Here is a 115343-nt window from a genome sequence, read left to right as displayed (position 1 = left end):
GAAAGCAATATAAGGCAGTACTATGAGTTACATCATCGACCGTCGCCTGAATGGCAAAAAGAAAAGCACCGTCAATCGCCAACGCTTTTTGCGGCGCTACAAATCCCATATCAAGAAAGCCGTCGGCGAAGCCATGAACAGCCGCTCCATTACCGATATGGGCGCCGGCGAGAAGATCAGCATTCCCACCCGCGATCTCAACGAACCGATTTTTTCCAATGGTCGCGGCGGCCATATGGAACAGGTGCTGCCGGGCAACAAGGAATTTGTCACCGGCGACCGCATCCCTCGCCCCGGCCAGGGCCAGGGACAAGGCAGCGGCGGCAGTGGCGCCAGCGATAGCGGCGAAGGCATGGACGAGTTCGCCTTCCAGATCTCGCAGGACGAGTTCCTCGAATTTATGTTCGAAGGTCTTGAGCTGCCAAATATGGTCAAACGCAAGCTCGCCGGCAACGACACCTTCCATATGGTGCGCGCGGGCATCTGCAACGAGGGCTCGCCGGGCCGGCTGAATGTGGTGCGCTCCATGCGCTCGGCCAATGCGCGGCGCATTGCGCTCAGCGGCGGCAAGCGGCGCAACCTGAAACTGCTGGAACAGGAACTGGAACTTGAGGAAAACAAGGATCCGGCACTGCGGGACCAGCGCAAGGTAGATGAGCTGCGCCTCAAGATCGAAGATCTGCGCAGTCGCGTCAGTCGCATTCCATTTCTCGATGACTTCGACCTGAAATACAACCTGCTGGTGAAGCAGCCGCGCCCAAGCTCAAAGGCGGTGATGTTCTGCCTGATGGATGTGTCTGGCTCCATGAACCAGGCCACCAAGGATATGGCCAAGCGGTTTTTCCTGCTGCTGTATCTGTTCCTGCAACGCAGCTATGAATACACCGAGGTGGTGTTTATTCGCCATCACACCAGCGCCAAGGAAGTGGATGAACAGGAGTTCTTCTACTCCCGCGAGACCGGCGGCACCATCGTGTCCAGCGCACTGAAAATGATGCGCGACATCATGCGCGACCGCTACCCCGCCAGCGAGTGGAATATTTACGGTGCCCAGGCGTCCGATGGCGACAACTGGAACGACGACTCCAGCACCTGCCACAAAATCCTCATCGACGACATCATGCCCCACGTGCAGTACTACTCCTACGTGGAAATCACTCCGCGGGACCACCAGGCGCTGTGGGATGAATACCAAAGCGTGGCCCATGTGTTCCCGGACCACTTTGCCATGGAGCAGATTATTGATGTCGGGGATATCTATCCGGTATTCCGCCAGTTATTCACCCAGAAGGTTGCCGCCTGATGCTCGATACAGCACTCGATAACAAGCAGCCCATCTCCACCACTTCCGAGTGGACCTTCGAACTCATTCAGGAGTACGACCGGGAAATTGCGCTGCTGGCCAAGGAATTTGGCCTCGACACCTATCCCAACCAGATAGAAGTCATCAGTTCCGAACAGATGATGGATGCCTACTCGTCCGTGGGTATGCCGGTGGGTTACAACCACTGGTCCTTCGGCAAGCAGTTCATCAGTGTGGAAAACAATTACCAGCGCGGGCGCATGGGGCTGGCCTACGAGATTGTGATCAATTCCAATCCCTGTATCGCCTACCTGATGGAAGAGAACACCATGACCATGCAGGCGCTGGTGATTGCCCACGCCAGCTACGGTCACAACTCTTTCTTCAAAGGGAATTACCTGTTCCGCACCTGGACCGATGCCAGCAGTATTATCGATTATCTGCTGTTTGCGAAAAACTATATCGCCCGCTGCGAAGAACGCTACGGAGTGGACGAAGTGGAGTCGCTGCTGGACAGCTGCCACGCGCTGATGAATTACGGTGTGGATCGCTACAAGCGCCCCTATCCGATTTCTGCCCACGAGGAAGAGCGCCGCCAGAAAGAGCGCGAGGAATACCGTCAGCGCCAGCTGAACGACCTGTGGCGCACCATTCCCAATCTCGGTGCCGGTGAAGAGGCGGCGCCGGTACGGCGCTTCCCCGATGAGCCACAGGAAAACATTCTGTACTTCATCGAAAAAAATGCACCGCTACTGGAAAACTGGCAGCGCGAGCTGGTGCGCATCGTGCGCAAAATGGCGCAGTACTTTTATCCACAGCGTCAGACTCAGGTGATGAACGAGGGGTGGGCCACCTTCTGGCACTACACCCTGCTGAATGAGCTGCATGCCCGCGGCAAAGTCACCGACGGCTTTATGATGGAGTTTCTCACCAGTCACACCAGCGTGATTTACCAGCCGTCTTACGACAGTCCCTACTACAACGGCATCAATCCCTACGCCCTGGGCTTCAGCATTTTTACCGACCTTCGTCGCATCTGTGAAAACCCCACCGATGAAGACCGGGCCTGGTTCCCGGATATCGCCGGCAGTAACTGGAAAGAAACCCTGCAGTTCGCCATGCGCGACTTCAAGGACGAGAGTTTTATCCTGCAGTTCCTGTCACCGAAGGTGATGCGGGATATGAAACTGTTCTGTATTTCCGATGACGATCGGGAAAAAGAAATCGAGGTGGGCGCCATCCACAACGAGGATGGCTATCGTGAGTTGCGTGCAAAACTCGCGGGCCAGTACAACCTGGGCAACCGCGAGCCGAATATTCAGGTGTTTTCCGTGGATACGCGAGGGGATAGATCCATCACCCTGCACCATACCCAGCACCAGCGCCGGCCGCTGGGCAAGGACACCGGCGAAGTCCTGAAGCATCTGCACCGTCTATGGGGGTTTGACGTGCACCTGCACAGCCTCAACGGCGACGAGGTCACCGCGAGTTTTCACTGCCCGGAAATTGGCAGAGACCGTTCGGAAGAAGAAGAATCCATGCTGGTACCCAAGCCGATCTAATTCGGCTTGGGTTCGGCGCGAATAAAAAGCGCTCTTCTATCAGGCTTCCAGCAAAAGATTGATTCGCCCTACCAGCTCGTTGCGGTCACAACTGGCCGCAACCACCGCATCCGCACCAGCATCCAGCCAGCGCTGCTGATTGGCTTCCCCTTCCGGAGCAATCAACAGAACATTCAGAGACGAAAATTCACTGCGCGAGCGCAGCATATCCAGTACCTGAAAGCCGTTTACCCCTTCGAGGTTGCTATCCAGCACCAGCATCGCCGGCTTGCCCGTGGCGAGCATGGCACCAGCACTGAAAGAATCACTCGCCAGGTCCACCTCGCAGCCCGCTTGCTGCAACTGTTGGCGGCCGGCAATCATCTCCGGCGAATCAGACACCAGCAGCACTTTGCGAGTGGCGCTACCCAGCTCCGCGGGCACCGGCATGGCGTTGTCGCGCAGGAAGCCAACAAAGTCTTCCACACAGATACGGTGGTCACCGCGCCCCGGGAGCTTGTAAGCCTTCAGCTGGCCCCGCTCGATCCATCGGATAACGGTGCGAAAATTTACTCCGCAATACCGGGCCGCTTCCCCGGTAGTTAGAACATGCACTTCGCTCATTTTATTACTATCCCCCACGAATCGCGCATTTAGTTATTAATTATGCTGAATTAAACCAAATAAACAGGCGTTAATTCTATGCCTATATATATTTAACGAACCAACCGACATATCCCTCAATAAAAGTTTGATTGCCACGGTTGACAGTTATGACAGGTTAAATAGAATGGACAGCATGTTGTCGCAGGTCATTTAATCGGCGACAACAGGCGCCATCTACCTCGATCCTGTAGCCTTTTGTCACGAAGTGTCGGGCTACTCCGTTAAATCGAGATCTTGCGGCGCAAACGAGCTTGTTGGGATTCTCTCTTCACGAATACCCTAAGACCCTGGGCCCCCTTGTATTTTCGGGGCCTTTTTTTTATCTTCCCGCCCTTCCAATTTCCTAGTATTTACCTGTGTAACAGCCTTTTTTGGCGCGTTTTATCTCAGGTTTAGCGGCATATATGGCACTTTTCGCCTTTTCTCGTCCTTTCCCGCTCTCTGTGCCACGCACTGATGTATGCAGGCTCCAATCTCCGAGATTCCGGCGATGAAGGTGTACCTGGTCGGCGGTGCGGTCCGTGACAGACTCCTTCAGCGCCCGATTCACGAGCGCGACTGGGTCGTGGTCGGCGCCACCGAGACCGAAATGCGCGAGCGCGGTTTTCGCCCGGTAGGGAAGGACTTCCCGGTTTTCCTGCACCCGGACACCGATGAGGAATATGCCCTCGCCCGCACCGAGCGCAAAAGTGGCCACGGTTACGGCGGTTTTACCGTCTACGCCAGCCCCGAGGTAACCCTGGAGCAGGACCTGCAGCGCCGCGACCTCACCGTCAACGCCATGGCAGAGACCGAAGACGGCGAAATCATCGACCCCTACAACGGCCGCGCGGATATCGAAGCGCGCAAGTTGCGCCATGTATCCGAAGCCTTCAGCGAAGATCCCCTGCGAATCCTGCGCGTAGCCCGCTTTGCCGCCCGCTATGCACCACTGGGCTTTACCATTGCCGATGAAACCATGACGCTGATGCAGGCCATGGTAGATGCAGGGGAGGTGGAACACTTGGTGCCGGAGCGGGTATGGAAGGAAGTGAGCCGCGCCCTCACCGAGCCCCGCCCGGATATTTTCATTAGCACCCTGCGCGACTGCGGCGCGTTAAATGTCCTGCTGCCGGAAGTCGACTGCCTGTTCGGTGTGCCCCAGCCAGCACTGCACCACCCGGAAATCGATACCGGAGACCACGTTCTGCGCGCCCTGCGCCAGGCACCGGCGGACCTACCGGTGCGCTTTGCGGTGCTGGTACATGACCTGGGCAAGGGCGTTACCCCGCAAGACATACTGCCAAGCCACCGCGGCCATGAAGCCGCCGGATTGCCGCTGGTAAAAGATGTCTGCAAGCGGTTGCGCGTGCCAAATCCCGTTACCGCCCTCGCCCTGGGTGTGTGTGAGTACCATCTGCACTGTCACAAGGCGTTTGAGCTGCGCCCGCAGACTCTGCTCAAATTACTGCGCGCGCTCGATGCCCTGCGCAAGCCGGACCGGTTCGAACAGTTCCTGGAATGTTGTGAGGCAGACGCCCGCGGTCGGCTCGGACTGGAAGACCGGGAGTATCCGCAAGTGGACTACCTGCGCGCCGCCCGTGACGCCGCCGCCAACGTGGACCCGCAGGCACTGATCGCCCAGGGATTTGAAGGCGCCGAGCTCGGCAAAGCGCTGGATCGCGCGCGCCTGCAAGCGCTTACTCACCTGAAGAGCAGCTACGGCGCCCCCCAGGGTTAATCGCCTCTCTATCTAATTTCTGCCCACGGAATATTCATATGGCTACAGCCTTGATCACCGGCGCCGCCGCCCGCCTCGGCCGCGCCATAGCGGAAGAATTGCACCGGGACCACCAGATCATCGTCCACTATCGCCACTCCGCGCAGGCGGCACTGGAGTTTGTAGACACCCTGAATCAGCGCCGCGCGGGATCCGCTGTCGCCATTCAAAGCAACCTTTCCGGCGCAGAAGATTGCCAGCAACTGGCCGACGCCGCGCAGGCCTGCTTCGGCGAAGTCTCGGCACTGGTCAATAACGCCTCCGCCTTCTACCCCACCCCCATTGGCGGCGCCAATGAGCGGCAGTGGGAAGAGCTGATGGGCAGCAATCTGAAAGCCCCGTTTTTTTTAAGCCAGTCACTGGCACCACTGCTGGCAGAGCATAATGGCTGCATCGTCAATCTGGCGGATATCCACGCAGACAAGCCCATGCCCGGCCACACCATCTACAGCGCGGCAAAAGCCGGCCTGGTGATGATGACCAAAAGTCTGGCGCGGGAGCTGGCACCGCAGGTGCGCGTAAATGCGGTGGCACCGGGTGCAATTCTGTGGCCGGAACAGGAGAGCGAAGGCTATAACAAGGAACAGATACTGGCGCGTATCCCGATGCAGCGCAGCGGTGACCCGTCGGACATTGCCCGCACCGTGCGTTTTCTCGCCGCCGACGCCCCGTATATCACCGGCCAGGTGATCGCCGTGGATGGCGGCCGCAGCCTGAACATATGATTTATTTGGACCTTTAGAGCTCGAGGTACTGCAGTGAGCGAAAAACAGTTTATTACCGCCCAGTCCCTGCTGGACGACTCCTACTCCCTGGCCCTGAAAGTGGTCGAGAGCGGCTTTCGCCCCGACTATATCGTCGGCGTCTGGCGCGGTGGCGCGCCCATTGGCATTGCGGTACAGGAAATGTTCGACTTCCTCGGTTTCCACGCCGACCACATCGCCATTCGCACTTCTTCCTATTACGGCGTCAATCAGCGTCAAAAAGATGTGAAAGTGCACGGGCTTACTTATCTGATCAAACAGGTAGAGTCCCATGAAAAAATGCTGATTGTGGACGATGTCTACGATACGGGCCTGAGTATTCAGCAGGCCGTCAAAGATATGCAAAAGGCCTGTAAAAAGAACACGCCGGAAATCCGTATCGCCTGCCCCTACTTCAAACCCAGCCGCAATCAGACGGACATGGAACCGCATTACTACCTGCACGAGACCGACCAGTGGCTGGTGTTCCCCCACGAGCTGCAGGGTTTGAGCGAGGAAGAAATCCTCGAAAACAAACCGGAACTGCGCAAGCACGAGGCGCTGTTGCGCAAGCTGAAAAACGGCAATCAAGCGTGATTGTTTCCTGCCTGCTCGGAACCCCGAGCGGGCAGGAGGCCGAAAATATCAACGCTCTTTACGCCTAAGATAATCCCCTGACTTTCCAGTACGCGTTACAGTGCTCCGCTTGCAATGCATCAACCGGAGCCATCCATGAGCCATTCCCTCGACCGTCTGCTGCGCCCCTTCGAGCACAAATCTCTTACCCTGCGCAACCGCGTCGCCATGGCCCCCATGACACGCACCGCCTCCCCGGGCTACGTACCCAATGACCTGGTAGCCGGCTACTACCGCCGACGCGCCGAGGGCGAGGTGGGCCTGATCATTACCGAAGGCACTTTTGTCGGCCACCCCGCCGCAAACGGCTACGAAAATGTGCCGGCCATTTATGGCGAAGAGGCCATGGCCGGCTGGAAAAAAGTCGTGGATGAAGTCCACGCAGCGGGCGGCCAGATTATTCCGCAACTGTGGCATGTGGGCTCCGTGCGCAAGGAAGGCACTGGGCCGGATAAATCCCACCCCGCGCACTCCCCCTCCGGCCTGTTCAAGCCGGGCAAGCCCAACGGACAGGCGATGACCAGGCAGGACATCCAAAGCACCGTCAAAGCCTTCGCCGACTCCGCCCTTGCCGCCAAGCAGGCTGGCTTCGATGGCGTCGAGATTCACGGTGCCCACGGCTACCTGGTGGATCAGTTCTTCTGGGAAGGCACCAACCAACGGGAGGACGAATACGGCGGCTCACTGGAAAACCGCACCCGCTTCGCGGTGGAAATCGTGGAAGCCGTGCGCGATGCCGTGGGCGAGGACTTCGCCATCGTGCTGCGCTACTCCCAGTGGAAACAGCAGGATTACGAAGCGCGCCTGGCACAGACGCCGCAGGAGCTGGAGCGTTTCCTGAAGCCGCTGGTAAATGCCGGTGTGGACATTTTCCACGCGTCGACAAGACGCTTCTGGGTACCGGAATTTGAAGGTTCCAATATGAACCTGGCGGGCTGGACCAAGGAGCTCACCGGCAAGCCGGTCATCTCCGTGGGCAGTGTTGGTCTGGATGATGACTTTATCGGCGGCAACAACCAGGGCATGGGCGGCACCGCCAACCCCACCGGCCTGGATGAGCTGGTACGCCGTATGGAGAACAACGAGTTCGACATGATCGCCGTGGGCCGCGCGTTGCTGCAGGATCCGAACTGGTTGCAGAAGGTGAAGGAAGGGCGAGAGGAAGAGATAGTGCCGTTTACCAAGGAAGCATTGGCAAGCCTGAGCTAAAGGCTTTCCCAGCCCCGTAGTTATTGTTTCAGCAGCACCGCTGCCGGGTGGCTCTTTGTGAGACACGCCGTAAACCCATCCATGGGGGCTCGGCTGCGGCCGTCCTGGCCGCAGACGGTCTCACAAAGAACCACCCGGCATCGATGCTTTCGCATCTACGTTCTGCGTACTACCGGCCTAAATCAAACTGAAGGCCAGTTAAATTCCACCGGCCACAGATTTTGCGAAGCCTGATCGTAGGTATCCCACAATTGCTGAAAGGTTTTGCCTTCAACCGGATGCTCGGTATCCGGAGCCAGTTCGGATAACGGTAACAACACAAACGCATTTTTGAGAATCTCACCCCGCGGCAGATGAACACCATCCACTTCGCCGGTGAGATCATCAAACGTCAGGATATCGATATCCAGGGTACGCGCGCTGAACTTTGGCCCACTGCGCACTCGCCCGTTGTCATCTTCGATATTGCGCAGCTTCAGGGAAAGCTCGCCGACAGAAAGGTCGGTTTCGATGGCAGCGACCAAGTTGTAGAAGTTGTCGCCGTCGAAGCCAACCGCTTCGCTTTCGTACACCTGCGACATTTTCAGATCGCCAAATGCTTGCACCAGTGCGTCGAGACCGGCGCTCAGGTGTTTTTCACGATCGATATTACTGCCGAGACTCAGGTAGACGGTCGCCATGGTTCAGGCCTCCGCGCTTTGTTTGCTACCGCGCTCACTGGATCCCCCGCGCTCGCCGCGCTCTATTACCACGCCCACATCGCGGGCGCCGCGCACGGCGCCGGGCTTGGACAGGCGCAGTCGCAACCAGCTTACCTTGAACTCTTTACGCACAATGTCCGCGGCCTGTTCGGCCATGGTTTCCACCAGCAGAAATTCGCTACCCTCGATAAACGCAATCAGGCGTTTGGCCACGGCCTTGTAGTTGAGAGTGTGCTCGATATTGTCGGTGCGGGCAGCCTCGCGAATATCGAAGGCCATTTCCAGGTCCAGGCTGACGGTCTGGCGAACTTCCCGTTCCCAGTCGTAAATGCCGATAATGGTGTCGACCTTGAGATCGCGGATATAAACGATGTCCAAAAGCTGTCTCCTTTTATTCCGCTGCTATTTTTTTTGAGAAGAGTTGTTTTGCGCCGCGGTTGCATCGAGGGCGCCGGTCAATTCGGTCAGAGGCCAACGGGGGCGTACATCTATATCCAGTCCGGTGCGCTGTCCGGCCTTCAGCCGCAGGCAACCAGCGTAGGCAATCATGGCACCGTTGTCGGTGCAGAATTCCTGGCGCGGGTAGTACACGCTGCAGCCGTCCTCGGCGAGGCGCGCTTCCAGGCGCTGGCGCAGTAGTTTATTCGCCGACACGCCACCGGCGATTACCAGGGTTTTGCGCTTTGCTTGCTTGAGCGCACGGCGACATTTGATAACCAGTGTGTCCACCACCGCTTCCTGGAATGCCGCGGCGATATCCGCGCAGGTCTGCTCATCCGGCAAACCATCTTCCAGAGCGTGCTTCTGAACGGTGGTGAGGGTAAAGGTTTTCAGGCCCGAGAAGCTGAAATCGAGGCCGGGTCGGTCGGTCATCGGACGCGGGAAGGTAAACCGCAGCGGGTCACCCTTTTCCGCCAGTGCCGCAAGGCGCGGGCCGCCGGGGTAATCGAGATCCAGCATCTTGGCGGCCTTATCGAAGGCTTCGCCGGCCGCATCATCCAGGGATTCTCCCAGCAGCTCGTACTGGCCCAACCCCTGTACGTCCACCAGCTGGGTATGGCCACCGGAAACCAGCAGCGCCACGAATGGAAACTCTGGCGGATTGTCTTCCAGCATGGGCGCGAGCAGGTGACCTTCCATATGGTGAACGCCGATGGCCGGCACACCCCAGCCGTAGGCAATGGCGCGACCGGCACAGGCGCCTACCATCAGGGCACCGATCAGGCCGGGGCCGGCGGTATAGGCGACGCCATCGATCTGTTCCGGCTTGGTGTTGCTTTGCGCCATTACCTCGCGCACCAGCGGCAGCAGTTTGCGCACATGGTCGCGACTGGCCAGTTCCGGCACCACACCGCCGTAATCGGCGTGCAGTTTCACCTGACTATAAAGAGTGTGACCGAGCAGCCCCTGTTCACTGTCGTACAGGGCGACGCCGGTTTCATCACAGGATGTTTCTATGCCGAGTACTCGCACGGTGCCGGATACTTCCTCAAAAATTGCCTCAAAAACTGCCAATTAACCGGGTTGACCACAAAAACGGTCACATTGCCGATTCGGACCCGGTCGCGGGGGCGCTATCATACTCTCAGACGGACCAGAAATCCGCCGCACGGCCAGGCTGGCGGGGGAAATCAGGACTATATTTACCTGCCTTTCCACCGACCCCGCTGCCCTGTGGCCCGCATATTACTCACGTGATCTTCGGGGTCACAGTTGATTGACGGGTTTAGGTCCGCAAGGCTTGCGAAGGCCAAATCATCTGTATAGAATTTGCGCCCTCGCTGTGAACCGGCCTCCGGCCTGATCTGCGAGATCAACGTTAGCCGGATAGGCCCCGCCAGTTCCACACGAGCCATGCTCAATGGATTCTGGCCGAGAGAAACAATTTTACAGGTAATCTAATGCCATCAGTACGCATCAAAGACAACGAGCCATTTGACATCGCTCTGCGCCGCTTCAAGCGCTCCTGCGAGAAAGCCGGTGTACTCTCCGAAGTACGTCGTCGTGAGTTTTACGAGAAGCCCACTTCCGTTCGCAAGCGCAAGGCTGCTGCCGCTGTTAAGCGTCACGCCAAAAAACTGCAGCGCGAAAACCGCAAGTTCCAGCGTCTCTACTGAGTTTTACCGGGCTTAAGTCCGGTCTCTCGCTCACAGCACGCTGACGCGAACGCGGTTCGCAATCTGAAACGGCGCCCGAGGCTACCTCGCGCGCCGTTTTCTATTTCTGGGACCCTTTCAGCAACTCTCAGAAATTCTGCCACTTCAGCAGCACCCCTGCAGGCGCTATGCTTAGCCGCCTGAAACCGAATTCTTACTTCCGCAACCAGAACGGACGACACCCGATGAGCACACTCAAGGAAACCCTCTCCGCCGCCACCAAAGACGCCATGAAGAACCGCGACAAAGCGCGCCTGGCGACTCTGCGACTGATCAATGCGGAGGTTAAGCGGGTAGAGGTGGACGAGCGTATCGAGCTGGACGATGCGCGCATCCTGGCCCTGCTGGACAAGATGACCAAGCAGCGCCGCGACTCCATCACCCAGTACGAAAAGGCGGGCCGTCCGGAGCTGGCGGAAGTGGAGCAGCAGGAAATTGACGTGATTCAGGATTTCCTGCCGGAGCAGTTGTCCGAAGCCGAGATTCAGGAAATCGTCACCGCCGCGGTCAAAGAGACCGGCGCCAGCAGTATGGCGGATATGGGCAAGGTAATGGCACTGGTTAAACCCCAGGTTCAGGGCCGTGCCGATATGGGCGCGGTCAGCAAGTTTGTAAAAGCTTCTTTCTAACCGAGCTTTTATGGCAGGCAAGATCCCGCAGTATTTTATCGACGATCTGTTGGCCCGCGCCGACATAGTTCCGGTCGTCGATAGCCGGGTCAAACTGCGCAAGACAGGGAAAAACTATTCCGCCTGCTGCCCATTTCACGACGAAAAAACCCCCTCTTTCACCGTAAGCCCGGACAAGCAGTTCTATTACTGCTTCGGCTGCGGTGCCAGCGGCAATGCGGTCGGCTTCCTCATGGAATACGACCGCCTGCCCTTCCCGGAAGCGGTCGAAAAACTCGCCGCCAGCCTCAGCCTGGAAGTCCCGCGGGAAAAACTCGACGCAGGCCAGGTCAAGCGCCAGCAGGAGAGCCAGTCGCTCTACCAGCTGACCGAAAAGGCCGCCAACTTTTACCGGGAAAAACTCAGGGACCACAAGGTCTCCACCCCGGCCATCACCTACCTGAAAAACCGCGGCCTGTCCGGCGCCGTGTGCAAGGAATTTGGCATTGGCCTTGCCCCTCCCGGCTGGGACAACCTGCTTAACCAGCTGGGCACCAGCTCGGAAAAGGCAGAACATCTGGAGCTGGCAGGTCTCGCCATCCGCCGCCAGGACAGCGACGGCTCCGTCAATCAGAGAGAGGGGGGAAAGGTCGAACCGGGCAAGCGCCACCACTACGACCGCTTCCGCAACCGCATCATGTTCCCGATCCGCGATCAGCGCGGGCGCACCATCGCGTTCGGCGGCCGGGTGCTGGGGGACGACAAGCCCAAATATCTGAACTCCCCGGAAACCCCGATCTTCCACAAGGGCCGTGAGCTCTATGGACTGTGGGAAGCGCGCCAGGCCAACCGCGAGCTGAAACGGCTGATCGTGGTGGAAGGCTATATGGACGTGGTGGCCCTGGCCCAGTTCGATATCCGCTGCGCCGTCGCCACTCTAGGCACCGCCTGCGGTGAAGACCATATCCAGCTGGCCTTCCGCCACACCCAGGAACTGGTGTTCTGCTTCGACGGCGACAAGGCCGGCCGCACCGCCGCCCGCCGCGCCCTGGAAGCGGCACTGCCGCATATGCAGGACGGCCGCAGCCTGCGCTTTCTGCTGCTGCCGGAAGGGGAAGATCCGGACACCCTGGTGCGCCAGATTGGCGGCGAGCGCTTCGACAAACTGATCGACGAACAGGGCCGCCCGCTGGAGGACTTCCTGTTCGACCTGCTGGGCGAGGGCATCAATATCCAGACCATGGACGGCCGCGCGCGCCTGTCCAAGGCCGCCGCCCCGCTGCTCGACCTGCTGCCCAAAGGCGTCTACCGCCAGCTAATGTTCCAGCAACTGGCGCGGCGTACCGGTCTCGAGCAGGACATGCTGGAAGAAATCATCGCCGCGGAAAAAGCCCGCAGTGCCGAACTCGCCCGCCAGGCCCAGCCCGCGCCAAAACCGGCGCAGAAGCAGGCCCCCAAGCCGGCCGCTGCAACCGCACCAACTGGCGAATTGCCTCCGCCCCTTTTCGGCGACGAAGCGCCCCCCGCGGAAGCCTACGACGGCCCACCGCTCGATTACGAATACGACCAGGGCCCACCCGATTACCCGGACGATACGACCGCGAGCACGCTGCCGCGCCGCCGCAGCGGCCAGTACCGCCTGCCCGCCGAGCGCATGCTGATCGCCCTACTGCTCCACCACCCCCAGCTTGCGGAGTTGATCGACGACAGCAGCCGCTTCGGCGACAGCCACGACGCCGATCTGCAATTGTTCGGCGAGATCCTGCAGGTCCTGCACAAGAACCCCGGCCTCAATAGCAATCAGCTATTCGGCCGTCTAATGAACCTGGAAAGCAAGGAAGCCAGAGAGCTGCTGCCCCGCCTCGCCATGAGCCACCCGATCATCGGCGGCCAGGGCCAGGTGCTGGAATACGACCCGCACACCGAATTCAGCGACTGCCTGCGTACCCTCGATATCGCGGCGGAACGCCAGCGCAAGCGCGGCCTGCTGGACCAGCTCAAGACCAACGGCAACCAGCTGAGCGCCGAGCAACTGGCACTGCTGGCGCAGTTTCGCCCGAAGAAAGACTAAAGCCGAAGCGAAGGTGCCGATACCGGGTATACCTTTGTGAGACCTTCACCGCCATGGATGGCGGTGCAGAGCCCCCAGGGACGGGTTCACGGCGTGTCTCACAAAGGTATACCCGGTAGCGGCGCTGCCACAAAAGCAATTCAAAACTACCCCTTGAAATCCCATGCGCCATCACCATATAGACTGACCCGCCGCCCAAAGCGGCTGGAAGCCAAAGACAAGCGCGCCCGGACGCCCTGAACCACGCCTTCTGCCTTGACAGTCACAGTGGTTATTGCTATCGCAAATACGCTATAATCCCGCGTCTTTGTCCGACGAAAAGCCCAGACAAAAGTCCCGATTATCAATCCCCAGAATTCAGGGTTGTGCATGACCGACAAAACCCAGCAGCAAAAGACCACCTCCCGCATTCGCGAACTGATTGCCCGCGGCAAAGAGCAGGGCTATCTCACCTATGCGGAAGTGAATGACCACCTGCCGGAGGACATCTCCGATCCCGATCAGGTGGAAGACATCATCGGCATGATCAACGACATGGGCATCAAGGTGTTTGAACAAGCACCGGATGCCGAAGAACTGTTGATGGCCGAAGGCGACAGCTCCGCCGACGAAATCGCCGCCGCCGAAGCCGCCGCCGCGCTTGCCGCCGTAGAATCCGATGTGGGCCGCACCACCGACCCCGTGCGCATGTACATGCGCGAAATGGGTACCGTGGAACTGCTTACCCGCGAGGGCGAGATCGCTATCGCCAAGCGTATCGAAGAAGGCCTGCGTGAACTGATGGCCGCCCTCGCCTACTGGCCGGGCGCGGTGCAGCAGATCATCGACGAGTACGCACTGATCGAAAAAGAAGAGCGCCGTATCCCCGACGTGATCGCCGGCTGGCTCGACCCTGCCGACGAAGTGCCCCCGGGTGCCCAGGCCGGCCAGGCTGCCGAAGCCAAGAAAGCCGAAGAAAAAAAGGACAGTGACGAAGAGTCCGACGGCGACGATGACGATGACGACGATTCCTCTGAGGAAGAGGAAAACGTCGGCGGTATCGATCCGGAAGAACTGGCCGAGCGCATGAATGCACTGATCGCCGCGCAGAAGAAAGCCGATGCCGCGGTGAAGAAGCACGGCCGCGACTCCAAAGAGGCCGGCGAGGCCATGGAAGCCGTGGGCGACGTATTCCGCTTCTTCAAACTGGCTCCGCGCCAGTTCGATCCGCTGTACAACGCCGTTCGCAGCATCCTCGACGACGTGCGCGCGCAAGAACGCCTGGTGATGAACCTGTGCATCAAGCGTGCCCGTATGCCGCGCAAGACCTTCATCAAGGAGTTCCCCGGCAACGAAACCAATCTTGACTGGATCCCCGCGATCATCAAGAAAAAGCGCGATTACTCCGACGCCCTGCGCCAGGTCGTCGACGAGATCCAGCGCGCCCAGCGCAAACTGCAGCAGGCTCAGGACAAAGCCCAGTTGGACGTCGGCCAGATCAAAGAGATCAACCGCCGCATGTCCATCGGTGAGGCCCGCTCCCGTCGCGCCAAGAAAGAAATGGTCGAGGCCAACCTGCGTCTGGTTATTTCCATCGCCAAGAAGTACACCAACCGCGGCCTGCAGTTCCTGGACCTGATTCAGGAAGGCAACATCGGCCTGATGAAGGCGGTGGACAAGTTCGAATACCGTCGCGGTTACAAGTTCTCCACCTACGCCACCTGGTGGATTCGCCAGGCGATCACCCGCTCCATCGCAGACCAGGCGCGTACCATCCGTATTCCGGTGCATATGATTGAGACCATCAACAAGCTCAATCGGATCAGCCGCCAGATGCTGCAGGAGATGGGCCGCGAGCCGACCCCGGAAGAGCTGGGCGAGCGCATGGAAATGCCGGAAGACAAGGTGCGCAAGGTCCTGAAGATCGCCAAAGAGCCGATCTCCATGGAAACGCCGATCGGTGACGATGAAGACTCCCACCTGGGCGACTTTATCGAAGACCAGAACCAGTCTTCGCCGATCGACACCGCGACTTCCACCGGTCTGCACGATGCCACTCGCTCCGTGCTGTCCGGACTGACCGCACGGGAAGCCAAGGTACTGCGCATGCGTTTCGGTATCGACATGAACACCGACCACACCCTCGAGGAAGTGGGCAAACAGTTCGACGTTACCCGTGAGCGTATCCGTCAGATCGAAGCCAAGGCGTTACGCAAGCTGCGTCACCCCTCGCGCTCCGAACACCTGCGTAGCTTCCTCGACGAGTAAGCCTTGTTACTCGGTCTATAATGAAAAAGCCCGGCTCGCCGGGCTTTTTTGTGGATGTCGGAATTATTACAAACCGATGAAGCCACTTGAATCAACGCGCGCCTCACGCAAAACTCATGTAAACATTGGGAGATTTTCAGAGAGCAATGGAAGAGCAGTTTGTGAATAAGCCCGGCAAAACCGGTATTTCCCGCCTGATCGATGCCACCGAATATTCCCGCCAGGGTCTGATCGCCACCTGGCGCAACGAGGCCGCCTTCCGCCAGGAAGTCTCCCTCGCTATTTTCCTGATTCCCGCCGCCATCTGGCTCGGCGAAACTGGTGTCGAGCGCGCATTGCTGATTGGTGTCACCATGCTGGTGATGATTGTCGAGCTGTTGAACAGTGCCGTGGAAGCGGTGGTGGACCGCGTCGGCCCGGAAAAACATCCCCTGTCCAAAATCGCCAAAGATACCGGCTCCGCCGCGGTATCCATTTCCCTGCTGCTGTGGATAAGTACCTGGGCCTGTATTCTGCTTCCCCGCTGGCTCACCTGAATCCATCGCTGAGAATGAACAAATGCCTGTAACCACCACGCGGGTTACAGGCGGGTGACGAGGCAGGATTGCCCGTCAATATTCGCGACCAATTGCCGCGGCCCGCGGCAGACACTCCCCCTCCGGCCTAGACTTCTGGTACCCGAGTACCACCCGGGACATCCCCAATAGAGCGCAACGGATCTGCGCTTAGCAATAATATTCAGGGACGGAAGCATGTCGACTCTTCGACTGGCCCGCGGCGTCTTCGCCCGCGCCAAAACCCCATTGATTACCCCGCTGGCCCTCTTCAGTGCGCTCTTGTCACCTTTGCTCCACGGGCAGGTAGTGCTGGGGAGCGGTGACGATTCCTACACCCTTACCAGCAGCCACAACGCCAGCCGCATCGCCGGCGCGCTGATCGACGGCGGACAAGGGTTCGACACCCTGACGCTTCACAACGTCACCCTGCAAAACCCCTCGCGCCTGCAGCACTGGGAGTCGATACAGCTGCAAAGTAGTGCGCAACTGACACTGGACACCCCACTGGTGCTCGGTGACAGCGGCGGCCATCCGGGCCACCTGCAGGTTGACAGCAGCAGCACCCTGCTGCTCCCCTACTTCAGTGGCACTCTCGCACCGTACGATTCACAGTCGGTAACCCTGACCAACCACGGGTTTATCGACATGCGCGGCAACACCGCCAATCGTCTGACAATCCATGGGGACTACCGGGGTAGCGGCACCATCCATATGGATATGGTGGCGGAAGGAGATGACAGCCTCGCCGATCGACTGGTACTGCACGGCGGCCACGCCAGTGGACACACCCGGCTGATATTCAATCGTCTCGCCGGCCACGGCGCCGAAACCCAGGACGGCATCCTTGTGGTAGAAGCCCTGAGCGGTGCCACCACCAGCCACAACGCATTTTTCATGAACGGCTCGGTGTCCGCCGGCCCCTATGAATACTTCCTGTTCCGCGGCGCCAGCTCCCCGGAAGACGCTGACAACTGGTACCTGCGCTCCACCATACTCCCCGGCGATAACAACGCTGCCCCTCAAGGCATCGAAGAGTCCTACGACGTATTGGCCTTCACCAGTGCCGACCGTATTTCCATGGGCAGTGCGAGCCCGGCGCCAGCTTCCCAGGTCAGTGCCATCAACACGCTAGCGGCACAGCCGGGCGATGCACCGGTGCGTATCTACCGCCCGGAAATCCCGCTTTATGCTCAGGCAAAATCCCTGGCGCGCCTCACTTCCCTGCAGGAAATCGGCAGCTACCACAAACGACGCGGTGAGCAGCGCAGCTGGTTTGACGGGATCAACGACGACTGGATTCGCGTGCATCATATGCGCGCCGACTACCACTGGCGCGGCGATATCGACAACCGCTTTGACGGCGACATCAGCGGCTTCCAGCTCGGCACCAACCTCTGGTCCGCCCCTACCTGCACCGGCGGCGCCCGGGAAATGGGTGTGTTTGCGGGCTCCACCCGCGCCAGTGGTGACGTAACCGGCTTCGCCCGCGGATTCAACGATTACAGCGCCGGCCACAACCAGCTCACCAGCCACCATCTCGGCTACTACTTCAACGACTACCGCCCGGACATGGGCTACTTCGATTTCACCGCCAAAGTGGCCTACCTCAAGCTCGACAGCGAATCGTCCCGCGGCGTTGGCGATACCATTACCGGTCCACAGCTCACCCTGTCCGCGGAAAAAGGCTTCACCTGGCAGGCCACCGACGCCTTCAATCTTGAGCCGCAATTACAGGTTGTGGTCAATTACAGCAACCTGAGCGCCTTCGACGACGGTATCTCCCTGGTAGAGCCGGATATGACCCCGGAGGCCAACTTCCGCGCCGGTATTCGCGGTTACAACGTGGACAGCCAGTGGCTGGATGGCAACCTGCGCTTCTACCTGTTCGGCAACGTCTGGCACACCCTCGGTGGCAATGACCAACTGCTTTTTGATCTGGAGATACAGACCAACCTGGACCGGCAGGCCACCTGGGGAGAAATTGGCGGGGGCGTGGTGTTAATGGAGAGCGAGTACGGCAGCGCCTTCCTGAATGTGGGCTACCAGCGCTCCCTGGACGACCTGAACTGGTCCGGCAGCAACGCCAACCTGGGCTTCAACTGGGCCTGGTGAAGAATCTGGCGCAACGCAGGAGCCGCGCCAGAGCGTTGATTTCACGGAAAAAATCGAGTACTTTGCCATCCCGCTCGCAGGTCCCTGCGAGCACCTGTGGGGGCCTTTAGCTCAGTTGGTTAGAGCATCCGACTCATAATCGGCAGGTCCTGGGTTCAAGTCCCGGAAGGCCCACCATATTTACCCCGAGCTTTTCACTTCGAACCCGTCGGATGCCGACTCACCTCTCTACCCGAAAACGGGCAGGTCCTGGGTTCAAGTCCCGGAAGGACCATATTTACCCCAAGCTTTTCACTTCGAATCCGTCGGATGCCGACTCATCTCTCTACCCGAAAACCGGGCAGGCCCTGGGTTCAAGTCCCGGAAGGCCCACCATATTTACCCCAAGCTTTTCACTTCGAATCCGTCGGATGCCGACTCATCTCTCTACCCGAAATCCGGGCAGGCCCTGGGTTCAAGTCCCGGAAGGCCCACCATTTTTTCTTACTTTCCCCCTTCTCTCCTGCGCCCTTACCATCTATCTCGCTCACGCAAATTGAGATTACTATCTCTCGAAAGTATTCAAAGACACAGCGGGGCCAGCCCAATGACCGAGCATAAAATCTTTTCCATGCCCTTCGCCAAGGTCTACCCCATGTATATCCAGAAAGCCGAACGGAAAGGGCACACAAAAGCCGAGGTGGATGAGATTATCTGCTGGCTGACCGGTTACGACGCCGCTGGCTTGCAGCAACAGGTCGATCAGGAAAAGGACTTCAAAACCTTCTTCGCCGAGGCACCTGCAATGCATCCGAATATTGCGCTGATCAAGGGCGTGGTATGTGGCGTTCGGGTAGAGGAGGTGGAGGATCCACTGATGCGAAAAATCCGCTACCTGGACAAGCTGGTGGATGAGCTTGCCAAGGGCAAGGCGATGGAAAAAATCCTGCGCCGCTAGGCCGGCACAGGATTTTCAGGTTACCCGCTTACTGCTGCGGCAAGCGGTTTACAGCGGGCGCGCAACCAGCGCCAGTTCGGCATCCTGCTGCAGTACGGCCCACCACTGGTTTGGCGCCGCCGGGTCGATGCCCACCAGGGGCTGCTCTTCACAACCCGCGACACGCTCCGGTGCGCTGTCGAGGAAGCTGTCCTGCCACGAAGCCTCCACCACACACATGGGCTCGGCCAGGGGCAACCATTCGGTGCCAGCGCGCATGGACAGGATCAGACTTTCATCCGCGCTCTCCGGACCGGTAAAGTCCAGCACATAGCGGTCGGATACGGCAGTGCCGAGATCCCAGGACTGGCTGGCGGTTTCCGGCAGTACCACCGGAGGTTTCTCGCCGCCATCCGGGCGGCTCATGGGCAGTCCGCTGTCTGCCTGAATATCTTTCAACACGCCGTAGTCGTCCTGATAAACACCGGTCTGATTCTGCGTGCCGCTGACGATCAGGATGTCCGATGCGGTTTCATCCGTGGCGGCAAGCCAGCTCAGGGTGACATGCTCCTTCAGATCGATGGTGGTTTCCGGAATGATCAGCTCGTCATTTTCGTAGTCCGGCGCGGCACGCAGCGGGCTGTTCAGGTTCGGCGTCCAGTTTTCGTGATACTGGTACAACCACTGATAGGCAAGGCGCATCAGGTCGTTGAGAGATTCCGCGCGGGACAGTCCCGGGGTAAAGCCCATATCCCGGGTGCGGGTGTCGGTGCGATTGAAGGTCTGGTTGCGGCCGCCCATCAATTTCGCATAGCCACCCTGTGGTGCCAGACATTCGTTAGTGCGGTACTCCGGCTGCAACACCAGCGCGGAGCGAGTGCCTTCGGGAATCGCATCCGGATAGATCACTGTTTCGCAGCGATTGGTGGTGCGGGAGAAATGGTCTCCCAGTTTCCAGTCTGCATCGAAGGCATAGGACGCATCATTACCTTTGGCCGTGTGTGGGGCAAAGTAGGATACGTAATCCACACGCGGGCCCTGGAAAGTGAGGATGGACGAGTTTACGTCGTAGGCCTCGGAACCACTGGAGTAGGTGGCGTTTTTCTGGGACACGATCATCTGCACCAGATCGCGCTCGCCGTAGCGGAACTCATAACCTTTATAGGATGCATTGCCCGCGATAATTTGGGTGTACACGTCCATACGGTAATTGCCACCGGCGGGGGTAGAACTGGAAGGCAGGGTGTTGAGTGCGGTCTTGGCGGAGATGATGGAGCGCTGGTACTGGTGCTCGTGGCCCTGCACATAAATCACATCGTGGTCGGCAAAGAACTCGCGAATCTGCGGCTGCACCTGGTAAACCCAGTTATCGTCCTTGGTACCTTCAACGATCTGCTCGCGGGTCTGACCATACTTGGCGCCGATCAGTCCATCGTGGCTTGCGACCACAATGTGGTCCACGTTTTCCTGTTGTTCATAGACCACCTGTTTGATCCATTCAAACGCAATCGGCAGGTTGTAATAGGCGAGGCCGATCACCAGAACATTCTCACGCACCACGTAATAGTTGACCCACTCGTAGCCCGGCATATGCACCGCGTCCGCGGGGATGAAGTCTCGCATATTCTCGATCCACTCGACGGTATAGGCATAACTGGTTTCGTGATTGCCCATCACCGGCAGGAACTCAATGCCTTTTTCTGCATAGGCATCGGCGATGGAGCGCCACTCCGCGAACTCGACTTCAGAACCGTGATCGGTGAGGTCACCGAGCGCGAGCACCATATCCACATCGTTCGCTTGCTGGTGCTTCAGCAATTCTCCCATCGGGTGCAGTGATACGTGTGCCTGGCCTTCACTATCGGTTCCGCCCTGGGTGTCCGGCAACAGACCTATACGAAATACCGGTGCGGGAGGTGTGCTTTCCTCGGCCGCCTCCTCCTCATCGGTCTCGGGTTCAGTCTCCGGTTGCTCATTGACCTCTTCCGGGGTAGTTGGCGTATTGGAACTTCCGCTGCCGGAATCACAGCCGGACATCAGGTTCGTAAATACCACCAGCAGAAGAGCTGGCAGGATGAAATTTGATTTAAACAAGTGACCCCCACTTACATTCGCTTCAATTTATTGGATTTTCAAAAACCACAGGCTTTCGAGAAGATCGCGCCGTATTGAAGCGAGAGAAGGTGAAGGTTTAGCTTCTGTTAGATGAACTTTTTACATTACGAATTGGACAAATTCCTACAATTCAACCGTGAAAATTATGCTAGGGAAAGCCACGGAATTAGCCTGCCGGACGCTCGCGCAGACGCAGAATGGCAAGCGTAATCAGCGTGAAGGCGAGTACAGGAAATGAAGTCCACAACACGGTATTCCAGCCAAAGGCACTCAGAATTCCTCCCGAGGCAAAGGACCCCACGGCCATTAGCCCGAAAACCATAAAATCGTTCGCCGACTGGACACGTGTTTTCTCCTCTTCATCGTGACACTGAAGCACCAGTGCCGAAGCACCGAGAAAACCGAAGTTCCAGCCGAGCCCGAGCAAGATCAATGTCCACCAGAAATGGGACACATCCATCCCGAAAAGCCCGACCGCCGCAGAAATTCCGATCAGTAACAGACCAACCATCATCACCTGCTCCGCACCGAAGCGCGCGATCAGTTTTCCAGTAAAAAAACTCGGCGCGAACATCGCAATAACATGCCACTGCAGGCCGAGATTTGACGACTCGGTGGAGTGCCCATGCATATGCATGGCCAGGGGGGCTGCGGTCATCAGAAAATTCATCAAGGTGTAGGAGATAGCACCACAGGCAACGGCCGCGATAAATTTCGGCTGTTTCAGAATGATTCGCAGCGGGCGCCCACCACTGCGCACCTGGCCGCTGGGTCGCGGCAGTTGCACCCCGAGAAGAATGACCGCGCAAAGGGCCGCGACGCCCGCTTGTGCGTAAAACGTTGCGACGAACATGGGCTCTGGCAATAGATGCATGGTCCAGTTGACCAGCTGCGGCCCCACCACTCCAGCCGCCACACCGCCGGCCATTACCAGTGAAAGCGCCTGTGCCTTGCGCGCAGGCGCCACACCGTCGGCCGCGGCAAACCGAAAAGAAAGAACAACCGCCGCATAGGCGCCGCCCAACAGGGTGGAAAGGCAGTACAGCCAGAATCCGGTCACCTCACCGATCATGACCGCAATCACCGCAACCAGGCCCGCCAGGACGCCGGCGCCGGAACCAATCAAAAATGCCGCACGCCGCCCATAGCGACCGGCAATGACACCGGCCGGCAGGGTACACAGCGTCATCCCCACCACAAATAGGGTCAGCGGAAGAGTGGCGAGAATTGGCAGCGGTGCCAGCGTATGACCAACAATGCCGCCTACCGCGTAGGGCACAATCGAGTTGGCCCCAGCCAGGGCCTGGGCGATGGCTAGCCGCCAGGTATTGCTGCGTTGAACGCGCGCACTTAAGAGCGGTGACGACTCGTACGGGGTGGAACTGGCAGCTTGCATTTTTGGGTACTCAATATACGTGCGGTAGGCGGCGTGGAAAATCGCTTCAGGTTACTGGAAGCGCTCGCGCACAACCCCTTTCAGTTTCGCCGCAGGGATGGTCAATTCAATCTCACCCATGGAATAGGGCCCCAGGGCATACACCCCATAGAGCAAAACCAGGCCATCTTCCGTCAGCCGAAAGTCTTCGGTACGGCTAAACGGCCAGTTCTGCAGAAAGTCTTCGTTCACCTGTTGGGTTTCCAGCCATTGCCCGTGTGCAACTTCTGCCAGTTTCCAGAAGGCGCTCTCCTGGCCAGACACGAGTACATCGTTCAGCGTCAATTGCGAGTCATTCGCAAGGTCCCAGTTCAGCCAGCGGCTGACCGGCATACCGTGTGCACCGCCGCTATACAGATAGCTGTCAATTTCAATGGTCACTACATCGCCGCGGCGCGCCAGCTGCTTTGCGTTCCCGGTCAGCTGCCACTGGGCGGCCGATGCTATGGTCACGGCGGCGGCATCGTCGAGAAACTTCTGCGCCACCATTTCCAGGGACTCAAGGGGGGCATCGGGCGATTCACCGGTGCCCTGCAACTGGGTGAGCATCTGCCGATAGATCGCATCGTTCATTGACGCCTGACCGGAAAACGCTTCCCACTGAATTGCCACAGATGCACATTTATCCGGTGATGTGCAGTCGGGCTCGAGCATCTCCAGCGATCTCACCTGGGATTCCAGCTTGGCGGGTACCGCAGACTGCTCTTGCCCGCGCTCACAGGCACTCAGGCCGAACGCAAGGATGAGAGCCAATACCACTGAGCCGCTGACGCGCAATCTATGTGGCGGGAATTCAAACAACATACATTCTCCGTACTGGTTTGATATAGGAAAAGTGCACAGAGCATATGTAGCCACGATCTCTCTCGCAAGCGACTTTATCGTGTTAAAGTAAGCGGTTCGATTGGCGCGACCCGGCAAAACACAGAACCTCCGGAGCTTTGGCTTGATCACTTTTACCCACAAGAACATCCAGCAGATGGCCGACGGAGGCAGCTTTGCCCGCGGCGAAGACTACTTCGCACGGGGGCGGGTACTTGAGGCCTATTACGACCCAGAAACCGAAACATTTCACGGGCGGGTCAAAGGGTCGGCCCGCTACGTTTACCGGGTGGAGCTGGATGTCGATCGCGGCCGACTTGTGGGCCTCTGCTCCTGTCCGGTCGGCCTGAATTGCAAACACGCGGTCGCCACAGCACTGGCACTTCTGGAAGAGGACGCGGCTCAGGAATCCGCACCGCTACCGCCGAAATCTCCCGGGCAGCAGCTTTTCCCGGCGTGGCAACAGTGGCTTGAACAGTTGCCAGCGGCTCCGCGCACCGAAGTTCTGCCTCTGCAGCACGGGCAGCATTACTTGCTCTATGTGCTTGAACGGAACACCCAGGGAAAACTGCAGCTTTCCACAAAAAAGGGCTATCTGAAAAAAGATGGCAGCTGGAGCCAACTGCGCTACTTTAATCAGGAGAGTACCCGCCTCGGCTGGAATCGTCCCAGCCACCTGCTGGACGAAGATGTCACCATCCTGCAGCTTCTCCCGCGCATCAACGCCAGTGGCCGCTTGGGGTTAGTGGGTGAGGAGGGACGACGCGCGCTGAGCTACCTGCTCGACAGCAACCGATTTTATTTTGAAGATGAACTGATCCGCCGCGCCCCCGCGCGGGAACTCAGCTGGCACTGGCGCGAAAATGACGATGGCAGCCGACAGCTGCAGGCGCAACTCGACGGTGCGGGTGACGCAGATAACTGGCAACTGTTGCCGGTCAGTCCCCCCTGCTATCTCGACACGGAAAATTCGGCACTTGGGGATATTGCCTCACCATTGCCCACCGGCCAGCTGATTCACTTACTAAACATGCCGGCCGTCTCCGCCGATGACGTTGGCCTGATGTCTGTTGAGCTCCGCCAGCGAATCCCACAGCCACAGCTTCCACTTCCCGTCGAGCCAAAGCTCACTCGTATCGACAGTTTTATTCCGCACATTACACTGGTGGGCTGTGACTTTGATCACTACAAACTCCCTGCGCTTAAACTGCACTTCGACTACGGTGGCTTTGCTCTCGCCGCCCCCTACAGTATTGACTATACAGGGCAGGAGATTACCCGGGAGCAGGGTGGCGATTATTTTCAAATCGTCCGCGACAGCGAGCGTGAAAATCAATGTTGCGATCAGATCTATGATCAAGGCCTGTATTTAATCCCCGAGCAACTCGGTGGCCAGGAAGAAATCTGGGTACTGGATGCCACCAAGCCAGAAAAGATATTTGAGCACTGGAGTGCACTGCTGCGCGATCAGATTCCTGAATGGCGAGCACAGGGCTGGGCGATCGAAACAGATCCCAGCTACCGCTTTGATATTTCCCGCGCGGAAATTTCGGTAGAACTGACCGATACCAACAGTAACTGGTTTGAGCTCGGCCTGGATCTGACACTACCCAATGGCCAACAGTGGCCGATTGTCGATCTTATTGAACAGTGGCTTGAACAGGATGCGCCGGAGCAACTCAGCATTATTGCCGATGGTGACTGGATCAGTGTCGACACGACGCCTCTGCAGAGCATTCGCGGCCTGCTACTGGATCTGCTGAAAGAGAAAAAGCTCGGCAAGCCCGTGCGCCTGCCGGCATTCCAGGCGGCGCAGTTTTCAGAGATCGAAGATCTCAATCAGCGCCACGCTCCCATCACCCAAAAGCTGATAGAAGACTTACAGGATTTCTCTGGCCTGCAGGCTGTGCCGGTACCCAAACACCTCAACGCCACCCTGCGACCCTATCAGCAGGACGGCCTCAACTGGCTGGGGTTTCTGCAGCGATACGGCTTTGGCGGTATTCTGGCGGACGATATGGGCCTGGGGAAAACCCTGCAGACGCTGGCGCTTGTTCAGCATATGAAAGAAACCGGGGCACTGACTAAGCCCGCCCTGGTAGTGATGCCCACCAGCCTCACCGGCAACTGGATACACGAAGCGGCACAATTCACCCCGCAGCTGAAAACTACCCTGATTCACGGCCCGGATCGAGACCGCGCATTCGATCAGATCAAAAACTGCGACCTAGTCATCACCACATATCCCTTGCTGGCGAGGGACCAGGCGCGCTATCGCAACCGGAAATTCAGCCTGTTGGTACTGGATGAAGCGCAGGCCATCAAAAATCCCACCACCAAGATTGCCGAATGTGTACGTCAGATCAATAGCGACACCCGACTGTGCCTGTCTGGCACACCACTGGAAAATCATTTGGGAGAGCTGTGGTCATTGATGGATTTCGTTCTGCCGGGATTGCTGGGCGGGCGCAAGACCTTCCAGCAGACTTACCGTACCCCGATTGAATCTCACGGTAATCACGATCGGCAAAAGGATCTCGCGCGCAAAGTACGCCCGTTTATGTTGCGGCGTACAAAATCGGAAGTTGTTGCCGAACTGCCGCCGAAAACAGAAGCCATTCAGTATGTGGAGCTGGGAAGTAAACAGCGCGCATTGTATGAAAGTGTGCGCATCAGTATGGAGAGACGCATCCGCGACCTGGTGGAACGCCAGGGTATGGGCAAAAGCCATATCGAGTTTCTCGACGCACTGCTGAAACTCCGCCAGACCTGTATCGACCCGCGCCTGGTCAAACTGGAGAAAGCCGCAGGGATCATGGAAAGCGCCAAACTCAACTGGCTCGAAGAGAACTTGCCGCAATTGCTGGAAGAAGGCCGCAGTATCCTCATCTTTTCCCAGTTCACCCAGGTGCTGAAGCTGATCGAGGAACAACTCTGCGCGCAGAAAATCGATTACACCAAACTCACCGGCCAGACCCGCAAGCGCCAGCAGGCCATCGACAGTTTTCAGAATGGCGAAGTGCGGGTTTTTCTGATCAGCCTCAAGGCCGGCGGTGCCGGCCTCAACCTCACCGCCGGCGATGTGGTGATCCACGTTGACCCCTGGTGGAACCCCGCCGTCGAAAACCAGGCCACCGACCGCGCCCACCGCATCGGCCAGGAGAAACCGGTGTTTGTGTACAAACTGGTGGCGGAAAATACCGTGGAGGAGCGCATTCACCAGATGCAAAAGCAGAAACAGGCGCTTGCAGATGCGTTGTTTGATGCAACAGGCAATAGCGGGTTACCAACTGACAAGGAAGAGCTGCTCGCGTTGTTATCCGCAGACCATTGATCTGCATCAATGGCCGTCTGGAGAGAGGACGCGAATCATTAAAATGAAGCGCTCAAACCAATACCAAAAAAGTCCACACCCGCATATTGCTCTACAAACTCGCGCGAGCGCCGCGCATAGTACGCACTCCAGCGATATCGGCCGGTAGGCACCATCAATCCTAGCTGCCACTCACCCAAATAGGATTCTTTCTCCACACTGTGGCTGTCCTTGAAGGTGTTTCCATCGAGGAAAATATCCCGCTGCACCAGCCGGAAATGCACATCAGAATACAAATACCAGCCACCAGGGGCACGCATGCCACTTTCCGGGCCAGAGGTCACCGGAGCCAACGCACTCACACCGAGACTGGATAACAGATCCCGTCCGATGCGCACCCCGGCACCGGACACCAGCGAGGTATTCACATTGCCGAGGTTGCCCCCGAGAGTGCCCGACAATTCAAGTTGCAAACCGCCGTCACCGAAGGGCCGAACATGCGCCCACTTGCGCGCATAACTCAATTGCAGGGTCGGCTCGTCGCGCAGCTGGTTGTCCCAGCCGCTGATATCGTAGGTGCGTAATAGCTCGTGGGTGGAACGCTGTGCCTGCTCGGCACCGGACGATGGGCCGACAATACCGGCAGAAATTTCGAAACGCTCCGCCACGCTAAACGGAGCCCCCGGATTCAGGTCTACGGATTGCAGAGCGCCACCCAGATACAGCCACCCGGCATAGGGACGGTCGTATTCCAGTAGCTCTGTTTCGAAAATTTCGAAGGGGGTAAAGATCGCCTGGCCGATAAAAAACTGCGAACTCAATTCGCGGTTTTGATAGTGGTCCGGCAACAGGGATTGAATCCACCCGGCGGGATTGTCGGCGGTATAAGAAAGCCTCAACCCCTGGGTGTAATCGGCGTCGTTTGTGCGACCAAATGAGTCATTTTCCAGCTGCAGGGAAACACTACCTGCAGTGGCCGTGGCGCCAGCGGAAGCAAGAATTAACGCACCCATCCATTGGGCACAATTTTGCCACCGTAACGAAGTTCCATTTCGCGTTATCTTTTTCACGAATGGATTTTAGGAGAGCGGTGGCGAAGCTCCAGAAATTCGGGTAGAGAGATGCGCCGGTCAATAAACCGGTCAGGTGGCTGCGATCACCTCACTGGCGCGCTTTCCAAAGCCAGGCCAGCGCGCCAATGAGCGAACCGAAAATTGTTCCCAATAAATGGCTGGATACCGCCACTTCTGCACCAATCATCTCCGCGGTCGCAGCACTGGGACCCGCGGTCAATTCCCACGCCACTTTCGCCCAGCAGCCAATCAACAACAGCGCGCCGGACCAGCGGCGCTGATACAGATCACTCAGTGCGCCAAAACAGAAGAGTCCGTGCAGAACCCCGGAAAGGCCGTAATAGATCTCCACACCCGGATAGCAGACCCACAGCCCAAGGCTGATCAATACGGCCAACAGTGCCGTCAAACCCAGGTACGCGGCGACCGGGCGCCGCCCAAGCAAAGCGCTCTGCCCAAACACAAACCACAGTGCCACCACGGCGGCGCCATTGAGCATCAGGTGCGCGAGGTTGGTATGCACCAGATGCCCGGACAGCAGACGCCACCACTGGCCGGAAGCCAGCAGGGCGCGGTCATACATAAACCAGTCGGGATGCAGGAACTGCAGATACTGCAGCAGAGCGCAGAGTATCAGTATCAGTACAGGGCCGCCGATACTGCCGGCCAGGGTTGCTCGGTCTATCTCAGGTCTCTCCCTTGTGCGCAGACGTTACCTGCGTGGTGTTACAGGTCTGAGCGCACTATGGGTGAAAAGCCATTACTTGGCAATTCCCCCGCCGACAGGCAAATGAGACCGATTATTCCTCTCCGGAAGCGGCGCTGAGATCCATCCGATACACCGCTTCCCCGCGCGGGTTTACGTCCAGCAGTCGCGCTTTCGGCAACTGTGCAGCGATGAATTGCGCCACGCGCTCGGTATCTGGAGCGCGGAATACGATCTCAAGATTCCCGCTGTCCTCCACCGGCACAAAGGACCAATTGCCATCCGCGGCCGGAGTAACCGGGCTGTTCGCGCGGATATAGTTGGCCAACACCTGGCGGTTGGTGTCTGGAGACTCGATCACAATGTGCTCCTCCCCGGTACCGGCAAACATGCCACCGCCCGCGCGGTAATTATTGGTGGCAACCAGAAATTGATCCTCAGCCGATACTTCCCGCCCCTGGTAGTGCAGGTTGACGATGCGCTCACCATCACTCACCTGAACACAGCTACGGCTGTAACGGGCCGGCTGCGTCACGTCGATCTGGTAGGTTACCCCATCAATGACATCGAAGTTGAAGCTGGGGAACCCGGTAAAATTCACCAGCTCCTGCCGCGCGCTGGAACCAGTGTCGATCTGATTGAATTGCGATGCCGCACACTCGAGCCACTGGGCAAGCTCTGCCCCCGATACTTTGACCGCCACCAGCGTATTCGGATAAACGTAGAGGTCGGCGGCATTCTTTACTTTCACCGTCCCTTTCGGAACCACCGTAAAGCTGCCCTCCTCCGCACAGATACCATCGCGGTCACACACCTTGAATGGCGCCGCAGCGGAGAGCACCGGCAAATGCTGTAGATTTACGTCACCGCGGATCAGATTTTCCACATACCATGTTTGTGCATCGTTCACGATCTGAATGGTTGGGTCATCCTTTACCAGCGCCAGGAAACTGAAGATATCGGCAGTGGATTCACCGATTGCCTGGTTCATATAATCGATAGTGGACTGATGATCATCCGTCACCAGAGCTTCGAGACTCGCATCTGCTTTCACCGCCGGCGCGCCGTCAGGAAAAATTGCCGGGGTGGATGCTTTACTATCGGCGACGGACCAGATTTCGGAGCCGGTATCGTAATCCAGCACCAGGTCTATCACCCCCAGATGGCTACCCCAGTAACCGGGCATTACCGCCGGTACACCTTTTATGGTGCCCGTCTCGATGTCGACTTCAGCAACCCCGGCAAACTGTTCGGAGGGAAACAGAAGATGGCTGTGGCCGAACATGATCGCGTCGATCCCCTCGACTTCCGCCAGGTGCCAGCTGCTGTTCGCCTCAAGGTTCGCCTCATCGTAGACCCGGGTACTGATTCCGGAATGGGGAATGGCCACCACAATATCCGCACCCTGCGCTCGCATTTCCGGCACGAAGCGCTCGGCCATAGCGCGAATATCCCGGGTTTTTACTCTACCCTCCAGCTTGTTTTTATCCCACTGCATGATTTGTGGCGGCACGAAACCAATAAAGCCAATGGTGATACCGTGTGGTTTGCCCGCGCGGTCCAGCAGCGTTTTTTCAATCAGTTTGTACGGCTCAAAATACAACCGGTCATTGGTGTCATCGCTATCGCCGTCATCGACAAAGATATTGGCGCTGATATAGGGAAAGTCTGCATCGTTGACACTTTCCGCCAGAAATTCCAGCCCATAATTGAATTCGTGATTACCGTAATTGGCCACGTCATACCGCAGGGCGTTCATCACCTTGAAGATCGGGTGTACCTCACCCGCAGAGATACCTCCGGACTGGCGCCAGTCACCCATGGGGCTGCCCTGGATCAAATCCCCGTTATCCACCAGCGCACTGTTCTGGGGGTATTCCAGTTCCGCACGCGCATTTTTTATCAGGGTAGCCGTGCGCACCAACCCCACCTTGGGGTCCTCGGTGTCGCGGTAATAGTTGTACCCCACTACATGGGCGTGGATATCGGTGGTTTCCATCAGGCGCAGGTCCACCTGAACCGCTCCGTTATCCTCAACACTCGCGAACGACGCCGTGGAGCGGTGATTGTCTTCACTGCAGCCGAGCGCAAGTGTCGTCAAGAGGGCTAGTACAGCGGGGGCTAACGGGTATCGAGCGGTGAAGTTCATCTTTTGCCATTCTTGCAGGACGCGTAGTCCACAGTCTGCCGGATGGAAAAGAATTCTTGACGAAGATTTGATAACGATTCCATTACAGTCGTTTATCCGCCATTGGCGCTATTCTGTTCTACGCTTACCGGGGACCTCCCCTGCGCGATACGGTCCCCCAATTCTGCGGTAACAACCGAAAATCCCCAGTCAGATTCGAGGTTTGAGCATGACTGTAAAGCTACCCTCTCCTGTCATGGTCATAGCCATGACACTGCTCATCTCGCCGAGCTTCGCCGACGAAATCCCCATGGACAAGGCAACTCTGAAAGGCGATGAAACCATTGAGACCCCGATTGGCGATATCGAGCTGCAAGACAGCTACTTCGATGACGACGCCTCCAAGCGACTGTTCGACGAAATGGACTACCAGCGGGCATCCCAGGCGTATATCTGGAGCACCCCCATGGTGAGCTTTATGACCTGGCGGGAAAACCAGAAGAAAAGCTATGGGGCGACGCAGCCCAGTGACTTTGTCGTTTACCGGTCCCTAAAGGAAAAGCGCGGCATTGTCACCGCCAACCTGACCACTCCCTACATCTTCAATTTCTCCAACCTGAAAAATGGCCCCATACAGATCGACTACCCGGCCGGGCAGACTGCGGGAGGGGTGCTGGATTTCTGGCAGCGCCCGGTATTCGATCTCGGGCTGACTGGTCCGGATCAGGGTAAAGGTGCGACCTACATTGTTGTTGGGCCGGACGAGGCCCCGGAAAAGTACAAGAAAGATGGCGTGCACGTTTTCCAGAGTGCTACCAACAATATCTTTGTCGGTATTCGCGTTCTCGACCCGGATCCTGGCTACTTCAAGAAATTTACCGCGGACTACAAGATGGGGCCCGTCGGTAAAGCGACGCAGACTGCGCGCTTCATTCAGGACAAAAATATCGAGTGGAGTGCCACCGCACCTCGCGGCATGGCCTACTGGCAACATCTCGCCGACTTCGTCAACGAAGAGCCAGTGCGCGAAATTGATAAAACCTGGATGGCGATGCTGAAGCCGCTGGGGATCGAAAAAGGCAAACCCTTCAAGCCAGATGCGCGTCAGACACAAGCGCTGTTAAGAGGTGCCGCCATGGGTGAGCTGATGACCCGTAATCTGCAGGTAAATCCGCGCTATACAGAGCCCTACTGGAAGGGCACCCAGTGGTACAAGAGCTTTGACTTCCACACCGAACAGGAAACCGCCGACCGCCAGGAACTGGACGAGCGCGCGACCTGGTTCTACGAGGCAGTGGGCAGCAGCGAAGGCATGGTCAACCCCACTCCCGGCAAAGGCCAGGTGTATATGACCACCAAGCGGGATAGCAAAGGCCGCATGCTACGCGCGGACAAGAACTACAAGCTACACGTTCCGAAGGATGTGCCCGTAGGCCAGTTCTGGTCCGTTACCCTGTACAGCGAAAATACCCGGCGCCCCTACGACAATGGCGGCGCGGACATCTCCGATGTCAGCCTGGGGAGCAGAACCGAGGGGCTGAAGCGCAACAGCGATGGCAGTATTGATCTGTACATTGGCCCGGACGCACCAAAAGGGATGGAAAGCAATCACCTGAAAACCGTCGGTGACGACGGCTGGTTTGTGTACTTCCGCCTCTACGCTCCGGAAAAACCGTTTTTCGATAAGAGTTTTAAACTAAGTGATTTCGAGCGTCTCGACTGACCCAATGACCTTAGCTGGCACGAGGAGATAGCAATGTACAAGTCCCACTTCTTGCCACTAATGGCAATACTGATCGGCGCACTATTGACCGCAGCTGGTGTCACCAAACCTGCGGTTGCGCAAGACAAACCCGATGCCAAACAGGCCGCACAGATTGCCGAAGACGCCTATGTGCTTGCCTATCCACTGGTGATGAACTACCGCACCATGTACAAGCAGGCCATTGAGGGAGATCGTGCCTTCGGGAAATGGCTGCACCTCGGGGTGTCTTCACCCAAAGATAAAGATATTGTACCCCCAATAACGACACGTCCTACTCCTACGCCTGGCTCGATCGAAGAACCCGGACGGCTCACTTACCCTGTATTTCTCCCATGAGCCTCCAGGGAAAGACAAAGAGGGGAATTGGCTGCCGACACCCGATGGGCCTTTCTGGACGGTACTGCGTAACTACGGCCCGGATCAGTCGATGATTGAAGACCGCCACGAACTGCCCCCGATGAAAGCGGAGCCGAAACAGTAAGGCTCAAACAAGACAGCACCGGATTATTTCCGGTGCTGTCCACAACTCAGTACGTCACCACGGCTTCCCGCTGCCGCCCTTTCTCCTCAAGGGCCCTCAGTACCAGAGTCGTCACCAGTGAAGTTACGACTTTTTCAGCACACATACCTGATCACCGTAGTAATTGTCGCTGTAGTTGCATTCGGCGTTGTAATCGGCTTTCTGTAGTGCGCGCCTGATTTGGACAGTCATGATTTTCTCCCTGATTGTTGGTTGAATCAGGGGCAGAATAAAGTGAGCGGGCGAATAGATAAAATCAAATAAAACTCTCACAGCTATTGAGAGAGGCTATTCAATTGCTCGCCGAGATACCCGAGCAGAGGGTGGGCCGCTGGCAGGAATACGCGGGAATACACATCTTCCAGATCCAGCGGATAAAACTGTTCGTGCACCAGAAAGCGCGCTTCGCCACGCAGATGGAACAGGTGCAGCATTTTGAACTGAACTACCTCGGCGATGCTGTTCGCGGTGCCGGGGCAGTCCAGCACACCCTCTGTGACGGCGCGGTCGCGGAGAATGGTGGCCACCTTTGTATCCTCCCTCATCAGATCGTCGAGTATCTGCAGGGCCAGCAGGTCGTGCAGGTCGCCGCGCCCCATACTCCAGTTTGGTTGCGGTGACTCCAGGTCGTGTAGCGTTGCCAGTGATAAGGCCTCGCTGGTATCGACACCCAGTTTTATAAGAAGTTGGTCCATCGCCCGATCAGCAGTCGCGCTCTGTGGCAGACCGAGGGCCCGGGTCTTTTCCGGACCCCAGGGCACATGGCCCTTGCGAGCATAATAGGTGTACAACAGGGCCTTGCGCTGTTGCTGGTATTGCGAGGGCTCGCCGTTGCGCAAGCGCAGAAAGGCACCGCGGGCCGTGGCGCTACCCATGGCGATATTGGAAAGTATCAGCTCCGCACCAAACGCATGCCGGGCAATACGCCGTTTGCCGCCCCGATGCAGCGGTTCGTCCCGCCACTGTAAAAAATCGAAGCGGGGGGATTTTCCGTCGCCGCGAATTATTGCGCGCATCTGTTCAAGGTGCCGGCTGTCCAGCGCCTCCCCCTGGGGGCCGCGGGCGACGTTATCGCCGAATACCCCGGGCCATTCCATATTGGAGCCCCACACCGGCCGGCTGTTCTCGGTGCCGTGGCACTCGGCACAGCTTGTATCATTGCGTTGCAATTGGGGTTTGTCGCCGGAAAAATCGAATACGGAAAATTCCCAATGGCCACTGGGCTCGTGCAGCTCGGCGACATCGAGTAAGTGGTACTTCGGGTCGTCCGGCTTTGTGCCCACGTTCAACAGGAATCGTCCGTCCGCGCCAAATAGAACGATGCGTGGGTATTGCAGGTTGGACTGCCCGGTAGCCCGGGTGTGCTCCACCAGAGAAAAATTGGTGCGGTAATGCTCGGGAAAGTAATTTAACAGCGCATCAATGGAGCGAATATTTTCCCGCTCGATAAACTGCTGGATCCCGTCGATCGACATTTCCAACGCTTTCTCGCTGGCTCCCGGTGCGGCGCTGACAGACACAATGGTATCCAGTGGCGTCCTTGGACAAAGGGTGCGGCCAACCTGCTCACCGCCGGAAGCCTGCAATGGCAGTGCGCTATTAGCACTGGCATCGATCCCCTGCCCGCACACGATGGATAAAAAAAGAATCCGTATTCCATTGCGGCAGTAAACATAATAACGTTTAAAACCCGTCACATTATTTTCTCCGGACACGAGGGTGCTCCTGCCACCAGCAACTGCTTCAGGCTTGCGGAAAGCCCAGGGTTTTCCGCAAGTTTTTTCAGCTGGTATTCAGAAGTCGCGGCATCGAATACACATTGGTAATGAAAGATGCTCGCGGTATTTTTCCGCAACACCATCAGTGCGCCTTTCGCCTGGTACTCGAGGTAATAGGCAGAGAGCGGGCACCCCTGAAGTGCACCAGACTGCGCAAGCATACTGCGCTGCGGATAATAAATGGGGCGATCAGACACCAGGTATTCCCGGGACGGGAACCCGGCGGTAGACACCTCCACACAATAATTGCCGAGATGGTCCTGCGCTACAGCACTCTGTTTCCGCGCAATAAACTGGTCCGCGACAACCCCATCCGCAACAAATCCGTCCGTAAGAATGGAATGACTTGACGCAGGGGGAACCACAGGCGGTAAAGCTTCCATCGCTGTATCGGCAGACTGGTATGGGGAAAGCAGTGCGGAGTCAGGGGAAGGATCGGGTGGCGAGCTGGACACTGAAATTGCAGTCGCCGGCCACGGAAGTAACACAGGGTTTGAGGACAGCAGCCACCAGACAATCGAGGCCGCCGCCAAAGCGGCGCCCCCGATCATCCACAGTGACAGGATCAGAGTGCGCACTGCGCCGAAGCGGCCTGGGCTTCATCGACAAAGCACTGGCCACAGGCCTCGGAGTACAGCGGATGGGAGGCCGGGCAATGATTGCTGGGCTCGGGTTCCGGCTCTGGCTGCGGTTCTGGCTGCGGCTGTGGCTCTGGTTCAGGCTGGGGTTGCGACCCACTGCCATCACAACCACCGCGGTACTCGCAATCCTGCGCCGATACGCCGGGCTGCCAGCTGCGCGTAAACTCCAGCATGGAGGCCTTCACAGACTCATCCAGGTCTCCAGCGTATTTGTCGATCGCACCGTCGCCCATGTAAAGCCCCACGTACGCCATGATGTCGTCGGTGGACAGTCCGCAGCCAAAATCTGTATTCAGCAGCTGCCGTGGGTCCGATCCCTTTGCCATGCTCGCTTCATTGCGAGTGACAATGCCATCGCCATTGGTATTCAGCAGATCCACCAGCTCGTTACCTTTTTGCGGGCCAATTAGCGCGCTGAAATAGGTTTTCGCATCCGCCACCGTCATCGTCGGGTTGATCGAGGGAACCGGCCCCTGGTAACCCGCCAGCGCCTGGAACTCATCATCGATTTCAATACCGAGGTTGTACTCGATATCGATGATCGCTTCACGGGCATTGGCCGGGTCGCTACAAATACTGGCATTGCTCACGAAGGTGCCTTCGGCGTTCAGGCAGCCAGTATCGTTGCCCACGTAAGTAACGCAGACGGTATCACACCACGACTGGGTAAATTCCGTGCGGCGGCCAGAAACCACATGAGAGGGGTTTTCATCGCTGTGACAGGTTTGTGCCGAGCCACCACTGCTGCCACCACTACTGCTACCACCACTTGAAGTACCGCCACTTGAGCTGCTGGAACTGCTGCTGGACGAACCGCCAGAGCTTCCACCGTCCACCGTACAGCCCCCGGAAGCCGCCTGAGCTGCATCCGTATAGCAGGCGCCGCCACAGGCCAGTGGGTGGCTGGCGGGGCAGGACTGGGCCTGCGCTTTCATGCCAACCAGAAGGAACAGAGCCGCGGCGAGCAGAGCCCCGCGCGGCAGTTTGTGAATAGTCATCGCTTTTCCCTTTCCATTTTTATTGTTACGAGCGACGCAGGCTACGGCAGCGCCCCCCGGCTTGATAGGAAGGTATTGCGGAAAAATATTGAGAAGCCGGCAACGGCGAAAAAATGCGGGGAAATCCTCCTGTACCGAATAGCGCCAGACTATTGCCCCAAAGGCAGCCATAAAAGCAGGCCCAGATGTAAACGTTAACAAAATTGGCGGAATGGCTAAAAACTTACCTTCCCAGCTCTGGTAATCCAATTCTGACTAGGGCAGACTAAGCACAAAATGAAAACGTTTACATTTGCTGTAAGGCCCTCGCCTCACCAAAGTGACAGATGAGAAGTGATAAGAAAATGGACAAACTCAGTCAGTTGCGGGAAATGACCGCCGTCGTTGCCGACACCGGCGACATCAATGCCATCCGCCAGTTCACTCCGCTGGATGCCACCACCAACCCTTCGCTGCTGCTGAAAGCCGCACAGCAGGCGGAATACCAACCGCTGATTGATGATGCCATCGCCTGGGCGTCCAGACAGAACGGCAGCAATGATGAGCAGATTGCCCTGTGTGGCGATCGCCTGGCCACCAAAATCGGCTACGAAATTCTGCAGATCGTGCCCGGCCGCATTTCCACCGAAGTGGATGCGCGCCTGTCGTTTGATACCCAGGGCACCCTGGCCCGCGCGCGCCGCATCATGGACCTGTACGCGCAGATGGGCGTGGCGCCGGAGCGGGTGCTGATCAAGGTCGCCTCCACCTGGGAGGGCATCAAGGCTGCAGAAATTCTCGAGCGCGAAGGTGTGCACTGCAATCTGACCCTGCTGTTCAGCTTTGCCCAGGCCCGCGCCTGTGCTGATGCCGGCGTTACCCTGATCTCGCCTTTTGTAGGCCGCATTCTCGACTGGTACCTGCAGAATACCGATGCCACCGGCTTTGCGCCCGAAGAAGATCCCGGCGTGCAATCCGTGCGCCGCATTTATCAGTTCTACAAAGAGCACGGTTTTGACACCACCGTCATGGGCGCGAGCTTCCGCAACACCGGGCAGATCGAGGCCCTGGCGGGTTGCGACAGCCTGACCATCAGCCCCAACCTGCTGGCGGAACTGGCCGATGACCAAGGTGCACTGCCCCGCGCACTCACGCCAGCGGCCAACGGTGGCCAGTCCTCCGCGCCGATTGGCGAAGGCGACTTCCGCTTCCAGCACAACGACGATGCCATGGCCCACGACAAACTCGGTGAAGGTATCCGTAAGTTTGTGGTGGACCAGATTGCACTGGAAGAGCAGCTCAAGGCCCGTGCCGCTCAGGCGCAGGGAGCACCTGCGTAATGAGCACCACCACGCAAAACGTTTTTCTCGGTATTGATGCCGGCACCCAGAGCCTGAAACTGCTCGCTTACGACGCGGATAAAAAAGAAATTCTGCACGTGAGTGCCGCTCCACTGGAGCTGATCAGCCGCGATGACGGCAGCCGCGAACAGATCGCCGACTGGTGGCTGGATGCCCTGCGCCAGTGTATGAACGAACTGCCCACCCAGATCAAAGACCGGGTGCGCGGTATCGGCGTCTCCGGTCAGCAACACGGCTTTGTTCCGGTCAACAGCGCGGGTGAAGTGATTGCGTCGGTAAAGCTGTGGTGCGATACCAGCACCATTGCCGAGTGCGATGAAATCACCGAACGTTTTGGCGGCGTTGATCGTTGCATCGACACGGTGGGCAATCCGATCCTGCCCGGCTACACCGCACCCAAAGTGTTGTGGCTGAAGAAGAATAATCCGGAGGCCTACGCAGCCCTGGCCCATATTCTTCTGCCCCACGACTACCTGAATTTTTTCCTGACCGAAAAAATCTTTACCGAGTATGGCGACGCCTCCGGCACCGGCTACCTGAACATCCTGCGCCGGGAATACGATCGCGACATGCTAGCGGCCATAGACCCGGATCGCGATCTGCTGCCGCTGCTTCCACCACTGGTAGAAGCCCACAACACCATCGCGCTCGCCGATGACATTGCGCAGGAATTCGATCTGCCCGCCGACGTACAGGTATCCAGCGGCGGCGGCGACAATATGATGGCGGCCTTCGGTACCGGCTCCGTGACCCCTGGTGTACTGACCATGAGTCTCGGCACCTCCGGCACGCTATTCGCGTACAGCGACAAACCGGCCATCGACCCCAACGGTGAACTGGCCGCCTTCTGCTCTTCCAGCGGTGGCTGGCTGCCCCTGCAGTGCACCATGAACTGCACCGTGGCCACGGAGCGCACCCGCAAGGCCCTGGGCAAATCGATTCCGGAGTGTGAGCAGTTGCTGGCGGATTCAAATCCCGGCGCCGACGGCCTGTTGAGCCTGCCGTTCTACAACGGCGAGCGTACCCCCAACCTGCCACATGCTCGCGCCAGCCTGCACGGAATGGATGACAGCAATACCACCGCGGCCAATCTTTACCGCGCGGCCATGGAAGGAGCGACCTTCACCCTGCGTCGCGGCCTGGATGCCTTCAATCGCGCCGGCCAGAAATTTACCGCCATTCGCCTTACCGGCGGCGGAGCAAAAAGCCCCCACTGGCGGCAAATGGTGGCCGATGTATTCAACCTGCCGGTAGAAGTGCCGGCACAACAGGAAGGCGCGGCATTTGGCGCGGCCATGCAGGCGCTGTGGGCCTGCGGCGATGCCGGTGATCTCAACGCACTGATTGCGCAGCACCTTGCCGTGGACGAGTCCCTCGGCTGCACACCGGACAAGGAAACCGCGGCAACCTATCAAACCCACTATCAAAACTACCTGGATCTGCTCAGCCAGCAGCATCCCCAACTTCCATAAAATTGATCGCACAAGTTAGCGAATACTGGAGAGAAAACATGAGCAGAAACCTGTTTATCGGCGAAAAAGAATACTTCCCTGGAATTGGTCAGATCTCGTTTGAGGGGCGTGATTCCGATAATCCACTGGCATTCAAATTTTACGATGCGAAAAAAATCGTCGGTGGGAAGACAATGGAAGAGCACCTACGTATTGCAGTGTGTTACTGGCACACGTTCTGCGGAAAGGGCTCCGATCCATTTGGTCGAGACACTCAGACCTTCGCTTGGGATGATGCCCCAAATGCCATGGCCGCCGCGCAGCAGCGTATGGATGCAATGTTCGAATTCAGCACCAAAATTGGCGCTCCGTATTACTGCTTCCATGATGTGGATATGGCCCCGGAAGGCGAGACGATCGTACAGAGTGAGGAGAATCTCTCGAGAATGGTTGAGCTGGCCGCCGAGCGCCAGCAAGCCACCGGGATGAAACTCTTATGGGGCACAGCTAACCTGGTCAGCAACCCGCGCTACATGAACGGTGCTGCGACGAACCCGGATTTTAATGTGGTGACCTATGCGGCGTCCCAGGTCAAAGCCGCGCTGGATGCCACTGTCGCACTGGGTGGTGAGAACTACGTATTCTGGGGCGGGCGCGAAGGTTATATTTGCCTGCAGAATGCCAACACCAAAAAGGAGCAGGAAAATTTCGCACGGTTCCTAACCATGGCGCGAGACTACGGCCGCTCGATCGGCTTTAAGGGCGATTTCCTGATCGAACCCAAACCCATGGAACCGAGCAAACACCAGTACGATTTCGACGCGCAGACAGTGATCGGCTTTCTGCGTCATCATGGCCTCGATCAAGATTTCAAACTCAATATCGAAGCCAATCATGCCACCCTGGCCGGCCACACCTTTGCGCACGAACTGCAGATGTGTGCCGACGCCGATATGCTCGGCTCCATCGACGCCAACCGTGGCGATTACCAGAACGGCTGGGATACCGATCAGTTCCCCACCGACATCTACGATGCGGTACATGGCATGATGGTGGTTCTGGAAAATGGTGGCTTCAAGAACGGCGGCCTCAATTTCGATGCCAAGGTACGCCGTGAATCCATCGATATGGAAGACATCTTCCTCGGCCATATCGGAGGCATGGACACCTTTGCCCGCGGCCTGGAAATCGCCCACAAAATTCTCACCGAGTCCCCCTACAAAAACTGGAAGGCCGATCGCTACGCCAGCTTTAGTGAAGGGAACGGCAAGGCGTTTACCGAAGGTAAACTGAGCCTGACAGACCTGCGCAACCTGGCCGTAGAAAACGGCGAGCCTAGCCCCACCAGCGGCAAGCAGGAGCTGTATGAGAATCTAATCAATCAATATATCTAAATATCAACATAAAACTACTGCGCGGGCGCCTGGCGGCGTCCGGCAGTGCTCGGGATGCTCATGTACTAAAGTATACTCCGCTCCCTGTGCGCTGGCGGCCACCACCAACCACCCGCTCGCTACGTTTTCTGCCAATATTTAGTGATGATTGATGTCACCTCAACGTCAGATGACTCTCGCTTCAGGCCCGCATTTGCGGGCCTTTTTTATTGCTCGCAAAAGCCAGAAACCGCGTCATCCAGGCGAAGGCCGGGATCCAGAATTGCAGAGGGTGGGAAAGAGGATTCACAGGCAGCCAGCAACATATTCTGACTGCAGCAGGAAAGACAAAGGCCGCTGGTGACTGGATTCCGCCCTTCGGCGGATTGACGGGCGGAGGGGTTACTTTTTTAGCTTGGTGTAAAGATCTGGTTCGGTATTCAGATACAGCGGATCCGATACGGTCTCACCCCAGAACTTCGCCACCTCCAGATTGTCATTCAACCGCGCATTGGATTCCGCAAAATACCCCGGGCAGTTGTGATCCAGTTGCTGGCTCCACATGGGAGAGTATTCGCTGTCGTTCCAGCGGGCGTTGATATAGGAAATCGCGCGCACCACATCGCGGTTTTCCCGCACATGCTGATCGAAGGTTTCGATCCAGGCCTTGGCTACCTGCGGCGCCTGCACCAGATCAATTTGCGCCGCGCAGTCACCGGTGTGGGGAGTTACTTCGGCAATAAATACCTTGTGCCCTCGCTCGCGGGCAAAGCGCAGTTCCTGCTTGCCAACCTTTGCATTGGTATTGGTAAAGTAGGAATAGCCGATCCAGTCCACATAAGCACCCTTCGCGTCCGCTTCGGGATAAAAATCCTGCATGGTCTGGTAGCTGGCATTGCCGAAGGACTGCATCACATAGGCCACATTGCCCACACCGGCACCTTCCAGGTAGCGGCGGATATACTTGAATGCATCCTTGTACTGCGCGGCATCGTAACCGTTCCAGGAGCCATCGAATTCGTAACCGATACGCAACAGAATCGGCCGCTCGCCCTGGGTTTTGGCCCAGTCGGCAAAGTCTTTCAGCAGGTGATCAAATTCACCCCGGGCGATACGGGCAGTATTGCAGTGCGCCTTACCGGTACACACTTCACCCTTTTCCCCCAGGGGGCCGGCTATATACATACCGATGGCGACCACCGCCTGCTCAAAACCCGGTTCCTGCAACAGGCAATCCGTGCACTGCTCACCGCCACCCCAATTGGTGGCCTTCAGCAACCCGTCATTGCCCTGATAACTCTGTGGATAATCCGGCGCAAACGCCGGGTACTCGTTGCCAACCTGATAGGAGATATAGTCAGTAAAGCCCGCAGGCCGCGGCACAATATTTTTTTCGGATAATTCGTAGTAGGCGCGGGTAGCGGCGAGGTTCTGTCCGGCCACCACCAGCACCCTGCCGTCTTTCGGCTCGTAGCGGGAAAACGGCACCGCGCTCGAGGGCACAGCATGCTGACTCTTTGTATCGGGTTCACCCATCCACGCCCAGACGCCGGAACTCAGGCCGACACTCGCGGTAATACCCACCGCCATTGCCACACCCGCGGCAAGTGCCGCTTTCCCGATCCGTTTTTTATTGTTCATTTCCGATTTATCCATTGCTCTGACTCCTGGCCGCCTCTCACACGAGGGATTCGCTCCATCAAACCGATGGTGCCGGGTTTACACCGGATGACGGATGCCCGCCTTCGTTCTGGCTGCCGGTTTCCATATCAGCTGCACGCGCGTGGATAGCGCGCATTTCCGCACTGGTAAGCCGGTAGAATTTCATGATGATCGCGTTGGCTACCGCGCACACCGCGGGCATCAGAGCCACCAGTACCACGATGCCGCCGAGTGCGCGGGCACTCTGCTCGGTATTGGCCTGATAGTCATAGAATGCGAGCAGCCAGCCGGTCAGCGCACCACCCACGGCCAGGCCGAGCTTGATCACCAGCAAGTGTGCGGAAAAAGCCATCGCCATACTTTTGCTCCCAGACTGCTGCGCACCGTAGTCCACCGTATCCGGCACCATGGAGAACATCAGCGGAACCACAATCATCTGGAAGAAATTCGCCAGCATAAACACCGCGAAGGCCAGTACCAGTTGCTCGCCGGGCACGAAATACAGCAGCAAGTGGAATACGATCACGCCGAGATTGGCCAACTGGAACAGCCGCACTTTGCACATATAGCGCGTGAGCACATTGGTCAGCAGCGCGCCGGCCACTGCCGCCAGCATGCCCGCGGTAATAAACTGGCTCACCAGATCTTCGCGGCCGAGAAAATATTTCACGTAGTAGGGAGTAACCGCACTGCGCACCGCCACCAGCACCAGCAGGAAAAACGCTACACCGGCAATCAATAGCCACTGGCGATTACCCAGCAGCTGTAGAAGATCCGCGAGGATCGATTTTTTCTCTTTAGTCGGCGCTTCCACCACCCGCTCGCGGGTAGTCCAGAAACACACCATAAAACACAGTACCGCGACCACAGACAGCACACCCAGGGTCATCTGATAACCAAACGCAAGGTCGCCATTCAGACCACCGGCAAAATAGTGCACCAACGGCATGGTCAACGCGGTCACAATCGCGCCGCCCACCATGGCCATGGCAAAGCGGTAGGACTGCACCGAGGCGCGCTCTCGCGGATCACTGGTGAGCACGCCGCCGAGGGCGGAGTACGGGATATTGATAATGGTGTACACGGTCATCAGTGCCGCGTAGGTCACGTAGGCATACACCAGCTTGCCATTACCCGAGAGATCCGGCGTGGTAAAAGCGAGTACCGCAAGCGCCCCGTAGGGAATGGCAGAGAACAGCAGCCATGGACGGTATCGCCCCCAGCGGCTGCGGGTGCGGTCCGCCAGCCCCCCCATTACCGGGTCGGTCACGGCGTCAAACAGGCGCACCGCGAGCATCAGGGTGCCCACCGCAGCGGCGGAAATACCAAACACATCCGTGTAAAAGATCATCATAAAATTGACGACCACCTGAAACACGATATTACTGGCAGTATCACCGAGCCCGTACCCCAGCTTTTCTTTCAGGGTCAGGGGTTGTGATTGTCCGCCGAGGGGCAGGCTGCTGTTTCCACTCATTGCACCACTTCTCCGGTTTATTGTTATTTTCGTTAATCCGCCTGAGCGCTGCTGTCAGGTCGCCGGCTCAGTAATTTCTTCAGTGCGAGCGCACTGGCCTTGGGTGTGCGCTGCTGGGTTTCGTAGTCCACGTAAAAGAGACCGAAGCGCTTGTTGTACCCCTCCGCCCACTCGAAGTTGTCCAGCAGGCTCCAGGCAAAATAGCCGCGCAGATTGACACCGCGCTCTATGGCGACTTCCGCGGCCTTCAGGTGCGAGCGAAGGTAATTTACCCGTACCGTGTCATTCACCACAGGCTCACCCTGCCCATTTGCTTCAAGCTGATCCGGTGCGGCCATACCATTTTCGGTGACGTAGAGTGGGGGCGTACGCGGGTGACTGGCCAGATGTTCCAGGGTGCGCGTAAGACCTTCGGGATAAATTTCCCACCCCATATCGGTTGCATCTTCACCGGCGTAAGGTGGCGCGTCATAGCCAGCCGCATTGTCCGCGGCACACACCCGATTGCGGGTGTAATAATTCAGCCCCATAAAATCCAGCTCGGCACTGATCAGCGCCATATCGCCGGGTAAAACCAGCGGCGCGGCTTGCGGGTGGCGATTGAGTACGGGCTCTGGGTAGCTTCCTTCCAACAGAGACTGCAGGAAGAAATCCCGGTTTTCCATATCCGCCAGTAGGCAGGCATTGCGATCTGCCAGGGTGTTTTCCACCGGGTCACTGGGAGAGATGTTCAGCACAATACCGACTTCCGAAGCCGGCGCGTTCGCGCGAATTTTTGGTACCGCAAGGCCGTGGGCCAACAACAGGTGATGAGCCGCCTGATAGGCCTGCTTGCGGTCCCGCACACCGGGCGCATGAATACCGTGCAGATAACCGAGGAAGGCACTGCACCAGGGTTCATTGAGCGTGCTATAGGAAAATACCTGTTCACCAAACGCCTTGCTGACCACATCCGCATAGTGCGCGAACGCGTAAGCGGTTTCCCGGTTCAACCAACCACCGCGATCCTGCAGGTATTGAGGAAGATCCCAGTGGTACAACGTGATGAAGGGTTTGATTCCGCGCTCGGTCAAAAAATCCAGCTGCCGGCGGTAGTGATCAAGGGCCGACGGATTGACGGGACCGTGACTATCCGTAATGACCCGCGGCCAGGCGATGGACAAACGATAGGCATCCACACCCAGGTCTTCCACCAGCGACAAATCCTCTTCCCAGCGGCGATAGCTGTCGCAGGCACGGTGCCCGTCATCCCCGTTCGCCACCCGCCCGGGTTCCGCACAAAAGGTATCCCAGATACAGGGCACCCGACCATCGGCGGTATTCGAGCCTTCAATCTGAAAGGCGGCAGTGGCGGCGCCGAAAATAAAATCTTCGCGCAACAGTGGTGAGCCAGGGCTTATCCCGAGGCCATCTGCACTGGTCGGGGTATCGGAATGGGTTTGTGCATCAGTGTCCATGTTTACAGACTTTCCACTGTCGTTTTACGAAAGGCCTGGGGTGTAACCCCGAAGACACGTTTGAATTTGCTGCAGAAGTGGGCGCTGTCGCTGAACTCGCACTGGAAGGCGATATCTGCGATGCGCAATTTCGAGGTAGACAGCAGCTGGACCGCGTGCTGCAACTTGCGCTTCAACAGAAAATCCTGATAGCGCAGGTTCAGGGTGGCGTGGAACAGGCGGGAGAAGTGGCTGCGGGAAATACCGCATAGATCGGCGGCCTGATCCAGTGTGAGCGAGAGCTTGCTGCTGTCCTGAAAATATTTGAGCACCGGCTCCAGGCGCCCGAGGCCAGTGGAGCGGGATACATCCGCGGCATCTTCCTGAATCACCACTTTTTCAATCTGGATCAACAGTAATTGCAGCACCCGGTTGCGCAGCAAAATCTGCTCCGGATCTGCATTCACCTCGCAACACCAGTGCAGCATCATGGTCAGGCGCTGTAGCATTTTGTCTTCCAGGCGGCACACGGCACTGGGCATATCTTGCGCGGTATAGCCCATAGACAGTTCATCCATCACCTGTGGCTCAAACTGCAACAGAAAAAATTCCTGTTCGCCGTACTCCATTACCATTTCGTGTACTGACAGGGAGGGGAGATAGAGTAGAGTTCCGTCCTGGATCGGGAACTCGGTCCCATCCAGAAAAATTTTTCCCGCCCCCTTCACGAACAACATCACCTCGAACATCATGTGGAAATGCGGGGCAATATCGCACCGATCTTCGGGCGAAAACTGATAATAGGCAGACTTTACCGTCTGCCCCTGGGGCAGTTCGATATTTTCGTACAAGAGGGCACTGTTCACAGCAGCTTTCCTCGCTCTCAATCGCTTTTGATAGCGCTCTTGCGTAAACAAACCACAAGATCGCAATATTTTTATATTTATTGGTAATTTAATTACATATATACGCAATTCATATCAATATCATACTGCAAACAACGATAAAGTCTACGGAGAGCGCGGTGCAGCAGTTTATTCACAACCCCATCCTTCCCGGATTTAATCCGGACCCAAGCGTCATTCGGGTGGGGGACGATTTCTATATCGCCACCTCCACATTTGAATGGTTCCCGGGCATTCGCCTGCACCACTCAAAAGACCTGATGCACTGGCGACTGGTGGGCCACGCACTGACCCGGCGCGACCAACTCGACATGCGCGGTTTCAATAATTCCGATGGTGTCTATGCACCGGCACTCAGTCACGCAGACGGTAAATTCTGGCTGACATTTTCCTGCACCCATAACAGTCGCGGCGGCGCTTGGATGAGCACACCCTGCTATGTGGTAAGCGCGGAAAATATTGAAGGTCCCTGGAGTGACCCGGTCGCCATTGGTGGTGGCGGCTTCGACCCCTCGCTGTTTCACGACGACGACGGTCGCAAGTGGGTGGTCAACATGACCTGGGATGGTCGCTCGGGTCACGACAAGTTCGGCGATATCACCATCCAGGAATTTGATGCGGCCGAAGGCAAGCTGAAAGGCAAGCGGATTCCGATTTTCTCCGGTACCGAGTTGGGCTGCACAGAGGGCCCGCAGATTCTCAAAAAAGACGGCTACTACTATCTGATTACCGCCGAAGGCGGCACCGAGTGGAATCACGCGGTCACTATCTGCCGGTCCCGAAATTTGCAGGGGCCCTACGAATTGCACCCGCAAAAATATGTTCTCACTTCCCGCTTTCAGGAAGAGAACCCGTTGCAGCGTGCAGGTCACGGATTTTTTGTGGATACCCCCAACGGCGAGTGGTACCTCACCCATTTGTGCGGCCGCCCGGTGTACGATCCAGATGCCTACGGTTTCGGCCCGAAATACGCCACCGGTTTTTCCATTCTCGGCCGCGAGACCGCGATTCAGAAAATTGAATGGCGCGATGACTGGCCGTGGCTCGCCTGCGGCGGCAATGCCCCGCAATTGAAGGTGCCGGCTCCAGCACTGGCGGAGCACTCCTGGCCGCAACCGGAAGCGGTGGACAACTTCAATCAGCCGACACTCTCCTCCCAATGGCAGACGCTGCGCGAGCCCGCCGAAGAATCCTGGTGCTCACTCAGCCAACGCGCCGGTCACCTGCGCCTCAAAGGGCGTCACTACCTCGCCTCGCGTTTTGACCAGAGCCTGCTGGCACGCCGCATTGAACACCATCGCATGTGTGCGGAAACCCGCATCGACTATCACCCGGAGTCCCCCATGGAAATGGCGGGCCTGGTGGTCTACTACGACAATACCAATTACTACTTCCTCAAGATTACCCGCGACGATAATGGCAGCAAGATCGTACAACTATGCGCATCCATTGCCGGCGAATACAGCGAGCCCGGCGGCGAGGGCCAGAAAGGCGAGAAGGCGGTCATAGAGAATGACGATCCCCTGTACCTGCGTGTGACCCTGGATACCCAGTGGTACCAGTTCAGCTACTCCACCGACGGCCGCCACTGGGCAAGTATCGGCCCGCGTCTGAACAGCACGCCGCTGTCCGATGAATACGGCAACCTGATCTTCAAGTTCACCGGCACCATGGTGGGGATATTTGCCTGCGATGTGCATGAGCAGGGTAAACATGCGGATTTCAGCCACTTCTCCTATCGGCAACTGTCCGCCGATGTGCCGTCTGAAGAGACCACAAGCGCGCCGGAAACGCCGGTACTGGAAGTGGTGTCATGACCGCATCCGCCATACACCGCCTTGTCATCTTCCCGCTTTTTGCGGGAAACCTGCTGCTAGCCGCTGGCTGCAGTGACGATATCCGTATAAGCCCTGATTCTGCAAAAGTTGCCGAAGCGGCCTCGACAGAAAACGCCGCCGCATCATTACCCCAGCGCAAATTGTCCGCGCCCTTTGTACCGGAAAACACACAGCAGCTGCTGTTTATCGGTCAGGATCGCAAGTCCATCGATGGCTATGTGAATAGTGGGATTTTCCCCGCACCCGGCGGGGTGACCGCCTATATCGTGCCCATTTATGAACTGCGCAATCCCGACAAATATTTTGGCGGTATGGGGCTCGACAATGATCTGCAACCTACCGACCGCGCCGCAGACTGGGGTGGCGGCCCGGCCAATGCCTGGAAGCTGGCGAAGGATTTCCCGGATTCCGCGCTGGCGATCGGGCTCGATATCAACGAGTCATTCCGTGAAAACGGCCTGGCGGAGATAGCGGCGGGAAAATTCGACCCGGAGATCGACAAGCTCGCAGAGTTTATTCGCCTGGTCGAATCACCGGTGTTTCTGCGCATCGGCTATGAATTTGACGGTGTGTGGAATCAGGGGTACGAGAAAGCCGACGAATATGTGGCAGCGTGGCGACATATCGTCGAGCGCATTCGCAATCCAGATGAGCGCGTACACCCGGCTGAAAATACCGGTCCGCACAACGTCGCTTTTGTCTGGCAAGGATCGGCCTCCCCGGCAGACGATGCCATCGAAGGTAAGTTTGAGGGGGATATTGGCATCTGGTATCCCGGCGACAGCTACGTGGACTGGATCGGCCTCTCCTGGTTTTTGCTGATCGATGAATCCGGCATTCACGTGGATATCCCCCGCGAACAGATGGCGACCCAACGCCAGCTGGCCGATCAGATTCTGAATTTTGCCCGCGCTCACAGCAAGCCGGTTTTCCTGGCCGAAGCGGCGCCGCAGGGTTATGACCTCAAACGCGAGTTCAACGCGAATATCAATGTGATGATCGACGGCCCACCGGCGCAGGACCAGGTAGCTGTTAGTGGTGAACTAATCTGGCAACAGTGGTTTTCCCCCTTCTTCGACTATATCCAGAGCAACCGGGACATCATCCGTGCCGTGGCCTATATCAACTGCAATTGGGACGAGCAGCCCATGTGGGGCCAGCCTTACGACAACGGTTTCTGGGGCGACACGCGGGTAGAGACCAATGAAGCCATTCGCCGGCATTGGCTTGCGGAAATCCGCAAACCCCACTGGGCCCACGCGGGTGCCCTGGTGAAAACGCCAGTCGTAGATGTACAGAAAGCACAGGCAAAGGATCAGCAGGCCGCGCGATAGCGCCAGCGGCAATCAGTACAGCAATAATTCGAGGTTAGCCGAGATGGATACAAAAGCATTGGCGGAACAATTCTGGGAACAGGGATACCTGGTTCTTGAGAATTTTTTTTCGCCGGAATTGATGGACCGCTACCAGGGTTTGATTCTGAATCATTTTGGAGAGAACCCGGAGTTCGTCCACAACGATGAATTCCTGGAAAAGTCTGCCACCCAGGTCATCCCCTGGTTCCCGCAGCGGGAAGGCTGTAACGCCTTTGATATCGCGGAACACGACCAGCGCCTGCGTGAAATTACCGAAGAGATTCTGGGATCCGGCTGGTACTCCCAGTACAGCATGGTGATGTTTTCCCGTAAGGGCACCAAGGGGCAGGCGTGGCACCAGGACTGTCGCACCGACGACCCGACGCTGTTCAATGTCAATCGCCTGATCTACACCGCCGATATTACCGACGAGATCGGTGGCCAGACACTGGTGGTGCCCGGTTCGCACAAACGCGGCACTATTTCTGTTGGACCGGTAGACGAGGACTTTGCCGATCAGGTAGTGCTGAAACCCACCAAAGGTACACTGGTATTGCTACACGGCCATACCTGGCACCGGGTGTTGCCGGTTGCTGGAAAGTATCGCGTTTCCACCAATTATCGCTGTGCATCCCAGGGCACACCGGAAGATATTACCGATATCTGCGTTTACCGGAATATGCGTTATCAGTTTTCCACCAGCGAGGTCATTGAGGACCGCGCGGTAGCCAGCTGACCATCTACCCAATAGCCAACCATACAGTCAGCCAGCAACTTGAATCATTCATCTCCCCGGAGAAACCACTCCGGGGAATTGCTCCCCTTCCCCACGGGCGCGAAACCACTTGGTGATGATCACTTTTTCTCCCCGGGTCACCGGCATACCCCAGTGAATACTCTCGCCATTCGGCCTGCCGTTTTTATCCAGACTGTTCCAGATGACGGCGCGGCCGGCTCCCGGTGAAAAATTCTTTTCCAGCCGGGTAAAGCGGGTCTCGCCACCTTCACAGTCACCATTTAGGTAAATCATAAAGGTCCAGGTGCGCTGGCCCCGATCGCCGGCGAAGCGTCGATACTCTTCACTGCCCGGTTCAAAGTAGTCCGTGTGCGGTTTGAATTCCTGACCGGGTAGATACCACTGGGCCTGGATCGATTCTGAATAGGTGGGATTGATGCCGAGCGTATCGCAGATGCGCTGATCGATGGTTCGCGCCAGCGCGCTGCCCATCAACCCGAGATCACAGGTGCGACTGGTACGAAAAGCGCGATACTGATCGGCGGCATTGGTGGTCGTGGAGGGGCGAAGATGTGGCCGCACCTGCTCGATAATCTCATGACACTCCTGCGCACTAAGAAAGTGGTCCAGCTGGAAAAGTTGCAGGCGTCCACCGGTCTCCACAGGCGTCGCCCTCTTTGGGTTCGCCTGCGCGGCTTCAATTTCCGCACTCGTCGGCACAGGTGCGCGCTCGTGCATTTTTTTGGCAGACTCACTGTGCGGGCTTGGGGAGTGGTCCTGCGGGCCCGGGTTTACCGGCCAGTAATTGAGTGTCCGGGACACCAGAGAGGGGCAGAAATTGTGGCCGACTAGAATTTGATACAGCTCACCCGTGTCACAGCCGCGAGACCGGTTGATCTGAATCCACTTGCGCCAGCTGGCATCCAGCTCGGTGATTGCCATCGCTACCTCTGTGTTTATTGTTATGGTAATTCCCCGGCCCTTTTTACAAGACCCTTTTTAGAAGACCCTTTTTAAAAAAAGGGCCGGGGTGCGATTACCCGGAGCGGAACTCCGGGCTCCGCTTACTCAGACAGGATAAACCCGTTCTCTTCGGTGACCAGCGACTTGAAGTGCTCTTTGACATTGGAGTCCATTTGCACCCGGGTATCGGAGTACTTGAAGTAGTTCTGTCCGGCCTGATCCTGGGCATTGGCCCACTGGGGCTGATTGCTCCAGTCGGCGTTGATGTAATGCCAGGCCTTGGTGGAAGTACGGTTGATCTCTGCATTTTTGTTGTTAAACCACTGCAGATCGTTATGCAGCGTCACACTGCCATCGGGACTGCTGCCGGTGCTGTTGAACGGAAGCTTGAAGTCGTACTGATGGAAGAGCGCACCGTGGGGTGTGGCCTCGGCAATAAAATGTGGCAACCCTTCTGACTCGGCAATGGCGGCCTCTTCACCGGCATCGGAGTCAAACTGGGAGGAACCCACCCAATCCACATACTGCTTGCCGGGCCAGTAACCCTGCTCGGTGTTGCCAAGCGTGGCGGTGGTACGACCGGTGCCGTGGTAGGAATCCGACTGCCACACGTGCGCCACGTTATCCACACCGCGGCCATCCATAAAGGTGCGCACGTATTTGAAGGTCTCGCGGAAGTTCACATCGGACCAGCCTCCGGCATCACCGTTAAACTCATAACAGGTGCGCAGGAAGAAACGGGTATCGCCGTGCTCGTTGAAGAAGTCCGCCAGCTCTGCGAGCAGATCGTCATAGGCGCCGCCGTTGTACAGCGACGGCATCCGATCATTGCTCGGACACCACAAACCAATGGCGACAATTTCCGGGCTGTAGGTATCGATCAGCCAATCGATATTCATCTCGCCGGAACCCCAGTGGTTCTGACGGTGACCATTGTCGAAACAGCCACTGGCGGAATTACTGTTGTAGTCACCGACGCTCTTCAGACCATCCAGCCCCTTGAAGCAGTAGCTGCCGTCGTAGCTAGGCTCACCGCGAGACAGAGTGGTGTACATGGTAAAGCCACTGGGACGGGGCAGGTCTGGCTCCGCCATATAGCCTTCAATGGAGGCTTTGTCCTGCCCCACGATAAAGTAACGCTGGCCGTCTGCGGGAATGACGGGCTTACCGGCACTGGGTGTCGGCGTGGGCGTAGGAGTGGGAGTTGGAGTTGGAGTGGGAGTTGGAGTGGGAGTTGGCGTCGGTGCAGCAGTGCTGCTATTGAACGCTACGTAATCCACGTTCATCGCCGCATCACCGGCCTCGAATACCAGTGCGACCGTCGCCCCTTCGGGAATGGCCACTTCATGGGTCACGGATTGATAGTTTCCTGTCCAGGCGCCATTGCCGGAGAAATCGATATCACCCGCATCGTTGCCGTTGATTTTCAGTGAAATCTTGCCGCTGTTTTGCGACGCGAAATGGATGCTAAGAGATTCCGCGGCAGGCACATTTTCGAAACTGAAACCGGCACCATCCTGATAGATATAAGCCACACCGGCACCACCGGACGCGGCGCCATCGTTATAGATTTCCGCAACCCCAGACAGGCTGCCACCTTCCGCTTCCAGCTTGGTTACCGCCGGAGTCGGTGACGGGCTCGGTGATGGGCTCGGTGTGGGCGTAGGTGTAGGTGTGGGCGTCGGAGTTGGAGTGGGTGTCGGAGTTGGCGTCGGCGTCGGCGTCGGCGTCGGCGCACCACTACAGGATTGCGGTGTCACCGCCGGGTGCATATCCCCGTATTGCGCCGGTGAATAGTAGCCATCCACACCCGGCCCTTCGAGGCGGAATTCCACCTGGCCGCCACTGTAATCCATATTGCTGGTGCACTGTCCCGGCACGCAGCTGCTTTCGGAGTTCCACATCCACTGGCCGTTGTTGTACCCGGCAACCCACACGGTGCCGGCGGCGGTAATATTGCTGTCGTTGAATACCAGTTTGCCATTGTCGCTACACACGGATGCGGCCTGCGCATTCTCACTGGCGAGGCCGGAACCGCAACCGACCAGCGCGCAGGCGATGGCCGTTGCCAATAGTTTCGGTTGATTATTTTTTTGCATCATCGCTATGCCTTGATTTCTATTGTTATTGAAAGTGGAAAGTGCAGTGCCGAACGAGAACATCTCGTCCGGCACTGCGTTTGGGGGGAAGGTTTACAGTGAGCGCAGGAAGCGCGCTATGTTCGCTTTCTCTTCAGCGCTGAGCGCCGGAACACTGCCGTTGCCGTGGGCATCGATGGCGGCTTCCAGGGAAGTCGCGCGACCATCGTGCATAAACAGTGTAGCCTTGCCGTTGCGCTCCAGCAGTTCGACGTTCTGGCCGATCGCCCAGAGCGCCGGGGTGCGGAAGTCACCACCGGTACCCACATCCCACAACTTCATATCCGTGTACGGACGGATACTCAGATCCCGCGCCCACACCGGCGCATCGCTGCGGGTTTTCTGGGTGGGCTGGTGACAACCAGCACAACCGGCTTCCATAAACGCCACCTCGCCTTCGGCCACTTGCGGGTCCACATAGGTGTCGTAGTCGCGCACCGGTACGTGCAGGGTCTCGGTGTATTTCACCACCTGGTCGAAGGTGTTTTCACCGATGTCGGCGGGCGTCAGCCCCAGGTCGGCGGCCAGTGCGTTTTCCGATTGCTCGCGCACGGTGGCTACGGAACCGTCCCAGGTCAGGCCCACTTCGGCACCCTCGATCCACTGCAGCAGACCAACACCGAAAGTGGGCGGTGCCACAAGTGGTCCCTTCGCGGTCTGCACCACAAAGTTGGAACGACCATCGCGGAAGTGACAGTCGCCACAGGAGCCTTCGCCAGCGTCTTTGATCACAGTGCCGTTCACATCGACGATGGCTACACCACCGTCAAACCCTTCCTGGTTGGGACGGCCGCCCGGTACCTGCGGCAGGCCGTGGAAGGCGTGGTGACCCCAGATAAAGTCGTCCACATCTTTGGCAGTCTGCACCGTGGTCAGCTGCTGGGTGAAACGCGCGTTGCGCTCTTCGTCTTCCACCGGGTTACAGCCATTGGAGTGCACCATACGCACACCGGCGGGGCCGGCGAGGTTCAGGCGCGGGTCACCGGTTGCGGTGGTAAAGCCCTGCCCCAGGGTGGTGTTCTGCATGGTGTTGTACACCTGAGAACTGATGGAGGTACCGCCGGGGAAGTTATTTTGCGCCGATGGGAATGTGGCCTCCCAGCTGATGATCTGCCCGTAGTCGAAAGCATTCGCCGGCAGCGGGTAGCTGTTGACGATGTACTGCGGGCCCTGACAGTTGCCGGCACCCCATTCGAATGCCTCGATCCGCAGCGGACCGGTATTCGCATTGGGCTGGATCGCAAACTCCCCTTCACCGTCGATAAAGGTGGTGGTGTAGCGTTCCAGACCGGAGGTCAGTGAGGTGTTGTAGGGGGTCGCATCGAAGGAAACAAATTCCTCCGGACGGTCCCGGGAGTGCGGGTGCCCGTGACGCTGCCAGTTGGCGCTGGTGTAGGTCCTGGTCGGGCGATCGCGCGGATCGATGCGGTCTTCCGGGTTGTTCTCGTCGTACTCGAACAGCGCGGTGTACACCCAGTTATCTTCCGGCTCGGCATTCACGGTGCCGTAAATGCGATAGCGCAGGAAGTAGTAAAACTTGCCGTAACAGGCTCCGGGAATTTCCGCACTGTAGGGGCCCGCCAGGGTTCCCGGCAGCTCTGCCTTGTGGAACTGAATCTGGTTGTTGGAACACCACAACTGCAGGTTCGGATCCTTGGCGGAGCGCGGATAACCGTCGCCACCCCAGGGGGAGAACTGGGCGATCAGGCCTCCGCTCATGTCCGGGGTGTGGCCCGGGCGCCAGGTGAGGGTGCGGCCTTCGATATCGATGGCCATACCCATTATCCGGGGCTGCAGTCCATTGATCGGGGTTTTCAGCGCAGGTGCCGGGTGTTTCACCAGAGGCAGTTGCGGAATCAGCTGCGCATCCGCCAGCTCCCAGGTACTGAACTGGGTGCCGTTGGTGTCCTCGGCACTGTCGTCACCAGCATAGAAGTACAGCGGCTGGCTGTTGTAAGTGACGTGGTAATCGGTCACTTCCACCGCATTGCCGCAGTCGTCTTCGGTGGTGTAGGTGCGCTCGATGGTACCGAAGTTTCCGGTCACACCGCCCGCGCCCACAAGATCATCGGGGCTGGCCACGATGACTTTTGGCCAGTTATCTTCACAGCCACCGAAGCAGTTGCTGACGTTGTCACTGTCGTTCAGGAAGGTGTACAGGGCGTAGCCTTCCCACGGTGTGGCTTCGCCGCCGATCAAACGCGCGAGGCCCGCCTCACCGTTGGTCACCACCATGCCCACGGTGGGCTTGGGTGCGGGAGGTGCGACCGGTTCGCCACTGCCGCCGCCAGCGTTGTAGCAGACCGCGTCGGTAACCCCTTCACCGGGCTTGACGTTGATCTGGGAAATACACTGGCCGCCACCAAATTCGTCGCCCTGCAAACGCATTTCCAGGGTGTAGGTGGTTTCCGGATCTATGGCACCGAGGTCGGTCTCGTAGCGGTAATAGGAATCACCAGAGGCGGTGGTGTGCAGCACCTGAGCGCCCGCCAGATTGGGCGCGCTGCCCTGCAGGCCCCAGATGGCAAAGCCGCGGCTCGCACCGGCCTGCTCCGAGTGGTAGGCGATACCGCCGGTGGTGAGGCCCGCTTCAAAACCATCGCCAAAGTCTGCGGCCGGGTCACCTTCCGGGGCATCGCAGCTCGGCGTGGGTGTTGGCGTCGGAGTCGGAGTCGGAGTCGGAGTCGGAGTCGGAGTCGGAGTCGGAGTCGGAGTCGGAGTCGGAGTCGGAGTCGGAGTCGGAGTCGGAGTCGGGCCAGTGTCTTCGGTGAATTCAACGAAGTCCACATTCATCGCCGCATCGCCGTTCTCAAACAGCACCTCGACGGTGTCGCCTTCGGCGATGGCAACGCTCAGATCTGCGGTGCTGTAGCTACCGACCCAGGTGCCGGTTGCGGCAAAATTCAGATCGCCCGCATCAACGCCGTTAACACGCACGCTCAAGGTACCTGCGTTTTCCGAGGCGTAGTGCACGCGAATACCACCCGCCGCCGGCGCGCCGTTGATACGGAAGCCGGAGCCATCGGTATAGATATAGGCAACGCCCTGGCCACCGGAAGCCGCACCGTCATCGTAGACCTCGGCGTCGCCCATCAGTATCGCCGCTTCCGCTTCCACCAGGGAACCGGCCGGCGTTGGTGTGGGTGTTGGTGTTGGCGTCGGAGCTGGTGTTGGCGTCGGTGTGGGAGTCGGAGTCGGTGTGGGAGTCGGAGTCGGGCTTGGCGCAGAGGAGCCATCGCAGGCCGCCGGCACCATCGCCGGATGCATGCTGCTCTGCGGGGTTGGGGAGTAATAGCCCTCAACACCGGGCCCTTCGAGACGGAATTCCACGGCACCGCCGCTGTAATCGATGTTACTGGCACACTGACCGCTGCTACAGCTCACTTCGGATGTCCACATCCAGCTGCCGTTGTTGTAGCCACCCACCCAGACACTGCCATTGGCGGTTATGGCGTCGTCCTGGAACACAAGTTTGCCGTCATCACTACACACAGAGGCAGCAAAGGCCGGCATTGCGCCCATGGACGCGAGCCCGGCTGCGGCAATGGCCAGCTTCAGCGGCGACGGATTGCGCCGGGTTGGTGGCGGCGTAGAGGCTGCGCTTGTGTTAGCCGTGGAATTACGGCTACCGCGCAAAGATTTTCTGTTCATGGGACACCCTGTTTTTTTCGCTATTGGTTTCGGGCGTGCACTCGGTGCATCGCTTCTCATCAGCGAATCTGGGCGGCGAACAGGTTGACCGTTCCATCGGTCAATTCATAAAAATGTGGCTGTCATAAAACGCTCACAGGTGCGCTTTAAGATGGTTCAGCCGTGGCGTCTGCCGCACAGATCCAGTGCCTAGAAAACCACACTGGCGAGGGGCTTCAATAGCAAACCGCGCCACAAATTCCGCGTTCGTATCCCCCCTGCCTCAGTATCCCCAAATACCGGGTTCGAACTTCTGCAGGCCAAAACTCGCACCGCTGAGCCCAGTTGTTACGGGCGATTCAGCGATTCCGCCTGTACCGGTCATTCAACGTTCGACAAAGCCCCACCCGATGGTTCGAATCATTTTTTTATAATAAAAAGCACACCCGAACCCGCACTCGGACATCCGCCCGTCGGAATCCGAGATTTACGACTGAGCCGCTGGGATCTGACCTCTTTTGGGGCCAAATTCACGGCGATATTCTGAGGGTGTCATTCCCATGCGTTTTTTAAAAATCGTATTAAAAGAGGATTTGCTGCGGAAACCGGCGGTCTCGTAGATCTTCTGAATGGGAACCTTGTCGGGATCTTCGCGGCGCAGGCGCTGTTTGATTTCCTCAATCCGATAATGATTTACAAATTCATAGAAATTTTTTTCAAAATGTCGGTTGATGGCCTGGGATACCATCCGCACAGGATGCCCCGCGGCCTCTGCAAACTGCTCCACCGTCGCATCGGTCCGCCGATACCAGTGCTCGGATTCCATCAATTCTGTCAGCCTTTCCAGAAGTGCATCACTAAACGGTACTTCTTGCTCTGGCTCATCATCCACTTTCGGCCGGGCCGTAGTGATCCCCACAATGCGCATTCCCTGGGAAAGCCCGAATACGATCGCGGCGGTCAACAGGAACATCTCCAGAACGCTGGGGAAGTGAATAATGGTATGCCTGAGTACTGGCCAGCCCGTGAGAGGGAGAAATGGCGGCACCAGCGCCATTGCCCAGATCAGCGCAAAGCCACTGGTCACCACCATCAGCCAGCGGGGATTCACCGCATCGAGATCCCCGTAGTAGTGCTGAATCTGTTGCCGATAGTGGCACAAATGCCAGAGGGTGAGCAGTGCAAACAGGGTATTCAGGCCAAAGGCCACCGTTGCGATAAAAATATGCGGTCGCCAGAATAGAGGTTGCAGCCCCTGGCCGAATAACCCGAGCGGCTCGACCAATACCGACAAAATGAAGGCCGTCGGAAGAAGCAATAACAACGTATCGCGAATGGAGCCCCGGTAGATCAGTGACTTTACGTAGTGAAATAGCAGCGCACCGGGGAAGAAGAAAATCAACGCGAGGGCACTGAAGGCCCAGCTGCCCATTTGAGTCTCAATCCAGCGGGACAGCACCGGATTATAGGTAAGCAGAAACGCCAACTCAGTCAGCCCCACCAACAGCACAAAGCCGGCAAGGACCCGTGCGCTATGCTGGCGCAGCCGGATCTGGACCTGCGACTCGCCGCGCGCCTCCGCATGGAGCGGAATCAGTGCGCGGCTGTGTAGCAGGTAAAATAACGCGAATAAAATGGATTCGACAAAAAGAATCCATATCAATACGTCATAGCCATTGAATACCGGCTGGCTGAGCGCCGTGTAGAAGTCTCGCATTGGATATTGCCCAATAATTTATTATTTTACGGCTATCCACGATCTCGCCTAACTGTACAACGACCTGAAACTCAAAACTGGCTGCGTATCTCGGCCATCACGCGCTGGAATGCCAGGGACATTTCATGGGGCACCAGTTCTGACTGGGCTTTACCGGCCAGAATATCGGCGCTGGCCGCCTCGATTTCAAACTCAAAACCCTGCCCTTCCCGCGTATCAAAAAACTGATCAATCTGTCTGTCCAGGCGGAACAGGCTGCATTGATCTGCTCGCCAGAAATCGGGAATGGCGATATAGCCCTCCTCGCCAATAATGTAGGCCCAGTTCTGAAGCTTGCAGCGGAACGAGGTCGCGAGCGTGGCCATGGCACCCTGCTCGTACTCCGCCAGGATAACCACATCGTCCTCCACACCATTAGGCGCGAGATGCGCGCGTACGGCAATGTCCTCAGGCTCGGCATCAAGAAAATACTGTGCGATCGCTACCGGATAGATGCCCATTTCCAGCAAGCAGCCACCGGCGAGACGGTTGTCATATTCTCTGCGATCATTGGAGAAAGGAATCGGGTAGCCAAAGTCCGCTTTTACATGACGCACCTTGCCAATACGCCCTTCGTCGACCCATTGCCGGGCTTTGCGCAGTGCTGGCAGGAACCAGGTCCACATACCTTCCATGAGATAGCGGTTCTCCCGCCGGGCAAATTCGGTCAGCTCCCGGCATTCCTCCGGATTGATGACCATCGGCTTTTCACACAGCACCGCCTTGCCGGCACCCATGGCAGCAACGGATTGCTCCAGGTGGAAATTGTGCGGTGTCGCGATGTACACAGCATCCACTTCCGCAGATTCGAACAGGTCCTGATAGCCACCAAAGGTGTGCGCAATGCCGTATTGCCCGGCAAACTGGTCGGCGTTTACCTTGTTGCGCGCACCGACTGCGACCAGCTCCGCGTTGGCGGCATAGCGGATATCGCAGGCGAACTGATGGGCAATGCGCCCCGCACCGACGATACCCCAACGTACTTTACTCATCACACCTCCAGAATAATTTTGAAATTTCTACTGTGATTAAGGGGAATGTCATACCGCACAGCTGCCGGCCTCGGGGCCTGCTTTGCTATCAAGCTCTGTTGTGCGTGCCCCCTGTTTCACCCCTTTTTTTACCCCCAGGGTTTTCTCCAGATCCTCCAGGGTTTTGCCCCGCGTCTCCGGCAGCAGCCAGGCAACCAGCACGAAGCCCAGAAGGGCAAAACCACCGTAAATGGAAAAAGTACTCACAATTCCCAGGTGTGCCAGCTCCCAGGGAAACGCCAGCTGCACCACATAGCTCACTGCACTGTTGGCCACGCCGATACAGGAAATAGCCACACCGCGAATGGTATTGGGGAAAATTTCCGAGAGCAGTACCCACATAACCGGGCCGAGAGAAAACGCAAAAGAGGCGACAAAGCCGAGGATGCCGATTAGAACCAACCTGGCATTCACATTGATGGCCTGCTGCATGAGGGCACTCTGGTGGGTGAGATATTCCTCCTGGGACAACACCGATTTCAATGCATTCTTGAAAGACACATCGTCGTCATAGCGGACACCGATTAGCGGCGCAAGCGCGTCGCTTTCGGTCAGGGCGATAATCTCACTGGCGTTTTCTCTTGGCAGCTCATAGCTGGCGCGACTGAAGCTGCCGGCGCAGATCGCCATACTGATGACCACACCGGCCAGCCCCATCAGCATCAGCGGCTTGCGGCCCAGGCGGTCGATCAACGCCATCGCCAGCAGGGTAAACACGATATTGATGATGCCTACCCATACCGCCTGTGCAAATGCTGCATCAGTGCCCACACCACTCTGTTCAAAAATGGTGGGCGCATAGAAGTAAACCGCGTTAATACCGGTTATCTGTTGGGCAATGCCGACAATCAATCCCAGTACCAGTACCAGTCGCAACGGGCGACTGAACAACTTGCGCACCGCCTGCCAGAGCGCATCGCGCCCGCCGGCCACCGACTCCCGGATACAGCCAATCTGTGTCTCCATTTCCGTGCCGGACATCAGGCGGGAGAAAATCGACCGCGCTTCCTGTTCGCGCCCATTCAGCAGCAACCAGCGCGGACTTTCCGGGATAGTGTGCAGCAATACCAGATACATCAGCGCCGGGACAATTTCGATACCCAGCATCCAGCGCCAGGTATGCGCATCCAGGCCCAGCGATGTCACCCAGGCCGCACTGCCCGTACTCAGCTGCAGAATAAGGTAGTTGGCAAAATAGGCAGCGGAAAAACCGAGCATGATATTCAGCTGGTTGATCGACACCATGCGCCCGCGGGACCTGGCCGGTGAGACTTCGGCAATATACATGGGCGCAATATGCAGCGAGGCAAAGGCCAGGCCGCCAATAAAGCGGGCAAGCACCAGTAGAAAATAGGTGGTCGCCAGTGCAGAGCAGATTGCGGACACCACATACAGCGCGGCGATCAACTTGAGTACAGTGCGTCGGCCAAAGCGATCTGCCATCGGGCCGGCGAGAAAAGACGCGATGATGGCGCCGAGGGTTGGCGCACTCACCACCATGCCCTGCTGGAATTCATTCAGACCAAATTCGATGGCCGTGAAGCCGACTACGCCGGAAATTACCGAGGCGTCGAAGCCGAATACAAAACCGCCCAGTGAAACAATCAATGCGTAACGCAATGCCTGCGACATAACAGCCTCGTTCTGGTTTTTATTATTCAAAAAAAAGCGGCTGCCCATTTCTGGGCCGCCGCAAATATCAAGCTAAAGAAATAACACGTAATACAACATTTGACTGAATACAGGCACCCGAAGAGAGGGGCGGGCGCCCGCATCATTGCCGATATTAGAAGCTAGCGCGCAGGCCCAGTGCATAACGTGCTCCGAACTCCTGAGCACTGTACAGCTGATTGACGAAGCGTCCATGCTGACGGAAATCTTCGCCGGTCACATTCAGACCTTCGAGGAAAACGGTCATGGTGTCGCTAATATCGTAGCTGGCACTCAGGTCCCACTGGCCATAGGCTTCCGTGAAAATGGGCTCGTCTGGTGCACGCAACTGATCGGTAGATGCCAGGAAGTCATCGCGCCAGTTGTACGCCAAACGCGCCTGGAAGCCATTTTTATCGTAAAAACCTACCAGGTTATACGAATCGCTCAGGCCATTTAGAGCCAGCTGCTCTTCAGTTTCAAACAGGTCGTACTCGAGGTCACCATCGACAAGGGTGGCATTCGCCTGTACACCAAAGCCGCTCTCACCCAGCATATGCTGGAACGCCACTTCGATGCCTTTCACCTGTGAATCACCTTTATTGACCGGCGTAGTGATCAGCCAGTTAATATCCGGAGAATTCGGAACCACGGTTCCGTCACAGGCAGCAACATCTTCGCCGGTATCACTACAACCACTGCCGAGGTCACCCTTGCTGGGATCGGTGTAGGCAACACCATCGGCGTTGTACAGCTTGCCAGAGGTAGTGTCGTTGGAAACATAGTTATCCACGAACTTCTGGAAGTGCCCGATGGAGACATAGCTACCCTCGGCGTAATACCACTCCAGCGACAGGTCGAGATTGTCTGCAAGATACGGCTTCAAATCCGCATTGCCCTGATACGCAAGATAGGGACCACTCGGGCGGCTGTTGGCGATGTTCACCGCCGGGCGCAAAGCCGTAAGGTCCGTGCGGGTCAGACTGCGACCAACAGAGGCGCGCGCCACCAACTCTTCGGTAATATCCAGACGCACATCCAGGCTCGGCAGGAAGTAGGCATAGTCACCATCCAGCTGGGTGACGCCATACTCCGCATCATCACTATACTGCGGGCGCAATTCGGTCAGGCTTTCATAGCGGAGGGCGTAAGGTGTAACCTGGCGGGTTTCACCGGTCACATCCGTCGCCTCATAGCGCAGCCCCGCTACCGCGGTTACCGGCATGTCTGCAATTTCAGTTTCAAAATTGAACTGGGAATATGCGGACGTCGTTTTTTCGCTTACGGTGTTATACACCTCGGGGTTGAAGGTAAAGCCGTATTCTTCCTCGATTTGACCGTACATCGATTTTACGTCGAACTTGAGGAATTGCGGGAAGAGCGCTTCATTACCACTAAACGCACTGCCGGTACCGGCGCTGCTGATGAAAGAAATCTGATCGAGCGAAGGATTCCAGGCACGCCCCAGGGTGGTCATATTCATGCGCCAGGTGGTGTCGTACTCAAAGTCCACATAGCCAATACCGAACTGGGCGGCAGTCAGCACACTGTCATTGCTGTTCACCCAGTTAAAATCAAATTTCGCCTGATCAATGGTGTTCAGCACTTCGTTACCACGACCGATCACCAGGTTGCCGCCAACACTGGCGAGGTCGTACTGCTCACCCTTGGTGGCACCGTCATAGAGGTAGTGCACATCGCCATCAAAACCGTTTGCGGCCATGGAATCAGGGTCATTGAGAATCGGCAGATCGGTGCCCTGCCCGTAGTCCACAGTGAACTGGCCCGCATAACACTGCTCATACGTCTGACAGTAGAAATCCGCGTTGCTAAGTAGGATGGACTTCTCAGACAGGTTGCCTTCCGGCTGCGCATGAGAAGTGGAGTGATGAATATCGAAGCTGGCAGTGAGGTTGTCGCTCAGATCCCACTCCAGGTTGAAACCGATGGATTCGTTTTCGGTTTCAAGCTCATCAATGTAACCGATAAAGTCGGTACCACCAGCACCATTGACGATCTGGGCAATGGTGCCATTTTCATCGGTAGCACCGGTCACCCAGTTACCGAACCAGTGTGCCGTCTGGTAGCGCTCGATGTCGTCCTGATATTTGGAGTAGAAGTAATCGACACTGGCAACCGCGGTATCGTTGATTGCGTACTGGACCACAACCTGGGCATTGTCACGCACGCGCTCGTGGTGGCTCTGATCCATATTGTAGTTTTGCGGCATCCAGATGGTGCCATCGGGGTTTTTGCTGCGATCGATCGCGGAGTCGTCAATCGCGCCGCCGCCACATGCGTCGGTGGAAGTGCTGAAACCGAGCTCACAATTGCCGGCGGTCTGACGCAGCCAACCATCGCTCGCGATGATTTCCTGTGAGCTGTCGCGTTGGGAGTGTGACAGCGCCGCAAGGACACCCAGCTTGCCGTCGAACAACTGGGTAGAGAACATACCGGATACTTCCGGGGTGAAATCATCACCCTGTACATTGGTCGTATCGCTGTTGGCCTTGACGCTAAACGCAGATTTGTAGCCGTCGTAATCGAAGGGCTTGGCAGTGCGCACATCAACAGTGGCACCGATACCGCCGGATGCCTGCTCGGCACGCGCGGTCTTGTAGACATTTACACCCACCACAGACTCTGGCGCGATCTGCTCGAAGTTGAAGCTGCGGTTCTGGGTACCGCCGGCACCTTCCTGCTTGGGCGAGTCGGCAAACGGCATATTGCGGCCGTTCAGGGTAACAAGGTTAAAGCTGGGACCAAAACCACGCACGGTGATCTGGTTACCCTCACCGTTTTTACGGTCAATGGAAACACCGCTGATACGCTGCAGGGATTCTGCCAGGTTGGTATCAGGGAACTTGCCGATATCTTCCGCGGAGATCGCGTCCACAACACCATTGGCATCGCGCTTGATGTCCGCCGCCTTTTCCAGTGAACCGCGGATGCCGGTCACTACAACCTCTTCCAGCGCCTCGACACTCCCCTGTGCCAGAACAGCACCAGAGTTCACCATCGCAATTGAGATCACCAGGGGTTTCAGGCCCAAAGTTGTCTTCTTCATCGTTATTATGCCTCCCGAATAGGCTTTATTGTTTAGAGAGTACCACCCTTTGGAAAGGGCGTTATTCTGCGCCAAAATGAAATCGTTTACATTTTGTGGGCGACCGATTCCCGGGAACCCGTTCGGTACAGCCAATGACCGGCACACCGGGGGTGAGATCGCTAATTCAAGACCCAGATTGGGAGAGAAACTCGTTGCGAGAAATCAGAGGTGATATTGCGCATCATCTTCTCCCACCTGGTCAGTTGCCAGAGCTCTTATTGTTTTTGTTGCGCCCTAGAAGAGCGACAGATTCAGATTACCCAACAATGTAAACGTTTACAATACGCTGTTTGAGAGTCCGCCCGGGCGCGGAGTGCCGCTCCACCAGGAAACATAAAGATATTGCTGCGCATTGGCGTGGGTGCAAACTTCACATAATACTTTTGCCGTTTCGCGCGGCAAATGCTCAGGAAAAATCCTTGGAAATATTTTTCGTGAAAATTTTCCTATCGAACTACACCGACTAATTATTGGGTCAAATACAATGCAGAAGTACATGTATAACCGCTCCGCGATACCCCTGTTTCCCAGGGGTTTACCGGTGGAGGCAGCCTTAAAACAAGAGCGCCCCGGACTTCCATCCAGGGCACTCAGGGGCAGCAAGGTTTCCAGGCAATTTCTGTAAATTAACAACAAATACCCATCGAATCCCTCGCGTGCTTTTCCAGTGTGATCACCTATAGCGTTTCGATAAATGCCCGCACCGCTGACTGCTGCGAAGCGCTCAGGCTGTTATAGGCACTGCGCGCGCTGGCGGCATCACCACCGTGGCGCTGAATTGCGTCCCCTATGCTGGTCGAGGCACCGTCATGCATATACAGCAGCGCACGGCCATTCTTTTCCAGCATACGGATATTGTGCCCCAGTCCCCACAGCGCCGGCGTGCGGAAATCGCCCTCACCGAGATCCCAGACTTTCATATCCGTATAAGGCCGCAAGGTGAGGTCACGCAGATGCGTTGGCGCATCGCTGCGGGTCTTTTGTACCGGGGTGTGACAGCCGGCGCATCCGATATCGTTAAACAGCACATCCCCTTCAGCAACGCCCGGGAGGTCATAGCTGCCGGGGTTCCGCGCGGGCACAGTGAGCACCTCTGTGTAGGTAGTGAGCAATTCCAGTACCCGGCCCGGAAGCGCATCCGGGTCAACACCGTGGTCGGCCACCAGGGCATTGCGCACCTGTGCGGCGACGGTATTGGCGGAACCATCCCAGCCGAACCCAGCTTCGCGGCCTTCGATCATTTCCAACAGTTTTACACCATAAGTGGGCGGCGGCAGGCGTGGGCCTTTTGCAGTCTGGATAACTTCAGAACCGCGACCATCGCGGAAGTGGCAACCACCGCAAGTGTGAGTGCCGATTTTCACCTCGTCGAAGTCCGTAGAGCCCTGCTTGTTCGGGTCAATACCATGGAACAGGTGGTGCCCCAGCAGGAAGTCATCGACTATGTCTTCCGAGTGCAGCGTGGTCACCGGTTGGGTGAAAATCGCGTTGTACTCCAGGTGCGAATAGGTGCCGTTGTCGGACAGCACCATGGAGGTACTAGCCTTGCCCGCGGGATTCAGTCGGGGATCGCCATAGTTTCCCCACCCGAGGCCCACGGTGTAATAGGAGAAGTCATTGTAGGTTTGGGCACCAGTGTTGCCCGCCACCGCAGAAATCTCGAATTGAATTACTTGTCCGTAGGAGTAGACACCGCCGAAGCCCGGGTTCTGGGTCAGCGCGAAGAACTGCTGCCCGTTGGGTCCGCCCGCGGTGTTGCGCATGGACTCGTTGCGGATAACGTTGCCATCCACATCAAAACCCACCTGCACATTGCCCGGTGCATCATCGATCCAGATGTTGTAGCGGTCGAGATTTCGCAGCAGGTCGTTATTGTGCTGTGCATCCAGGATTGCGGCGGTGGTGCCGTCGTGGGATACCGGGTGACGGAAGCGCATCCAGTTGGCGGATCCATCGGTAAATGACGGGTAGTTGTGCGGGTCTACACGACTGCCTTCGGTGGTGAACAGCCCGGTCCAGATCCACTGGTGCGCCGGGTTGTTGTTGAGTGAATGGCTGGGGTGCAGATAGCGGAAGAAGTAGTTGTAATCTCCACTACAGGGTATCGCTGCGGAACCACCAGTAACGGCAACCTTGCTAAAGGTCATGTTGCCATCTTCGGAGCAGTGCATTTCCAGACCGGAATCCCCATTGCCTTTTACAATCTGCGGGCCCCAGCGCCAGGTGAGCTGACCGCCACTGATATCGAAGGCAAAGCCATGGGAAGTGGGCGCGGCACCATTGATCGGGGTGCGCAGTGCCGCGGGCGGATTAGCGCGCGGGGGCGGGCCAACCTTGTGATTGGTCAGCGAGTTACTGGTCCAGTCGAGGTGGGCAAAATCCGGATCCGTGGGTTCGTCCGGGTTATCAGGATCGTCGGGATCACCCGGATCTCCAGCGCCGCTACCATCCCACTCAAAGGTATAACGGGGAAAGTCGTCCGCCGACATACCCGGCACCTTCAGTTGCGCGGTGTAGCTCTGCCCCGCCACCAGGTCGGTGTGCTCCCGCTCCCAGCGCCCACTGGAAAGGCTCGCCGAGTAGCAGCCATTTTCCAGGTCTTTACAGTTGTAGAAGGTGCCGCCGGTCGGCCAGCCAGGCTGCGCCTTGAAGGAGTAAATCGCGGAATTTGCACCGGTCGCAATCACCGCAAAGTCGTCACCGACCGGCTCATCTGGCGCTGCGGCGACTTCGATAAAGCGGCTGTCCTGCGCAGTGTCATTGTCGTCGTCGGTGGCGACCACGCGCAGGCCATAGCTGCCCTCCGCGAGGTCGTTCAGTGTCCAGGTGTACGGGGTATTGCTGACCATGCCCGCGGAGGTTTCACTGCCCGCACCAGGCGCAGAGTAAAACAGTTCCAGGTAGCTGACGTTGCCATCGCTATCACTGGCGGTCGCAGACACGGTCATGCTTTCGCCGGCCACCAGCTGACCCTGGGGCTCGGCCAGAGCAACGCTCGGCGGTAGATTGCCCCCGGAGCCAGAACTGGAACTGCTGGAGCCGGGACCGCTTCCGGAGCCGCCGGAACTGGATGAGCTTGAGGAACTGGATGAGCTTGAGGAACTGGACGAACTGGAGGAGCTCGACGAGCTGGACCCGGCCGTGGAGAACACCACGGTTTCCATCGGTGATATGTACTGGCCCGTCGCATTATCCTGCACTTTCAGCTGAATCTGGTACTGATTGCCATCCACCAGGCCGCTCACCGGTCGCTGCCACTGGCCATCTTCGAGTGTGCCGGGCACACAGTTACCGCCAAGACACACGTAGTTCCAACTGCCGGTCCAGCCCTGGTCGTCGAAGTAGATAATGCCATCGCTGCTGCCCGTGGCCTGAATACCGGAGGCGGCATTGGCAACCAGCGGCATACCGCACAGTAGTGCCGCGGCCAGGGCACCCTGCCGGATCCCACGAGCCAGATTGGGGGCACATGATTGTGTTGAGGCGCGCACGGACGTACGCGCAGCCGGGCTTCGAGCCCGGGAAAAGGCTGTAATCATTTTCTCTCACCTGCCGTAATATTTATTGTTTTACTGCTTGTATTGGCCGGCAATCGCAAAAAAGTCGGCACCCGGGACTGGCCCGGATACCGCAATCGACGAAAAACCATCCTGAGAGAATGAAGCACCACGCTTTCAGAGACTTCGGGCAACTCGCACAGGCATTTGCGTGTCGCCGGCATAGTTAAGCTACCCGCAAATGTAAACGTTTACAACAGCGGGGCGTAAAAGTCATCGAAACCGGGGAATCGCAATAATCTCCATAAAAATTTCCACACAAACACTTCAAATAGCGCATTCTGCATAACCCTGTTGCGGTGCTTCTTTCCGCTAAATACAGCGGACTTCTCCGCGCCGAGCTTGCGGGCCTGCAACACGCTTCAAGTATTCGCTCCTCTAATCCCACGGCCGGCTGCGCCACCTAAACACCCTCTACCTGAGCAGGTGCCCTGTCGATACCAATATGGAGATGAAAACGTTACCATTCAGACCTTGTGCGAATTCGGGAGGACACACGTTGAACCCCTGATTGACACAGCCCTTATTTAACACAGCATCAGGTAATCCGGTGTCCATAAAGAAAGTCGCCAAACTCGCCGGTGTTTCCACCGCTACCGTCTCCCGCTACCTCAACAGCCCGGAACAGGTAAAGGAAAAAACCCGCAACAAGGTGCAGTCAGCTATCAACGAAACCGGCTATGCCCCAAATTCTCTTGCACGTAATTTCCGCCGAGGCAAGACCAGCCTGATCGTGGTGGTACTACCAGCAATCGGCGACCCTTTCCTCGACAGGGTGATGCGTGGAATCTGGCGGGTAGCAGATGAACAGGGTTACAGCATTCTTATTCGCGATACCCAGGCCAATTCCCACGACTTTGATGAATACACCGATATAGTGTTCTCCAAGCAGGCCGACGGCATCCTGCTACTGGCCAGTATCTCTCCGTTTCGTGAGGCCACTGCCAACCAAGGCGACAGGCGTGCGCACCCACCACTGGTACTGGGGCTCGAAAGTGTTAACGAAGAATTAAGTCAATTTCCGAGTGTACGGGTAGACAATGTGGCCGCCGCTGCCGACGGTACCGAGTATCTGATCCAGTTGGGCCACCAGCGCATCGCATTTATCAGTGGCAAACGCGATTCCCTGCTCACCAAAGACCGCGAGAAGGGCTTCCGCAAGGCCATGCGCAAGGCAAAGCTAACGATATCCGGAGACTGGTTTGTGGAAGGAGAACAATCCATCGATGGCGCCCGCCGTGCTACCCGCCGGTTGCTCGACCTCGAGCAGCGCCCCACCGCCATCTTCTGTGCCAACGACGAAATGGCGCTGGGCGCCATCCATGAGATCAAGAGCGCCGGGCTGAAAGTCCCCAGGGACATTTCCGTCATAGGGTTTGACGATATTCGCTACGCTGAAATCGCTGACCCCCCCCTGACAACGATTGCGCAGCCGGCGGAGGAAATTGGTGAGCGCAGCATGCGCCGCCTGTGCCAGGCCATTGATGGGAGCGATGGGGACAGCACACCCGAGATGGTTCCGCACAGTCTGATCGTCCGCAAATCCACAGGAAAAGTACCAGCGTGACTCTACCTCCCCCCCAATAGTCACGAGCATTTTGCACTGTGTCTCAATCAGGCTGTTTTTTACGCGCTATTCCCACACATCACGGCTAATTCAACGATTTTTACACTACAGTTAAAAACAAGTAGCCCAATTGCACTTGGTATTGAAGCCATCTCGCCATGGGGCAGTCACAGGTGCTATCCGCCAAAGCCGCACAACAAGCAGCAGCGTAAGCGTATAAGTAGTAGAGGTCGTCACCATGAATACGCATTTGCCGGTCAAACCCGAGAGCTCTCTCAAGCCCGCCATGCTCACCACGCAGCACAAGCCCGAGCAAGACCGAGTGGACTCAAACACCAAGATAGGCAAGAGCGCCAGCAACCTGAGTCTGCGTTACCCGAAAGATTTGGAACGCTGCTTCGTCCTTGGGAACAACTAGAGCCCCGGGGACAACTGAAGCACCGCACGGCGATAACCAGCGCTCGCGAATGCTGCGTTGAAGATACTTCCACCTTCTGAAGTTCGAGAAGCAGCCATGGCCGCAAGCCCTCTGAGAATCCTCGCCATTTCCGGCAGCCTGCGCAAAAGCTCGTTCAACAGCGCCGCATTGGAAACCGCCGCCGAGATTGCCGGCGACCAGGCCGAGTTCACCTTTGCCAACCTCGCTGGCATCCCCCTTTATGATCAGGACCTGCGCGACCTGGGTGTACCGGAGGCGGTACAGACCCTGAGCGATCAGGTACTGGCGGCCGATGCGATTCTGTTCTCTACCCCGGAATACAACTACTCGGTGTCCGGTGTGCTGAAAAATGCCATCGACTGGCTCTCCCGCGTAGACCCACAACCCTTTGCTGACAAACCCGTGGCAGTGATGAGTGCCAGTATGAGCGCCTTCGGCGGTGCACGGGCACAGTACGACCTGCGCCGGATCCTGATTTATCTGGATGCGCACTTTGTGAATAAACCGGAAGTGATGATCAGCTTTGCCCACAAGAAGTTTGATGAGAGCGGCAAGCTGACAGATGACGATACCAGGAAGTTTATCGGTGACCTGGTTGCTGCACTGGGAACCTGGCAGCACCGCCTGCGGGCTGGAAAAGCCACCTGAGGCGCACCAGGCAAAGGAATAGATACTCGGTACCGGTCACAATTTTTGGCCGGCACCGGTATGACTGATCAGGCAGGTACGCGCTGTGCCTCTTCCTCCGCTTGCTTGCCTCCGTCGCGGCGGTTCCACCATTTCTCGTGGAAGTAGAACGCTACGGTATTACAGGCGGGCTCGATCAGGGCCAGGGCACTACCCACCCAGATATCACCGGTCAACGCCCAACCCACCGTGAATGCAACGGCCATATGCACCGCGGCAAAACTACAGGTCTTGGTCATGGCTTGCTGTTTCATAGGGAGTACCTCGTATACCGTGCGCTTGTGAAGATTACACGCCTGATCAAAAAACAACCAGGCCACTATGCACATTATCGAGAATGATTCCTATTTTTAAAAGGCAACCAAATCAACACTACTGATTAAAACGACCAATTAGTCGAAAAACTGCTGCGGCAACGCGCCGTTGTTGGCGGAGCGAACGAGCATCAGTCGTAACGGAAGGTCAGGTGTTTGGGCGTCGCTTCGCGCACCCTGTCCACAAGTGGATGCTGTATATTTTTCATTTCCCGAAGAACCAGTTGCGCCACTTCCCGCGCCCCCAATTGATTCAGGTGGGTGTCGTCACGAACGCCGTTGGGGTAGTTTGGATGGGTATCTGGTTCTATATGCAGAAATCGCAGCCTGGAATTTTCATCGCCTTGCTGCTGAAAATAGTCTCGAGTGATTGCATCCATATCAATGAAGTCCACCTTTTCCTGTTCGGCCACTTCCCGGCTCAGGGGTGCATACGGGTGGGTATGCTGGATGGACCCGTCCTTGTCAAAGTAGCGCCGCGTGATGGGACTCATCAACAAGGGATGTGCGCCTTTTGCGCGGACCTCACGAATAAAGCGCGCCAGATTGGCCTTGTATTTTTCCGGCGTGGTATAGCGGTCTTTTTTCTGCTCTGACTCGTCGTTATGCCCGAACTGGATAATGACAAAATCACCTGCCTGCAATGCCTTCCCGATCTTGTCCCAGCGCCCCTCTTCAATAAACGTTCGTGTACTTCGGCCATTCATCGCGTGATTTTCTACGCTAAGACTTTCATCAAAAAACAGCGCAAAAGGCATTCCCCAACCAGTCTCTGGAAAGTCCGCACTAGACTTTACCGACATGGTGGAATCCCCAGCCATATACAGGGTCTGGGCGCTGGCGGCAAAAGGCAGCATCAGCGCAAGAAAAAAAATGGCACCTTTCATAGTATTTACCTCTACTGTCAAAGCGTATCAGGCCGGTAGCAGGCGGATAGGCTCTCGCTTCACAAACTGTATTTAGTGATAATTCACATTGTCGGCGTAGTCGATCAACTCACTACCGTAGTTACCGCCCCACTCATAACCGTAACGGCGCTCGGGGTCGATGGCCATAATGTCGTATTCCTTGATACCGGAGCGGTCGGCGAAGAAGCCCACATCCTGCCCCAGGTCGTAGAAGCGATACCACATGGTACTGCCGCTTTTGCTCTGGATGGGGTTGTGCGTATCGTCGCTACTGCCGCTGGATCGTTTTACGTAAGCGGTATCCGCTTCCTGCACCACGGGGCTGCGGTACCAGGCGAGTGCTGCGCGCACGGCCGCTTCCACCGCTTCCGTCTGCGGCTGTGACATCAGGAAGGCCGTCACCAGCATGGACTCCTTGCCGCTCTTGGAGGGCAATTCGTAATCCCGTGCACCGCGGGGCTCAAAGGTCACCGGGTCGTGCTGGGCGCACCACACGGTTTTTGTATCCGCCTGCACGATCTGCGACTTCAGAATAAAGTCGACACCCTTAGCAACGGCCGCTGCCATACGCTCGCGCTGCTCATCCGTGAACAGGTCACCGCCCAGTGGGGCTTCCTGGCGAATAGCGTGATCGAGCAGGATCAGCACCCGCGCCATAGCGCCATCGTTAAAGGTCACGTGATTGGAATAGGTGGTGCCGGTACGCGCGGGATACACCTGCGGCCAACCACCACTCTCGTATTGCATGGTGAGCAGGAATTCCAGTGCACCGCGAGCAGCATCGCGATACTTGCTGTCGTTGTTGCGCTGGTACACATCCGCGAGGAACATCAGTTCGGTCACGGTGGCATCGTTATCGATGGTACCCAGTTCCACACCGCCGGCGCCGGTCCAGCCGGAGCGCGCGCTGCTACCGTTCCAGGGAGCATCGTAAGTGGATTCAGAATTCTTGTAGAAACCACCGTGGTCCATTTGCCAGGTAATCATATTGTCTGCGCGGGCCTGATCCGCGGAAAGGCTGCTGCCCAGCCAGGATTTGTAATTATCCAGTTCACCATAAATCGGATTGCCGGATTGCGACAGCATTGGCGCTTCGCCGCCAGAGGAAGACGAGCTGGAACCACCCGAGGAAGAAGAACTACTTGATGAACTGGAGGAAGAACTGGAGCTCGACGAAGAACTGCTGGAATTATCAAACACCGGAGGGCTAGCATCGGACCCACTGCTACCGCCACCACAGGCAGTCAACATCACAGAAACCGCTACAGCGGCTATGGCTGGAAACAATTTGAATTGCATGGAAACACCTGTAAAGCCGACGGGCGACTGAAGTTTTCAATACCCACAGCAAAAAAAGCCCCGCAAGCGGGGCAAAAATGGCAAATTCAATAGAAGCTTTTTAGAACTGTACGTTTACGCCCAGCTGGTAAGTGGGGCCGTAGGTCTCACTCAGGAACATCATGTGTCCGTTGGAGTACTCATTACCCTCGAAGTACTGGATGTTGCTCTCGTCGGTAATGTTCACCGCGTCGAGGTACAGTTTCACGTTGTCGTTGACGTTGTAGGTTGCCTTGATGTCGTAAGTCACACCGGCATCCTGATAAACATCAGACCAGGCCGCACAGTTCTGGGAGTAACCCAGGGCTGCGTCGGCAGCGATATCCGCGTCGGTACAGGAACCGATACGCTTGAGGATTTCGCTGCGATAGTTGGTAATGAAACGCACGGAGAAGTCGTTGTTTTCCCAACCCAGCGTGGTGTTGACGGTAACGTCTGCCTGCTCCGGCATACGGATGCTCTCTGCACGCACAGTGTCACCCACGTCTGCCTCGGAGTGCAGCAGGGTAAAGTTGGACTGGATAAAGAAGTTCGCAAGTAGGCCTTCAACGAAATACTGGTTGTAGGTCACTTCCAGACCGTAAACCTCTGCTCTGTCACCGTTCAGGTAAGTCTGAGCATTGGTCAGCTGCAGGTCGGATGGGATGTTGAACATGGTGACCTGGTCCACCGGCAGGGTGTACGGCAGGTCTGCCAGGTTCAGGTTGGCACCGGCAACTTCAACGATAAAGTCATCAATCTGCTTGTAGAACGCCGCACCCTGAATAAACAGGTTTTCACTGGCGTACCAGCCCAGAGACACATCGAAGTTGGTCGCGGTCATGGCGTCCAGTTTCGGGTTGCCGATTTCCAGTACGTTGTCCGCAGACATGGTCATGTTCTGGGATTTGTACGCATCGGTGAAGTCGGCATCGGCGATTTCACCCTGCAGATCCGCCGGGCGGTCTGAACAGTTGTCGTCACCCAGGTTGGCCGCCGCATCGTAGTTACAGAAAATTACGCGGTCACGAACCTGCGCGTATGCACGCGCTTCGTCGAAGGACGGACGAGTGAACGAGGTCCAGATAGAGGCGCGCAGCAGCAGGTCTTCACGCAGCTCATCGCGGTAGTGCAGGCTGGGGAAGAAGCCGTCGTAGGAGTTAGAGGTATCATCCAGCGGTACGGCGATATCGAAAGATTCCAGCTGATCGGCACTCTCTTCGCGGTCGTTGCGGATAGAGAGGTAACCGGTGGAGTTGAAATCGGTTTTCTCATAACGCACACCGGCAATCAGGGCACCGGTGTCGGTAACCTGGAACTCACCCATGATGTAGGCGGCTGCGGTATCTTCGGTAATGTCGTAGTCGTTACGGGTACTTTCCAGCTCGCGCTGTTCCGGGTCGTAGCTGTCGGCAATCTGGCGAGTGGCGGCGATCAGACGCTCCGCTTCCGCTTCGGTAATGAACTCGTGGTCGAACAGGGGGTTGTCCGGCATAAAGGTTTCGAAGTCACCCAGACGCGCACCAGCGTTTTCAAGGCAAGTGGCAGTCTGAGCCATATCATCACTAGCACAGCCCGCCACACGCTTGTCGTTCGGTACGATACTTACGCGGTTTTTATCGCGGTTACGCTCGCGGTTTTTGATACGGAAACCGGTCTTGATAAAGTTCACCGGGCCCATGTCAAAGTCTTTGCGCAGGTTAGCCATGGCCTGGTCGATGGTGTCCTCGCGGAAGCTGTCTTCCATAAAGAGGTTGTCGTACAGCATGTAGGGCTGCACGGTTTCACCATACTGGTAACCAGACGGACCGAAACCACCCACGTCCGGCACTTCCGCACCACCGGCGAGATCACTCAGCTGATCCGGGTGGACGATCTGGCCGTTCAGGTAATCTTCACCGGTAGTACCGAGGGCACTGAGTTTACGCGCGCGGAACTGCACGCGGCGGCCATCGGGAGAATCCTGGGTAGCATTGGAGTGGGACAGCTCGTAGTCCAGTGTCCAGTTGTTACCAAACAGATTTTCACCACCGAGGGAGAACACTTTGGTGTCGCTCTCCGACTCCTGAATAAAGAACTGCTGCTGCAGATCTATGCCACCGGCACCAAATACGTTGTTGGCTCGATCGAGGTAAATAACCTCGTTATCACTTGCCTGCCCCCAACGGTAGTACTCCCGCAGTGCGGTATCTTCGTCGGTGTAGACGGTGTTACTGAAGCGTGCGTAGTACTTGCTGTTGTCGGTGGGGCGATATTCCAGATCGAAAATACCTGCAATACGCTCACGCTCGGCGTTTTCCTGACGGTTCTGCAGTTCAAACGGCGTCAGCATCGGGCCGTCTACGCCATCCACGGTTATGTAGCGCGGCAGGCTGCTATCGTGCGCGCGAGATTCATAACCCTCGGTCACACGGTTTTCGTAAGACAGGGAGTAGCTGAAGCCGATGGTTTCGTCGGCAAAGATATTGGTGCCCTGCAGGGTCAGCTTGGGTGAGGACTCACCACTCTGCTCCTGGAAAGCGCCCTGGGCGCGCAGCTTGATGGTGTCTTCGCCGCGGTCCAGTGCAGAAATGGTGGTGACGTTCACGCTACCGCCGATGGAGTTCAGGTCCATATCCGGGGTAAGGCTTTTCAGTACCTCAATGGAGGAAAGAACGTCGGCTGGCAGCGCATCCAGAGAGAAGCCACGGCTCTCGCTGTCCGCTGCACCGCCACCACTGTTGGCCATTTCGGAGCCGTTCATCTGTACGGATACGAAGCCCGGGCCGAGACCACGCAGGTTGATGAATTTACCTTCACCCTCGGAGCTCTGCAGGGTAATACCCGGCAGGCGCTGCAGAGATTCCGCCACGTTCTGGTCGGCGAAGTTACCGGAATCATCCTGGGTAATTACGGAACTGAATACGTTCTTGTCGCGCTCTGCCTGACGGGCATTGAGTTCCGCGCTTTTAACGCCTTCTACATAGACTTCTTCAATCGAAAAATCCGAGGACTCTTCTGCTTTCTTATCTTCCGCTTGCTGATTTGCTTCTTGAGCCATCAGGCTGGTGGAAGCTGCCATGGCGATGGCCACGGCGAGAATCTGTTTTTTATAAGTCATTTTGACTCTCCCATCGGTTTTATGCGGCCTGCTGATTATTACATTCAGGCCGTTCGATGTTTTTTATCGCGGGCCGCATCAAACCTGCGACCCGCGAGTTCCCCTGTTGGATTATTGGTAGCTCACCTTGAAGTTATCGATGACAACAGCTTTGTCTTCCGTGCCGCTGTCGCAGCGAATTTGCAGGAAGGAGTTGGCTGTACCGATATGTGCATCCGGATCACTGGTAATGGTGACGGTGCCGATAGGTTGTTCGCCGTCGGCCATTACCGCCGCGTAGGCTTCAAATACCTTGGAGTCACCACCGTGCATGGACTTGCCGGAACTGGAGGTGTTGTTGTCCACATACACCTGGCACTTACCGCTATCCAGTGACACGTTGGGGTTTTCCACCACGTCGAAGCTGATTACGTAAGGCTTGCTCAGATCCAGATCACCGCGGCCTGCGGTATCGGTGTCCGCAGTATCGGTACCGTGCAGGGCATCACCAATGGAGAAGCGTGCGTTGTGCAGCGCGAGGGTGCCGCCGGCAACAGTGATCCGAGAGCTGCCACTGGTTACGTTGAACATCGGCTTACTGGGGTCACCAGACTGGGCACGATAGGCCGCGTCGAAGAAGTTGGTGTCCTCGGTATCGGAGTCTTCAAGCAGACCTGCACCGTTGAAGTTCTCTTCGAATGCAGCGGAAGCATCGGCACCGGCGTACACATCCAGCTCACCGATTCCGCCAGGCAGTTCGCCGACCAGCTGATCCGCCGCGACTGCCGCCGCCGCATTGTCACTCCAAACCAGCCAGTCGAGATTGGCATGGAAGGCACTACCGGATCCTTCACCAATACGGAACAGGCTTGCAGAGCCGCCAGAGCGACCCGGGCCAGTGAAGTTGCCTACTTCAACACCGTCGCGATAGACAACCGCATTGATATTGTCAGCAGCTCCAGCCGGATCATTGACCGTGAAGCTGATCTGGTAGGTGTGGTAGCCGTCAGTGAAATCCAGATCTTCAACTTCTGCGGTTTCTTCACCGGCCAGGAATTTCTCGATCTGAATTTTTCCAGAGTCCGGACGCAGAATCGCCTTCATGCGACGGTCGTCGATATGCGTCTCGATTTCGAAACCGCGTGCGCCCTGGCTTTCTGCCTTGGCATTATCGATGCGCGCAATCCAGGTAAAGTGCTTCGGATAGGCGCCATCGGCGACGATGCCATCCAGGTCACCCACCGGCTTGGTATCGCCGTCGCCATCGAGGGTATCCAGCTCCATGATTCCCTGCGGGCTCACCTCGAACCATTCCAGTTCATTATCGCCGAAGGAGAAATTGGTCTGCTCGCTGCCGTTGATTACAACCGCGCCAAGGTCACCCGGGTGAGTACAACCGTCGTAAACACTCCAGATAATGGCATTTGTTGCGGAAGGATCAACAGAGGTGGTCGGGGTACAGTTGTCGCCAACCGGTGCTTCCGGAGTTCCGGTCGCAGAGGCACTCCATTCGCTCGGGCCAACGTTGTTTACACCGCGCACCCACACGTAGTAGGTGGTACCGTTTTCCAGCTCGGTCAGAGTGGTCGAGGTCTCTGTCAGGCCAGACATTACTTCTGCCGCTGACACATCATCGGTGGTGCCATAAGCCAGATCATAGCTTGCCGCACCCAGTACAGAACCCCAGCTCACGGCCATCTGCGCGTCGGTGGCGAAGGTGGTCGGTGCTTCCGGCGCATCTGGAGCCACGGCGGGCTCAAATACGGTACAGGCCGGCAGATCAGCCTGACCGTCTTCGGTCTGCTTCTCGATCAGCAGGTCATCGATAATTGCGGTACCGCCGCTGGATACACGCAGCTGCAGGAAAGAATTCTGGGTACCGATTACCGCATCCTTGATGTCGACCACGTCGCCACCGGCTTGCAGGTAAGTTTCGCCTGGAATATTGATCACCACACGCTCACCGGCAACCAGAGAGCCGGTTTCAACATCAAACAAGCGGGAGCCAAGGGAGCCACCACCGTGAATGGAGTTGGCTTCACCGGAGGTATTGTTGTCCACGTAGATCTGGGTTTTTGAACCAGCACCACTGGCAGATGCCACACAGAAAGAAATGCGGTAGGGCTCGGAGAGATCCAGCTCCCCCCAGCCGGAGCCGCCGTCGCTGCCCGGAGTAGAGTCTTTCTTAGCATCTACTGCCGCGGTGTCGGCGAGGTCTGATTGGGTCTGGCCAATACTGAAGCGCGCGTTGCTTATCAGTAGGGAGGCGTCGCCGGCATCGCTGACAATGCCCAGGCGCTCTTTGTTATCGACCGTGATCTCCATGTTGGGATCGTCCTGGTCGAAGAAACAGCAGGTGGGATAGTAGAGAGCGGGGCGCGCATCTTCGTATTCACTGCTGTCAGCAGTGGCCAACGCCTTGTAGTTGGGGCTGAAGAAATCGATGGTGTCGCTCTGATCAAACCCGGTGTATTCACCAAAGTTTTCCACAAGCGGAAGCGGCGTGTTACTGATTCCGCTCTCTTCCGGCGGTACAACAACCACGGGTGGTGGTTCAGGCAGGTCGGCGATATCGCCCTCCCCTGCAGAACTGCTACCACCGCCGCCACAGGCGGTCAGTGTCCCCATAATGCACAGCGCGAGTGCGGACTTTGCCCAAGGTAAAGGTTTCATGCTCACCCCTTCTCTCTCATTGTCAGTCGTTATTCTTATGAGTCCGGATACTTCAGTCGGATGCCGCGCCGTTAGAATTGTTGTGCGCGGTAGCCACCCAGACTCAGCCAGATACTTATTGGTTAGACAATGAAAGCAGATTGGTTAGGCATATACAACCATTTGTACCAACTAAGTGCTGCAGTTATTGACATACCTGCCTGACCGGAATAATTTGGCGCTATGGCGCATGTTTTTTGAGCAAATCTGGCGGATTAACGGGTATGGAAGTTTTCACACTTACCGCAAATTGGGAGGTCAATAGGCGCAATGGCGACCTGGAACCTGAGAATTGGCTTGTCCAACAAGGTAGCCTTTTGCCATTCTTTGGTTGATTGAAGCTGACTTCTCTGTACCGCTAAACAGAAAAACCCACCCGCCCTGAAGAGCGGATGGGTTTGGGTTCTGTGTGATCGAGTTACATCAGCGCCGTCACTGACAACTTGCGCCACCGAGACCAATCACATAATTCTGATCATTGGCCAGCGGAGAGTTGAACGGAATATGTCCGTCTTTACCTGCAGTGGCAATAATGTAATCCGCCTGCGCCTGGCCCGCCGGGCGACCTTGTGCAGCGATCACATTGCGAGAGGCCTGTGAGTAGTTCTGCGAAAGGTCCGATACGGAACCGGAGCTATCGCTGATGGTGTACACCAGAGACGAATCCAGGTTGCACGCGGCATCGGAGAACCACACCTTGCTGCCTTCGCTGCGGAAGTTACCGCCGTCCACATCGCGGGCCAGCTGCTCGCCACGCTCATTCAACGCCTGCACCACGTCATCCTTTTCCTGGAAGTCGCGGTTCATCATGAAGGTGTTGTCTTCCCACAGTACGGTCGCACCTACACGCACACTCAGGATGTCCTTGCGATAGTTCATAAAGAAGTTATCGAACATGTGCGAGGTGCCACGACGGATCAGCGGGATACGACGCAGGGTGTTACCCAGGCTGTCGTAGTGATCGTCGGTGGTGATAAACGCGTTGTGGTGCATGGTGGTGGTGATCTGCTCGTTGATGGTCCGAGAGTCACTGGAACCGTGCAGGGATGCGCGCTTCACATTGATCAGTTTGTTGAAGGAAATGGTGATGTCGTAGGCACCCACTTTCACATCAAACGCCGCGTCACCGGTGGTGTCGAAGGTGTTTTTGTGAATCCAGATGTCGTGAGACGCACCGGTGTTGCGGATCATATCCGGATCGAGGCCGTGGTCCTCAACATGACCGGCACCGCGGAAGTCCAGGTGAGTCAGGATCACGCTCTGCTCGGTTTCCACCGGCTGGCCGCTGCTGTCGGAACCGATGGCAAAACCGTTGAAGCGGAAGTAACCGTTACTGAAACGTCCGTCGAGGGTTTTGTGGGAACCGATCTTGGCGTTGCGGATCGGCAGATCCTTGTCGTCCAGGCGATCGTTGAAGAACTCTGACAGACAGGAATCCCCGGACAGGCCGTTGCTGGAACACCAGCCGCGGAAATCGCGACACTGGGCTTCGCTACCGTTGATGGCGGACTGCACGGAAGAGTCGCTACAGAAGTTGCGGTGCATGGAGATTTCGGTTTCCTCTCCACTATTAACGGAGAAATCGAATTTGTCGAACACGATCCAGTTGTGTTCGTCGCCGGTGATGGCGTCGAGGATCTGCTGCTCAACCGGCACGCTGCTGTTTTTGGTGATCACAGTCAGCTTGCTGTTGCCATTGGGATCGTAACCGCCCATGGCATTTTCACCGTAACCCACCGGACGGCCAAGAGTTTCATACAAACACTGTACGATCTTCTGGTCGGTATCCAGCACAGAGGAATCGCGCCAGTTTACGTTCGGGTCGGTCGCCAGTTGCTCACAGGCAACCGGGTCGCCACCGGAGGAAGAACCACCGGAACCTGAGCCGGAACCACTGCCGGAGCTGCTACTGGAACTGCTGGAGGAAGAGCTGCTACCACCGGAAGAGCCGGAGCCGGAACCACCGGAGGAAGAGCTCGAAGAAGAACTGCTGGAGCTACTGCCACCGGAGGAGGAACCACCGCCGCCATTACAGTCGCCAGCACTCGGCGCAACCCCGGTAATGGACAGGCTGTCGATATTGGCGAGACCGCTACCGCCAGTCGCTTCAAGGCGGATTTCGTTGTAGCCCGCATTCAGCCACACGGTCACGGAACCGCTATCGGCATAGTTACCCCAGGCACCGGTGCCCGGCAGGCTGACGTTAGTCTGCGCACCATTGTTCACCAGTACAGATCCGGGGCGGTCGCTACTGCCATTGGCGTAACGCCACTGCAGGGTGTAGTTACCTGCGGCCGGCACCACCACGGACCAGTCCACACCCATTCCGCTTTCGTTGTCGGTGTTGGCATAGCCGCTACCGGTATAACCGCTGTGCTCGGATTCCAGCGCACCGTCTACGGAACAGTAGCCCGCTTCGGATTCCTGCAGCACCAGTGTGCTCGGTGCAGTGCTGATTACTGCATCGTCACCATTGGAGTTGTACACCACAAGGTTCTGGTCAGTGACCTTGATCCAGTAGTAGTAGGTACCGTCCGCGAGGCCTGTGTCGGTATAGCTGTTGCCCAGAACGCTGGTGGCAATGCGCAGACGGCCTGCAGGGTCCGGATCGGTATCCCGATAAATTTCCTGCGTGCGAACGTCAATGCCGTCGGTATTCCAGAGGAGTTGTGCATCGGTACCGGAGGTCGCCACGTTCAAGGTCACAGAGCCACCGCCGGAAGAACTGGACGAGGAACTGGAGGAGCCACCGGAAGATCCGCCAGACGAGCCACCCGAAGAGGACGAGCTGGAGGACGAAGACGAGCTGCTGCCGCCGGAAGAAGAGCCGCTACCGGTTGCACTGTAGATCTCAAACTCGGCAATCTGCGGTGCACTGGAGGCGGAGTCGATCATCAGATTGATCTTGTCCATGCTGACATCACCGAGATACACCTGCATGGCCGAGCCAATGCCGGAACCCGAAGCAAGTTCATCGCCGTTGTCGTTGTTGACCAGACGCCAGGCCTGCACATTGTTGCCAATTTCACGAATGATCACGGTGTTGAAAGTGCCACCGAAGTTTTTCGCGGAAATACGTTCATCGCTGGAAGAGCCCGGCTGCCAGTAGCTGCTGGTATCGCCATCGATGGCATTACCGTAGCTGCTGCCACCGCCTTTACTGGAGCCATCCGCTCCGCCGGAAAGCGCCAGGTTCGGCCCCAGATCGCCCCCGCCCCCGCTGGAGCCGCTGCCGCTGCCGCCGGACGAAGAGGAACTGCTGCTGGATGATGACGAGCTGGCACCAGAACTCGAGCCGGAGCCACTGCCACCGGAGGAGCTGGAACTGCTGGAACTGGAGGAACTGACCGTACAGCTGCTGTCCGCTACCAGGTTGCCCTTGTTCGCACCTGCGGTAGAGGCAACCACCTGCGGTACCAGGTTGCCGTTACACAACTGGTAGCTGTAGGGAATGCTGATAGACGTGGTGGACGTCGGGTTGGGGCCAGCGGGGTGATTGTCATCGTCATCCGCCGTCCAGGTAATGTTGGACCAGATGTTGCCGCTTACTTCCCAATACCCCATGTCGTTGGTGTAGAAGGTACCCAGCGGATCCTTCGAGTTTTCGAAGTAATTGTTTTCCGCCTTCATGCGCCCGCCAATACGCGGGTTCATACCGGATTTATTGATGCCCGTGTAATGGTTGTTGAACGCATGCGCCGTAGCGCCGCGCAACAGCGGGGTGCGGGAATCAATATTCTGATAGAGATTGTGGTGGAAAGTGACCGGGCCATTGTTGGTGTCGCTATCGCTCGAACCAACGAGACCACCGCGGCCGGAGTTGCGCAGAATGCTGTAGGAAAGGGTTACGTATTTGGTGTCCGCCTTCATATCGAACAGCGCATCGTAACCGTCGTTTTCACCACCGGAAGCTTCCAGGGTGAGGTGGTCCGCCCACACATTGTAAACGCCACTTTCCATACCGATGGCATCACCACCATTGGAGGTGGGAGAACCGGATTTTTTCACATTCCGCACATGCAGATTTTGCAGAATGATGTTGGATGCATTGCGCAGGTGAATCCCCAGCTCATCGAACAGCGCGCCGTTGCCGACACCGATGATGGAGATATTACTGACGTCCTTGATTTCAATCTTGTCGTCGGCGGTGTTACAGCTGTCACCAGACACCTTGCTGGTGTTGCCGTGATTGATGGTACCTTCGACGTGGATGATGACGGGGGTGTCGTCGGATGCCCGGTTACAAAGGGCTTCGTGAATCTGGGTACCGGTGGTGGCGTACACCACATTGCCCCCGGCCCCGCCGGTGGTACCGCCGTTTTGTGTGGCAAACCCCGTGGCCTGCGCGGAAACTTCCGCGGCCGCAAAGGTGCCCAGCAATGCACTCAGCATCGCTGTTCTCTTCAGCTTGATTTGCATGTGACCTTCCGTTGTTATTTTTACTGTTGATCAAGACGATCGGTCACAGAGTGAACCCCGGGGATACTGCGAGCAGGGAGGGATGGACCAATCATCATCGCTGTGGGCGGCAGATACTGCGGGGTCCGCCCGATATTTGGCCAAATCGGCTTGTTTAGCCAAAGCTCTATATTCTTATAAATTGGCAATACCAAATATCAACACGAGGTTACCACGCAATTCCACCCTGTAAAGCCTATTCGTGGATTTGTTAGACCAATTTGCAAGAAATGTGCACTGCAGCAAGTCGTCAGCGGGGACATCGGGTATCGGCAGGCAAAAAAAAGCCGGGCTGAAAAGCCCGGCAATACCATCCTGATGATGATGCGAGGAAATCAATGAAACAAAATGCCGCCTACTTCAATTGAGTAATAGGTGAGGAGAACCGCACCAATGAAGTTACTCGATCAATCCCAGCGTGCGCGGCAGGAACTCGCTGATTGCCGGCACCAGAGTAACCAGCGCCAGTACCAGGAACATCATCAGGTACATGGGCAACAGCGGGCGTATCAACGCTGTGATTGAAGTTTTGGAAATACTAGCCCCGACAAACAGCACACTGCCCACCGGCGGTGTACACAGGCCGATACACAGGTTCAGGATCATCACGATACCGAACTGCAGCGGGGACATACCCAGCTCCATCACTACCGGCAGGAAAATGGGGGTAAAGATCAGTACCGCCGGGGTCATATCCATAAAGGCACCCACAGCGAGAAGAATCAGGTTGATGGTCAGCAGGATCAGCAGCGGGTTGTCACTCAGGGTGATCAGCGCCTGGCTGATGGTCTGCGGAATATTCTGGTAAGACATGATCCAGGACATGGCCGAAGACGCGGCGATCAGGAACATCACTATCGCAGTGGTCTCAACGGACTTGGTCAGCAATGCCGGCAGCTGGTCCAGCTTCACCTCCTTGTACACCACACAGGACAGCAGCAGGGAGTAAAGCACCGCAATGGCACTGGCTTCGGTCGCGGTGAAGAAGCCGCTGATGATGCCGCCGATCACGATAAAGATCAGGAACAGGCTGGGCACTGCATCCACGGTTTTCTGGAAAGCTTCTTTCATGGTGGGCTTTTCGCCCACCGGGTAGCCCTTCGCTTTCGCCCACAGGCCACACACCATCATCAGGCCCAGCGCCAGCAACAGGCCCGGCAGGTAACCGGCAATAAACAGCGCGGCGATGGAAACACCACCGGATGCCAGGGAGAAGACGATGAGAATATTGCTCGGCGGAATCAACAGGCCGGTGGTGGAAGAAGCCACGGTCACCGCAGTGTTGAAGTTCTTGTCGTATCCGGCCTTGGTCATGGAGGGAATCATGAAACCGCCGATAGCAGACGTCGCCGCTACAGCAGAACCGGAAATGGAACCGAACAGGGTACAGCTGATGATGTTCACAAAGGCCAGGCCGCCGGGCAGCATGCCTACCAGTACCTTTGCGAAGTCGATAATGCGCCGGGCGATACCGCCGCTACCCATCAACATACCGGAGAAAATAAAGAACGGAATGGCGAGCAGCGCGAAACTGTCGATGCCGCTGGCCATACGCTGGGCCATGGTAATCATGGCCGGGTCAAAATCGATGGTGCACAGCATGGTGAGCACAGTGGCCGCACCAATACTGATGGAAATGGGCACATTCAGCGCGAGAAGGATCAGAAAACTGACCAGCAATACCAGAACTGCAACTTCCACGATGACTCTCCTCGCTTAGGCTTCGACGGCAGCTTCGGGCTGCTTTTGTTTTTGTTTGGTTTCTGCATCGGCCGAAGAGGCTTCTGCGTCATCGGTATAGGGATGCACTTCGGAATCGAAGTCGCTGGGCAGCTCTTCTTTCGCCGTCACCAGTTCAATCAGATGATCGATGGAGAAAAGACAGATCAGCAGACCGGAAAGCGGCAGTACGCTGTACACGTAACCCATGGGCAGGTTCAGTGCCGCGGAGTACTGCTCCAGCTCGAAGGTGAGCAGCATCAGCTTGGCACCGCCGTAAACCATCGCCAGCGCGGCGAAGGCAAAACACACCAGCACCACAAAAATCTGCAGCGCGCGGCGCTTGGCACCGTGCAGGGCGTTACTCAGCAGGTCGATTCCCAGGTGGGATCTTTTGCGATAGGCGTAGGCACCGCCCAGCAGACCAATCCACACCAGCAGGTAGCGCGCGACTTCTTCGGTATAGGAGCTTGGCTGCATGGGCAGGAAGCGGGTGAGGATCTGCCAGGTCACGTCCAGCACCATCAGTGCCAGTAGCGCGCCGAGCACAAAGCCCAGGGCCTTTTCAATTTTCTGCATCATCTTTGCCTTCCACTGTTATTTTTCTAGTGGGCTTTTCTTCAGGAATTAATTAACGGCTTTTATCTGATCCAGCAGATCGCCAACATCGGTGCCCTTGTAGCTATCGTGCAGCGGCTTCACCGCGTCGATGAAGGGCTGCTTGTCCGGGTAGATCACTTCCACACCGGCGGCCTTCACTGCAGCCAGGGATTCCTCGGTGGATTCCTGCCACAACTTGCGCTGGTAGGCCACGGCTTCATCGACCGCCTTGTTCAGCCATTCCTGCTGCTGCGGCTCCAACTTGTTCCACACCTCGGTGCTGATCAGCAGCAGGTCGGGCACGTAGGTGTGCTCGTCCAGGGTGTAGTACTTGGACACTTCGTAGTGCTTGGAGAGATAAAAGCTCGGCGGGTTGTTCTCGGCACCGTTGACCACACCCTGCTGCAGCGCGGTGTACAGCTCGCCCCAGCTCACCGGGGTAGCGGCGCCGCCCAGGGTGTTGACCATCTTGATTGCGGTCTGGCTGTTCTGAACACGGATCTTCTGGCCGTTCAGATCTGTCGGAGACTGCACAGCGATGTCGTTCATATAGAAAGAGCGGCTGCCCGCATCCAGGTAACCCAGGCCGCGCAGGCGCGCGCGCTCACAGGCCACCAGCAGATCTTTGCCAATCGGGCTCTGCAGCACATTCCAGAAATGTTCGGAATCGCGGAATACGTAGGGAAGGTTGAAGACCTTCATCTCCGGCACGAAGCCCTCCATGGGGCTGGCGGAGACCTTGGTCATGGCCAGGCTGCCGATCTGCAGCAGTTCGATCAGCTCGCGCTCGCTACCCAGCTGGCCGCCGGAATAGATATCGATCCGCATGGTATCGCCAGACAGCTCACGCAGGCGCTCATCCATAAATACCATGGCACGGTGTACGGAATGCTGCTGGTCCAGGGTGTGAGCCAGCTTCAGGGCCACCTGGTCGTCCTGGAAGCCGCAGCTGGCCAGAAACAGGGTGGTGCCGACCAGGGCCGCAGTGCGCATCTGCCGCCAGAATCTTCTCATTATCATCGTTGTGACCTGTGATCTATTTCTTATCGGGTACAGGTTTTCCGGTGTGCCTATTTAGAGGGCAAGCTCGTTGCGGACAAAGCTCGCAACGGAGCCCGGAATCCATCGGCAGACCAGATTGGTCATACCATCGTAACAACAACTGGTCTGCGGGTGCAATCTTCTTGCTCCCGCGCACCCGGTGCCGCCGGGTGCCTGTGCTGAAAGTTGTGCCAGGCAGAGCAGGCGCAACCAAATAGGCGTCGAATAATACGCCATAATGACGCTTTTTTGACCGTTAATTCGGGCCGCACGCGGATTTCCGCATGACCAATCAGCAGAGCTCGGCAACCGGCGTGCTTCTCTCGGCGTCCGCTGCCAGGTATTCGGTGCGCGGGATAATAGCGCCGCGGTGACCGATCACCCTGGCCGCACAGCGGTTGCCCGCCGCAATCGAAGCCTCGGGGCTGGCACCCTGCAGGCGCGCGGCCAGGTATCCGGCATTGAATGAGTCACCGGCACCGGTGGTATCCACCACGCTGCTGACCGGCGGCACATCGATGGCGGTAAGCTCTCCCTCGTACTGCAGCAGCACCGGCTCGGCACCGCGCTTGATCACCAGCTCGGATACACCGAAGCCGCAATTGCGTTTGGCGCACTGCCCGGCGCGCTTGTCGCCCCACAGGGCCTGCTCATCCTCAAAGGTCAGCAGGGCCATATCGGTCTGCTGCAGGAACTCCGCCACCACTTCCCGTGCCGCCTCGGCGGAATCCCACAGGCGCGGGCGGTAGTTGCTGTCGAAAGCCACACGGCCGCCGGCGGCGCGATACTCCTTGAGGAATGCCAGCAGCTCGGCGCGCGCATCCGCACTCATGATGGCGAGGGTGATACCGGACAGGTACAGGCAATCCATGGTGCGCAGATGGGCCTTCAGGGCCTCGCGGCGGTCGGCATCCGCAAACAGCTCCCGCGCCGGTGCCTGGCCGCGCCAGTAGGTGAAGTAGCGCTCACCATCCGGGGTGTTCTGAATCATGTAGAGGCCCGGACAGCGGCCCGGCAGGCGTGCGATAGCACTGGCATCGATGGACTCACCCGCCAGGCGTGTGAGCACTTCCTCACTGTAGGGATCATCCCCCAGCAGGGTCACGTAGCTGACGCTGACACCACCGCGGGCGATGTACACCGCGGTGTTGTAGGTGTCGCCGGCATACGATTGCGCCAGCAGTGGCTTGCTGCCACCGGATTGCTCCTGAACCGACGCCTGCGGCGCCAGTTCCACCATTACTTCTCCCAGTGCTGCCAGCTTCACTTCACTCTCCCATACGCCCTGCGGCGCGATATTCGTTTTATTGCCATGTATTTATCGTTAGCTTACATGGACGATTTGGCAGGCAATCACGGCCTCCCCAGTGGGTATATTCTCGCCGAAATCAAAATGCCTTACCAGAATGGTTGACTGGTATAACCAATTTTTGGCACCATGGCAACAATCGCTGCTCACCACAGACTCGCAATCACGAGGTGTAGCGAGCATCGAGGTTTTCTCCATCGCCTGGCGCACCGGGCACAAGGGGCTGGTTTGGACCCCTTCTGCCTTTGATTCGCGCATACCGCCCGCTCCCGCCGCAGCCATTGCTGTGCGGTGAGCCGGGCTCTTTTCTTTTTGGGGCCCGATCCGGCCCAGATGAATTCCCGGCGCTGGCAAAACCACACAACAATAAACGGACCCGGCCTCAGCCCATTCAATACACACGAGCCGCCGGTTCCCAATGGCAAACCCGAAATCTGGAAGCATCCACATGACACGCCCTCTGATCCTGCATCCCGACCGTCTGTTTCCGGCCGACCAAGTAAGCCGGGATATCGCGCGCAATCTTTACCAGAGCGTGAAAGATCTGCCGATCATCAGTCCGCACGGTCACACCGATCCGTCCTGGTTCGCCGAGAACCAGCCCTTCGGCAACCCGGCCAACCTGCTGATCCGCCCGGATCACTATGTGTTCCGTATGCTCTACTCCCAGGGCGTTCCCCTGGAGAGCCTCGGCATCCGCACCCAGGACGGCACCCCGGTAGAACAGGACCCGCGCAAGATCTGGCAACTGCTGGCGGACAATTACCACCTGTTCCGCGGCACCCCGTCGCGCACCTGGCTGGATACCGTGTTCCACGATGTGTTCGGGCTGGACGTTCAGCTGAACAGTGAAACCGCAGAGCTTTACTACGAGCGTATCGACAGCGAACTGAAAAAGCCGGAGTTTCTGCCGCGCGCGCTGTTCGAGCGCTTCAATATCGAAGTAATTGCGACCACCGAATCCCCGCTGGACGATCTGCGTCACCACCAGAAGATTCTGGACAGCGGCTGGAAAGGCCGTGTGATCACCGCCTTCCGCCCGGACCCGGTGCTGGATCCGGATTTCGAGGGCTTTACCGATAACCTGGCGCAGCTGGCCGAGATCACCGGCGAAGATACTTCCACCTGGTCCGGTTATCTGGCGGCCCTGCGCAACCGTCGCGAATTCTTCAAACAGATGGGCGCGACCTCCACCGACCACGGTCACCCCACCGCGACTACCGCGAACCTGTCTGCGGCGGAAGCCGAGGCGCTGTTCCTGAAAGTCAGCACCGGCAAAGGCTATGCGCAGGATGCGGAACTGTTCCGCGGCCAGATGCTGACCGAGATGGCGCGCATGAGCATCGAGGACGGTCTGGTGATGCAGATCCACCCGGGCTCTTTCCGCAACCACAACAAGGTGGTGTTCGAGCGCTTCGGCCGCGACAAGGGCTGCGATATTCCTTCCCAGACCGATTACGTACACGCGCTGCAGCCGCTGCTGGAAGCGGTGGGCAACGAGCCGAACCTGAGCATTATTCTGTTCACCCTGGACGAGACCAGCTACAGCCGCGAACTGGCACCGCTGGCGGGTCACTACCCGGCGCTGAAGCTGGGCCCGAGCTGGTGGTTCCACGATAGTCCGGAAGGCATGCGTCGTTTCCGCGAGCAGGTGACCGAGACTGCCGGTTTCTACAATACCGTTGGCTTTAACGATGACACCCGCGCGTTCCTGTCCATCCCCGCCCGTCACGATGTGGCGCGCCGCATGGATTGTGTGTGGCTGGCGCAACTGGTCAGCGACCACCGCCTGCAGGAAGACGAGGCCTTCGAACTGGCTGCAGACCTCGCCTACAACCTGGCGAAAAAAGCCTACAAGCTTTGATTGGTAGAAAGAAATGAGCCAAGAAAGACTCAGCAACAAACTTCTGGAAGACCTCCCCGCCGAGGTGATCAAGCCGGCCTACGACCGCAACGAAGTCACTACCGGCATCGTGCACCTGGGCATCGGTGCATTCCACCGCGCACACCAGGCGTGGTACACGGAAAACCGCATTGCCGGCGGTGAAAAGGACTGGGGCATTGTGGGCGCGAGCCTGCGCTCCGCCGGTGTGCGCGATCAGCTGGTGCCGCAGAACGGTCTCTATTCCGTGGTGGAGAAATCCAACGCGGGCACCAAGGTGCAGATCGTCGGTGCGGTGAGCGATGTGCTGGTGGGCCCGGAAAGCCCACAGCAACTGCTGGAGCTGATGGCTCAGGAAAGCGTGCGTATCGTTTCCCTGACCATCACCGAGAAAGGCTACTGCCACGATCCGGCGAGCGGCGACCTGAACCCGCAGCACCCGGACGTGATGCACGATCTGGCCAACCCGCAGGCGCCCAGGTCTGCTCTGGGTTACATCGTCGGCGCCCTCGCTCTGCGCAAGGCGCGCGGCCTACCGGGCTTTACCGTGCTGACCTGCGACAACCTGCCGTCCAACGGCAAGTTGCTGGGTAACGTGCTGGGACAGTTCGCGGAGAAAGTCGACAGCGAACTGGCGGCGTGGATTGCGGAGAACACCACGACACCATCCACCATGGTGGACCGTATTGTGCCGGCGACGACCGACGCGGATCGCGAAGAGCTGGAAGCACTGATCGGCTGTCGCGATGAGGCGGCGGTAATGACGGAGCCTTTCGCCCAGTGGGTTGTAGAAGACAATTTCCTGCGCGGCCGCCCGGAGTGGGACAAGGCCGGCGCGACCTTTGTGGACGATGTGGAAGTCTACGAGCTGATCAAACTGCGCCTGCTGAACGGCAGCCACTCCATGCTGGCCTATAGCGGCTATCTGGCTGGCTGTGAGACTGTGGCGGATGTAATGGCGGTACCAGCCTTCAACAAGCTGGCGCTGCACTTCATGAAGTCCGAGGCGACTACCTCTATCGACGTGCCCGCCGAGTTCGATATTGCCGCTTACCAGGCAGAACTGATCGAGCGCTTCGAGAACCGTGCCCTGCGCCACCGCACCTGGCAGATCGCCATGGACGGTTCGCAGAAGATCCCGCAGCGCTGGCTGGGCACCCTGCGCCACCAGCTGGCGAACAACGGCCCCATCGCGGTACTGAGTTTTGCACTCGCCAACTGGATCCGTTACGTATCCGCGGTGGACGAGAAAGGTAATGCCATCGAGGTTTCCGATCCGCTGGCGGCGGAACTGAAAGCCATCTGCGATCAGTACAAGCCGCAAGGAAATGAAGCGCTGGCCGCGAACTTCCTCGCGTTTACCCCGGTGTTCGGTGACGACCTGAAGCAGAGCGCACCGCTGCAGGAGGCCGTGGTGAACTGGCTGAACAAGCTGGATGCACAGGGCACACTGGCCTGTGTGGAAGAGGCGTTTGCAAGTTTGTAATTTTGTAGATCTGTACGTTTTTTGCGATCTATCTGCCGGCGGCTGTTCGCTTTCCAGCTTCAGTAATGCCGGCCTTTCCTTCGGGAATCAAAAGTTTGTCAATTTCAATCCCGCAGCCTGTGCTGCGGAATTTTTTTATGCCTCAAACATTAATGCACTTTCGGCTTTGGCTTCTGATCGCCCGATTCCTTGTCCTGCCCCAGCGGGTTGTCTTCGCCGAAGCGGCTGGCATCATGGGCGGGATTATCCGGCCCCCAGGCATCTTCGTTTTGCATATTCGGCAGATGGTGCGCGATACCGCGGTGGCAATCGATACACGTCGCTTTGCCGGTTGCCAGCTCGGTGGAATGCATCTTGCGCGCACGGGCGCTCTGCACACTGAAATCCATATACTCAAAGTCGTGGCAGTTGCGGCACTCCAACGAGTCGTTGGCCTTCAGCCGCGCCCACTCGTGCTGCGCCAGCTCCAGGCGTTTGTCGAGAAACTTCTCTCGCGTATTAATGGTACCGAAAATCTTGCCCCACACCTCTTTTGAGGCCTGCATTTTACGGGCGATCTTGTGGGTCCACTCATGGGGTACATGGCAGTCCGGACAGGTGGCGCGCACACCGGAACGGTTGGTCCAGTGAATGGTACCTTTCAGCTCTTCGTACACGTTGTCCTGCATCTCGTGGCAACTGATACAGAATTTTTCCGTATTCGATACTTCCAGCGCAGTATTGAATCCGCCCCAGAAAATAATCCCGGCGATAAAACCACTCAACAGCAGAAAGCCGAGGCTGAAAGCCGTGGCCGGGTGGCTGAGGGTATGCCAATAGCCTTTAATCCAGTTAATCATCGCTCAGGTCCCGGATCAGTTACTGGGAAGGTTGCTGTTTCTGATTGCGCATCAGAATATCCACATCCTTGAAGGTGTTACCGACGGATGATTTGGCTTTGGTTTGCGGAACATGACACTGCAGACAGAAGTATCGACGCGGCGCCACATCCGCCAGCACCTGAAAATCGCGATCCATAAAGTGGGTGATACTGATCATCGGCGCGCCGCTCACACCGGTCTGGATACGGTTGTGGCATTCCAGGCAGCGGTTTACATTCTTGTTGATTTGATAGTCCCGAATGGTATGGGGAATCGTGGGCGGTTGCTCCGGGTATGCGCGCACTCGCCTACCGTCGGCATTCACCGGATCCGCCAGCTGCGGGGCCGGATTTTCTTCAAACAGGGTGCCGCCCTTCCGAATACCGTCCGGCCCCGGCGTTGCCGGAAACTGCTCCGCGATGGTTGCCAGGCCACATACAAAAACGACAAGGGCGACGGCGATGGAAAATACCTGCTTTCTGCTCATGATCGCTACTCAGTTCTAAGTTTGCTTCTCGGGCTGGCCCACTCAGGCCAGTGAAACCAGTTCCAGTTTCACGGCGCACTTTTTGAAATCCGTCTGTTTGGAAATCGGGTCCGTCGCATCCAGAGTCACTTTGTTGATCAGCCGCTGGGCATCAAAGAACGGCACATACACCAGCCCCTTGGGTGGCCGCGCGCGGCCACGGGTTTCCACCCGCCCAATCATTTCGCCGCGCCGGCTGATGACCTTGATATCACTGCCGCGACGGAACCCCTTGGCCTGGGCGTCGTCCGGGTGCATATACACCACCGCGTAGGGCACAGCACTGAACAGCTCGGGCACCCGCTGGGTCATGGAGCCGGTATGCCAGTGCTCCAGTACGCGGCCGGTACACAGCCAGAAGGGATATTCCTGATCCGGAGATTCCGCCGGTGGCTCGTAGGGCAGTGCGAAAATACGTGCGCGACCGTCTTTGTTACCGTAAAACTGCACGCCCGCACCTTTTTTCACATAGGGGTCGTAGCCTTCGCGGAAACGCCACCGGGTTTCCTTGCCGTTCACCACCGGCCAGCGCAAACCGCGCACATTGTGGTAAACATCAAATGGCGCGAGATCGTGACCATGGCCGCGACCAAATTCCGCGTACTCTTCGAACAGGCCTTTCTGGATATAAAACCCGAAGGCATCGGCCTCGTCGTTGGCAAAACTCTTGTCCCGCTGCTCGTTGGGGAAACGGTTGGCATGGCCGTTGGCAAACAGCACGTCGTACAGGGTCTTGCCCTTGTAGCCGCGCACTTTGCTTAATTCTTCCGGCCAGACTTCATCAGTAGTGAAGCGCTTGGAGAATTCCACCAATTGCCACAGGTCCGACTTACTTTCGCCCGGCGCTTTTACCTGCTGATGCCAGAACTGTGTGCGCCGCTCCGCGTTGCCGTAGGCACCCTCTTTTTCTACCCACATGGCCGTGGGGAGAATCAGGTCCGCGGCCTGCGCGGATGTCGTTGGGTAGACGTCGGAAACAATCACGAAGGTATCGGGGTTGCGCCAACCGGGCAGTAACTCCTGCATCAGGTTGGGGCCGGCCTGGGCGTTGTTGGAAGCCTGGGTCCAGTAAACTTTTAGCTTGCCGTCTTTCAGTGCGCGGCTCTGGGCAACTGCGTGGAAACCCGGCTTCGGCGGAATGGTGCCCTTGGGCAGACGCCAGATTTTTTCTGCGGTCTCCCGGTGCTTGGGATTGGTCACCACCAGGTCTGCAGGCAGGCGGTGCGCAAAGGTACCAACTTCCCTCGCGGTACCGCAGGCAGAAGGCTGACCCGTGAGTGAGAAGGGGCTGTTACCAGGGCTGGAAATTTTGCCGGTAAGCAGGTGAATGTTGTAGACCATATTGTTGGCCCAGACACCGCGGGTGTGCTGGTTGAAGCCCATGGTCCAGAAAGACATCACTTTGGTTTTCGGGTCGGCGTAAAGCTCAGCCAGTGCGGTGAGGCGTTCTTTGGAAACACCGGTTTCCTGGGCCGTTTTCTCTAGCGTGTAGGGCTTCAGAAAATCCGCATACTCCTCGAAGGTCATATCCTCCCACGCATTCGCCTTGTCGCGCCCGGTGGCCTTTTTCTCACGCGGATCATCATCCCGCAGGCCATAGCCGATATTGGTTTCACCGCGCACAAAACGCGTATGCTTTTTGACAAACTCCTGATTGACCTTGCCATTTTCAATAATGTAATTGGCAATGAAATTCAGGATATGCAGATCGGAATGCGGATTGAATACGATGGGGATATCCGCCAGCTCGAAACTGCGATGTTCATAGGTGGAAAGTACTGCGACTTTGCAGCCGGGGTGGGACAATCGGCGATCGGTCACCCGCGACCAGAGGATCGGGTGCATCTCCGCCATATTGGAGCCCCACAATACAAAGGCGTCAGCGGCCTCCATATCGTCATAGCATCCCATGGGCTCGTCGATACCGAAAGTGCGCATAAACCCGGCAACGGCAGAGGCCATACAGTGGCGCGCGTTGGGGTCGATATTGTTGGTGCGGAAGCCGGCTTTCATCAGCTTGCTGGCTGCGTAGCCTTCCCACACGGTCCACTGGCCGGAACCGAACATGCCCACAGACTCTGGCCCGTGATTCTTGATCGCCTCTTTGTATTTCTGCTCCATGATGTCGAAGGCCTGATCCCAGGACACCTCGGCAAAATCCCCGGTCTTGTCGTACTTGCCATTTTTCATGCGCAGCAGTGGCTTCATCAGGCGGTCACTGCCGTACATGATTTTCGACAGGAAGTAGCCTTTCACGCAGTTGAGGCCGCGATTCACTTCCGCCTTGATATCCCCGTGGGTAGCGACAACCCGGTTGTCTTTGGTGGCCACCATCACACTGCAACCTGTGCCGCAAAAGCGACAGGGTGCCTTGTTCCAGCTCAACTCATTGGCGCCGCCCTTGCTCACCAGGTTCTGGGTTTTTGCCGGTACTGCCAAACCTGCAGCCGTTGCTGCGGCCACCACGGCACTGGCTTTGGTAAATTCACGTCGGGTGATGGCCATGTCACATTTCTCCCACAATTTTTACCGGTTGCGCGGCGTCACGTTCGTTCATTACCGATGCTTCTGTCGATGCGTCCTCGGCCAGCTCGTCGTCGATATCCGCCAGCGACAACTCCTCGTGATACACCATCACCACATTCAGTACGCCTTGCTGGTCTTTGATGGTTTCGATCAGAGGATTGATCTGGTGGTGGTCGCGGGTTTCCACAATCACCACCAGCTTGCCGGCCTCGTCAGCCAGGTGGATTTCCAGTTCGGCTTGCGAGTCAAACCACTGACTGACTGATTCCACAAACTGCGGTCGCACATGTACCAGCAGGCTGACGATATGCACGCTTTCCACAGGGTTTTGACCGTCATGGCAATGACTCGATTTGACGTCTGTCATCCGTTTTCTCTCGTATTCATTTTCCGGTTCACACTGGATGCGACCCGGGTTTTCAAGCGGCAATTCGGTTGATTGAGGAAAGGCGGTCAGGTCGGCGGTCCGGGCGGACCGAAAATCATCTGCAGTATCCACACCGTAAAACCATAACCACCGACAATGGCCACAGCGAGGATGGGAAACAGGAACACAAGGATAAACAGCACCAAACGCCCTTCACGCTTGCGCTGCTCGCTGGTGGTTACCGATTTTTGCTCTGCCAAGGGGTCACCCTGTTCATTACGAAATGAATATGGACTGGCACCGGATATAAACAATGGCTGTTTGCAGCACTGTTCATATTCCTTTAGGAACAGAGACCTCGGCGCCAGTTTGCGCATCCTTTTTTGAGTCTAGAAAGGGCTGGTCATCCCATAAGAAGAATGAAAAGAAAAATGCGGGAAAGCCTTCGGAAAGGAAAAAAAGAGGCCGGGCAAAGCCCGGCCTTAAAGATATGCGGAAATGAGAATTACAACTAACTGCATTCAATGGCGGCACTCTCATTTATGCGCGCCATGGCGCGGTTGAAATCCGCCACCAGCCAGCTGGTGGGGGATCCACCCGGCGCGCTGATGCCATCGCCATAGCCGTCGATCACATCCGCCAGGTTTGCGGTAAGTTCTGCGGTCACCGAGCCCGGCTGGGTAATGGTGCCCTCGGTGGGATTCCAGAACTGGGAATCCACTTCGCGGCTGTTCCAGATCAGACCGGTTTTGATATTGGAATTGTCGTCTTCAATGGTGAAGTCCGCACGGAAGGTGTCGTTTTCACGACGCACTTCCTCGTGACGCAGGGTCGGGCCAGACCATACGTAGTTGGATGGATCGAGCATATCGAAGCCATAGGACATCTCGGCGATATCACCATCTTCCTCGAAAGAATAGGTAAAGCGGTGGCCCTCGGCGGCGGTGATATTGTAGCGATACTGCTCTTCAACGTGATCGGAAACCGCATTGCCATACATCAGGTTCAAGCGCATATTGTCGGCGAGATCGAATTTACCGGTCAGCACGGTCTGGGTGAAATCCGATTCGCTGAACTGGCCGCGGCTCTCGGAGCGCGGAGTCACGTTATCGAAGGTACCGGCAACGATATAGCGGCCGCTGTCATCCAGGGTCACTTCCACCGGGGAGATACTGCCGAAGGTGTTGCGGAATTGCGCGAAGTAGTTGTATGACGTCACATCCGCCTGCAGGTTGGAATTCAATACATCCAGGGTGAATTCCATAGTTTCGGTGGGGCGGAACTGCACGGAGCCGGTCAGGTCTGATCGCGGTTGAAGGAATCCATACGCGGCAGACGCGGCACCCACATGTAATCAAGTTGTTGCGCCTGATCAATGGCTTCACCCGGGTAGTTTGCGCCGGGGTTCGGGGTACCGTTAATGATGGTCTCCGCATCGGTATTCGCCCAGCTGCGACCGCCATTACTGGCGGCACCGGTCCAGCGCACGGAACCAAAACCTTCCTGACGCACATTGCGCTCGGAATAGGCTGTACTGAACAGAACACCCACTTTATCGTCCATAAAGGTGTTGCTGTACATACCGGTAAAACGCAGATTGGATTCTCCGGAGAAATTGTCTGCGGTCAGCTGGCCGCCGAAGGAAACGTTCTGTCCGGGCTTTTCGAAGGCGCGCGGTGTAGACAGCTCGACCGTCGACGCCAGGCCGCCCTCTTCCACAGATGCCACTGGTGACTTGTGGATAGTGATGCGATTGAACAGCTCGGACGCAAACACGTTAAAGTCGAAATCCCGCCCGCGGTTTTCACCGCCGGAAGAATCCAGACCACCGGTGCTCGCCGGTACTTCCATACCGTTCAGGGTAGTGCGGGAAAAGCCCGGGCCGAAACCGCGCACGGTGATATTGCGGCCTTCACCGCCTTCGCGGGAAATCGCCACGCCAGGAACCCGCTGCAGGAATTCCGCCAGGTTCAGGTCGGGCATTTTGCCGATATCTTCGGCGATAATGCTGTCGGTGTTGTTGGCGCTCATACGTTTGGTATCCAGCGCGCTCCAAGGACTGGCGGAAGCCGGTTACGGCGATCTCTTACAGTACCTGGTTGTCCAGTTGTGTGTCTTTGTCGGCTACTTCCTGGGCATACGCAGGGGAAGCAATGGCCATGGCCAGAACAAGTGGTTTTATTGTGTAGTTACTCATCTCTAGTCCCTTCTCTCATAAAACCGGCGGATTAGCGTTATTGCTTTTGCCGGGTTTTGTTTCTACGTCAAAATTTTTCCCGGCACCCTCGACCGTGCAACGACTCAACCACTTCACTGCAAATGCCAGACACCGGAAAACCTCCGAACACAGACGCACCTCCGCAGACGGAAGAATGCCGTTCAGGTACCTACAAACACTGAAAAAACTTTACGCAACTGACGGGCCCGCATACCCGATAACCAAAACAAAACCACGGGCTCGCCCCGGAACCCTGAGTACCGATCAAGAAAACGCTACGCACATACCGCTTTCACAGGGCAAATACAGAAAGGGGTTGCCCCTCTCCGCCCTCTCTCTCGTTCGAAAACGAAAGCTGAAAGCAACAAACAATCGGCTGAGGTACAGCCTTGGAAAGACATTGGTAACCCGGTAGGGCTACGGAAAGCACAAATCTAAGATTGGATACAGCGGCACCGGAGAATTCGCCGTGTGCCGCGGTATCCAGATATCACTCAATTACTCATTGCTGGGCTTGCCGATGGTGGCGAGGATACCCCCATCCACGTAAACCACCTGGCCGTTGACGAAATTGCTCGCGTCACTGGACAGGAACACCGCGGCGCCCTGCAGGTCTTCCGGGTTGCCCCAGCGGCCCGCCGGTGTACGGCCAATAATGAAATCGTTGAACGGGTGGCCGTCGACACGTATCGGCGCGGTCTGGCTGGTGGCGAAGTAGCCTGGGCCAATACCGTTCACCTGGATATTGTGACGCGCCCACTCCGTCGCCATATTCTGGGTCAGCATTTTCAGGCCGCCCTTGGAGGCTGCGTAAGCGGACACGCTGTCGCGACCCAGCTCACTCATCATCGAGCAAATGTTGATGATCTTGCCCGCGCCGCGCTCGATCATACGGCGCACCACCGGGCGGCTCATTACCATCACGCCGGTCAGGTTGGTTTCCAGAACCTTGTTCCACTCGGACAGCTCCATTTCCAGCAGCGGTACGCGGCGGATAATACCGGCGTTGTTGACCAGCACATCAATCGGGCCCTGCTCCTGCTCGATCACCGGCACCATTTCGTTCACTTCGTCTTCATTGGTGACGTTGAACAGGTAGCCGTGGGCGTCGTAGCCTTTTTCACGCAATTGCGTTACGGCGCCGTCGAGCTTTTCCTGGGAGGAGTGACCGGTGATCACCAGTTTGGCACCCGCGTTGCCGAGGCCTTCCGCCATGGCCATGCCGAGGCCGTGGGTGGCACCGGTGACCAGGGCGAGTTTTCCGGTTAAGTCAAACAGTGACTTGGACATTGTTAACTCCAATTCTTTTGGTAGATCCGCTGCGTTTATCTACCCTACGGATGTTCGGTAATTTCTGGATACCGGCCTTCGCCGGTATGACGCCGAAAAGAATTCTTCGTCATCCCGGACTTGATCCGGGATCCAGTTGGGAAATGGATCAACGCAACTCGTGGGGCTGCACAAAATCCATATCATCGTAATCCAGGTTTTCACCCGCCATCCCCCAGATAAAGGTGTAGTTGGCGGTACCTACGCCGGAGTGCAGTGACCAGGTAGGAGAGATCACCGCCTGCTCATTGTGCATCCAGATGGTACGGGTCTGCCGGGGCGGGCCCATAAAATGGCATACCGCTTGATCTTCCGGCACATTGAAATACATGTAGGCTTCCATGCGGCGGCTGTGGGTATGGGCCGGCATGGTATTCCAGACACTGCCCGGCGCCAGCTCGGTCATCCCCATCTGCAATTGGCAGGTCTCGATAACACCGTGTACCAGCAGCTGGTTGATTACCCGCTGGTTGCAGGTTTCACTGGCGCCCCGCTCCATAACATTCGCGTCGGCCTTGCTGACTTTCACCGTTGGATAGGCACGGTGTGCCGGCGCGGAGTTCAGGTAGAACTTGGCCGGATTGGATTTGTCCGCACTATTCAGTTTCACTTCGACGGAACCACGCCCCACGTAGAGCGCTTCCTTGTGACCGATCTCGTGTACCGTGCCATCGACCTCCACGGTCCCGGCTCCACCAATATTGATGAATCCAATCTCGCGGCGCTCTAGGAAATACTCGGAGCGCAGTTCCTCGACGGTTTCCAGTTGTACAGTTTTCTCCACCGGCATGATGCCGCCAACGATCATGCGATCTACATGGGTGTAGGTAAGGCGAACCGTATCCGCCTCGAAAAGTTTCGGTACCAGAAACTCTTTGCGCAGGCGGTCGGTATCGTACTTCACATAGTCACTCGGGTGACTGGCGTAGCGCTCTTCAAATAGAGTTGTCATGTTCATTCCCAGTAGTACTTCAACGATCCCATTGGTCACAGGAGTCAAATGCGAAGGCGCTGATGGCCGGGCCCCTTTCGCGAGACCTTCTAAAACAGGGACGTTTTAGAAGAGCCCCCAGGGATGGGTTCACGGCGTGTCTCGCGAAAGGGGACCGGACAGCAGTGCCGCCACGGTGCCATTTAATAGCACCCAATCGTTATGCGTTAATTAAGATTCAGATTCCAACAGCTTGTACATCTCGACGCCGGAAGTGATAAACGGCGCGGTGCCTTTGGGGTCGTCGTCATAAATTGGCTCGCTCATGTAGTACTCGTAGCTGCCGTCGCGGCCAAAGCCGAGGCCGGCCACCTGGCACATATCGGTGATGCTGATGGTGCCGTCGGCGTGTACCTGTACGAACTCATCCAGCAGGCCCTGGTAAGCTTTTTTCGCGGTGGCCAGGTACTTCTCTTTCGGCAGGTAACCCTGGTTCAGCGCTTTGGCGTAGAAGTAGGTGAACATGGTGCTGGCGGTGGATTCCAGGTAGTTCCCACGCTTGCCCGGCTTGTCGATGATCTGCCACCAGGTACCGGTTTCCGCGTTCTGGTATTTTTCGATCACCGGTGCAATTTCGGCGATCATGCTCAGCAGGTACTGACGCTCTTCGGTGTTCTCTTCGGGAATAAAGTCCAGTACATCCACCAGCGCCATGGCCAGCCAGCCCATACCGCGGGCCCAGTGGTAGCCGGAGAGACCGGTTTCCTTGTCTGCCCAGACCTGCTGCCGCTTTTCGTCCCAGGCGTGGTAGAAGAGGCCGGTTTCCGGGTCTTTCAGGATTTCGTTCACCAGTTTGAACTCGGCCAGCACTTCTTCCACGTTGGGTTCTTCGTGCATCAGCTGCTCGTAGTGCGCCAGGAACGGAATGCCCATGTAGACGCCGTCCAGCCAAACCTGGTGTGGATAGATTTTTTTGTGCCAGAAGGCACCGGCGCTGGTGCGCGGGTGGTGTTCCAGTTGCTCAAACAGGGTATCCACGGCTTTCTTGTAGACCGGGCTCTGATTGCGCTCGTACATGCGCAGCAGCATGGTGCCGGCGCGTACACTGTCGATATTGTATTTTTCCTGCACATAACCGTTGATGCTGCCATCTTCGCTGACGAAGGAACCCATCACGGTTTCCACGGCGTCCGCGTAGCGGGTTTCCGGCGCAACTGCGTTGAGCTCGTCGTAGGCCTGCATCACCATACCGGTGGTGTACTCGAAGTAGGACGGACGCTTGCGGATGTGGTCGTAACCACCAAAGCGGTAATCCAGGGTTTTGCGCTCAAGCTCGGAGTCCGCCAGTTTTTTGCTCCACTCCAACGCAACATCCGCGGTCAGCGGCTGGTCCGTTTCGGCAACGCTGGCGGCAGTGGTCAGACGCTGCCGCAGCGGCATGGTGAGCTTTTCCGCTTCCTGCTTCAGGTAGGTTTCAAACTCGGCCTTGGTGGTGATGGGGCCGTGTTCGCTTTTTGCTTCATTGGCCCAGGCAGCGAGGAAGTAGTACTGCACTTCATTGCCCGCGGGTTTCAGGATCGCCACCTGGTTGTGCTCGTCGGTGGTGGCTTCCTTGATCACCTTGTTCTTGGCAATCACCGCCATACCCAGGTTGGCGCCATCCAGGCTCTGCGGGCCGTAGGTGCCAATATAGGTGTAGGCGTGGCCGGTAATATCGGTGTCACCCACGATCAACTCGGTGCCTTCGTGATTCACGATACCGGCTACCAGGTTGTCCAGTTCTTCACTGGTTTTTGCATTCACTTCCACCAGACGGCTGCCGGCGTGCATGGACAGCACCGCGGTCAGATCGGTCTGCAGGTCGGCAGTGGGTTTCCAGCCCTGGTACTGCACTTTGAAGGAGGAGTAGAGCTCACCGTTTTCGGCGATGTCTACTTGCCAGTCCTGCACGTCGCTCACGCGAATGACTTTTTCACCGTCCCAGTAGCCGTAGCCGCCGACGCCCACGGAGCTGCCCACTTTCAGCACGTCCATGCCCCAGTCAGCCGGTTCGTGGTAGGAATCAAATCCGTCCTGGCCTACGCCCTGCAGTACCGGGGTCTGCACTTTTTTGCCGAAAATATCGAAGCCGTTACGCCAGTCGAGGTACACGCGGTAACCCACCAGGTCGGATTCAATACCGGGGCCTTCGTAACGGATAAAGTAGGAGTGGTCGGTGTGCTCTTCAGGCACGGAGAGGGAGCTTACATTCTGGAAGCTGCCACCCTTGTATTCACGCTCAACCCATTCGCCACCCACCTTGTGGGAGATTTCGGCCTGGGTGCGTTTCTCGCCTTCTACCGGCGCATCGGCTTCGGCGATACGCAGTTTAAGGGTTTCATCAACGGCAACATCTACAGTGAATAGGATGCCGTCTTTACTGCCATCGGCATCTTTGTCGATGGTCTGTACGGGAATCTGTTCCGCCTGGTTCCACACTGCGATCGGGGAGGCAAAACCGGCTTTCAGTCCGAGTTCGTAGAAGCTGAGGTAAACCGCTTCGTCCAGGCGCGGGAAATCTGAAGGGTTGGAAAGTTCCAGGTTAGCGATGGCGCTGGGCTTTTCTGCAACCGGTGCCGCTGCTTCTTGCGGGGACTGCGCGGCTTTGTCGCCACAGCCAGTCAGGGTCGCCGCGGTGAGCGCGAATGCAAGGGCATTCAGACCCAGCTTGCTTTTGGACTGATCAAACAGTTTCACAGACATCTCCACAAATTCGGGTTTTATTCTGTTATTTGCCATTCAAAAAAGAACGGCGGTAAATCGAAAAACGGCCGGGTGCGACTTCGAATCCTTACGCCGGTGTTTCCACCGGCAGAATCCCTGCACCCGGCCGCTCTATTCAGTACTACATCGAGCTCTTAATCGTTACTTTTAATTAAAAGATCGGATTAGAACTTGTACTGAGCGCCTACGTAGTACTGACGACCGTAAGTGTGGTCTACCACGATGCGGCCAGCGCTGTCGATCATCTGACGGTTAGGCTCGTCGGTCAGGTTGATCGCTTCCAGGCTCAGCTTCCAGTTGTCACCCAGGTTGTAGCCGGCAACGAAGTCCACATTGCTGGTGCCTTCGGTGTACTCGAAGTCGTTACCGTTACGACCCTGGCCCATGGCCTTGGTGTTGTAGTCAGTACGCGCCGCGTAGGAGATACGCGCGCTCCAATCTTCGTTCTCGTAGTACACGGTGGCGTTATAGGAGTTTTTAGACTGGTTTAGCAGCGGGCCGTAGTTGGGCGCCTCTTCGGTACCGTAGTTCATCTCTGAATCCACGTAGGTGTAGTTCAGGATCAGGCCGTAGTTATCAAAAAACGCCTGCTGGTACTGCAGCTCAACACCGGAGACGTCGCCACCCTCGCCGTTGAAGTTTCGGGTGATATCCCAGTTGTCGCCTTCATCGTAGGAGCCTTCGTCGCTCAGCACAGACGCGTCGAAACCGGTCTCAGACCAAGGGCGCTGGGAGAAGGTGTCTTTCTTGATGAAAGACTCGATGTCTTTGTAGAAGTAGGCCGCCGCGAATACTGCATCGTCGGAGAAGTACCACTCGTAGGAAACGTCATAGGCGCGCGCGCGGAACGGCTCCAGCAGCGGGTTGCCATAACTCACGGAGCCATTGAACTGGTCAATCTTACCACCAGGAGTCAGGTCACCCAGAGCCGGGCGGGACATGACATCGGACGCAGAGAAACGTACAACCATGTCGTCGTTCAGGTCCAGCGCCAGGTTCAGAGACGGCAGGGTGTCGGTGTACTCGTTGTTGGCAATCACCTGTACGATTTCACCGTTCAGGTCGGTCATGCCGGTGGACTCCACTTCGGTGGTCACACGGCGCACGCCGAGGTTACCGCGTAGCGGTAGGCCTGCCACTTCGGTGTTCCAGCCCAGCTGAATGTAGTAACCGGAATCGTCTTCCTGCACATTGCGGATGTCACCGGTGCGCGGTGCCATGCTGGCAGCGACGTCAGCAGCGTAAGTATCCAGTGTGGAGTGCACGTCCGGAGAGAACCAGCTGATGCCGTTCAGGCTGGTGGTAGAACCCTGCAGAGTAGAGGCGTTGATACCGGAGAATTTCGGCCCAGCGCGGTTTTCCGCCACGTCGAACTCGAAGCTCTTCTGGGAAACACCACCTTTCACGCTCAGTTCGTCGGTCAGGTCGAATTCCAGGTTGAAGGCAACAGTTTCAAAAGTGTTGTCTACGTGGTTCGGACGGTGACGCAGCTCAACAAACTCGTAGTTGTTCGCATTGGCAGTGTCGAAGTCGGCAAAGTCGATGGTGCCGCCGGCAGTGGTCGCGTTGTACGAGAAGCTGTTCTGTACGTCGATGGCGTCCACGATGGCAGTGGTCTGCATCGGATTGCTGTAGTTGGACTCGGACGCGCCCCACACCATGTCACCGCGCAGGCGATCGCTGAAGTCGTGAGAAGCGCGAATGGAGAACTGGTCGAACTTGGTTTCCAGCTCGTCGAAGCGGTGCTCTACACGCAGGTCGTAGTTGTTGACGGTCATGGCGGTGATGGTGCCATTTGCGTCCATGGTGTAGTCGGTGACGTCGAACTCGGGGAAGTTGCCCTTGTCTTTCAGGCTGACGGAAACAAACTCTTCCTGACGGGTCGCGTCGTAGCGCGAGGTCAGATAATCAACCAGGATCTCGGTGCTGTCGGTCGGGCGGAATTGCAAAGTACCGGTAAAGCCCTGGCGATCCTGTTCGTGCGTGAACTTGCCGTAGCGGGGAATACGCGGGAAGAAACCTTCGTTCAGCGCAGCCAGTTCAGCGTCATCAGCACAGGCGGAACAGTTTGCAATTTCTTCACTTGCGGTCCAACGCACGCTGGAGAAACCTTCTTCCAGCACGTTGCGCTTGGATTGAGAGTAAGTGGCCAACCAACCGATGGTGCCCGCTTCGTTCTGGCCGGCAACCAGGAAAGAGGTGCGCGGGTCGGCTTCACCAGAAGCGCTGTTGTAACCCATCTGCGCATTGGCAGCGAAGGTGAAGCTGTCATCCATATCCAGCGGCTTGCCGGTGTTCAGGTCGACAGTGGCCCCCAGGGAGCCTTCGTCCAGATCGGCAGAAGAAGTCTTGTGCACGGTCAGGTTGGAGAACAGCTCGGAAGCAAAGGTATTGAAGTCGAAAGAGCGGGCGCGGTTGGCGCCGCCGGAGGAGTCGGCACCACCAGTGGTCGACACGGCTTCCAGACCGTTGATGCGCACACGGGTGAACTGAGCACCCAGACCACGCACGGAAATGTTACGACCTTCACCGGCGTCACGGGTAATAGCTACACCGGGAATACGCTGTAGGGATTCTGCCAGGTTGAGGTCGGGGAAATCGGCAATGTCTTCCGCCAGGATGGCGTCTTTGGAGCCGACAGCATCGCGCTTCTGGTCGAGGGCCTTGGACAGACTGTCGCGGTAACTACCAGTTACCGTGATCTCTTCCAGGGCTGCATCGCCAGAGGTGTTTGCTTCCTGTGCAAAGGCCGGTACCGCAATCATGGCCATCGCAAGAGTGAGTGGTTTCAGCTCGAAGGTCTTCATGACTCTCATCTCCGCTTATCGTCGTTATTTTGGTAAAACCTTTTTTGGTAATACCGCTTATTATCAATGCAGGTCGATAGTCTCATACGGATTACCAACTATCAACTTTTGGCAGACCAATTTTTATCTTATTTCGCTCGCTATTTGATCGACAAGTAGAATAGCGCGCCATATTCGATAGATCCAGCGCGGAAGGGGCCGCGCTGGACGTCTTAGGAAGGGAAAATCTGGACGGGCCAGAGGGGCAAATTAGCTGGGCTGGAATGGCTGACCATTGATCGATACGTTATTCACGGTCAGGCCAGTCACCTCTTCGATCACACCAAGTGAGTCGGCGTGGTCAATACGGCTGTTGGAAATTCGCAGATCGCGGATCGGTGCCCGCTCAAAACCTCGAACCTGAAAGGCGCGCTTGGCTTCCTTGCACACCAGGTTTTCCACCTGGATGTTGTAAACAGCGGGATCGAAATCACCTTTATCACCCTCTTCGTAATAGAAGTTGATAACGATAACGTCCTTGACCTCTCCGATGGTCAGGTTGCGCACGTAGATGTCATGGATCTCGCCGCCACGCACCGAGTTGGTCTTGATACGCAGGCCGCGCTCCAGGTGCGGGCTGCTCATCACACAGTCTTCCAGGAAGACATTGCGCACACCGCCGGAGATCTCGCTACCCAGCACCAGGCCGCCGTGCCCATCGCGCATCTGACAGTTCCGCACAATCACATTCTCGGTCGGCACATTGACCCGACGTCCATCCGCATTGCGGCCCGATTTGATCGCAATACAGTCATCGCCGTTATCAAACAGGCACTCTTCAATCAAAACGTTGCGGCAGGATTCCGGGTCGCAGCCGTCGGAATTGGGACCGTGGCTTCTTGTGGTCACGCCGCGCACGGTAAGACCGTTGCAGAGTACCGGGTGAATCACCCAGAACGGCGAGTTCTCCAGGGTGACGCCCTCGATCAGCACGCTGTCGCACTCGTAGAACTGCACCAGAGGCGGACGCAGGAAGGAACCTTCAGCATATATGCGCTCGGCCACCGGCACACCGGCCTCGACATCTTTCATCAATGCATCACGGGGGCCGTGCTGGGTGTCCCCTTCATTGGTGCTGTTGTCGCACTTGGTGTTTTTCCCCTTCCAGGGCCACCAGGTGTTGCAGTCGGCACCGCCGTCGATCAGGCCTTTGCCGGTAAGGGCAATGTTTTCGCACTTGTGGGCGTAGATCAGAGGTGAATACCCCATCATCTCCATGCCCTCCCAGCGGGTTTTTACTGCAGGCAGATAGCGCTCAGGCTCGGGAATGAAATGGATTTCCGCCCCCTCCTGCAGGTGCAGTTCGGTATTGGAAACCAGGTGGATGGGGCCGGTGCGGTATTTGCCCGCGGGTACCACAATGCGTCCACCACCCGCCTTACGACTCGCCTCCACCGCGGCAGCAAAGATTTCACTGGCATCCTCACCCTCCCCCTTGGCACCGAGCTCCCGCAGATTGAACTCCCGCGTGGGGATTGCCGGCAATTTGATGTCTGACAGGATTTTCGGCACGCGCGCCCAGGGTCCGGAATACTCGGCTCGCGGTGGCCGGCTCATGGCAACAGCCTGGGGCAACAGCCCGGGGACGGCAGGCAGCGTTGCGGCGGCTGCCAGTGATTGCAGGAAGACTCGACGATTGAGTCCGGTCATAAATACCTCCCGGGCTTTATTGTTTTGCTAACGCGAAAAGGGAATTCATCACAGGTCGGTCTCGCGAAATGGCAAGACCATTATCAAAATCGGATCAATACTGTCATACCAATTTTGCCAGGGCAATAACCAGGCGGTCACGCCAGCGATCCGAGATTGGCCCCAGAAAGCCAACAGACAAATGACCACGATCATGTGGGTGGCATTTAACGGGCACAAAAAAGCCGGCTCACGGCCGGCTTCTTGGCAGCATCTGGATGCTATTCAGGGCAGCGCGAATCGCTGGCGGGCAGCACTCATTTCGCGACGGGCCTGCTCCAGCGCCTCAGCTTCAGTGGCGTCCAGCAACTGCTGAACAACGCGCTGGAGGTGATCGCGCATGGCATTGCGCGCGCCGTCCGGGTCGCGACTCTTGATCGCTTCGAGGATGCGGCGGTGCTCCTCGATTCGAGGCTTGGAGCCCGCCTGGCGGACTTTCTCGAGAATGCGCGCTGATACAGAGGAGTTGTTGCGCAATTTCCACAGGTGCTCACAAACCGACACCACGGCGTCATTGTGGGTACACTGAGCGATATGCAGGTGGAATTTCTCGTCGGCAACTTCGGCGCTGGATTCGGTCGCATTTTCCGCGACCATTTCTTCGAGAATGGACTCCAGCTGCTGCACTTCTTCATCGGTCATTTCACGGGCGGCCAGGCCGGCGGCCTCACCCTCAAACATCATCCGCGCCTGCAGGATCTCAAACGCACCGATATCGCTCTCGCCGGCGGTAAACCCACTGGCTTCAGTGTCGGTCACATAAACACCGGAACCGCCTTTTACCTCTACGCATCCTGCCAGTTCCAGTGCAATGATCGCCTCGCGCACCGTAGGGCGGCTGACCTCAAAACGCTCGGCTAGTTTGCGCTCTGCGGGCAGGCGGGTACCGGCCGGGTAGTCACCGGCGGCAATGGCAGCGGCCAGTTTTTCGGCCACCTGTTGATAAAGTCTGGCACCCTGCATTGAACTACTCTCCTGCAATTTTTTGCTGCATCTGTTTTTGTTGGTGTTGCGCTCCGGGCGCACAAAATTCGGTGCACCGCCGGCGCGGCCCATGCCGCACTCCGCTCGCGCGGCCGCCAGCAGACTCCCAACCGCTATGTAATGGTAATCCCGATTGGGCCACTTTCAGACAAACCTGCCTGACCCATCCGAACCCGCCAATCACATCGGTTTAACCCTATCGAGACCACATACGTCCGGGTTTCTGCCCGATCCGGTGCTTATATATAAGTTGCGGAAATATTGCACGGATTCTAGCAGATGGGGTTTAACCACCACAATACGGGAATTGCCACTACAGTCTTACCAAATTGGTCTACCCTACTGATTGCGGCCTTACCAATATAGTGTTAGATTGCAACCAATCATAACGACAACTGACCGCAAGTCCTTTTCAGCGGAGTCAGGACAAGATGGATCTCATTCACATACATACCGACGATAACGTCGCCGTCAGCAAGGCCCCGTTGCCCGCCGGCACACTGGTGAACTGGAACGGCAGCATGATGCCGTTGGTTACCGACGTGCCCGCCATGCACAAGGTCTGCGTACGTCCGATCACGGCCGGTCAGCCAGTGATCAAGTACGGCCAGGTTATCGGCTTTGCGCGGGAGGATATTGCTCCCGGCACACACGTGCACGAATTCAATATGGAAGCGGGCAACCACCAGGTGGTGCACGACTTCTGTAGCGACTATGTGCCTACAGAATTTGTCGCACCGGAGGAGCGCGCCACTTTCATGGGTTATCGCCGCCCCAATGGCAAGACCGGCACCCGCAATTATTTCGCCGTTGTTTCCACCGTAAACTGTTCGGTGACTGTTTCCCGGGCGATCGCCGCGCATTTCCGCGATAGTGGCAAGTTACGCGATTTCCCCAATGTTGACGGCGTTGTTGCACTTGGCCACGACAGTGGCTGTGGCATGTCCACTTCCGGCGAAGGCTACCAGACCTTGTTGCGAACCCTCCACGGCTATATCGCGCACCCGAACTTTGCCGGTGTTTTGCTGGTTGGATTGGGCTGTGAAGCGATGCAGATCTCCAGTCTGATGCGGGAAACCGGTCTTCGGGAAGGCGACAACTTCCAGGTGATGACGATCCAGCAACAGGGGGGTACTCGCGCGGCGATCGAGTCTGGCATCGAGCGCCTGACTGGAATGCTGCCGGCAGCCAATGCCTGCGAGCGCGAGGCGATCCCGGCATCCGAACTGACCCTGGCGGTTCAGTGTGGCGGCAGTGATGCCTACTCGGGAATTACCGCCAACGCCGGCCTCGGCGCTGCAGCGGACATTTTGGTGCGCCAGGGTGGCACGGTCATTTACTCGGAAACACCGGAAATATACGGCGCCGAGCACTTGTTGACCCGCAGAGCCTGCTCACCGGAAGTGGCGCAAAAGCTGGTTGATCGTATTCAGTGGTGGGAACACTACACCGAGATTAACGGCGTTGAGCTGAACAATAACCCGTCCCCGGGCAATAAAGCCGGCGGCCTGACGACCATTGCCGAGAAATCTCTCGGCGCCCAGGCAAAGGGTGGCACGACCGCGCTGCAGGATGTTTACCTCTATGCCGAGCAGGTGCGCAAGAAAGGGCTGGTGTTTATGGACAGCCCCGGGTTTGATCCGGTTTCGGTAACCGGTCAGGTGGCGAGCGGCGCAAACGTGGTCTGCTTCACTACCGGGCGCGGATCTGCTTTTGGTGGCAAGCCGGTACCCAGTATCAAACTGGCCAGCAACTCGAACCTGTTCGAGCGTATGCGCGAAGATATGGACATCGACTGCGGCGGTGTACTGGACAAACGCTACACCGTTGCCGAATGTGGCGAGATGATTTTCCAGCACATTCTGGCAATCGCTTCTGGGGAACAGAGCGCAAGTGAAAAACTGGACTATGGTGACAACGAGTTTGCCCCCTGGCATATCGGCGCAGTCGTTTGATTGCGAGCGCGCAGAAGGCAAGCAAGTAACAAAAAACCGGCAATTATGCCGGTTTTTTGTTACTTATGGGGCAGCGAAATCAGGCGGTTTCCAGCTCGGCCTCACTGCTTGCCAGTGACCGCTGCAAGTAGTCGGGTGTGCACTTGGGGCACTGCTTGTAGACGAACGCTTTCCGTGCCCGATGGTACTCTGCTTCCGCATCGAAAAATGTTCGGTGCATTATTTCAAGCTCTTCACGACGATACTCTTCCAGCGGTTTTGCGCGCTCGTCCTGCTCCCGTCGCTCGCGTTTTTCCGCCAATAGCAGACTGACGCTTTCCGGCTCTGTGAGCGCTTCACAGTATGCCTGCAACTGACAATTGAACTCTGCCGAATCCTCTTTAAACAGCACATCCGCATAACCATCACGCAGCGCTTCCATGGCGAGTACCGGCATGCACGATCTGGTATAGCGCTGCGCCGCCTCTTTGCCAATCCGCCGTGGCAGCAGGTAAGTCCAGTACTCGGACCCATACAGTCCCATGGTCTGGTAGTGCGGGTTGATGACGACACCGTCGCGCACGATCACCAGGTCAGCTGCCAGCGCCATCATGGCTCCGCCCGCCCCCGCATTTGAGCGCACGGCGGAGACCGTCACCTTGTCCTGTGTGTGGATAACCTCAGCAACAAAATCGTCGATCGCGTTGATGTTCTCCCAGGATTCCTGAGCGGGATCCTCCGCGGCCTCGATGGTGTTCAGGTGAATCCCGTTACTCCAGAATTCGTCCCCTCCCATAAGGACAATCACCTTGACGTCGGACGCGGCCAACTCGCGGTACTGTGCCAGCAGCGCTTTGCACTGTGCCGTGGACATGGCGCCACCGTGGAATGACCAGTAGAGGTAGGCCACACCGTCTGTGTACTCAACCCAGATATCCTGGACGGCCACCGGAGTGTCCTGTAGCTGGTCCACCGGATATTCCAGCAACGGCGGAATGATGTCCGCAGCCGGCAATTTGAACTCACCCGCAACTTTTGCGTGAGATATCCACACGGCGCCATCCACCGTCGCCCGGCAGACACGGCCGCCGGCACTGACCAAAAACTTTCCCGGGTCACCGACATATTCGCTAGCCGCCACCGCGCCAAACAGGTTGACGGTCTTGCCGCCAATTTCCTCGCGCACACCGGGCAGGCTGTCCGCGGCACGCATTTTCTTAATCACCAACGCCGTCGGGTCCCGCTGCCAGTCGATGGCACGATCGCTCTGGGTCATCATCGGCAGCAGGCAACCGGGAGCACTGGATTCATCCAGTGGCCGCGGCACAAAATCGTTTTCCATAAACGACTGAATCGCCTGCTTGACCAGAGACACCGCTGTCGCGGTCACTTCGCGCCGGTATAGACTGGATTTGGAAGCGCCGGGTCGCACCGGGAAATTCTGCGTCCCCCAGATATCCCCGGCATCCATGGAATCGTTTGCCTGCAGCAGCGTGACGCCCCAGCTCGGCTTGTCGTGGTAGATGGCCCAGTCCAGGGAGGACGGGCCCCGGTCTCCCTCGATCCCGGGATGCACGACAAGGCAGGGCAGCCGCTGCCAGATGGCATCGGGAATTTTATGTTTCAAAAATGGACAGATGACCAAGTTCGGCTGGAAATGCTCGACCGCGGCTTCCATTTCGGTGTCACTGGTTGCCAACTGCACCAATAACTCGCACCCGGACAGGGATAGCTCGCGATGCACCCGCTGACTCAACCCATTGAAAGCACTGCACAATAGCAGAACACGCATTTATACCTCCATGTATACGAATATTTATTATTAAAGCTTCCCTTTCGGGAAATTTTCACCAGTGGATGTCCGGATAATAATTAAATTTCCCCCGGAATCACCAGCAAATTTTGATTCTCACGCCACAGTGAGAACTGGGTCTACCTATTCCCCTGCAGTAATCCCGCCAATTCCAGCTCAGTACCAGCCATCATCAAAAAATCATGCGCTGTCATTGACCGAAAAGACTCGATTACAAAATAAAAAAGGCACGACAAGTCGTACCTTTTTTTGGACTTCAAATTTTATGCTGCACTTTTTCGCATATTGTTTTCCGAGTATTCACTCAGTTTTTCTCACTATCTCGAATGCATTGTATGAGATCCGCGCATTGGTTTGGTGCAGCAAACAACACACGCCAACGCCACCTGAATCTATTCATTCAGGTGGGCTATGGCCGCGGCATACCGTCTAACTGCGCTCGGGCGCTCGGCTTAGCAGTACGATAATCAATGTTGCCAGCGGACCGCACAGTAAACTGATGATCCACCAGAAAAGCCCGCTGCGATTTTTTCCCTGCGCGAGACCCGCATTGATGAGGGATAGGGTTCCCCAACCCACCAGCCACTCTCGGGACTGGATCATCACTTGATACTCTTCCATGCAACCAACCTGTGCGACGAGTGAAAACGAAATTGTTCCTGTTACGAAATTATCAGGCGTCCATCAGAAACCGAGCAATCGTTCGGAACCCATGCCCTTTGGCACCTTGGGCCCACTGATCATTCGCGCCCGGGAGATAGGAGCCGGAAAGATCCATGTGTACCCAGCCCCGGCCGTCATCGCGCACAAATTTCGCCAGGAACGCGGCGGCGGTTGATGCACCCGGGGTGCCATCCATACCCACATTGGCGATTTCCGCAAAACCCGAGGGAATCTGCTCCAGGTGGAATTTCTCCAGTGGCAGGCGCCAGGCTTTTTCATTTTCCGCCTTTGCCGCGCTCAATACCTTTTCTGCCATTGTATCCTCCAGGCTCAGTACCGAGTTGTAGTCACGGCCCACTGCCATTTTCGCGGCACCGGTTAAGGTCGCCGCATCGAGAATGTACTGCGGATCCTGGTCACTGGCCTCCAGCAGGCCGTCCGCCAGTACCAGGCGACCTTCCGCATCGGTATTCAGAATCTCTGCGGTCACGCCATTCTTGTAGGTAATCACATCACCCAGTTTAAAGGCGTGCCCGGAAATCAGGTTTTCGGCACAACACAGGTACAGTTTTACACGCTTGTTCAGGCCCCGGGCGATGGCCAGCGCCAGGCCCCCGGTCACCATGGCTGCGCCGCCCATGTCAGATTTCATGTGCGCCATACCGGCGGAGGGCTTGATACTGTAACCACCGGAATCAAAGGTGATGCCCTTGCCCACCAGGCAGATATCCACTTTGGCATCGTCCTGCCCTGTGGGGTTATAGTCCAGCTGTAACATGGCGCCGCCACGCACACTGCCGCGGCCCACGTTGTAAATCCCCATAAAGCCTTCATCGAGCAGTGCATCGCCGTCGACAATGCGGTAACTCACCGCGTCCGGAGCGAGCTTTTGCAACATATCCGCAGCACTTTCTGCCAGCGCGCGGGGAAAAATATTTTCCGGGGAGCCGTTGGTAATCTCACGTACCCACAGACCCGCTGCCTTACGCGCATCCAGCTCCTTGCGCTCATCGCCTTCCGCCAGTCCCCAATCCAGAGTACTTTTGCGGTTGGGGTTGTAATACCCCGCCCAGAATGCCCAGCGGCTCTCGAGGTCCCAGTTATCACCGGCGAGTGTGATTTCGGTGATGCCCATACCGTCGAGGCGCCGGGCAGCGCGCTGTACCGCCACCAGAGTGCCTCCGGTGGCATCGGTGGCATGAATACGCGCTTCCGACTCAGCAAAGCTCAACAGGGCATTCTTGCCCCAGTGGTCCGCTGCCGCCGTTGTTTCCAGCTTTACCTGCATCGCCGTTGTCATCTGTACACCTTTATAGAATTCTGAAAAGTAGAAGACCTTTACTATTGGGGCAGTCTAGCAGCCTGCAAGGGCCAAAGGTTTGCGCGCCCGGGGAGACTGCCGATACACTTCAGGGGTTAAAAATAACGACAAGGATGTGAGCTATGGCTGATACCTGCCACTACCACTCCAGTGCAGATGCCGTATGGCACTGTACCGGCTGCAGTAAGGAATACTGTGGTGACTGCATTCCCGGGGCGGTGGATAACTATTACCAGTCCACCCCCAAATGTGTCCTGTGCAACAACCGGCTCGACAATGTGGGGGCGAGTAACAAAGCCAAGCCATTCTGGCAGATGGCCCCCTTCTATTTTCGCTATGCCATTACACCCGGGCCACTGACGGTATCCGCAATCTGCGCAATCGCAGCACTGGCAATTACCGGGCTTGGCTGGCTGTCTATCTTCGTGCTGGTCGCCATGCTGGCGGTAGTGATCCGCTACAACCTGATGGTGATCGAAAAACTGGCCAGTGGCGATCTGCAGGCACCCACTTTCGGCGATGCTCAGGACGGGCGCAGTGCAGCGGTATTTGCGCGGGTAATCGGGATGATTCTCGTGGCTGGCGGTGGCGGTGCACTGGTTATGTCGACCTTTGGCGAGGGCGCGACCCAGGTGTATTCCATCGCGCTTTCCCTGCTCGGGCCGGCAGCAATGATTGTACTGGCCCTGGAACACAGCCTGCGCGCGGCGGTAAACCCGCTGAAGCTACTGCACTTCACCCTGATTATTGGCTGGCCCTACTGGCTGTTGTGGCTCTCCACCAGTGCGGTGTCCGCAGCGCCGGCGGTGCTGCTTCCCTTGGTGGCGGACAAACTGCCGGCGTGGATGCTGCTGCCGCTGCTGGCATTCGTCACCAGTTACTTCTCTGTAGTGACCAGCGCGATGATGGGTTACATCTGCCTGACCCGGCAGAAAAAGCTTGGCGTCACCTCCCAGGTGGACGACCAGGACTATCTCGAGGAGCGGGAGTTTGACCGGCGCAAGGGACTTGCAGATGCAAATATCTTCCTGCGCGAAGGGCGACATGAAGAAGCGCGCAAAACGCTGGTGACGGTATTGCGTCAGCAGCCCAATGATATTGCCCTGAACGAACGCTACTATCGCCTGCT

The 115343-nt window shown here is 57.2% G+C and carries 80 protein-coding genes and 1 tRNA gene (1 of these 81 only partly in view); 30 read left to right on the top strand and 51 right to left on the bottom strand.

Annotation, left to right across the window (positions count from 1 at the left end; genetic code table 11):
• Nucleotides 1-22 precede the first annotated feature (22 nt).
• Both ACXAG1_RS04395 and ACXAG1_RS04390 read left to right on the top strand, forming a co-directional pair.
• Entirely contained in the window at nucleotides 23-1303 is a 1281-nt protein-coding gene (locus ACXAG1_RS04395) for a YeaH/YhbH family protein (RefSeq protein ID WP_475119038.1), read from the top strand.
• A complete protein-coding gene (locus ACXAG1_RS04390) occupies nucleotides 1303-2865 on the top strand; it encodes a SpoVR family protein (protein ID WP_475091642.1) in 1563 nt (520 codons plus the stop codon). The genes ACXAG1_RS04395 and ACXAG1_RS04390 overlap by 1 nt, the downstream gene beginning before the upstream one ends.
• Before the next feature lie 39 nt (nucleotides 2866-2904).
• On the opposite strand, the gene ACXAG1_RS04385 is transcribed toward ACXAG1_RS04390, so the two are convergent.
• Nucleotides 2905-3468 carry a response regulator gene (locus ACXAG1_RS04385; protein WP_475091641.1) on the bottom strand — a complete coding sequence of 188 codons (564 nt, stop codon included), beginning with the start codon at nucleotides 3466-3468 and terminating at the stop codon, nucleotides 2905-2907.
• 532 nt (nucleotides 3469-4000) lie between these two features.
• Here ACXAG1_RS04385 and ACXAG1_RS04380 point away from each other — a divergent pair.
• The 4 genes from ACXAG1_RS04380 to ACXAG1_RS04365 all read left to right on the top strand — a co-directional run bounded on the left by ACXAG1_RS04380 (nucleotide 4001) and on the right by ACXAG1_RS04365 (nucleotide 7857).
• On the top strand, nucleotides 4001-5230 hold the full coding sequence (locus ACXAG1_RS04380) for a multifunctional CCA addition/repair protein (RefSeq protein WP_475119338.1): 1230 nt from the start codon (nucleotides 4001-4003) through the stop codon (nucleotides 5228-5230).
• Between the two features lie 38 nt (nucleotides 5231-5268).
• Nucleotides 5269-5994 (top strand): pteridine reductase, encoded by a 726-nt coding sequence (locus tag ACXAG1_RS04375; RefSeq protein WP_475091640.1) that lies wholly within the window; start codon nucleotides 5269-5271, stop codon nucleotides 5992-5994.
• Between the two features lie 33 nt (nucleotides 5995-6027).
• The gene (locus tag ACXAG1_RS04370) at nucleotides 6028-6609 is read left to right on the top strand and encodes a phosphoribosyltransferase (RefSeq protein ID WP_475091639.1); all 582 of its coding nucleotides are present in this window, start codon (nucleotides 6028-6030) and stop codon (nucleotides 6607-6609) included.
• Between the two features lie 135 nt (nucleotides 6610-6744).
• Nucleotides 6745-7857: an NADH:flavin oxidoreductase gene (locus ACXAG1_RS04365; RefSeq protein ID WP_475119037.1), complete on the top strand. Its 1113-nt coding sequence runs from the start codon at nucleotides 6745-6747 to the stop codon at nucleotides 7855-7857.
• A 182-nt stretch (nucleotides 7858-8039) separates the two neighbouring features.
• On the opposite strand, the gene folK is transcribed toward ACXAG1_RS04365, so the two are convergent.
• The 3 genes from folK to tsaD are packed head-to-tail and all read right to left on the bottom strand — an operon-like array spanning nucleotide 8040 to nucleotide 10031.
• Nucleotides 8040-8537, bottom strand: coding sequence for a 2-amino-4-hydroxy-6-hydroxymethyldihydropteridine diphosphokinase (folK, locus tag ACXAG1_RS04360; RefSeq protein ID WP_475119036.1), 498 nt, complete (start codon nucleotides 8535-8537; stop codon nucleotides 8040-8042).
• A 3-nt stretch (nucleotides 8538-8540) separates the two neighbouring features.
• Nucleotides 8541-8936: a dihydroneopterin aldolase gene (gene folB / locus ACXAG1_RS04355; protein ID WP_475119035.1), complete on the bottom strand. Its 396-nt coding sequence runs from the start codon at nucleotides 8934-8936 to the stop codon at nucleotides 8541-8543.
• A 24-nt stretch (nucleotides 8937-8960) separates the two neighbouring features.
• Nucleotides 8961-10031, bottom strand: coding sequence for a tRNA (adenosine(37)-N6)-threonylcarbamoyltransferase complex transferase subunit TsaD (gene tsaD / locus ACXAG1_RS04350; protein WP_475119337.1), 1071 nt, complete (start codon nucleotides 10029-10031; stop codon nucleotides 8961-8963).
• A gap of 428 nt (nucleotides 10032-10459) precedes the next feature.
• Between tsaD and rpsU the strand changes: the two genes are divergently transcribed.
• The 8 genes from rpsU to ACXAG1_RS04310 all read left to right on the top strand — a co-directional run bounded on the left by rpsU (nucleotide 10460) and on the right by ACXAG1_RS04310 (nucleotide 19246).
• Complete coding sequence (rpsU, locus tag ACXAG1_RS04345; RefSeq protein ID WP_043319591.1) at nucleotides 10460-10675, top strand: 30S ribosomal protein S21; 216 nt, start codon at nucleotides 10460-10462, stop codon at nucleotides 10673-10675.
• 224 nt (nucleotides 10676-10899) lie between these two features.
• Nucleotides 10900-11343, top strand: coding sequence for a GatB/YqeY domain-containing protein (locus ACXAG1_RS04340; RefSeq protein WP_475091632.1), 444 nt, complete (start codon nucleotides 10900-10902; stop codon nucleotides 11341-11343).
• Between the two features lie 10 nt (nucleotides 11344-11353).
• Nucleotides 11354-13393, top strand: a complete 2040-nt coding sequence (gene dnaG / locus ACXAG1_RS04335) for a DNA primase (protein WP_475119034.1) — start codon at nucleotides 11354-11356, stop codon at nucleotides 13391-13393.
• A 369-nt stretch (nucleotides 13394-13762) separates the two neighbouring features.
• Entirely contained in the window at nucleotides 13763-15640 is a 1878-nt protein-coding gene (gene rpoD, locus ACXAG1_RS04330) for an RNA polymerase sigma factor RpoD (RefSeq protein WP_475091630.1), read from the top strand.
• Between the two features lie 146 nt (nucleotides 15641-15786).
• Complete coding sequence (locus ACXAG1_RS04325; protein WP_475091629.1) at nucleotides 15787-16176, top strand: diacylglycerol kinase; 390 nt, start codon at nucleotides 15787-15789, stop codon at nucleotides 16174-16176.
• A gap of 216 nt (nucleotides 16177-16392) precedes the next feature.
• Nucleotides 16393-18309, top strand: a complete 1917-nt coding sequence (locus ACXAG1_RS04320; RefSeq protein ID WP_475119033.1) for an autotransporter family protein — start codon at nucleotides 16393-16395, stop codon at nucleotides 18307-18309.
• A gap of 100 nt (nucleotides 18310-18409) precedes the next feature.
• A tRNA-Ile gene (locus ACXAG1_RS04315) sits at nucleotides 18410-18486 on the top strand.
• A 409-nt stretch (nucleotides 18487-18895) separates the two neighbouring features.
• The gene (locus ACXAG1_RS04310; RefSeq protein WP_475119032.1) at nucleotides 18896-19246 is read left to right on the top strand and encodes a DUF2200 domain-containing protein; all 351 of its coding nucleotides are present in this window, start codon (nucleotides 18896-18898) and stop codon (nucleotides 19244-19246) included.
• Between the two features lie 48 nt (nucleotides 19247-19294).
• Here the strand turns inward: ACXAG1_RS04310 and ACXAG1_RS04305 are convergent, their stop codons facing one another.
• From ACXAG1_RS04305 to ACXAG1_RS04295, 3 genes are all read right to left on the bottom strand, one after another.
• Nucleotides 19295-21319, bottom strand: a complete 2025-nt coding sequence (locus tag ACXAG1_RS04305) for a metallophosphoesterase family protein (RefSeq protein ID WP_475119031.1) — start codon at nucleotides 21317-21319, stop codon at nucleotides 19295-19297.
• A 187-nt stretch (nucleotides 21320-21506) separates the two neighbouring features.
• Nucleotides 21507-22736: an MFS transporter gene (locus ACXAG1_RS04300; RefSeq protein ID WP_475091625.1), complete on the bottom strand. Its 1230-nt coding sequence runs from the start codon at nucleotides 22734-22736 to the stop codon at nucleotides 21507-21509.
• A gap of 51 nt (nucleotides 22737-22787) precedes the next feature.
• Complete coding sequence (locus tag ACXAG1_RS04295; protein ID WP_475119030.1) at nucleotides 22788-23579, bottom strand: DUF3298 and DUF4163 domain-containing protein; 792 nt, start codon at nucleotides 23577-23579, stop codon at nucleotides 22788-22790.
• 142 nt (nucleotides 23580-23721) lie between these two features.
• On the opposite strand from ACXAG1_RS04295, the gene ACXAG1_RS04290 reads away from it, so the two are divergent.
• On the top strand, nucleotides 23722-26931 hold the full coding sequence (locus tag ACXAG1_RS04290) for a DEAD/DEAH box helicase (RefSeq protein WP_475119029.1): 3210 nt from the start codon (nucleotides 23722-23724) through the stop codon (nucleotides 26929-26931).
• A gap of 38 nt (nucleotides 26932-26969) precedes the next feature.
• Here the strand turns inward: ACXAG1_RS04290 and ACXAG1_RS04285 are convergent, their stop codons facing one another.
• The 3 genes from ACXAG1_RS04285 to ACXAG1_RS04275 form a co-directional block, all read right to left on the bottom strand.
• Nucleotides 26970-27923, bottom strand: coding sequence for a lipid A deacylase LpxR family protein (locus ACXAG1_RS04285; protein WP_475119028.1), 954 nt, complete (start codon nucleotides 27921-27923; stop codon nucleotides 26970-26972).
• 148 nt (nucleotides 27924-28071) lie between these two features.
• Complete coding sequence (gene rrtA / locus ACXAG1_RS04280; protein WP_475119027.1) at nucleotides 28072-28566, bottom strand: rhombosortase; 495 nt, start codon at nucleotides 28564-28566, stop codon at nucleotides 28072-28074.
• 217 nt (nucleotides 28567-28783) lie between these two features.
• A complete protein-coding gene (locus ACXAG1_RS04275; protein ID WP_475119026.1) occupies nucleotides 28784-30790 on the bottom strand; it encodes a bifunctional 2',3'-cyclic-nucleotide 2'-phosphodiesterase/3'-nucleotidase in 2007 nt (668 codons plus the stop codon).
• A gap of 256 nt (nucleotides 30791-31046) precedes the next feature.
• Here ACXAG1_RS04275 and ACXAG1_RS04270 point away from each other — a divergent pair, with 256 nt between their 5' ends.
• The 3 genes from ACXAG1_RS04270 to ACXAG1_RS04260 are packed head-to-tail and all read left to right on the top strand — an operon-like array spanning nucleotide 31047 to nucleotide 33063.
• Nucleotides 31047-32540: a DUF1254 domain-containing protein gene (locus tag ACXAG1_RS04270; protein WP_475119025.1), complete on the top strand. Its 1494-nt coding sequence runs from the start codon at nucleotides 31047-31049 to the stop codon at nucleotides 32538-32540.
• A 33-nt stretch (nucleotides 32541-32573) separates the two neighbouring features.
• Nucleotides 32574-32918, top strand: a complete 345-nt coding sequence (locus tag ACXAG1_RS04265) for a hypothetical protein (RefSeq protein ID WP_475091618.1) — start codon at nucleotides 32574-32576, stop codon at nucleotides 32916-32918.
• Nucleotides 32866-33063: a DUF1214 domain-containing protein gene (locus ACXAG1_RS04260; protein ID WP_475093917.1), complete on the top strand. Its 198-nt coding sequence runs from the start codon at nucleotides 32866-32868 to the stop codon at nucleotides 33061-33063. Before ACXAG1_RS04265 ends, ACXAG1_RS04260 begins: the two co-directional genes overlap by 53 nt.
• A gap of 314 nt (nucleotides 33064-33377) precedes the next feature.
• Here the strand turns inward: ACXAG1_RS04260 and ACXAG1_RS04255 are convergent, their stop codons facing one another.
• The 3 genes from ACXAG1_RS04255 to ACXAG1_RS04245 all read right to left on the bottom strand — a co-directional run bounded on the left by ACXAG1_RS04255 (nucleotide 33378) and on the right by ACXAG1_RS04245 (nucleotide 36519).
• Nucleotides 33378-34799 carry a hypothetical protein gene (locus ACXAG1_RS04255; RefSeq protein ID WP_475091617.1) on the bottom strand — a complete coding sequence of 474 codons (1422 nt, stop codon included), beginning with the start codon at nucleotides 34797-34799 and terminating at the stop codon, nucleotides 33378-33380.
• The gene (locus tag ACXAG1_RS04250; protein WP_475091616.1) at nucleotides 34796-35263 is read right to left on the bottom strand and encodes a hypothetical protein; all 468 of its coding nucleotides are present in this window, start codon (nucleotides 35261-35263) and stop codon (nucleotides 34796-34798) included. The genes ACXAG1_RS04255 and ACXAG1_RS04250 overlap by 4 nt, the downstream gene beginning before the upstream one ends.
• A 182-nt stretch (nucleotides 35264-35445) precedes the next feature.
• Complete coding sequence (locus ACXAG1_RS04245) at nucleotides 35446-36519, bottom strand: hypothetical protein (RefSeq protein WP_475119024.1); 1074 nt, start codon at nucleotides 36517-36519, stop codon at nucleotides 35446-35448.
• Between the two features lie 344 nt (nucleotides 36520-36863).
• Here ACXAG1_RS04245 and tal point away from each other — a divergent pair, with 344 nt between their 5' ends.
• The 3 genes from tal to xylA are packed head-to-tail and all read left to right on the top strand — an operon-like array spanning nucleotide 36864 to nucleotide 40704.
• Complete coding sequence (tal, locus tag ACXAG1_RS04240; RefSeq protein ID WP_475119023.1) at nucleotides 36864-37838, top strand: transaldolase; 975 nt, start codon at nucleotides 36864-36866, stop codon at nucleotides 37836-37838.
• Complete coding sequence (gene xylB / locus ACXAG1_RS04235) at nucleotides 37838-39331, top strand: xylulokinase (protein WP_475119022.1); 1494 nt, start codon at nucleotides 37838-37840, stop codon at nucleotides 39329-39331. The genes tal and xylB overlap by 1 nt, the downstream gene beginning before the upstream one ends.
• A 38-nt stretch (nucleotides 39332-39369) precedes the next feature.
• Nucleotides 39370-40704, top strand: a complete 1335-nt coding sequence (xylA, locus tag ACXAG1_RS04230) for a xylose isomerase (RefSeq protein WP_475119021.1) — start codon at nucleotides 39370-39372, stop codon at nucleotides 40702-40704.
• Nucleotides 40705-41085: 381 nt separating this feature from the next.
• On the opposite strand, the gene ACXAG1_RS04225 is transcribed toward xylA, so the two are convergent.
• Genes ACXAG1_RS04225 through ACXAG1_RS04210 form a run of 4 tightly spaced genes read right to left on the bottom strand, consistent with a single transcriptional unit; the run spans nucleotide 41086 to nucleotide 46124 of the window.
• The gene (locus ACXAG1_RS04225) at nucleotides 41086-42339 is read right to left on the bottom strand and encodes a glycoside hydrolase family 26 protein (protein ID WP_475119020.1); all 1254 of its coding nucleotides are present in this window, start codon (nucleotides 42337-42339) and stop codon (nucleotides 41086-41088) included.
• Nucleotides 42340-42382: 43 nt separating this feature from the next.
• On the bottom strand, nucleotides 42383-43822 hold the full coding sequence (locus ACXAG1_RS04220) for a glycoside-pentoside-hexuronide (GPH):cation symporter (protein WP_475091610.1): 1440 nt from the start codon (nucleotides 43820-43822) through the stop codon (nucleotides 42383-42385).
• A 32-nt stretch (nucleotides 43823-43854) separates the two neighbouring features.
• Nucleotides 43855-45279, bottom strand: coding sequence for a GH1 family beta-glucosidase (locus ACXAG1_RS04215; RefSeq protein ID WP_475091609.1), 1425 nt, complete (start codon nucleotides 45277-45279; stop codon nucleotides 43855-43857).
• 2 nt (nucleotides 45280-45281) lie between these two features.
• Entirely contained in the window at nucleotides 45282-46124 is an 843-nt protein-coding gene (locus ACXAG1_RS04210; protein WP_475091608.1) for a helix-turn-helix transcriptional regulator, read from the bottom strand.
• Between the two features lie 158 nt (nucleotides 46125-46282).
• On the opposite strand from ACXAG1_RS04210, the gene ACXAG1_RS04205 reads away from it, so the two are divergent.
• Genes ACXAG1_RS04205 through ACXAG1_RS04195 form a run of 3 tightly spaced genes read left to right on the top strand, consistent with a single transcriptional unit; the run spans nucleotide 46283 to nucleotide 50092 of the window.
• Nucleotides 46283-47980: a glycoside hydrolase family 43 protein gene (locus ACXAG1_RS04205; protein ID WP_475119019.1), complete on the top strand. Its 1698-nt coding sequence runs from the start codon at nucleotides 46283-46285 to the stop codon at nucleotides 47978-47980.
• A complete protein-coding gene (locus ACXAG1_RS04200) occupies nucleotides 47977-49335 on the top strand; it encodes a glycosyl hydrolase (RefSeq protein WP_475119018.1) in 1359 nt (452 codons plus the stop codon). The genes ACXAG1_RS04205 and ACXAG1_RS04200 overlap by 4 nt, the downstream gene beginning before the upstream one ends.
• A gap of 43 nt (nucleotides 49336-49378) precedes the next feature.
• Nucleotides 49379-50092, top strand: coding sequence for a phytanoyl-CoA dioxygenase family protein (locus ACXAG1_RS04195; protein ID WP_475091605.1), 714 nt, complete (start codon nucleotides 49379-49381; stop codon nucleotides 50090-50092).
• Between the two features lie 48 nt (nucleotides 50093-50140).
• Here the strand turns inward: ACXAG1_RS04195 and ACXAG1_RS04190 are convergent, their stop codons facing one another.
• The 8 genes from ACXAG1_RS04190 to ACXAG1_RS04155 all read right to left on the bottom strand — a co-directional run bounded on the left by ACXAG1_RS04190 (nucleotide 50141) and on the right by ACXAG1_RS04155 (nucleotide 67908).
• Nucleotides 50141-51034 (bottom strand): prolyl hydroxylase family protein, encoded by an 894-nt coding sequence (locus tag ACXAG1_RS04190; RefSeq protein ID WP_475091604.1) that lies wholly within the window; start codon nucleotides 51032-51034, stop codon nucleotides 50141-50143.
• Nucleotides 51035-51156: 122 nt separating this feature from the next.
• The gene (locus ACXAG1_RS04185; RefSeq protein WP_475119017.1) at nucleotides 51157-53157 is read right to left on the bottom strand and encodes a hypothetical protein; all 2001 of its coding nucleotides are present in this window, start codon (nucleotides 53155-53157) and stop codon (nucleotides 51157-51159) included.
• Nucleotides 53158-53247: 90 nt separating this feature from the next.
• The gene (locus ACXAG1_RS04180) at nucleotides 53248-56844 is read right to left on the bottom strand and encodes a di-heme oxidoredictase family protein (RefSeq protein WP_475119016.1); all 3597 of its coding nucleotides are present in this window, start codon (nucleotides 56842-56844) and stop codon (nucleotides 53248-53250) included.
• Between the two features lie 466 nt (nucleotides 56845-57310).
• Nucleotides 57311-58540, bottom strand: a complete 1230-nt coding sequence (locus ACXAG1_RS04175) for a helix-turn-helix domain-containing protein (RefSeq protein ID WP_475119015.1) — start codon at nucleotides 58538-58540, stop codon at nucleotides 57311-57313.
• A 71-nt stretch (nucleotides 58541-58611) separates the two neighbouring features.
• Nucleotides 58612-59571: a Gfo/Idh/MocA family protein gene (locus ACXAG1_RS04170; RefSeq protein ID WP_475119014.1), complete on the bottom strand. Its 960-nt coding sequence runs from the start codon at nucleotides 59569-59571 to the stop codon at nucleotides 58612-58614.
• Nucleotides 59572-59619: 48 nt separating this feature from the next.
• The gene (locus ACXAG1_RS04165; protein ID WP_475119013.1) at nucleotides 59620-61242 is read right to left on the bottom strand and encodes a sugar porter family MFS transporter; all 1623 of its coding nucleotides are present in this window, start codon (nucleotides 61240-61242) and stop codon (nucleotides 59620-59622) included.
• A 154-nt stretch (nucleotides 61243-61396) separates the two neighbouring features.
• The gene (locus tag ACXAG1_RS04160) at nucleotides 61397-64327 is read right to left on the bottom strand and encodes a TonB-dependent receptor (protein ID WP_475119012.1); all 2931 of its coding nucleotides are present in this window, start codon (nucleotides 64325-64327) and stop codon (nucleotides 61397-61399) included.
• Nucleotides 64328-65046: 719 nt separating this feature from the next.
• Nucleotides 65047-67908, bottom strand: a complete 2862-nt coding sequence (locus ACXAG1_RS04155; RefSeq protein ID WP_475091597.1) for a di-heme oxidoredictase family protein — start codon at nucleotides 67906-67908, stop codon at nucleotides 65047-65049.
• A 568-nt stretch (nucleotides 67909-68476) separates the two neighbouring features.
• On the opposite strand from ACXAG1_RS04155, the gene ACXAG1_RS04150 reads away from it, so the two are divergent.
• Both ACXAG1_RS04150 and ACXAG1_RS04145 read left to right on the top strand, forming a co-directional pair.
• Entirely contained in the window at nucleotides 68477-69493 is a 1017-nt protein-coding gene (locus tag ACXAG1_RS04150; RefSeq protein ID WP_475119011.1) for a LacI family DNA-binding transcriptional regulator, read from the top strand.
• A 514-nt stretch (nucleotides 69494-70007) separates the two neighbouring features.
• The gene (locus ACXAG1_RS04145) at nucleotides 70008-70580 is read left to right on the top strand and encodes an NADPH-dependent FMN reductase (protein ID WP_475091596.1); all 573 of its coding nucleotides are present in this window, start codon (nucleotides 70008-70010) and stop codon (nucleotides 70578-70580) included.
• Between the two features lie 68 nt (nucleotides 70581-70648).
• Here the strand turns inward: ACXAG1_RS04145 and ACXAG1_RS04140 are convergent, their stop codons facing one another.
• From ACXAG1_RS04140 to ACXAG1_RS04095, 10 genes are all read right to left on the bottom strand, one after another.
• Nucleotides 70649-70873, bottom strand: a complete 225-nt coding sequence (locus ACXAG1_RS04140; protein ID WP_475091595.1) for a DUF2061 domain-containing protein — start codon at nucleotides 70871-70873, stop codon at nucleotides 70649-70651.
• Between the two features lie 191 nt (nucleotides 70874-71064).
• Complete coding sequence (locus ACXAG1_RS04135; RefSeq protein WP_475091594.1) at nucleotides 71065-71841, bottom strand: rhamnogalacturonan acetylesterase; 777 nt, start codon at nucleotides 71839-71841, stop codon at nucleotides 71065-71067.
• 51 nt (nucleotides 71842-71892) lie between these two features.
• A complete protein-coding gene (gene pelA, locus ACXAG1_RS04130) occupies nucleotides 71893-73140 on the bottom strand; it encodes a pectate lyase (RefSeq protein WP_475119010.1) in 1248 nt (415 codons plus the stop codon).
• Nucleotides 73141-73240: 100 nt separating this feature from the next.
• A complete protein-coding gene (locus ACXAG1_RS04125; RefSeq protein ID WP_475119009.1) occupies nucleotides 73241-76258 on the bottom strand; it encodes a TonB-dependent receptor in 3018 nt (1005 codons plus the stop codon).
• Nucleotides 76259-76369: 111 nt separating this feature from the next.
• Nucleotides 76370-78910 (bottom strand): fibronectin type III domain-containing protein, encoded by a 2541-nt coding sequence (locus tag ACXAG1_RS04120; RefSeq protein ID WP_475119008.1) that lies wholly within the window; start codon nucleotides 78908-78910, stop codon nucleotides 76370-76372.
• A gap of 471 nt (nucleotides 78911-79381) precedes the next feature.
• Complete coding sequence (locus tag ACXAG1_RS04115; protein ID WP_475119007.1) at nucleotides 79382-83368, bottom strand: pectate lyase family protein; 3987 nt, start codon at nucleotides 83366-83368, stop codon at nucleotides 79382-79384.
• A 438-nt stretch (nucleotides 83369-83806) separates the two neighbouring features.
• Nucleotides 83807-85108, bottom strand: a complete 1302-nt coding sequence (locus ACXAG1_RS04110; protein ID WP_475091589.1) for a TRAP transporter large permease — start codon at nucleotides 85106-85108, stop codon at nucleotides 83807-83809.
• 15 nt (nucleotides 85109-85123) lie between these two features.
• Nucleotides 85124-85705 (bottom strand): TRAP transporter small permease, encoded by a 582-nt coding sequence (locus ACXAG1_RS04105; RefSeq protein WP_475093916.1) that lies wholly within the window; start codon nucleotides 85703-85705, stop codon nucleotides 85124-85126.
• A gap of 48 nt (nucleotides 85706-85753) precedes the next feature.
• A complete protein-coding gene (locus ACXAG1_RS04100) occupies nucleotides 85754-86740 on the bottom strand; it encodes a TRAP transporter substrate-binding protein (RefSeq protein WP_475093915.1) in 987 nt (328 codons plus the stop codon).
• 319 nt (nucleotides 86741-87059) lie between these two features.
• Complete coding sequence (locus tag ACXAG1_RS04095) at nucleotides 87060-88034, bottom strand: sugar kinase (protein WP_475091588.1); 975 nt, start codon at nucleotides 88032-88034, stop codon at nucleotides 87060-87062.
• Between the two features lie 490 nt (nucleotides 88035-88524).
• Here ACXAG1_RS04095 and uxaC point away from each other — a divergent pair, with 490 nt between their 5' ends.
• Nucleotides 88525-89940 carry a glucuronate isomerase gene (gene uxaC / locus ACXAG1_RS04090; protein ID WP_475091587.1) on the top strand — a complete coding sequence of 472 codons (1416 nt, stop codon included), beginning with the start codon at nucleotides 88525-88527 and terminating at the stop codon, nucleotides 89938-89940.
• 13 nt (nucleotides 89941-89953) lie between these two features.
• On the top strand, nucleotides 89954-91444 hold the full coding sequence (locus tag ACXAG1_RS04085) for a mannitol dehydrogenase family protein (RefSeq protein ID WP_475119006.1): 1491 nt from the start codon (nucleotides 89954-89956) through the stop codon (nucleotides 91442-91444).
• 149 nt (nucleotides 91445-91593) lie between these two features.
• Here ACXAG1_RS04085 and ACXAG1_RS04080 read toward each other — a convergent pair whose 3' ends face one another.
• The 13 genes from ACXAG1_RS04080 to ACXAG1_RS04020 all read right to left on the bottom strand — a co-directional run bounded on the left by ACXAG1_RS04080 (nucleotide 91594) and on the right by ACXAG1_RS04020 (nucleotide 108462).
• Nucleotides 91594-92283, bottom strand: a complete 690-nt coding sequence (locus tag ACXAG1_RS04080; RefSeq protein ID WP_475091585.1) for a cytochrome c3 family protein — start codon at nucleotides 92281-92283, stop codon at nucleotides 91594-91596.
• A gap of 19 nt (nucleotides 92284-92302) precedes the next feature.
• Entirely contained in the window at nucleotides 92303-92791 is a 489-nt protein-coding gene (locus ACXAG1_RS04075; RefSeq protein ID WP_475091584.1) for a nitrate reductase cytochrome c-type subunit, read from the bottom strand.
• Between the two features lie 42 nt (nucleotides 92792-92833).
• Nucleotides 92834-95335, bottom strand: a complete 2502-nt coding sequence (gene napA, locus ACXAG1_RS04070) for a nitrate reductase catalytic subunit NapA (RefSeq protein ID WP_475119005.1) — start codon at nucleotides 95333-95335, stop codon at nucleotides 92834-92836.
• A gap of 1 nt (nucleotide 95336) precedes the next feature.
• Nucleotides 95337-95723 (bottom strand): chaperone NapD, encoded by a 387-nt coding sequence (locus tag ACXAG1_RS04065; RefSeq protein ID WP_475091582.1) that lies wholly within the window; start codon nucleotides 95721-95723, stop codon nucleotides 95337-95339.
• An 86-nt stretch (nucleotides 95724-95809) separates the two neighbouring features.
• Nucleotides 95810-95983, bottom strand: coding sequence for a periplasmic nitrate reductase, NapE protein (locus ACXAG1_RS04060; RefSeq protein ID WP_475091581.1), 174 nt, complete (start codon nucleotides 95981-95983; stop codon nucleotides 95810-95812).
• A gap of 251 nt (nucleotides 95984-96234) precedes the next feature.
• Nucleotides 96235-96987, bottom strand: coding sequence for a hypothetical protein (locus tag ACXAG1_RS04055; RefSeq protein ID WP_475119004.1), 753 nt, complete (start codon nucleotides 96985-96987; stop codon nucleotides 96235-96237).
• A gap of 32 nt (nucleotides 96988-97019) precedes the next feature.
• Complete coding sequence (locus ACXAG1_RS04050; protein ID WP_475119003.1) at nucleotides 97020-97754, bottom strand: TonB-dependent receptor plug domain-containing protein; 735 nt, start codon at nucleotides 97752-97754, stop codon at nucleotides 97020-97022.
• Between the two features lie 685 nt (nucleotides 97755-98439).
• Nucleotides 98440-99231, bottom strand: coding sequence for a gluconate 5-dehydrogenase (locus tag ACXAG1_RS04045; protein WP_475119002.1), 792 nt, complete (start codon nucleotides 99229-99231; stop codon nucleotides 98440-98442).
• 148 nt (nucleotides 99232-99379) lie between these two features.
• Nucleotides 99380-100222: a 5-dehydro-4-deoxy-D-glucuronate isomerase gene (kduI, locus tag ACXAG1_RS04040; protein ID WP_231758659.1), complete on the bottom strand. Its 843-nt coding sequence runs from the start codon at nucleotides 100220-100222 to the stop codon at nucleotides 99380-99382.
• A gap of 210 nt (nucleotides 100223-100432) precedes the next feature.
• Nucleotides 100433-102937 (bottom strand): DUF4861 family protein, encoded by a 2505-nt coding sequence (locus tag ACXAG1_RS04035; RefSeq protein WP_475119001.1) that lies wholly within the window; start codon nucleotides 102935-102937, stop codon nucleotides 100433-100435.
• Between the two features lie 191 nt (nucleotides 102938-103128).
• On the bottom strand, nucleotides 103129-105771 hold the full coding sequence (locus ACXAG1_RS04030) for a TonB-dependent receptor (RefSeq protein ID WP_475091576.1): 2643 nt from the start codon (nucleotides 105769-105771) through the stop codon (nucleotides 103129-103131).
• A gap of 249 nt (nucleotides 105772-106020) precedes the next feature.
• A complete protein-coding gene (locus ACXAG1_RS04025) occupies nucleotides 106021-107460 on the bottom strand; it encodes a glycoside hydrolase family 28 protein (protein ID WP_475091575.1) in 1440 nt (479 codons plus the stop codon).
• Between the two features lie 264 nt (nucleotides 107461-107724).
• The gene (locus ACXAG1_RS04020; protein WP_475091574.1) at nucleotides 107725-108462 is read right to left on the bottom strand and encodes a FadR/GntR family transcriptional regulator; all 738 of its coding nucleotides are present in this window, start codon (nucleotides 108460-108462) and stop codon (nucleotides 107725-107727) included.
• A gap of 452 nt (nucleotides 108463-108914) precedes the next feature.
• Between ACXAG1_RS04020 and ACXAG1_RS04015 the strand changes: the two genes are divergently transcribed.
• The gene (locus ACXAG1_RS04015) at nucleotides 108915-110438 is read left to right on the top strand and encodes a UxaA family hydrolase (protein ID WP_475091573.1); all 1524 of its coding nucleotides are present in this window, start codon (nucleotides 108915-108917) and stop codon (nucleotides 110436-110438) included.
• A gap of 79 nt (nucleotides 110439-110517) precedes the next feature.
• On the opposite strand, the gene ACXAG1_RS04010 is transcribed toward ACXAG1_RS04015, so the two are convergent.
• From ACXAG1_RS04010 to pepB, 3 genes are all read right to left on the bottom strand, one after another.
• The gene (locus tag ACXAG1_RS04010) at nucleotides 110518-112209 is read right to left on the bottom strand and encodes an enoyl-CoA hydratase-related protein (protein ID WP_475091572.1); all 1692 of its coding nucleotides are present in this window, start codon (nucleotides 112207-112209) and stop codon (nucleotides 110518-110520) included.
• Between the two features lie 450 nt (nucleotides 112210-112659).
• Nucleotides 112660-112851, bottom strand: coding sequence for an antitermination protein NusB (locus ACXAG1_RS04005; protein ID WP_475091571.1), 192 nt, complete (start codon nucleotides 112849-112851; stop codon nucleotides 112660-112662).
• 52 nt (nucleotides 112852-112903) lie between these two features.
• On the bottom strand, nucleotides 112904-114193 hold the full coding sequence (pepB, locus tag ACXAG1_RS04000) for an aminopeptidase PepB (RefSeq protein WP_475119000.1): 1290 nt from the start codon (nucleotides 114191-114193) through the stop codon (nucleotides 112904-112906).
• A gap of 143 nt (nucleotides 114194-114336) precedes the next feature.
• On the opposite strand from pepB, the gene ACXAG1_RS03995 reads away from it, so the two are divergent.
• Nucleotides 114337-115343, top strand: the 5' portion of a protein-coding gene (locus tag ACXAG1_RS03995; RefSeq protein ID WP_475118999.1) for a hypothetical protein. Its footprint extends 427 nt past the window's final position; the window shows 1007 of its 1434 coding nt (coding positions 1-1007); it begins with the start codon at nucleotides 114337-114339; the stop codon falls past the right edge of the window.

This window comes from Microbulbifer sp. ABE4_465, assembly GCF_056160765.1.
Note: the sequence above shows the minus strand (reverse complement) of the source record. Positions and strands in the feature narration are given on the sequence as shown.

Bases quoted from the DNA above. Each gene is read 5' to 3' on its own strand.
- ACXAG1_RS04395 (WP_475119038.1), top strand. From the start codon at position 23: ATGAGTTACATCATCGACCGTCGCCTGAATGGCAAAAAGAAAAGCACC.
- ACXAG1_RS04390 (WP_475091642.1), top strand. From the start codon at position 1,303: ATGCTCGATACAGCACTCGATAACAAGCAGCCCATCTCCACCACTTCC.
- ACXAG1_RS04385 (WP_475091641.1), bottom strand. From the start codon at position 3,468: ATGAGCGAAGTGCATGTTCTAACTACCGGGGAAGCGGCCCGGTATTGC.
- ACXAG1_RS04380 (WP_475119338.1), top strand. From the start codon at position 4,001: ATGAAGGTGTACCTGGTCGGCGGTGCGGTCCGTGACAGACTCCTTCAG.
- ACXAG1_RS04375 (WP_475091640.1), top strand. From the start codon at position 5,269: ATGGCTACAGCCTTGATCACCGGCGCCGCCGCCCGCCTCGGCCGCGCC.
- ACXAG1_RS04365 (WP_475119037.1), top strand. From the start codon at position 6,745: ATGAGCCATTCCCTCGACCGTCTGCTGCGCCCCTTCGAGCACAAATCT.
- folK (WP_475119036.1), bottom strand. From the start codon at position 8,537: ATGGCGACCGTCTACCTGAGTCTCGGCAGTAATATCGATCGTGAAAAA.
- rpsU (WP_043319591.1), top strand. From the start codon at position 10,460: ATGCCATCAGTACGCATCAAAGACAACGAGCCATTTGACATCGCTCTG.
- ACXAG1_RS04340 (WP_475091632.1), top strand. From the start codon at position 10,900: ATGAGCACACTCAAGGAAACCCTCTCCGCCGCCACCAAAGACGCCATG.
- dnaG (WP_475119034.1), top strand. From the start codon at position 11,354: ATGGCAGGCAAGATCCCGCAGTATTTTATCGACGATCTGTTGGCCCGC.
- rpoD (WP_475091630.1), top strand. From the start codon at position 13,763: ATGACCGACAAAACCCAGCAGCAAAAGACCACCTCCCGCATTCGCGAA.
- ACXAG1_RS04325 (WP_475091629.1), top strand. From the start codon at position 15,787: ATGGAAGAGCAGTTTGTGAATAAGCCCGGCAAAACCGGTATTTCCCGC.
- ACXAG1_RS04320 (WP_475119033.1), top strand. From the start codon at position 16,393: ATGTCGACTCTTCGACTGGCCCGCGGCGTCTTCGCCCGCGCCAAAACC.
- ACXAG1_RS04310 (WP_475119032.1), top strand. From the start codon at position 18,896: ATGACCGAGCATAAAATCTTTTCCATGCCCTTCGCCAAGGTCTACCCC.
- ACXAG1_RS04300 (WP_475091625.1), bottom strand. From the start codon at position 22,736: ATGCAAGCTGCCAGTTCCACCCCGTACGAGTCGTCACCGCTCTTAAGT.
- ACXAG1_RS04295 (WP_475119030.1), bottom strand. From the start codon at position 23,579: ATGTTGTTTGAATTCCCGCCACATAGATTGCGCGTCAGCGGCTCAGTG.
- ACXAG1_RS04285 (WP_475119028.1), bottom strand. From the start codon at position 27,923: ATGGGTGCGTTAATTCTTGCTTCCGCTGGCGCCACGGCCACTGCAGGT.
- rrtA (WP_475119027.1), bottom strand. From the start codon at position 28,566: ATGTATGACCGCGCCCTGCTGGCTTCCGGCCAGTGGTGGCGTCTGCTG.
- ACXAG1_RS04270 (WP_475119025.1), top strand. From the start codon at position 31,047: ATGACTGTAAAGCTACCCTCTCCTGTCATGGTCATAGCCATGACACTG.
- ACXAG1_RS04265 (WP_475091618.1), top strand. From the start codon at position 32,574: ATGTACAAGTCCCACTTCTTGCCACTAATGGCAATACTGATCGGCGCA.
- ACXAG1_RS04250 (WP_475091616.1), bottom strand. From the start codon at position 35,263: ATGGAAGCTTTACCGCCTGTGGTTCCCCCTGCGTCAAGTCATTCCATT.
- ACXAG1_RS04245 (WP_475119024.1), bottom strand. From the start codon at position 36,519: ATGACTATTCACAAACTGCCGCGCGGGGCTCTGCTCGCCGCGGCTCTG.
- tal (WP_475119023.1), top strand. From the start codon at position 36,864: ATGGACAAACTCAGTCAGTTGCGGGAAATGACCGCCGTCGTTGCCGAC.
- xylB (WP_475119022.1), top strand. From the start codon at position 37,838: ATGAGCACCACCACGCAAAACGTTTTTCTCGGTATTGATGCCGGCACC.
- xylA (WP_475119021.1), top strand. From the start codon at position 39,370: ATGAGCAGAAACCTGTTTATCGGCGAAAAAGAATACTTCCCTGGAATT.
- ACXAG1_RS04225 (WP_475119020.1), bottom strand. From the start codon at position 42,339: ATGGATAAATCGGAAATGAACAATAAAAAACGGATCGGGAAAGCGGCA.
- ACXAG1_RS04220 (WP_475091610.1), bottom strand. From the start codon at position 43,822: ATGAGTGGAAACAGCAGCCTGCCCCTCGGCGGACAATCACAACCCCTG.
- ACXAG1_RS04215 (WP_475091609.1), bottom strand. From the start codon at position 45,279: ATGGACACTGATGCACAAACCCATTCCGATACCCCGACCAGTGCAGAT.
- ACXAG1_RS04200 (WP_475119018.1), top strand. From the start codon at position 47,977: ATGACCGCATCCGCCATACACCGCCTTGTCATCTTCCCGCTTTTTGCG.
- ACXAG1_RS04195 (WP_475091605.1), top strand. From the start codon at position 49,379: ATGGATACAAAAGCATTGGCGGAACAATTCTGGGAACAGGGATACCTG.
- ACXAG1_RS04190 (WP_475091604.1), bottom strand. From the start codon at position 51,034: ATGGCAATCACCGAGCTGGATGCCAGCTGGCGCAAGTGGATTCAGATC.
- ACXAG1_RS04185 (WP_475119017.1), bottom strand. From the start codon at position 53,157: ATGATGCAAAAAAATAATCAACCGAAACTATTGGCAACGGCCATCGCC.
- ACXAG1_RS04180 (WP_475119016.1), bottom strand. From the start codon at position 56,844: ATGAACAGAAAATCTTTGCGCGGTAGCCGTAATTCCACGGCTAACACA.
- ACXAG1_RS04175 (WP_475119015.1), bottom strand. From the start codon at position 58,540: ATGCGAGACTTCTACACGGCGCTCAGCCAGCCGGTATTCAATGGCTAT.
- ACXAG1_RS04170 (WP_475119014.1), bottom strand. From the start codon at position 59,571: ATGAGTAAAGTACGTTGGGGTATCGTCGGTGCGGGGCGCATTGCCCAT.
- ACXAG1_RS04165 (WP_475119013.1), bottom strand. From the start codon at position 61,242: ATGTCGCAGGCATTGCGTTACGCATTGATTGTTTCACTGGGCGGTTTT.
- ACXAG1_RS04160 (WP_475119012.1), bottom strand. From the start codon at position 64,327: ATGAAGAAGACAACTTTGGGCCTGAAACCCCTGGTGATCTCAATTGCG.
- ACXAG1_RS04155 (WP_475091597.1), bottom strand. From the start codon at position 67,908: ATGATTACAGCCTTTTCCCGGGCTCGAAGCCCGGCTGCGCGTACGTCC.
- ACXAG1_RS04145 (WP_475091596.1), top strand. From the start codon at position 70,008: ATGGCCGCAAGCCCTCTGAGAATCCTCGCCATTTCCGGCAGCCTGCGC.
- ACXAG1_RS04140 (WP_475091595.1), bottom strand. From the start codon at position 70,873: ATGAAACAGCAAGCCATGACCAAGACCTGTAGTTTTGCCGCGGTGCAT.
- pelA (WP_475119010.1), bottom strand. From the start codon at position 73,140: ATGCAATTCAAATTGTTTCCAGCCATAGCCGCTGTAGCGGTTTCTGTG.
- ACXAG1_RS04125 (WP_475119009.1), bottom strand. From the start codon at position 76,258: ATGACTTATAAAAAACAGATTCTCGCCGTGGCCATCGCCATGGCAGCT.
- ACXAG1_RS04120 (WP_475119008.1), bottom strand. From the start codon at position 78,910: ATGAAACCTTTACCTTGGGCAAAGTCCGCACTCGCGCTGTGCATTATG.
- ACXAG1_RS04115 (WP_475119007.1), bottom strand. From the start codon at position 83,368: ATGCAAATCAAGCTGAAGAGAACAGCGATGCTGAGTGCATTGCTGGGC.
- ACXAG1_RS04105 (WP_475093916.1), bottom strand. From the start codon at position 85,705: ATGCAGAAAATTGAAAAGGCCCTGGGCTTTGTGCTCGGCGCGCTACTG.
- ACXAG1_RS04100 (WP_475093915.1), bottom strand. From the start codon at position 86,740: ATGAGAAGATTCTGGCGGCAGATGCGCACTGCGGCCCTGGTCGGCACC.
- uxaC (WP_475091587.1), top strand. From the start codon at position 88,525: ATGACACGCCCTCTGATCCTGCATCCCGACCGTCTGTTTCCGGCCGAC.
- ACXAG1_RS04085 (WP_475119006.1), top strand. From the start codon at position 89,954: ATGAGCCAAGAAAGACTCAGCAACAAACTTCTGGAAGACCTCCCCGCC.
- ACXAG1_RS04080 (WP_475091585.1), bottom strand. From the start codon at position 92,283: ATGATTAACTGGATTAAAGGCTATTGGCATACCCTCAGCCACCCGGCC.
- ACXAG1_RS04075 (WP_475091584.1), bottom strand. From the start codon at position 92,791: ATGAGCAGAAAGCAGGTATTTTCCATCGCCGTCGCCCTTGTCGTTTTT.
- napA (WP_475119005.1), bottom strand. From the start codon at position 95,335: ATGGCCATCACCCGACGTGAATTTACCAAAGCCAGTGCCGTGGTGGCC.
- ACXAG1_RS04065 (WP_475091582.1), bottom strand. From the start codon at position 95,723: ATGACAGACGTCAAATCGAGTCATTGCCATGACGGTCAAAACCCTGTG.
- ACXAG1_RS04055 (WP_475119004.1), bottom strand. From the start codon at position 96,987: ATGGAATTCACCCTGGATGTATTGAATTCCAACCTGCAGGCGGATGTG.
- ACXAG1_RS04050 (WP_475119003.1), bottom strand. From the start codon at position 97,754: ATGAGCGCCAACAACACCGACAGCATTATCGCCGAAGATATCGGCAAA.
- ACXAG1_RS04045 (WP_475119002.1), bottom strand. From the start codon at position 99,231: ATGTCCAAGTCACTGTTTGACTTAACCGGAAAACTCGCCCTGGTCACC.
- kduI (WP_231758659.1), bottom strand. From the start codon at position 100,222: ATGACAACTCTATTTGAAGAGCGCTACGCCAGTCACCCGAGTGACTAT.
- ACXAG1_RS04030 (WP_475091576.1), bottom strand. From the start codon at position 105,771: ATGAAGACCTTCGAGCTGAAACCACTCACTCTTGCGATGGCCATGATT.
- ACXAG1_RS04025 (WP_475091575.1), bottom strand. From the start codon at position 107,460: ATGACCGGACTCAATCGTCGAGTCTTCCTGCAATCACTGGCAGCCGCC.
- ACXAG1_RS04020 (WP_475091574.1), bottom strand. From the start codon at position 108,462: ATGCAGGGTGCCAGACTTTATCAACAGGTGGCCGAAAAACTGGCCGCT.
- ACXAG1_RS04015 (WP_475091573.1), top strand. From the start codon at position 108,915: ATGGATCTCATTCACATACATACCGACGATAACGTCGCCGTCAGCAAG.
- ACXAG1_RS04010 (WP_475091572.1), bottom strand. From the start codon at position 112,209: ATGCGTGTTCTGCTATTGTGCAGTGCTTTCAATGGGTTGAGTCAGCGG.
- ACXAG1_RS04005 (WP_475091571.1), bottom strand. From the start codon at position 112,851: ATGGAAGAGTATCAAGTGATGATCCAGTCCCGAGAGTGGCTGGTGGGT.
- pepB (WP_475119000.1), bottom strand. From the start codon at position 114,193: ATGACAACGGCGATGCAGGTAAAGCTGGAAACAACGGCGGCAGCGGAC.